Origin of the sequence: Bradyrhizobium sp. HKCCYLRH1034 (assembly GCF_051168375.1) — a bacterium.
GTDB lineage: Bacteria > Pseudomonadota > Alphaproteobacteria > Rhizobiales > Xanthobacteraceae > Bradyrhizobium.
In genome coordinates, this window is the sequence record NZ_JBNPUW010000004.1 from 113181 (window position 1) to 226094 (window position 112914).

Annotated in this window: 104 protein-coding genes and 1 tRNA gene (1 of these 105 cut by a window edge); 55 read left to right on the plus strand and 50 right to left on the minus strand. The window is 65.7% G+C overall.

The genetic code is table 11. The features are described 5' to 3' along the window. A protein-coding gene (locus tag ACQR0W_RS10745; protein WP_315827464.1) for an ethanolamine ammonia-lyase subunit EutB crosses the window boundary here: on the minus strand, positions 1 to 456 show its 5' portion. 930 nt of this gene lie to the left of the window's left edge; 456 of the gene's 1386 nt are visible here — the first part of the coding sequence; the start codon lies at positions 454 to 456; the stop codon falls past the left edge of the window. 264 nt (positions 457 to 720) lie between these two features. Here ACQR0W_RS10745 and ACQR0W_RS10750 point away from each other — a divergent pair, with 264 nt between their 5' ends. Together ACQR0W_RS10750 and ACQR0W_RS10755 are read left to right on the plus strand one after the other, a co-directional pair. Beyond that, positions 721 to 1065, plus strand: a complete 345-nt coding sequence (locus tag ACQR0W_RS10750) for a Lin0512 family protein (RefSeq protein ID WP_315712523.1) — start codon at positions 721 to 723, stop codon at positions 1063 to 1065. Positions 1066 to 2199: 1134 nt separating this feature from the next. Next, the gene (locus ACQR0W_RS10755; protein ID WP_316170377.1) at positions 2200 to 3180 is read left to right on the plus strand and encodes a glycerophosphodiester phosphodiesterase family protein; all 981 of its coding nucleotides are present in this window, start codon (positions 2200 to 2202) and stop codon (positions 3178 to 3180) included. Between the two features lie 83 nt (positions 3181 to 3263). Here the strand turns inward: ACQR0W_RS10755 and ACQR0W_RS10760 are convergent, their stop codons facing one another. Together ACQR0W_RS10760 and ACQR0W_RS10765 are read right to left on the minus strand one after the other, a co-directional pair. After that, positions 3264 to 4604 carry a TROVE domain-containing protein gene (locus ACQR0W_RS10760; protein ID WP_315826759.1) on the minus strand — a complete coding sequence of 447 codons (1341 nt, stop codon included), beginning with the start codon at positions 4602 to 4604 and terminating at the stop codon, positions 3264 to 3266. 176 nt (positions 4605 to 4780) lie between these two features. Further along, positions 4781 to 4855 (minus strand) — tRNA-OTHER (locus ACQR0W_RS10765). Positions 4856 to 5999: 1144 nt separating this feature from the next. Here ACQR0W_RS10765 and ACQR0W_RS10770 point away from each other — a divergent pair. Next, the gene (locus tag ACQR0W_RS10770) at positions 6000 to 7079 is read left to right on the plus strand and encodes an Acg family FMN-binding oxidoreductase (protein ID WP_316186904.1); all 1080 of its coding nucleotides are present in this window, start codon (positions 6000 to 6002) and stop codon (positions 7077 to 7079) included. A 79-nt stretch (positions 7080 to 7158) separates the two neighbouring features. Then, on the plus strand, positions 7159 to 7386 hold the full coding sequence (locus ACQR0W_RS10775) for a hypothetical protein (RefSeq protein ID WP_316164666.1): 228 nt from the start codon (positions 7159 to 7161) through the stop codon (positions 7384 to 7386). Positions 7387 to 7388: 2 nt separating this feature from the next. Here the strand turns inward: ACQR0W_RS10775 and ACQR0W_RS10780 are convergent, their stop codons facing one another. Next, positions 7389 to 7736, minus strand: coding sequence for a hypothetical protein (locus ACQR0W_RS10780; protein WP_316235119.1), 348 nt, complete (start codon positions 7734 to 7736; stop codon positions 7389 to 7391). Positions 7737 to 7887: 151 nt separating this feature from the next. Between ACQR0W_RS10780 and ACQR0W_RS10785 the strand changes: the two genes are divergently transcribed. Further along, positions 7888 to 8592, plus strand: coding sequence for a glutathione S-transferase family protein (locus tag ACQR0W_RS10785; protein WP_315749889.1), 705 nt, complete (start codon positions 7888 to 7890; stop codon positions 8590 to 8592). Continuing rightward, on the plus strand, positions 8589 to 9569 hold the full coding sequence (locus ACQR0W_RS10790) for an oxygenase MpaB family protein (protein WP_316186906.1): 981 nt from the start codon (positions 8589 to 8591) through the stop codon (positions 9567 to 9569). Before ACQR0W_RS10785 ends, ACQR0W_RS10790 begins: the two co-directional genes overlap by 4 nt. Positions 9570 to 9599: 30 nt before the next feature. Here ACQR0W_RS10790 and ACQR0W_RS10795 read toward each other — a convergent pair whose 3' ends face one another. Continuing rightward, positions 9600 to 10004 (minus strand): hypothetical protein, encoded by a 405-nt coding sequence (locus tag ACQR0W_RS10795; protein ID WP_316186907.1) that lies wholly within the window; start codon positions 10002 to 10004, stop codon positions 9600 to 9602. Beyond that, positions 10001 to 11629 (minus strand): tyrosinase family protein, encoded by a 1629-nt coding sequence (locus ACQR0W_RS10800; protein WP_316186908.1) that lies wholly within the window; start codon positions 11627 to 11629, stop codon positions 10001 to 10003. The genes ACQR0W_RS10795 and ACQR0W_RS10800 overlap by 4 nt, the downstream gene beginning before the upstream one ends. A 107-nt stretch (positions 11630 to 11736) precedes the next feature. Here ACQR0W_RS10800 and ACQR0W_RS10805 point away from each other — a divergent pair, with 107 nt between their 5' ends. Beyond that, positions 11737 to 12327 (plus strand): histidine phosphatase family protein, encoded by a 591-nt coding sequence (locus tag ACQR0W_RS10805; RefSeq protein WP_316170387.1) that lies wholly within the window; start codon positions 11737 to 11739, stop codon positions 12325 to 12327. Between the two features lie 114 nt (positions 12328 to 12441). Then, positions 12442 to 15750 (plus strand): DEAD/DEAH box helicase, encoded by a 3309-nt coding sequence (locus tag ACQR0W_RS10810; protein ID WP_316235118.1) that lies wholly within the window; start codon positions 12442 to 12444, stop codon positions 15748 to 15750. A 46-nt stretch (positions 15751 to 15796) separates the two neighbouring features. Here ACQR0W_RS10810 and ACQR0W_RS10815 read toward each other — a convergent pair whose 3' ends face one another. After that, on the minus strand, positions 15797 to 15991 hold the full coding sequence (locus ACQR0W_RS10815; RefSeq protein WP_315712501.1) for a hypothetical protein: 195 nt from the start codon (positions 15989 to 15991) through the stop codon (positions 15797 to 15799). Positions 15992 to 16209: 218 nt separating this feature from the next. Here ACQR0W_RS10815 and ACQR0W_RS10820 point away from each other — a divergent pair, with 218 nt between their 5' ends. The 10 genes from ACQR0W_RS10820 (at position 16210) to ACQR0W_RS10865 (ending at position 25943) form a co-directional block, all read left to right on the plus strand. Then, positions 16210 to 16566: an ArsC family reductase gene (locus ACQR0W_RS10820; RefSeq protein ID WP_315826764.1), complete on the plus strand. Its 357-nt coding sequence runs from the start codon at positions 16210 to 16212 to the stop codon at positions 16564 to 16566. 275 nt (positions 16567 to 16841) lie between these two features. Then, positions 16842 to 17597, plus strand: coding sequence for an ABC transporter ATP-binding protein (locus tag ACQR0W_RS10825; RefSeq protein WP_315712499.1), 756 nt, complete (start codon positions 16842 to 16844; stop codon positions 17595 to 17597). Continuing rightward, on the plus strand, positions 17590 to 18336 hold the full coding sequence (locus tag ACQR0W_RS10830; protein WP_315712498.1) for an ABC transporter ATP-binding protein: 747 nt from the start codon (positions 17590 to 17592) through the stop codon (positions 18334 to 18336). Before ACQR0W_RS10825 ends, ACQR0W_RS10830 begins: the two co-directional genes overlap by 8 nt. A gap of 115 nt (positions 18337 to 18451) precedes the next feature. Continuing rightward, positions 18452 to 19675, plus strand: a complete 1224-nt coding sequence (locus ACQR0W_RS10835) for an ABC transporter substrate-binding protein (protein WP_315712497.1) — start codon at positions 18452 to 18454, stop codon at positions 19673 to 19675. Between the two features lie 79 nt (positions 19676 to 19754). Continuing rightward, positions 19755 to 20618, plus strand: a complete 864-nt coding sequence (locus ACQR0W_RS10840; RefSeq protein ID WP_315712496.1) for a branched-chain amino acid ABC transporter permease — start codon at positions 19755 to 19757, stop codon at positions 20616 to 20618. Position 20619: 1 nt separating this feature from the next. After that, a complete protein-coding gene (locus tag ACQR0W_RS10845) occupies positions 20620 to 21588 on the plus strand; it encodes a branched-chain amino acid ABC transporter permease (RefSeq protein ID WP_315712495.1) in 969 nt (322 codons plus the stop codon). 143 nt (positions 21589 to 21731) lie between these two features. Next, positions 21732 to 22376 (plus strand): DUF47 domain-containing protein, encoded by a 645-nt coding sequence (locus ACQR0W_RS10850; RefSeq protein WP_315712494.1) that lies wholly within the window; start codon positions 21732 to 21734, stop codon positions 22374 to 22376. A gap of 14 nt (positions 22377 to 22390) precedes the next feature. Beyond that, positions 22391 to 23398, plus strand: a complete 1008-nt coding sequence (locus ACQR0W_RS10855; protein ID WP_315749899.1) for an inorganic phosphate transporter — start codon at positions 22391 to 22393, stop codon at positions 23396 to 23398. Between the two features lie 139 nt (positions 23399 to 23537). Then, positions 23538 to 25157 (plus strand): peptide chain release factor 3, encoded by a 1620-nt coding sequence (locus ACQR0W_RS10860; RefSeq protein WP_315749901.1) that lies wholly within the window; start codon positions 23538 to 23540, stop codon positions 25155 to 25157. A 309-nt stretch (positions 25158 to 25466) separates the two neighbouring features. Continuing rightward, on the plus strand, positions 25467 to 25943 hold the full coding sequence (locus tag ACQR0W_RS10865; RefSeq protein WP_316203610.1) for a GDSL-type esterase/lipase family protein: 477 nt from the start codon (positions 25467 to 25469) through the stop codon (positions 25941 to 25943). A 42-nt stretch (positions 25944 to 25985) separates the two neighbouring features. Here ACQR0W_RS10865 and ACQR0W_RS10870 read toward each other — a convergent pair whose 3' ends face one another. From ACQR0W_RS10870 to ACQR0W_RS10880, 3 genes are all read right to left on the minus strand, one after another. After that, a complete protein-coding gene (locus ACQR0W_RS10870; RefSeq protein ID WP_315749903.1) occupies positions 25986 to 26393 on the minus strand; it encodes a response regulator transcription factor in 408 nt (135 codons plus the stop codon). Beyond that, positions 26390 to 27256: a S1C family serine protease gene (locus tag ACQR0W_RS10875; RefSeq protein ID WP_315826767.1), complete on the minus strand. Its 867-nt coding sequence runs from the start codon at positions 27254 to 27256 to the stop codon at positions 26390 to 26392. Before ACQR0W_RS10875 ends, ACQR0W_RS10870 begins: the two co-directional genes overlap by 4 nt. A 97-nt stretch (positions 27257 to 27353) precedes the next feature. Then, a complete protein-coding gene (locus ACQR0W_RS10880; protein ID WP_315712486.1) occupies positions 27354 to 28085 on the minus strand; it encodes an aspartate/glutamate racemase family protein in 732 nt (243 codons plus the stop codon). Positions 28086 to 28246: 161 nt separating this feature from the next. On the opposite strand from ACQR0W_RS10880, the gene ACQR0W_RS10885 reads away from it, so the two are divergent. From ACQR0W_RS10885 to ACQR0W_RS10925, 9 genes are all read left to right on the plus strand, one after another. Then, positions 28247 to 28840 carry a hypothetical protein gene (locus ACQR0W_RS10885; RefSeq protein WP_315826769.1) on the plus strand — a complete coding sequence of 198 codons (594 nt, stop codon included), beginning with the start codon at positions 28247 to 28249 and terminating at the stop codon, positions 28838 to 28840. Between the two features lie 189 nt (positions 28841 to 29029). Further along, positions 29030 to 29617 carry an NnrU family protein gene (locus tag ACQR0W_RS10890; RefSeq protein ID WP_315712484.1) on the plus strand — a complete coding sequence of 196 codons (588 nt, stop codon included), beginning with the start codon at positions 29030 to 29032 and terminating at the stop codon, positions 29615 to 29617. A 2-nt stretch (positions 29618 to 29619) separates the two neighbouring features. Further along, positions 29620 to 30444 (plus strand): 3-methyl-2-oxobutanoate hydroxymethyltransferase, encoded by an 825-nt coding sequence (gene panB / locus ACQR0W_RS10895; protein WP_315749907.1) that lies wholly within the window; start codon positions 29620 to 29622, stop codon positions 30442 to 30444. Between the two features lie 167 nt (positions 30445 to 30611). Then, complete coding sequence (locus tag ACQR0W_RS10900; protein ID WP_316235117.1) at positions 30612 to 32204, plus strand: class I adenylate-forming enzyme family protein; 1593 nt, start codon at positions 30612 to 30614, stop codon at positions 32202 to 32204. A gap of 177 nt (positions 32205 to 32381) precedes the next feature. Then, positions 32382 to 33035 carry a tetratricopeptide repeat protein gene (locus ACQR0W_RS10905; protein ID WP_315749910.1) on the plus strand — a complete coding sequence of 218 codons (654 nt, stop codon included), beginning with the start codon at positions 32382 to 32384 and terminating at the stop codon, positions 33033 to 33035. A 45-nt stretch (positions 33036 to 33080) separates the two neighbouring features. Then, entirely contained in the window at positions 33081 to 33611 is a 531-nt protein-coding gene (locus ACQR0W_RS10910) for a hypothetical protein (RefSeq protein ID WP_315749912.1), read from the plus strand. 82 nt (positions 33612 to 33693) lie between these two features. Beyond that, the gene (der, locus tag ACQR0W_RS10915) at positions 33694 to 35064 is read left to right on the plus strand and encodes a ribosome biogenesis GTPase Der (RefSeq protein ID WP_316186913.1); all 1371 of its coding nucleotides are present in this window, start codon (positions 33694 to 33696) and stop codon (positions 35062 to 35064) included. A gap of 29 nt (positions 35065 to 35093) precedes the next feature. After that, positions 35094 to 36347: a TCR/Tet family MFS transporter gene (locus ACQR0W_RS10920; protein ID WP_316186914.1), complete on the plus strand. Its 1254-nt coding sequence runs from the start codon at positions 35094 to 35096 to the stop codon at positions 36345 to 36347. A gap of 178 nt (positions 36348 to 36525) precedes the next feature. After that, positions 36526 to 37704: a PLP-dependent aminotransferase family protein gene (locus ACQR0W_RS10925; RefSeq protein WP_316186956.1), complete on the plus strand. Its 1179-nt coding sequence runs from the start codon at positions 36526 to 36528 to the stop codon at positions 37702 to 37704. 99 nt (positions 37705 to 37803) lie between these two features. Here ACQR0W_RS10925 and ACQR0W_RS10930 read toward each other — a convergent pair whose 3' ends face one another. The 3 genes from ACQR0W_RS10930 to ACQR0W_RS10940 all read right to left on the minus strand — a co-directional run bounded on the left by ACQR0W_RS10930 (position 37804) and on the right by ACQR0W_RS10940 (position 41054). Beyond that, positions 37804 to 39030 carry an ABC transporter substrate-binding protein gene (locus ACQR0W_RS10930; protein WP_315712474.1) on the minus strand — a complete coding sequence of 409 codons (1227 nt, stop codon included), beginning with the start codon at positions 39028 to 39030 and terminating at the stop codon, positions 37804 to 37806. 144 nt (positions 39031 to 39174) lie between these two features. Then, the gene (locus ACQR0W_RS10935) at positions 39175 to 40314 is read right to left on the minus strand and encodes a hypothetical protein (RefSeq protein ID WP_316225380.1); all 1140 of its coding nucleotides are present in this window, start codon (positions 40312 to 40314) and stop codon (positions 39175 to 39177) included. A 101-nt stretch (positions 40315 to 40415) separates the two neighbouring features. Then, positions 40416 to 41054, minus strand: a complete 639-nt coding sequence (locus tag ACQR0W_RS10940; RefSeq protein WP_316192656.1) for a TetR/AcrR family transcriptional regulator — start codon at positions 41052 to 41054, stop codon at positions 40416 to 40418. Between the two features lie 203 nt (positions 41055 to 41257). Here ACQR0W_RS10940 and ACQR0W_RS10945 point away from each other — a divergent pair, with 203 nt between their 5' ends. The 5 genes from ACQR0W_RS10945 (at position 41258) to ACQR0W_RS10965 (ending at position 45159) form a co-directional block, all read left to right on the plus strand. After that, positions 41258 to 42133: a DUF3313 family protein gene (locus ACQR0W_RS10945; protein ID WP_316235114.1), complete on the plus strand. Its 876-nt coding sequence runs from the start codon at positions 41258 to 41260 to the stop codon at positions 42131 to 42133. After that, positions 42130 to 43371, plus strand: a complete 1242-nt coding sequence (locus ACQR0W_RS10950; RefSeq protein ID WP_315749922.1) for a patatin-like phospholipase family protein — start codon at positions 42130 to 42132, stop codon at positions 43369 to 43371. Before ACQR0W_RS10945 ends, ACQR0W_RS10950 begins: the two co-directional genes overlap by 4 nt. A gap of 23 nt (positions 43372 to 43394) precedes the next feature. After that, positions 43395 to 43691, plus strand: coding sequence for a hypothetical protein (locus ACQR0W_RS10955; protein ID WP_316186915.1), 297 nt, complete (start codon positions 43395 to 43397; stop codon positions 43689 to 43691). A gap of 159 nt (positions 43692 to 43850) precedes the next feature. After that, on the plus strand, positions 43851 to 44744 hold the full coding sequence (locus tag ACQR0W_RS10960; RefSeq protein WP_316164686.1) for a VOC family protein: 894 nt from the start codon (positions 43851 to 43853) through the stop codon (positions 44742 to 44744). 25 nt (positions 44745 to 44769) lie between these two features. Continuing rightward, on the plus strand, positions 44770 to 45159 hold the full coding sequence (locus ACQR0W_RS10965) for a 4Fe-4S binding protein (protein ID WP_315712465.1): 390 nt from the start codon (positions 44770 to 44772) through the stop codon (positions 45157 to 45159). Between the two features lie 42 nt (positions 45160 to 45201). On the opposite strand, the gene ACQR0W_RS10970 is transcribed toward ACQR0W_RS10965, so the two are convergent. The 5 genes from ACQR0W_RS10970 to ACQR0W_RS10990 form a co-directional block, all read right to left on the minus strand. Continuing rightward, positions 45202 to 45945, minus strand: a complete 744-nt coding sequence (locus ACQR0W_RS10970) for an SDR family NAD(P)-dependent oxidoreductase (RefSeq protein WP_316164687.1) — start codon at positions 45943 to 45945, stop codon at positions 45202 to 45204. Positions 45946 to 46227: 282 nt separating this feature from the next. Next, positions 46228 to 47760 (minus strand): amidophosphoribosyltransferase, encoded by a 1533-nt coding sequence (gene purF, locus ACQR0W_RS10975; RefSeq protein WP_315712462.1) that lies wholly within the window; start codon positions 47758 to 47760, stop codon positions 46228 to 46230. Positions 47761 to 47783: 23 nt separating this feature from the next. Further along, a complete protein-coding gene (locus ACQR0W_RS10980) occupies positions 47784 to 48410 on the minus strand; it encodes a CvpA family protein (RefSeq protein ID WP_315712460.1) in 627 nt (208 codons plus the stop codon). Between the two features lie 174 nt (positions 48411 to 48584). Then, the gene (gene radA / locus ACQR0W_RS10985; RefSeq protein ID WP_316186916.1) at positions 48585 to 50075 is read right to left on the minus strand and encodes a DNA repair protein RadA; all 1491 of its coding nucleotides are present in this window, start codon (positions 50073 to 50075) and stop codon (positions 48585 to 48587) included. Between the two features lie 19 nt (positions 50076 to 50094). Next, entirely contained in the window at positions 50095 to 50820 is a 726-nt protein-coding gene (locus tag ACQR0W_RS10990; RefSeq protein WP_315712457.1) for a sulfite exporter TauE/SafE family protein, read from the minus strand. Between the two features lie 270 nt (positions 50821 to 51090). Here ACQR0W_RS10990 and ACQR0W_RS10995 point away from each other — a divergent pair, with 270 nt between their 5' ends. Then, positions 51091 to 51378, plus strand: coding sequence for a hypothetical protein (locus tag ACQR0W_RS10995; protein ID WP_409998620.1), 288 nt, complete (start codon positions 51091 to 51093; stop codon positions 51376 to 51378). 204 nt (positions 51379 to 51582) lie between these two features. After that, entirely contained in the window at positions 51583 to 52401 is an 819-nt protein-coding gene (locus tag ACQR0W_RS11000) for an LssY C-terminal domain-containing protein (RefSeq protein ID WP_315749930.1), read from the plus strand. Positions 52402 to 52415: 14 nt separating this feature from the next. On the opposite strand, the gene ACQR0W_RS11005 is transcribed toward ACQR0W_RS11000, so the two are convergent. From ACQR0W_RS11005 to ACQR0W_RS11025, 5 genes are all read right to left on the minus strand, one after another. Continuing rightward, entirely contained in the window at positions 52416 to 53921 is a 1506-nt protein-coding gene (locus ACQR0W_RS11005; protein ID WP_315749931.1) for an MFS transporter, read from the minus strand. A 72-nt stretch (positions 53922 to 53993) separates the two neighbouring features. Continuing rightward, positions 53994 to 55805, minus strand: a complete 1812-nt coding sequence (locus ACQR0W_RS11010) for an amidohydrolase (protein WP_315749932.1) — start codon at positions 55803 to 55805, stop codon at positions 53994 to 53996. A gap of 247 nt (positions 55806 to 56052) precedes the next feature. Further along, on the minus strand, positions 56053 to 56853 hold the full coding sequence (locus ACQR0W_RS11015; protein ID WP_316173832.1) for a hypothetical protein: 801 nt from the start codon (positions 56851 to 56853) through the stop codon (positions 56053 to 56055). A gap of 95 nt (positions 56854 to 56948) precedes the next feature. Beyond that, positions 56949 to 58445, minus strand: coding sequence for an amidase (locus tag ACQR0W_RS11020; protein WP_316186917.1), 1497 nt, complete (start codon positions 58443 to 58445; stop codon positions 56949 to 56951). A 79-nt stretch (positions 58446 to 58524) separates the two neighbouring features. Beyond that, the gene (locus ACQR0W_RS11025; RefSeq protein ID WP_316186918.1) at positions 58525 to 60210 is read right to left on the minus strand and encodes an amidohydrolase; all 1686 of its coding nucleotides are present in this window, start codon (positions 60208 to 60210) and stop codon (positions 58525 to 58527) included. A 606-nt stretch (positions 60211 to 60816) separates the two neighbouring features. Between ACQR0W_RS11025 and ACQR0W_RS11030 the strand changes: the two genes are divergently transcribed. Beyond that, positions 60817 to 61110 carry a GlsB/YeaQ/YmgE family stress response membrane protein gene (locus tag ACQR0W_RS11030; protein ID WP_315712445.1) on the plus strand — a complete coding sequence of 98 codons (294 nt, stop codon included), beginning with the start codon at positions 60817 to 60819 and terminating at the stop codon, positions 61108 to 61110. A 13-nt stretch (positions 61111 to 61123) separates the two neighbouring features. Here the strand turns inward: ACQR0W_RS11030 and ACQR0W_RS11035 are convergent, their stop codons facing one another. After that, complete coding sequence (locus ACQR0W_RS11035; RefSeq protein ID WP_315749939.1) at positions 61124 to 62110, minus strand: helix-turn-helix domain-containing protein; 987 nt, start codon at positions 62108 to 62110, stop codon at positions 61124 to 61126. 104 nt (positions 62111 to 62214) lie between these two features. Here ACQR0W_RS11035 and ACQR0W_RS11040 point away from each other — a divergent pair, with 104 nt between their 5' ends. Beyond that, complete coding sequence (locus ACQR0W_RS11040; protein ID WP_316170404.1) at positions 62215 to 62940, plus strand: alpha/beta hydrolase; 726 nt, start codon at positions 62215 to 62217, stop codon at positions 62938 to 62940. A 158-nt stretch (positions 62941 to 63098) separates the two neighbouring features. Next, positions 63099 to 63602, plus strand: a complete 504-nt coding sequence (locus tag ACQR0W_RS11045; RefSeq protein WP_315749941.1) for a hypothetical protein — start codon at positions 63099 to 63101, stop codon at positions 63600 to 63602. A 28-nt stretch (positions 63603 to 63630) separates the two neighbouring features. On the opposite strand, the gene xth is transcribed toward ACQR0W_RS11045, so the two are convergent. Then, on the minus strand, positions 63631 to 64401 hold the full coding sequence (gene xth, locus ACQR0W_RS11050; protein WP_316170405.1) for an exodeoxyribonuclease III: 771 nt from the start codon (positions 64399 to 64401) through the stop codon (positions 63631 to 63633). Between the two features lie 157 nt (positions 64402 to 64558). After that, entirely contained in the window at positions 64559 to 65386 is an 828-nt protein-coding gene (locus ACQR0W_RS11055) for a helix-turn-helix transcriptional regulator (RefSeq protein WP_316170406.1), read from the minus strand. Positions 65387 to 65477: 91 nt separating this feature from the next. On the opposite strand from ACQR0W_RS11055, the gene ACQR0W_RS11060 reads away from it, so the two are divergent. After that, entirely contained in the window at positions 65478 to 66368 is an 891-nt protein-coding gene (locus tag ACQR0W_RS11060; RefSeq protein ID WP_315826783.1) for an SDR family oxidoreductase, read from the plus strand. Between the two features lie 233 nt (positions 66369 to 66601). Here the strand turns inward: ACQR0W_RS11060 and ACQR0W_RS11065 are convergent, their stop codons facing one another. The 5 genes from ACQR0W_RS11065 to ACQR0W_RS11085 all read right to left on the minus strand — a co-directional run bounded on the left by ACQR0W_RS11065 (position 66602) and on the right by ACQR0W_RS11085 (position 73899). Continuing rightward, positions 66602 to 67759 carry an IS481 family transposase gene (locus tag ACQR0W_RS11065; protein WP_315774320.1) on the minus strand — a complete coding sequence of 386 codons (1158 nt, stop codon included), beginning with the start codon at positions 67757 to 67759 and terminating at the stop codon, positions 66602 to 66604. Positions 67760 to 68013: 254 nt separating this feature from the next. Continuing rightward, positions 68014 to 68541: a hypothetical protein gene (locus ACQR0W_RS11070; protein WP_315712435.1), complete on the minus strand. Its 528-nt coding sequence runs from the start codon at positions 68539 to 68541 to the stop codon at positions 68014 to 68016. Between the two features lie 727 nt (positions 68542 to 69268). Further along, positions 69269 to 70453 (minus strand): alanine racemase, encoded by a 1185-nt coding sequence (alr, locus tag ACQR0W_RS11075; RefSeq protein ID WP_316170407.1) that lies wholly within the window; start codon positions 70451 to 70453, stop codon positions 69269 to 69271. 45 nt (positions 70454 to 70498) lie between these two features. After that, positions 70499 to 72007, minus strand: a complete 1509-nt coding sequence (locus tag ACQR0W_RS11080; RefSeq protein ID WP_315712432.1) for a replicative DNA helicase — start codon at positions 72005 to 72007, stop codon at positions 70499 to 70501. Positions 72008 to 72648: 641 nt separating this feature from the next. Then, the gene (locus ACQR0W_RS11085; RefSeq protein WP_316170408.1) at positions 72649 to 73899 is read right to left on the minus strand and encodes a cyclopropane-fatty-acyl-phospholipid synthase family protein; all 1251 of its coding nucleotides are present in this window, start codon (positions 73897 to 73899) and stop codon (positions 72649 to 72651) included. Between the two features lie 422 nt (positions 73900 to 74321). Here ACQR0W_RS11085 and ACQR0W_RS11090 point away from each other — a divergent pair, with 422 nt between their 5' ends. After that, complete coding sequence (locus ACQR0W_RS11090) at positions 74322 to 75098, plus strand: hypothetical protein (protein ID WP_316170409.1); 777 nt, start codon at positions 74322 to 74324, stop codon at positions 75096 to 75098. A 60-nt stretch (positions 75099 to 75158) separates the two neighbouring features. On the opposite strand, the gene rplI is transcribed toward ACQR0W_RS11090, so the two are convergent. From rplI to rpsF, 4 genes are all read right to left on the minus strand, one after another. Then, positions 75159 to 75752, minus strand: coding sequence for a 50S ribosomal protein L9 (gene rplI, locus ACQR0W_RS11095; RefSeq protein ID WP_315826786.1), 594 nt, complete (start codon positions 75750 to 75752; stop codon positions 75159 to 75161). A 49-nt stretch (positions 75753 to 75801) separates the two neighbouring features. Continuing rightward, positions 75802 to 76752, minus strand: coding sequence for a hypothetical protein (locus tag ACQR0W_RS11100; RefSeq protein WP_315749948.1), 951 nt, complete (start codon positions 76750 to 76752; stop codon positions 75802 to 75804). A 132-nt stretch (positions 76753 to 76884) separates the two neighbouring features. Beyond that, complete coding sequence (rpsR, locus tag ACQR0W_RS11105; protein WP_008963441.1) at positions 76885 to 77124, minus strand: 30S ribosomal protein S18; 240 nt, start codon at positions 77122 to 77124, stop codon at positions 76885 to 76887. A 5-nt stretch (positions 77125 to 77129) separates the two neighbouring features. After that, on the minus strand, positions 77130 to 77591 hold the full coding sequence (gene rpsF, locus ACQR0W_RS11110; protein ID WP_315712423.1) for a 30S ribosomal protein S6: 462 nt from the start codon (positions 77589 to 77591) through the stop codon (positions 77130 to 77132). Between the two features lie 371 nt (positions 77592 to 77962). Here rpsF and fabD point away from each other — a divergent pair, with 371 nt between their 5' ends. The 7 genes from fabD (at position 77963) to gmk (ending at position 85100) form a co-directional block, all read left to right on the plus strand. Next, positions 77963 to 78922 carry an ACP S-malonyltransferase gene (gene fabD / locus ACQR0W_RS11115; protein ID WP_315712421.1) on the plus strand — a complete coding sequence of 320 codons (960 nt, stop codon included), beginning with the start codon at positions 77963 to 77965 and terminating at the stop codon, positions 78920 to 78922. Positions 78923 to 78956: 34 nt separating this feature from the next. Continuing rightward, a complete protein-coding gene (fabG, locus tag ACQR0W_RS11120; RefSeq protein ID WP_316170410.1) occupies positions 78957 to 79694 on the plus strand; it encodes a 3-oxoacyl-[acyl-carrier-protein] reductase in 738 nt (245 codons plus the stop codon). 437 nt (positions 79695 to 80131) lie between these two features. Continuing rightward, positions 80132 to 80371: an acyl carrier protein gene (locus ACQR0W_RS11125; protein ID WP_006610957.1), complete on the plus strand. Its 240-nt coding sequence runs from the start codon at positions 80132 to 80134 to the stop codon at positions 80369 to 80371. Between the two features lie 221 nt (positions 80372 to 80592). Further along, positions 80593 to 81858, plus strand: coding sequence for a beta-ketoacyl-ACP synthase II (gene fabF, locus ACQR0W_RS11130; RefSeq protein WP_315712404.1), 1266 nt, complete (start codon positions 80593 to 80595; stop codon positions 81856 to 81858). 277 nt (positions 81859 to 82135) lie between these two features. Next, complete coding sequence (gene mltG, locus ACQR0W_RS11135; RefSeq protein ID WP_315767262.1) at positions 82136 to 83425, plus strand: endolytic transglycosylase MltG; 1290 nt, start codon at positions 82136 to 82138, stop codon at positions 83423 to 83425. A gap of 124 nt (positions 83426 to 83549) precedes the next feature. Further along, entirely contained in the window at positions 83550 to 84437 is an 888-nt protein-coding gene (locus tag ACQR0W_RS11140) for a YicC/YloC family endoribonuclease (protein WP_315712651.1), read from the plus strand. Between the two features lie 3 nt (positions 84438 to 84440). Next, on the plus strand, positions 84441 to 85100 hold the full coding sequence (gmk, locus tag ACQR0W_RS11145; protein WP_316170412.1) for a guanylate kinase: 660 nt from the start codon (positions 84441 to 84443) through the stop codon (positions 85098 to 85100). A gap of 12 nt (positions 85101 to 85112) precedes the next feature. Here the strand turns inward: gmk and ACQR0W_RS11150 are convergent, their stop codons facing one another. The 8 genes from ACQR0W_RS11150 to lptF all read right to left on the minus strand — a co-directional run bounded on the left by ACQR0W_RS11150 (position 85113) and on the right by lptF (position 96522). After that, a complete protein-coding gene (locus ACQR0W_RS11150; RefSeq protein WP_316170413.1) occupies positions 85113 to 87380 on the minus strand; it encodes a hypothetical protein in 2268 nt (755 codons plus the stop codon). A 381-nt stretch (positions 87381 to 87761) separates the two neighbouring features. Next, positions 87762 to 88820, minus strand: coding sequence for an alcohol dehydrogenase (locus ACQR0W_RS11155; RefSeq protein ID WP_315712400.1), 1059 nt, complete (start codon positions 88818 to 88820; stop codon positions 87762 to 87764). A gap of 27 nt (positions 88821 to 88847) precedes the next feature. Next, on the minus strand, positions 88848 to 89708 hold the full coding sequence (rsmA, locus tag ACQR0W_RS11160; protein ID WP_315712399.1) for a 16S rRNA (adenine(1518)-N(6)/adenine(1519)-N(6))-dimethyltransferase RsmA: 861 nt from the start codon (positions 89706 to 89708) through the stop codon (positions 88848 to 88850). Continuing rightward, complete coding sequence (gene pdxA / locus ACQR0W_RS11165) at positions 89705 to 90706, minus strand: 4-hydroxythreonine-4-phosphate dehydrogenase PdxA (RefSeq protein ID WP_434840678.1); 1002 nt, start codon at positions 90704 to 90706, stop codon at positions 89705 to 89707. The genes rsmA and pdxA overlap by 4 nt, the downstream gene beginning before the upstream one ends. Beyond that, entirely contained in the window at positions 90706 to 91644 is a 939-nt protein-coding gene (locus ACQR0W_RS11170; protein ID WP_315712396.1) for a SurA N-terminal domain-containing protein, read from the minus strand. The genes pdxA and ACQR0W_RS11170 overlap by 1 nt, the downstream gene beginning before the upstream one ends. 104 nt (positions 91645 to 91748) lie before the next feature. Then, complete coding sequence (locus ACQR0W_RS11175; protein WP_315826795.1) at positions 91749 to 94259, minus strand: LPS-assembly protein LptD; 2511 nt, start codon at positions 94257 to 94259, stop codon at positions 91749 to 91751. Continuing rightward, positions 94259 to 95356: an LPS export ABC transporter permease LptG gene (gene lptG / locus ACQR0W_RS11180; protein ID WP_315712392.1), complete on the minus strand. Its 1098-nt coding sequence runs from the start codon at positions 95354 to 95356 to the stop codon at positions 94259 to 94261. Before lptG ends, ACQR0W_RS11175 begins: the two co-directional genes overlap by 1 nt. Continuing rightward, entirely contained in the window at positions 95353 to 96522 is a 1170-nt protein-coding gene (gene lptF, locus ACQR0W_RS11185; protein WP_315749956.1) for an LPS export ABC transporter permease LptF, read from the minus strand. The genes lptG and lptF overlap by 4 nt, the downstream gene beginning before the upstream one ends. Positions 96523 to 96862: 340 nt before the next feature. Between lptF and ACQR0W_RS11190 the strand changes: the two genes are divergently transcribed. From ACQR0W_RS11190 to ACQR0W_RS11205, 4 genes are all read left to right on the plus strand, one after another. After that, positions 96863 to 98398 (plus strand): leucyl aminopeptidase, encoded by a 1536-nt coding sequence (locus ACQR0W_RS11190; RefSeq protein WP_316170415.1) that lies wholly within the window; start codon positions 96863 to 96865, stop codon positions 98396 to 98398. Positions 98399 to 98407: 9 nt separating this feature from the next. Next, the gene (locus tag ACQR0W_RS11195; protein ID WP_315749957.1) at positions 98408 to 98860 is read left to right on the plus strand and encodes a DNA polymerase III subunit chi; all 453 of its coding nucleotides are present in this window, start codon (positions 98408 to 98410) and stop codon (positions 98858 to 98860) included. Positions 98861 to 99064: 204 nt separating this feature from the next. Further along, positions 99065 to 99559: a hypothetical protein gene (locus tag ACQR0W_RS11200; protein ID WP_315712649.1), complete on the plus strand. Its 495-nt coding sequence runs from the start codon at positions 99065 to 99067 to the stop codon at positions 99557 to 99559. Between the two features lie 15 nt (positions 99560 to 99574). Beyond that, the gene (locus ACQR0W_RS11205) at positions 99575 to 100393 is read left to right on the plus strand and encodes a phytanoyl-CoA dioxygenase family protein (RefSeq protein ID WP_316170416.1); all 819 of its coding nucleotides are present in this window, start codon (positions 99575 to 99577) and stop codon (positions 100391 to 100393) included. Here ACQR0W_RS11205 and ACQR0W_RS11210 read toward each other — a convergent pair. Continuing rightward, on the minus strand, positions 100390 to 100623 hold the full coding sequence (locus tag ACQR0W_RS11210) for an acetyl-CoA carboxylase biotin carboxyl carrier protein subunit (protein ID WP_315712384.1): 234 nt from the start codon (positions 100621 to 100623) through the stop codon (positions 100390 to 100392). The two genes, ACQR0W_RS11205 and ACQR0W_RS11210, sit on opposite strands and share 4 nt — an antisense overlap. 156 nt (positions 100624 to 100779) lie before the next feature. Here ACQR0W_RS11210 and ACQR0W_RS11215 point away from each other — a divergent pair, with 156 nt between their 5' ends. Next, on the plus strand, positions 100780 to 101178 hold the full coding sequence (locus ACQR0W_RS11215) for an avidin/streptavidin family protein (RefSeq protein ID WP_315712383.1): 399 nt from the start codon (positions 100780 to 100782) through the stop codon (positions 101176 to 101178). A 131-nt stretch (positions 101179 to 101309) separates the two neighbouring features. On the opposite strand, the gene ACQR0W_RS11220 is transcribed toward ACQR0W_RS11215, so the two are convergent. From ACQR0W_RS11220 to ACQR0W_RS11230, 3 genes are all read right to left on the minus strand, one after another. Then, positions 101310 to 103175 (minus strand): ABC-F family ATP-binding cassette domain-containing protein, encoded by a 1866-nt coding sequence (locus ACQR0W_RS11220; RefSeq protein WP_315826797.1) that lies wholly within the window; start codon positions 103173 to 103175, stop codon positions 101310 to 101312. A 51-nt stretch (positions 103176 to 103226) separates the two neighbouring features. After that, entirely contained in the window at positions 103227 to 103418 is a 192-nt protein-coding gene (locus tag ACQR0W_RS11225; protein ID WP_315712381.1) for a hypothetical protein, read from the minus strand. A 189-nt stretch (positions 103419 to 103607) separates the two neighbouring features. Beyond that, positions 103608 to 103877: a sulfur globule protein precursor gene (locus ACQR0W_RS11230; RefSeq protein WP_315712648.1), complete on the minus strand. Its 270-nt coding sequence runs from the start codon at positions 103875 to 103877 to the stop codon at positions 103608 to 103610. A 285-nt stretch (positions 103878 to 104162) separates the two neighbouring features. Between ACQR0W_RS11230 and ndk the strand changes: the two genes are divergently transcribed. After that, positions 104163 to 104585, plus strand: coding sequence for a nucleoside-diphosphate kinase (gene ndk / locus ACQR0W_RS11235; RefSeq protein WP_315712380.1), 423 nt, complete (start codon positions 104163 to 104165; stop codon positions 104583 to 104585). A 79-nt stretch (positions 104586 to 104664) separates the two neighbouring features. After that, the gene (locus ACQR0W_RS11240) at positions 104665 to 105528 is read left to right on the plus strand and encodes a TerC family protein (RefSeq protein WP_315712379.1); all 864 of its coding nucleotides are present in this window, start codon (positions 104665 to 104667) and stop codon (positions 105526 to 105528) included. A gap of 37 nt (positions 105529 to 105565) precedes the next feature. Here the strand turns inward: ACQR0W_RS11240 and ACQR0W_RS11245 are convergent, their stop codons facing one another. Next, on the minus strand, positions 105566 to 106651 hold the full coding sequence (locus ACQR0W_RS11245; protein WP_315826799.1) for a substrate-binding domain-containing protein: 1086 nt from the start codon (positions 106649 to 106651) through the stop codon (positions 105566 to 105568). Between the two features lie 118 nt (positions 106652 to 106769). Between ACQR0W_RS11245 and ACQR0W_RS11250 the strand changes: the two genes are divergently transcribed. Together ACQR0W_RS11250 and ACQR0W_RS11255 are read left to right on the plus strand one after the other, a co-directional pair. Then, the gene (locus tag ACQR0W_RS11250) at positions 106770 to 108257 is read left to right on the plus strand and encodes an aldehyde dehydrogenase family protein (RefSeq protein ID WP_315826800.1); all 1488 of its coding nucleotides are present in this window, start codon (positions 106770 to 106772) and stop codon (positions 108255 to 108257) included. 370 nt (positions 108258 to 108627) lie between these two features. Next, positions 108628 to 109050 carry a globin family protein gene (locus tag ACQR0W_RS11255; protein WP_315777495.1) on the plus strand — a complete coding sequence of 141 codons (423 nt, stop codon included), beginning with the start codon at positions 108628 to 108630 and terminating at the stop codon, positions 109048 to 109050. Between the two features lie 7 nt (positions 109051 to 109057). Here ACQR0W_RS11255 and ppx read toward each other — a convergent pair whose 3' ends face one another. Beyond that, complete coding sequence (ppx, locus tag ACQR0W_RS11260) at positions 109058 to 110557, minus strand: exopolyphosphatase (RefSeq protein WP_315826938.1); 1500 nt, start codon at positions 110555 to 110557, stop codon at positions 109058 to 109060. A 42-nt stretch (positions 110558 to 110599) separates the two neighbouring features. Then, complete coding sequence (locus ACQR0W_RS11265) at positions 110600 to 112795, minus strand: RNA degradosome polyphosphate kinase (RefSeq protein WP_316170417.1); 2196 nt, start codon at positions 112793 to 112795, stop codon at positions 110600 to 110602. Positions 112796 to 112914: the final 119 nt, after the last annotated feature.

Here is a 112914-nt window from a genome sequence, read left to right on the forward strand (position 1 = left end):
GCCGATGGTGCAGCGGAAGCGGGTGACCACCTGACATTTCGCCGCGACCGTCACCAGGTCCTGCAGCCGCATGATCTTGCAGACCGCAGCAACCATCTCCGGCGTCAGCCCTGGCGATACGCCGCTGAGTGCATCTGCGTCGGCCGCATCCGACAGCAGCCATTCGCGGAAGGCGCCGACCGTGAGGCTTGCGACGGGAGCGAACGCCTTGCCGTCATGCTGGTCGACGATCAGCCGCGTGACCTCGTCGCTCTCGTAGGGGATGACGGCCTCGTTGAGGAAATGGCGCAGCGGCAGCTCGGCGAGCGCCATCCGTGCCGCCACGCGTTCGGCGGCATCCTCCGCGGCGAGGCCCGCCAGCACGTCGCCCGAGCGCAACGGCGTTGCCTTCGCAAGCAAGGTTCTGAGGTCGTCGAACCGATAGCGCGTACCGCCCAGCGTGTGTGAAAAACCCATTGGCGTTCTCCTTCAATGTTCCTCGTGGTCAGCCATGCCTGCCGGATCCGGCCGATGGATCGCCATCACGGGAAAGACGGGGAGGAACATCATTCGAAGACCTTGTTCTCGGGTTCGTCCAGCGCATCATCTTGCACGATATATGTCGGCATCAGATGACCATTTTCTGCGGCGGGGGCGCTTGATGTCCACCCGGGTTGCGTCGGCCGCGCCGTTGGCTAAGGTCGCATGGCATACGAGGCAAGCAACCGAGGGAAACACGACATGGCGCGCGTCCGCTGTATCACCGAGATGGGCATGGGCGTCGACGTCCATGGCCGCGACGCCACCAAGGCGGCCAAGCGCGCGGTGTCGGACGCGATCCGCCATTCCAGCCTCGGCTTCTTCCGCATGGTCGGCAAGACGCCGCAGGACATGTTCGTGGACGTCACCATCGGCGTGCCGAACCCGGAGGCTGTCGACACCGCTGCAGTGGCCAAGGAGCTGCCCTATGGCACGGTGACCGTGACCGCGGTCAAAGGCGGGCTGGAGATTGCGGCCGAGGCCGGCAGCGATGCCATCATCATCGCCAATGCGGCGGTGCTGGTCCATCTCGACGACGGCAAGTGACGCTCTCGCGCGGGGGTCATGCGCGTGGCGTTCTGATGTGAATGTCAAACAGCATGTCATCGCGATCCCGCGGCACGTTGCGCGCCCGGGTGATGATCGTACGGTGTCCCTCTTTGAACAGAGGGCGCAGGGAAGGCCGGGTATCCGCTGATACCCGCGGCCCCCGTGCGTGAAGAAGTGCACGGGGCAGGAACCACAGGCTCAGCCGGACGATCCCGGCCTTCCCTGCGCAACGGTTGGACGGCTTATACGTGCTCTCCTCGGGGACCGGGCTTTGTTGCCCCCGTCGCCGGCCGATCATCATCTCAGCCGGCTTGACCTCGGCATCGGGAGGCCGGGACCACACGATTTCGCCGGCGCATCCTGCCGTTCGTCCGCACGGCAAGGCCATGCTGCGGCAGAGCTGCGCCCATCGCATCCCGCCTCCACGTTCGTGACGATCGCGAAGCGCCCCTCATGGCGAGGCGGGACGGGCGCAGTGTTTCATAGATTCCGAAAAAGCGAAAGGAAAATCTGGCCTGCGTTTAACTGACACCGGCGAACGCATTGAGAGCTTTGCCGGAAAAAATCTCCGGCGTGAGTCCGCGAAAGGCTGATCCGATGTCGCGGCTGCGACTCGGCGCGCGAATCCACGCCCTTTGAGTCGCCCGACGGGCAAGTTCCGTTGCTCGGGAGATCGTTCCGGGCATGGCGACACGACAGTTGCGTCCGTCCTTCGAACGCCATGGAACGGCGCGTGCGCGCAGGGTCAGCTCGAAATGAGTTCGCCGGATCGCGCCGGTCCAGCTCGTCAGGGCAGGCGGATCTCGGTTTCGCCATCGGGCCCGATGAGCCTCAGAACACCGGACGCGCCCTCGCCATTGGCGAGATATCGATAGCTGTCAGGGTATTTGCGTGGGGAATGCCGAGGAGTCCGGCAAGCTCCGACAATCGGTCTTCGGCGAACATGAATGGCTTGGCGGCGGACGACGCAACGACGCCTGCAGCAGCCAGCCGAAGTTCGGCGACGACCGTTCTGATGCAGGCTCGCGATCGGCGTGCCGGATGCAAGAATGCGTGATCCCCGCGCGAGAGCTTTTGCACCCACGAGGGTTGGACGCAATTCGGCTCGAATCGTCACGGAATTGGCAGGGTATGAGCAGATTCTGGAAATGCGCCGGCATGACGGCATTGCTGTGCGTCGGCTTGATGTTCGTCAACAACACCAGCTTGCTGGTGTCGAAAACTGCTGGACAGGCGATCGTTCTGGCTCATCGAGGTGTGTCGCAGCAGTTCGATCGCACCGGCCTGACGAGCGAAACCTGCACCGCGGCGCGGATGCTGCCGCCGACGCATGAGTATCTCGAGAACACCATCGCCTCGATGCGCGCCAGCTTTCTGGCCGGCGCCGATATCGTGGAATTCGACGTGCACCCAACCACCGATGGCCAGTTCGCGGTGTTCCATGACTGGACGCTCGACTGTCGCACCGATGGCAAGGGCGTCACGCGCGAGCATGCGATGACGGCGTTGCGGCAGCTCGACATCGGTTATGGCTACACTGCCGATGGCGGCCGCACCTTTCCATTCCGCGGCAAGGGCGTCGGCCTGATGCCGTCGCTGGACGAGGTGCTCGCAGCCTTTCCGGACAAGGCTTTCCTGATCAACGTCAAGAGCAATGATCCGGCGGAAGGCCGACTGCTGGCGGATGCTCTGGCGCGCTTGCCTGGCGCGCGACGGGCGCGACTGACGGTCTATGGCGGCGACGCGCCGATCGCGACGCTCAGGGCGTCTCTGCCGGATCTCAAGGTCATGTCGCGCGGCATGCTGAAGAGCTGCCTGGTCCGCTATCTCGGCTATGGCTGGACCGGCCTGGTGCCGTCCGCGTGCCACAACATGATGGTGCTGGTCCCGATCAATGTCGCGCCGTGGCTGTGGGGCTGGCCGGACCGATTCCTCGCGCGCATGACGCGCGCCGAAAGCAGCGTCTTCGTCGTCGGCTCCTATAGTGGTGAGGCGTTCTCGGCCGGGCTGGACACACCGGACGACATCGCCAGGTTGCCCAAGAACTTTACCGGCGGCGTCATGACCGACGAGATCGAAACCGTGGCGCCGCTGCTGAAGCAGACGCCTTGAAGCAAGCAGCGCACGTCGGCGCCGAATGTGCCTGGTTAACGGAAGACCCGGGCGCGTCCGTGACGCGTCCGGGTCCGTTGTCGTCAGTGCAGGGTCGCGCCGCGCAGAGTCTCCTCATGCGCCGCGATCCAGGCGATCACGGCCTCGGAGAAGCCGTCGACCCGCGTCCAGGGTCCGTAGCCGACCCCGTGCTGGTACGACGCCACGTTGACCATGGTCCCGCGCGCCTTGGGCGCCGGCACCGCATCGTGACTCTGCTCGTCGGTGAAGACGATCAGGCGGTCTCCCTTGCGGTCGACCTCGCCCACCGCACGCCCGAGATAGGTCCCGGAATGCGGCTGCGATCCGAGGATCGCGTCGCGCAGCGCAAAGCCACGCCGCGGCGGCACCTTCACGACCTTGTCGCTGAACGTGAAGATCTCCACCTCGTCGCAGACCTCGCGGGCCAGGATCGCCAGCCCGCACGCCGCGTCCGCGCGCGTCATCTCCGACTTCGCCGACAGCGATGCGAACATCGAGCCGGAGACGTCGATCAGCAGCCGCGTGCGGCCCGGAAGCCGCGCGTAGCCCTTGATCGACCGGAGCATCGCGGCCTCGAGCTCGGGCTCGAAGTCCGGCGCGTGCCGGGCCGCCGTGATGAACCGATACGGCAGGATCCTGTCCGTCCGCATCGTCTCGATCGCGGCCGCGATAATCGACCGCGACACCCCGGCCTGTTGCATCAGGCGCAGGTTGCGCAGCAACGCCAGCGCTCCGAGCCGCTTCTCCGAGAGCAGCCGCTCGAAGCTCGCGCGCTTGTCCGCACCGGCCGAGAGCGCGACCTCCCAGGTGTCGGGTGACGGCAGCCCGCCATCGGCGAGCTGCTTCCACACCGCCTCCTGCGCGGCGTCCCTGGGCCGAGCGTGCACCAGGAACAGCACGTCGCGAAGCCGCACCGGTCCCTCGCGGTCATACTTCGCGAGCTGATAGGCGTCGAACTTGGCGAACGCCTTCGCCAGCCCCTTCTTGACCTGCGCCGAGACCGGCTGCCGCTTGCGCTGCTGCTGCGGACCCAGAGAATCCGCCCAGTAGATCGCCAGCAGCTCGGTCATCTCGTCCGGCCGCTGGATGATGCGCGACAGCGTCTCGGCGACCAGCGCACGGTGCGTGGGCAGCCGCGCCATCTCGCGGGCGACGAGCAGCGGCGCATGCCGCAGCTTCATCTCCTCGCGTGCACGGACCGCGAGCTGAGCCACCTCGCGCGGCTCGACCAGCGGCACCAGCGCCTTGATGCGCGCGGCGATCGCGATCCCGTCCTCGTAGAACTGGTCCTCCCACAGCAGGCAGCTCATCAGCGTGCGCTGCAGCGCCTGCTCGGGCGCGAGCTGCCGGGACGGCGCACCCTCATGGGTGAAGGCGCGCAGGAACTTGTTGAGCCTGACCATGATGGCCTCCTCTCTGGGTTGATGATGGATGGAATGGCCGGAGCACCGGCCGTCACGCATGATCTCGTCTCGGAGACCATGCGCGGCAGGGGACCGCGCGCCGGGAACGGGCGAATGCTGAGTTCCGCTCCACTGGCATGGAGCGGATAGTGCTCTGCCGCTGAGCTACCGGCGCATGGAACGCCGGATGGGAGTCGAACCCACGACCTCTCGATCCGCAATCGAAGTATCAGCACTCTTCACCACGGCGCGTGGAAGAAGGCGGCGCAGCAGGTAGCTGCGCCGTAACGACGTGACCGCCTGTTCGATGAGGGTCACCGGTTGAGATGGACCACGAGCCGGGAACAGGCGACGACTGAGACCCGGTCGCTGAGAGACCGGACAGCGCTCTGACCTCTGAGCTACCGGCAGGACACCGGGCGGGAGTCGAACCCGCGACCTCTGGCGTGCAAGGCGAAGTAACAGTCGTCTTCACCACGGCTCGTGGATACGTTCGGCGGGGAATAAGCGATGCTGTCGCTGCCCCAATGGGGCGCTCGGTTTCAACGAAGTAACAGACATCTTCACCACCGCCTTGGCCGCCCGGCGGTCACCGAGTGGCGTTGATGGCATGCTGGGGAACAGGCGGTCTCGGCGATCAATGACGCCAACGCAGGTCATCCGAAAGAAGAACAACCGCAACCCGCGACACGACGGCCCTCGCATGGCCGCCTCCACGGTACGTGACGCCATAGGCGGGATTCGAACCCGCATCACCAATGGCACGAAGGAGCCGACACCTTCACCACCAGCAGCTCCCGGCCGCAAGCGGCCGGGAATTCAAATAGCTTGTCTGCGGCGCTCTTCGGCGCCGCATGTTGCGAGCTCCTTGAAGCTCGCTCTGTCATCGGTGTCCGGCGTTGCCGCCTCGTTCCCTCCGACAGGCCCCGCGCGCTCGGGCCGCGCGCATTACCTGCGCGAGCCCCGGGATCCGGGTCTCCCGTTCCGGCTGACAGCCGGGACTTCCGTTGGTTTCGCCGTGCAGCCGGTTCGCCTGAGGGCAACAAAAAACCCTCCGGAGCGGCTGGCTCGGGAGGGTCCGTGTGATGCGGACTGTCGATCTTGCCTCAAGCAAGATCGCTCCCCCGAGCATGGCGTGCGCCATCCACCGGCATGACGCCGTTGGACGTGCGGATGAAGTGTTCGTAGCCGAAGGACATCGTCTTGCTCATGTTTGAGCGCGGGCGCAGTCGCTCGCGAGGCCGCGGGACATACGCCGCTTTGTTGGTGCTGTCAACAGCATGGAGTCGATGTTCTTGCCGGCTGCCGCGGCCTTGATCTGCAACAACGCGCCGATGCGGAGCATGCTTATCGTGAGGACATCGAGGTCGCGGCGAGAATTGTGAGCGCATGGCCATGAACCGACGGCAGGTCCTGATAGGCAGCGGCGGCGCGCTTGCGGCGGCCGCGCTCGGCGCCGGCACCTGGCGCGCCGCGACCGGCACGATGCGCGCCTATGACGACTATATCGCCCGGTTGCGCGCACCGCTGTCGCCCGAGATCACCGATGTCATCCGTTACGCGACACTCGCAGCCAACGGTCACAACACGCAGCCATGGCGCTTTCGCGTGACGCAGGATGCGATCGAGATCATGCCCGATCCGTCACGGCGCACGCCGGTGGTCGATCCGGACGACCATCATCTGTTCGTCAGCCTGGGCTGCGCCGCCACCAATCTCGCGATCGCGGCGGCTGCAAGCGGCCGAAGGGGCGAGGTTGCCATCGATGGGCAGACGGTGCGCTACAGCTTTATGAACGCCGAGCCGCATGACGATCCGCTATTGCCTGCGATCGTCCGCAGACAGTCGACACGTGCCGACTACGACGGACGCGCCGTGCCGTCAGGCGATCTTGCGGCGTTGCAGGTGGCAGCAGCCACGCGAGGCGTCGATCTCATACTCATTACGGATCGTACCGTGATTGCGGCCATCCGCGACCTCGTCGTCGCCGGCAATGACGCCCAGATGCGCGACGTCGCGTTCATGCGCGAGCTGAAGTCCTGGCTGCGCTTCAATCCGCGCAGCGCGATGGCAACGGGTGACGGCCTGTTTGCACCCGCGAGCGGCAATCCGTCGTTGCCGACCGCGCTCGGCGGCATCGCGTTCGACCACCTCTTCGATGCGGCGGCAGAGAACGACAAATATGCGCGCCAGATCGGCTCATCTGCCGGTCTTGCCGTGTTCGCAGCCGAGAACGCCGATCCCTCGCACTGGATCAGGGTCGGGCAGGCGTGCCAGCGCTTTGCGCTCGAAGCGACGCGCCTAGGCCTCAAGCTCGCCTTCATCAACCAGCCGGTAGAGGTGGCTGCGGTGCGTCCCGAACTGGCGCGCGTGATCGGAACGACGCGGCGGCCGGATCTCGTGTTGCGTTTCGGCTATGGTCCTACGCTGCCGTTCGCGCCGCGGCGGCCGGTCGCAGACGTGCTGGGTTCATGAGTCGTTCCTGTCAATCTTGACGGATTTGCGACTCGGTGCATTGCTTCGCTGCATGTTCGAGAACACCCGATTGGCACGCATGAGCGACGGGCATTATTGCCTGGTGCGCGACCTTGGCCTGGTCAAGGGCGGCAAGGGCATGCGCCATCACGAAGTGGTGGTGGATTTCAGCTATCGCGGCATGAAGCTGTTTGCCAAGCAGGGCGCGTCGTCGCTGATGCGCAGGGTCGCGGCGAAGCTCGCGCAGCATGACGCCACCTCGAAACTGCCGGCGCTGCTGCGCGTGCGCCTGCGCGAGCCGCAGTAGCGTCAGCGCTTCCGCCGAAGCTCACCGCGCTGCGGCGTAATCGATCGTTTCGGGTCGTAGGGGCTGTCCGGATTGACGTCGAGATCGACGTCGGCGACGCAGTGTTGCGGCTGGCGATGGCTGCCCCCGGAATGCCAGCGCCCCTGGCGCAGCTCGACCTCGCTGATGTCAGCGACATCGAAGCACTTCCATTGGCCGCCCGGCGGCAGGCCGCTGCTCGCGCCGCCCGCGAACTGGAACGCGAGCACGCGCTCGCGGCCGGCGGTGTGGCCGAGGATGATCGGGCAGATCGCGCGGGCGAAGCCCCCATACGTGCACAGCACCGGCTGGCGCGTGATCATCGCCTGCATGATCAACTGGTAGGTCGGGCTCGGCATGCTGGCTTTCTGCACGATGCAGCAACATAAGACCGTCGGCCGCATGCGGTTCCGCATCGAACCTTGCAGCGGCGGCTCACGGGCTTAGATTGAGGCCTCAGCGACAAAGCGAGCAAGAGCCACGATGTCCGATCTCTCCAGCTTTCCGATCACCACGCGCTGGCCGGCGCAGCATCCCGACCGCATCCAGCTCTATTCACTGCCGACCCCGAACGGGGTGAAGGTCTCGATCATGCTGGAGGAGACCGGCCTGGCCTACGAGCCGCACACGATCGATTTCGGCAAGGACGACCAGAAGACCCCTGAATTCCTCTCGCTCAATCCGAACGGCAAGATTCCCGCGATCATCGATCCCGACGGTCCCGGCGGCCAGCCGCTCGGCCTGTTCGAATCCGGAGCGATCCTGCAGTACCTTGCCGAGAAGACCGGAAAATTCCTGCCGAACGATCCGGCGCGGCGCTGGCAGACGATCCAGTGGGTGCATTTCCAGATGGGCGGCATCGGTCCCATGTTCGGGCAGCTCGGCTTCTTCCACAAATTCGCCGGCCGCGAGTACGAGGACAAGCGGCCGTTGCAGCGCTATGTCGCGGAGAGCAGGCGGCTGCTCGGCGTGCTCGAGGCGCGGCTCGATGGCCGGCAGTGGATCATGGACGCCGACTACACGATTGCCGACATCGCGACGCTCGGCTGGGTGCGCAACCTGATCGGGTTCTACGGCGCGCGCGACATCGTCGCCTTTGATGAGCTGAAGCACGTGCCGGCCTGGCTCGAACGCGGGCTGGCGCGACCGGCGGTACAGCGCGGGCTGGAGATCCCGCAGCGGCCGTGATCGTCAGCGATGCCGATTTCGAACGGTGCTTGGCCGAGGTGCTGTCCGCGCCGGCCACGCCGGGCGATGCCGTGCTGCCGTCCGACAGCGTGATGTGGCGCGTGCATCGCGAGGCCGCGCTGTTTCTCGGCGCCGGCCGCGCGCTGCTGTTGCAGCTCGCCCATCCCTGGGTGGCGGCGGGCATTGCCGAGCAGTCCAAGGTGTTCGCCGATCCGCTCGGCCGTTTCCACCGCACCTTCAGCATCGTCTACACCATGGTGTTCGGCACGCGCGCGCAGGCGGTCGCGGTGGCGCGGCGGCTGTATCGGCGGCACGCCGCGGTCGACGGCGTGATGCCGGAGACGGTCGGACCGTTTACGGCCGGCTCGCGCTATCGCGCCAATGACGTCGACGCGCTGCGCTGGGTCCATGCCACCCTGGTCGAGACTGCGATGATGTCCTACGGCCTGCTGTGCCGCCCGCTCGACGATGCCGAGCGCGAGCAATATTGGCGCGAGGCGACGCGGTTCGCGGGCCTGTTTGGAATTCCACACGAGGCCATGCCGCCGGACTGGGCGTCGTTCAAGGCCTATACGGCCGAGATGATGGCGTCGGAGACGCTCACGGTCGGCCCGGCGGCGCGCGAGATCGCGCAGCGTATCTTCTCCGGCGAGGCGACCCTTATCGGACCGCCGCGCTGGTTCACGGCGTTGACGGCCGAGATGCTGCCGGAGCGGCTGCGGCTTGCGTTCGCGCTGCCCTATGGCGAGCGCGAACGCCGCAGCGCGGCGCGCACCAGGCGGTTTCTGCCGCGCGCCTATGCGATGCTGCCGGAGAGATTGCGTACCGTCGGCCCCTATCAGGAGGCGATGGCGCGCATCGAGGGGACGACGTGTCCGCCGTTCACGCGGCTGCTCAACCGCGTCTGGATCGGACAGCCCAGCATGGCGAGCCCGTTCGAGCAGCGCGCAGAACGTGCGCGGAGCGGGACGGTCTGAGTCCGGCGCGCTTGCGGCGCAGACGACGGATCATGGCCGCGGAGCAAGCCTGAGCGTGATGCCGCGAACCTCCTGCGGCGTCGGCGCGCGGCTGCCGCCGGGTTGGCTGATGCTGAGACGGATCGACAGGCGTCCACTCTTGATCGCCTCCTTCGGCACCGGAAGCGCGTAGGTGCCGGCCTCCGCGCCAGTGCGAAGGCCGAATGGCGAGATGGTCCCGAGCGGCATCCCGGACGCCGTCGTCACCGTCACCTCCTGGCCTCGCCCCAGTGCGCCCAGGCTGATCTCGACGACGGGAGCCTCGCTCGCATCCAATGGCCGCGGCACGACCAGATCGACGGCTCTGAACGGCTCCGCGGCCAAGGACGAGGCCGGCCGCAGCACCGCACAGAGCAGCACGGCGCAGGTCCGCAGCGCGGCGCGCCTGCCGTTCATCGGCGCAGCGGTCCGACCGAGAGCGCTTTCAGCGTCGGCGCAGTGCCGACGCCGCCCGAGGGCACGACGCGGATGCTCAGCGGCTGGTTGGGCGCGGCCCGCAGGGCGGAGAAGGCCTCCTGCTTCGTCGGCAGCGGCACCGCGAAACTAGCATCCGTGGTCATGGCCATGCCCGGCATCATCGATCCGAAAAAGGCGATGGTGCCTGCATAATATGGGCTGTCAGCCGTGACCTTGCTGACGTTGGCGGGCGCGTTGACCAGGACGTCGAATTCGCGCACGGTCGAATAGCCGCTCGGGCGGGGCAGCGTGATCTGCGCCATCAGCGGCTGCGGCCGCGCTGCCGCCAGATGCGCTTCGAGCGCATCGCCAGGGATCCTCACCGTGCCCACGTTGGCCTTGACCGAGCCCTGCTGCGGCTTGGCCTGCGGCGCCGCGGCGACCGCGGGCGGATTGACGATGTCCTCGCCGAAGCCCGGCGTATAGTCGTAGTCGAAGCGGTCGGTCGAGATGTAGTCGCCGGCCTTGCTGGGGCCGACATAGCCGCCCTTGCCGTCGGCGTAGAACAGGAACGGCTCGTCGGAGAACGTCTTCAGGTCGGCGCCCTGCGGCAGATAGGGCAGCTTGAGCCGCTGCTGCTTGCGCGTCCAGACATCCCAGAGCCGGTCCATGTTCGAATGGTGCAGGAAGAAGATCGGATCGACCGGCGACAGGAAGTTGGTCATGTTGCCGTAGGGGCCGGGATCGAGCGGACCGACGCCGCCGATGTAGTTGTGGACCTTGTTGTGCGGCAGGCCTTCCAAGGTCGAGAACTTGGTCGCGCCGTTCGGCTGGTTGTTGTGTGAGGCGGTCTTCGAGCTGGTGAAGCTCAGATAGTTGTCGACGTTGTAGAAGTCGGTCGGCAGCAGGCCCGCCATGATCACGAAGGGCGAGACGTCGTAGGCGGTCTTGGCATCGAGCTTCGGATTGTCGCGCGACAGATAGCGTGAGGCGCAAGTGGTCGCGAACGCCTCGTTGCCCGAGATGCCGGCGTTGGCGGAGGGCGAGAAGCCGGTGACGTCGTTCCAGAGATCGTCGATCGACTTGTAGCCGCGAATCTCGAGCTGGCCGCGCTGATCCTTCGACAGGCCGTTCCAGTAATCGGTCAGCGCCGGCTTGATCAACGCGGTGAAGACCGCGAGATTCGCGGTGAACGGCTGATACGCCTTGTCGGTCGGCGTCAGGGCGCCGTCGAACATGCCGGCGGGAATTTCCGGCAGCTCGGTCCAGTCCCAATAGGGCAGCGCGAAATCGTCGTCGCCGCTGAGCGCGCGGATCGATTGCTCGAAATAGCCGAGATAGCCGCGATGCCAGACGTAGAACCACCAATTGCCGTGCGGGCAGTCCATCAGGTGGATGAACGCGTTGCGGAACCAGTTCTGCGGATGGTTTGCGGGGAGCTGCAGCATGGCGGCGACGCCTTTGGCGTAGCTCGCCAGCATCTTCTGGCCTTCCGCGCTGGTGACGCTGTGGCGGCGATATTTCGCGGCGGCGCGGCTCGGCCTCGGCGAGATGACCGTGCTGGCTGCCGCCACCGCGGCCGTCGCCAGGAATGTCCGGCGGGTCTGTCGCAATCCCATGCTCATCTGAAATGAATCCTGGTTGGAAAAACGCCATGATGCGTTCTCGCGATTGCAATCTCAAGTAGCAATTGCGTGTGATGGATGTATGATGCCACCTGAGAGGTTTGCCGATGAACGCGCTGACGCTGCTGATCATCCGCCATGCCGAGAAGCCCGATGGCGACGCGACAGGCCCGGGCCTGACCCACGACGGCAAGCCGGACTCGAAGTCGCTGGTGATCTTCGGCTGGGAGCGGGCAGGGGCCTGGACGGCGCTGTTCGGCAGCGGACTGGGCGGCACGGATTATCCGACACCGCAGGCGGTCTATGCCGCCGATCCCGACAGCACCGAGAACGGCTCCGACCCGAGCCGCCGGCCCTATGAGACGGTGCTCGATTTGGCTGCGCGCGTCGGCCTCGACAAGCCGAACACGTCCTTTGCGAAGGGGCAGGAGGCGGCGCTGGTCGAAGCCCTGCTATCGCTGTCCGGCACCGCGCTGGTGGCGTGGGAGCACAAGGCGATCATCTCCGACATCCTGCCACGGCTGCCGGTGAGCAATGAAGACCAGTTACCGACCCACTGGTCCGGCAAACGCTTCGATGTGGTGCTGCGTTTCGATCGCGCCGACGGCGGGGCGGAATTCACGTTCAGCGAGCTCTATCCCTGCCTGATGCCGGGGGATTCCGACAAGCCGCTGAAGAGCGATCCGATGGACGGGTGAACCACCAAGCCGGAGATATTATCCCCATGGAAGAGGGTGCGGCGCGATGCTGCCGCCCGGATCGTGGTAAATGGGTCTGTCGAACGCGCGATCGCGTTCGCCGGATTACAATGCATGCCGCTTCCTTTCAAAAGACCCCAGGCCATCCGGTCCTTCTTCAGCCACGCCGCCTTTCAGAAGGCCGAGCATATTCAGCTTCGCGGAGCGGTTCTCGATCTCGACATCAGCGATGACGGCCGGGAGCTGGCGGCCTCGGTGCAGGGATCGCAATCCTGGCCCTATGAGGTCGAGATCAGGCTGGAGCGGGACCAGCACGGGCGCTTGGACGTATCCGGCACATGCACGTGCCCGATGCAGCACAATTGCAAGCACGTTGCGGCGGTTCTGCTCGAAGCCATCGAGCCGTCGGAGAACGACCTGGATCAGGGGACTCCGCCAAGGGCGGCGGGAAAGACAGCAGGGCAGGCGGGCACGGTGGTGCTGCCGCCAGAGATCAGCGCGTGGCTCAATAAGATCGGCGCGGTCAGCCGTGGCGATAGCTATCCTCCCGCGGTGAGGCAGAGGTTGATCTATGGCGTGCAGCCCCATTCCGAGCCGGGAGGTGCACCTTTTCTGGTCGTCCGTCTGTGGTCGGTCCGGCTGGGCAAGGACGATAGCTTTGCCTCCGCGTTCGCGAAGGTCGATCAACTGCGGACAAGTGCCGCGCATGCGCCGGCGTTCTATCGCGACATCGACATCGCGATCGCGGCGTGGCTTGGACATCAAGTCTATCTCGACGGACAATGGGCGTTCCGGATCGGCTCTGCCGCGCTGCTGAAGCGCATCGTCGAGACCGGCCGGGCGTATTGGCGCGATCATACCGGGCCGCTGCTGCGCTGGGGCGACATCCGCGGCGGCCGCATCGAATGGCAGCCGGTCGGCCTGCGAGGCATCGGCGCAAGGCTCGTGGTCGATGGTCTGACGGCCCTGCATGCCGAGCCGCCCATCTATGCCGACGAGAACAGCGGCGTCGTCGGCGAGGCCGATCCCGGTATAGATCCGCGAACCGCGCATCACCTGCTGAGCGCGCCGACGTTGCCGAAGGCGCTGATCGGCGAAGTGTCCCGGCATCTCAGCCAGCGGCTGCCCGCGCTCGATCGCGCCCTGCTGCCGTCGCCGCCGAGCGAGGTCGTCAAGATCGAGGCCAAGCCGGTGCCTGTTCTGCGCCTGCGACGCGGACCTTATCCCGGCTATGGCTTCCGCGGCGTCCACACCAGCGGGCTTCCACTCGGCGTGATCCGCCTGGCCTTTCGTTACGGTCCGATCGAAATCGAGACCAAGAGCAGCGACAACGGGATGGAGGTGTTCCACGACGGACGGGTGCACCTCGTCACGCGGGCCAAGGCGGACGAGCGAAAGACGTCCAAGCGGCTGAGCGATCTCGGCCTCGTTCCGCTCAAGAAAGTCCAGACCTACAGCTTCGGTGGCCACGGTGACGATCTGACCTTCCCCGACGAAGGTCGCTGGCTGCAGTTCATGCATCGCGAGCTCGAGGCATTGCGGGCGGAGGGATTCGAGATACGGATCGATGATGCCTTCCCGTTCCGGATGGCCGAGTCCTCCGGCCTCATCGACATGGAGATCGAAGGGAGCGGGATCGACTGGTTCGAGTTCGGCTTCAAGATCGACATCGACGGCAAGCCGCATGATCTCGCCGAGCTGCTGGCGCGGCTGCTCGCGCAGCCCGGGATCGTTGACGCGCTGGCCGACGCCGACTCCACCGAGAAGCACATGTATGTGCCGCTGCCCGATGGCCGACACCTGGCGCTCGCGGCCGGCCGCTTCCTGCCGGTTCTGCTGGCGCTGCAGACGATGCGGCTGAGCGGCGGCGGCTTGGATGCGTCGGGCAGGCTCAAGCTGTCTCGTGCGCAACTTGTGCCGCTACTGGCGCACGATCCGGGCGCATTCAAGGGGCCCGATGATCTACGCCGGCTCGCGGATCTGGTGCGGCAGCATCGGCCGGATGAATTGAAGCTGCCGGCCGGCTTCACCGCCACGTTGCGCCCCTACCAGCGACAGGGCGTCGCCTGGCTCGATCTTCTGCGGCAGGCCAACCTCGGCGGCGTGCTGGCGGACGACATGGGCCTTGGCAAGACCGTACAGGTGCTGGCACTGCTGGCGCTGGAAAAGGCGCGCGGCGAGCTGACGGCGCCGGTGCTGATCGTGGCGCCGACCAGCCTGATGACCAACTGGTGCAACGAGGCCGCCAAATTCGTTCCCGATCTGAAGGTGCTGGTGTTCCACGGCGCCGCTCGCAAGGAGCTGATCGCGCAGATTTCGGAGCACGACGTCGTGCTCACCACCTATCCGCTGATCGCGCGCGACCATGAGCTCATCCTGGGACGGGACTGGCACATGGCCATTCTCGATGAGGCGCAGACCATCAAGAATCCCAATGCCGCGACGACGCGCTGGCTCAATGCGATCAAGGCCAGCCACCGCTTCTGCCTGACCGGCACGCCGATGGAGAACCATCTCGGCGAACTCTGGTCGATCATGAGCTTCGTCAACCCGGGCTATCTCGGCGACAAGACTGCGTTCACGCGCAACTGGCGCACGCCCATCGAGAAGGAAGGCAATACGATGCGAGCGGCGGCGCTGACCCGCCGCGTCAAGCCGTTCCTGCTGCGGCGGACCAAGGAGGAGGTCGCGTCCGAGCTGCCGGCCAAGGTCGACATCGTGGAGACCATCGCGATCGACGGCAAGCAGCGCGACCTCTATGATTCGATCCGCGCGGCGATGGCGAAGAAGGTGCGCAAGGCGCTGGATGAGCGCGGCCTTGCCCGCAGCCACATCATCGTGCTCGAGGCGTTGCTGCGGCTGCGCCAGGTCTGCTGCGATCCGCGGCTGGTGAAGCTCGACGACAAGGTCGAGCGCCCCTCGGCCAAGTTGGACCGGCTGATGGAGATGGTCGAGGAACTGCTCAGCGAGGGGCGCAAGATCATCATCTTCTCGCAGTTCACCTCGATGCTCTCCCTGATCGAGGAGCGTTTCGAGACAGCTGATATCGACTACGAGCTGCTCACGGGCGACACCCGCGATCGCAAGCGGGCGATCGAGGCGTTTCAGAGGGGGGACAGCCCGGTGTTCCTGATCAGCCTGAAGGCCGGCGGAGTCGGCCTGAACCTGACGGCGGCCGATACCGTCATCATCTACGATCCCTGGTGGAATCCCGCCGTCGAGGCGCAGGCGATCGACCGCGCGCATCGCATCGGCCAGGACAAGAAGGTCTTCGTCTATCGCCTGGTGACGGCCGGGACGATCGAGGAGAAGATCGGTGAACTCAAGCTGCGCAAGCATGCGCTGGCCGATTCACTGTTCGATCGCGAGGGCAATGTCGGCAAGGCGCTGACGGAGGAGGATATCGCCGCGCTGCTGTCCTGACGGCGTGTGGAGATGCGTTGCGCGTGGCATCCGTTATTTTGTGCGGTCACGCCAGCGCGATGCGCTCGCGCGTCTCCTCGACCCAGGCATGGGCGGCGAACCATTCATGGTAGATGCGGCAGTGCGGGCAGTATGCGCGCGAGAAGAACACGGGCATGCGCTGAAAGCGCGCGGCGTCCATTTCCATCCCTGTCTCGATGCTGCGGCCGGTCTGCGGACAACGGACCATGATCTTGCCCATTCGCGGTCTCCTGTTCGTGGGCCAGATACGCCGGGGATGCGAAGAAAATGTAATGCTCAGCCGACAGTTTCGTGGCAAAGGTCGGAGTGAATTCCGACCGGGGAACGCGCGGCGTCGCTGCATCAAAAGCGGGTGAATCCCGCTGCAAAATGCACGGTCGATTGTCGCAACGCGGGACATCCGCCGCGGTCGGACACGATTGTTTGAGGACGCGTGGCATGAGCATCACGATCTACGGAATCAAGAACTGCGACACGATGAAGAAGGCGCGCGCCTGGCTCGACGATCACGGCGTCGCTTACGAATTCCACGACTACAAGACCGCCGGAATCGACAAGGCTAAACTCAAGGCATGGAGCGACGAGCTCGGCTGGGAGGTGCTGCTCAATCGCGCCGGGACGACCTTCAAGAAGTTGCCCGACGCCGACAAGAACGGACTCACCGAGAGCAAGGCGATCGCGCTCATGCTGGCGCAGCCTTCGATGATCAAACGCCCGGTGCTCGATCTCGGCGGCCGCCGCGTGGTGGGTTTCAAGCCGGATCTCTACGCAAAGGACGTGAAGGCTGCGACGTAGTTGGAGCCGCGATCGCCGCGCGCGTGCAGGAAAATGCCGGTGGTATGATTTTCTATGTCAGCGGGAAATACCGGCCGATTTCAACGCAAGGTCCGCCGGCCGCCTTGCGACGTCGTTGCCCAGCTTTCCGCCTTGCCTAACTCCCTCGATTGACGGCATATTCCGGCGCGAAGCGGTCGCGGGTGGCGACGAGGAATCGTCCAGCCGTCCGGCAGAGCCGCCGTACAGGAAGAAGCGAGGGCCAGGCGCTGACGGCGCCGGCTTGGGGGGAATCTTTGGCTGACGAGTTCATTCTCGAGACCCACGGATTGACGAAGGAATTCGCGGGATTTTTTGCCGTTCGCGATGTTTCGCTCAAGATCCGCCGGGGCACCATTCACGCGCTGATCGGCCCGAACGGGGCCGGCAAGACCACGTGCTTCAACCTGCTGACGAAGTTCCTGACGCCGTCGGCCGGCAAGATTCTCTATAAGGGTCAGGATATTACGGCGACGGCGCCGGCCGACGTGGCACGGCTCGGCCTGGTCCGCTCGTTCCAGATCTCGGCGGTGTTTCCGCATATGACGGCGCTGGAGAACGTCCGCGTCGCCCTGCAGCGGCAGCATGGCTCGTCGTTCGACTTCTGGCGCTCCAAGAGCGTTCTGAACCGCTTCAACAGCCGGGCGCTCGAGCTGCTCGACGACGTCGGCCTCAGCGAGTTCGCCAATATTCCGGCAGTCGAAATGCCCTATGGGCGCAAGCGCGCGCTGGAGATCGCGACCACGCTGGCGCTCGATCCGGAGATGATGCTGCTGGACGAGCCGATGGCCGGCATGGGCCACGAGGACATCGACAAGATCGCCGCGCTGATCAAGCGCATCTCCGCCAAATACACGATCCTGATGGTCGAGCATAATCTCAGCGTCGTCGCCAACCTCTCCGACACCATCACCGTGCTGACGCGCGGGCAGGTGCTGACGGAAGGGCCGTATTCTGAGCTCTCCAAGGATGAGCGCGTCAAGGAAGCCTATCTGGGAGCCGGACATGCCTGAGGTGATGACGGCCACGAAGCCAGGGCAGGCGGCTGCGACCAGCACCATTCTCGACGTCAACAACCTCGAGAGCTGGTACGGCGAGTCCCACATTCTCCACGGCATGAACTTCAACGTGAATGCCGGCGAGGTCGTCACCCTGCTCGGGCGCAACGGCGCCGGCAAGACCACGACCCTGAAATCGATCATGGGGATCATCGGCAAGCGCACCGGCTCGGTTCAGTTCAACGGCCAGCAGCTGATCCGCATGACCTCCGACAAGATCGCGCGGCTCGGCATCGCGCTGTGCCCGGAGGAGCGCGGCATCTTCGCGAGCCTCGATGTCCGCGAGAACCTGCTGCTGCCGCCGGTTGTGCGGCCGGGCGGCCTGACGCTCGACCAGATCTTCGAGCTGTTTCCGAATCTGAAGGAGCGGCTGAAGAGCCAGGGCACCAAGCTTTCCGGCGGCGAGCAGCAGATGCTGGCGATCGCGCGCATCCTGCGCACCGGTGCCAGCTTCCTGATGCTGGACGAGCCGACCGAGGGTCTCGCGCCCGTCATCATCCAGCAGATCGGCCACACCATCGCGCGGCTGAAGAAGGAAGGCTTCACGATTCTCCTCGTCGAGCAGAACTTCCGTTTCGCCTCGACGGTCGCTGATCGCTACTACGTCGTCGAGCACGGCAAGGTCATCGACGGCTTCGCCAATGCCGATCTGTCGGCCAACATGGACAAGCTGCATACTTATCTCGGCGTCTGACCAGCGCCAGCGGCGCTGACCTGGCAGTTCCTTCCGCGGTTTTCTCGCGGTTTTCTTGGTAGAATCTCTTGGCAGTTCTCTTGGCAGTTTTCTTGGAAAGTTCTGGAAGTTGGAAATGAAGAGCAAATTCATCGCGTCGCTGCTGCTGGGAACGGCACTCACTCTCGCCGCTGGCAGCGTCGCTTCGGCCGGCGACAAGACCGTCAAGATCGGCGCGCTGTCCGATCAGTCGGGTCTTTATGCCGATCTCGGCGGTCCCGGCTCGACACTCGCAGCGCAGATGGCGATCGAGGATTCCGGCCTCACCGCGAAGGGCTGGAAGATCGACGTCATCTCCGGCGATCACCAGAACAAGCCGGATATTGGCACCTCGATCGCGCGCCAGTGGTTCGACGTCGACAAGGTCGACGTCATCGTCGACGTGCCGAACTCGGGCGTGGCGCTGGCGGTGAACAACGTCGTCAAGGAAAAGAACGGCGTCTACATCAATTCGGGCGCTGCGACCTCGGATCTCACCAACGCGCAGTGCTCGCCCAACACGGTGCACTGGACCTACGACACCTACATGCTCGCGCACACCACCGGCCAGGCGCTGGTCAAGGCGGGCGGCTCGACCTGGTTCTTCCTGACGGCAGACTACGCCTTCGGCGCCGCGCTGGAGCGCGACACCACGGCGGTCGTGACCGCCAATGGCGGCAAGGTGATCGGCGGCGTCAAGCATCCGCTCAACACCTCCGACTTCTCCTCCTTCCTGCTGCAGGCGCAGTCGTCGAACGCCAAGGTCATCGGCCTCGCCAATGCCGGCGGCGATACCACCAATACGATCAAGCAGGCGGCTGAGTTCGGCATCAATAAGGGCGGCCAGAAGCTTGCCGCGCTGCTGTTGTTCCTGACCGACGTCAAGTCGATCGGGCTCGACATCGCGCAGGGCCTCAACTTCACCGAGACCTTCTACTGGGACATGAACGACCAGACCCGCGTCTTCTCCGAGCGCTTCGCCAAGCGCATGAAGAACGGCGCGCCGCCGACCATGGTGCAGGCGGGCGTCTATGCCGGCTTGATGCATTACTTCAAGGCGCTGGAGGCGCTCGGCGAGAACCCGCATGACGGCGTCAAGATCGTCGACAAGATGAAGTCGATCCCGACCGACGATGCGCTGTTCGGCAAGGGCGAGATCCAGCCGAACGGCCGCACCATCCACACCGCCTATCTGTTCGAGGTCAAGAAGCCCTCGGAGTCCAAGGGCCCGTGGGATCTCTACAAGCTGGTCGGCTCGGTACCGGGCGACCAGGCCTTCACGCCGCTCGACAAGAGCGCGTGCGCCTTGTTGAAGAAATGAACCGCTGTGGCTCCGGCGGCTGAACGTCGCCGGGGCCGCCATCTTCTGGGAAACGCCGAGAGAAAACAGAAACAAGACGATGCAGGCCCTCTACGCACAGCTCCTGGTCGGACTGATCAACGGCTCGTTCTACGCGCTGCTCAGTCTCGGGCTTGCCGTCATCTTCGGCATGCTCAACATCATCAATTTCGCCCATGGCGCGCTCTACATGATGGGCGCGTTCTGCGCCTATTTTCTGCTGAACCTCGGCGGCATCAATTATTGGTGGGCGCTGCTCCTGGCGCCGATCATCGTCGGCATCTTCGGCATGGTCCTCGAGCGCACCATGCTGCAATGGATTGCCGGGCTCGACCATCTCTACGGACTGCTGCTGACGTTCGGATTGGCGCTGATCATCCAGGGCGTGTTCCAGAACTTCTTCGGCTCGTCCGGCCTGCCTTATGCGATCCCGGATCAGCTCCGCGGCGGCATGAACCTCGGCTTCATGTATCTGCCGGTCTATCGCGGCTGGGTCGTCATATTCTCCCTGGTCGTCTGTCTAGCGACCTGGTTCCTGATCGAGCGGACCCGGCTCGGCGCCTACCTGCGCGCCGCCACCGAGAATCCGACCTTGGTGCGGGCGTTCGGCATCAACGTGCCGCGCATGATCACGCTGACCTACGGCCTCGGCGTCGGGCTCGCGGCGCTGGCCGGCGTGTTGTCGGCGCCGATCAACCAGGTGCGGCCGCTGATGGGCGAGCACATCATCATCGTGGTGTTCGCGGTGGTCGTGATCGGCGGCATGGGTTCGATCATGGGCTCGATCATCACCGGCTTCCTGCTCGGCGTGATCGAGGGACTGACCAAATATTTCTATCCCGAGGCTTCCAACACCGTGGTCTTCGTTCTGATGGTCCTGGTGCTGCTGGTGAAGCCGACGGGTCTGACCGGACGGGCGGCCTGACATGACATCCATCACCGACGCAACCCTGCCGATCACCCCGCGCGCGATGCGCGATGAGATGATCGTGTTCGTCATCATGACAGCGCTGCTGGCGATCGTGCCGTGGACCGGGCTCTACCCGTTCTTCGTCATGCAGGCGCTGTGCTTCGCGCTGCTGGCCTGCGCCTTCAACCTCCTGATCGGCTATGGCGGCCTGCTGTCGTTCGGCCATGCGATGTTCCTGGGAACGGCCGGCTATTGCAGTGCCCACGCGCTGAAGGTGTGGGGGCTGCCGCCCGAGCTCGGCATCCTGACGGGCGTCGCCGGATCGTTCGTCCTGTCGGTGATCACCGGCTACATCTCGATCCGACGCCAGGGCATCTATTTCGCGATGATCACCCTGGCGCTGTCGCAGCTCCTGTACTTCATCTATCTGCAGGCGCCGTTCACCCATGGCGAGGACGGCATCCAGGGCATTCCGCAGGGCCGGATGTTCGGCATCCTCGACCTGTCCAAGCCGACGGTGCTCTATTACGTCGTGCTGGTCGGCTTCCTCGCCGGCTTCCTGCTGATCTTCCGCACCATCAACTCGCCGTTCGGCGAGGTGCTGAAATCGATCCGTGAGAACGAGCAGCGCGCGATCTCGCTGGGCTACAAGACCGACCATTACAAGCTGCTCGCCTTCATCCTGTCGGGGACGCTGGCGGGCCTCGCCGGTGCGCTGAAGGTGTTCGTCGCCCAGAATGCCTCGCTGACCGACGTCGAGGTCGGGATGTCCGGCCAGATCGTGCTCATGACCCTGGTCGGTGGGCTCGGCACCGTGTTCGGCCCCGTCGTCGGCGCGTTCGTGATCGTCGGCATGCAGCAATATCTGTCCGGCTTCGGCCAGTGGGTGACGGTGATCCAGGGCGTGATCTTCGTCGCCTGCGTGCTCACCTTCCGCCGCGGCGTCGTCGGGGAAATCGCCCATCTGTTCAAGCGATCCCTCTAAGTCATTGATCTGAAAAGAGATCGTCGAAAGGGCAGAAAGCGGTGGATGATCCGGCCACCGCTTCTGCTGGTGCGCGATCCGGAGTATGACAGTTCTGTGACGGGCCGGCCCTGGCCCGTTTCGGAATGGATGGATCTCGTCCCATGCTGCACTGGTTTCGCGCCGTCCTCCCGCGGGAGGAGCGGTTTTTCGATTTGTTCGCCCGCCACAACAAGGTGGTGATTCAAGGCGCCCATGCGCTGCAGGACATGCTGCAGGGCGGCGACGACATCCTCAGGCATTGCCAGCGCGTCAGCCAGCTCGAGAACGAGGCCGACAACATCACCCGCGAAGTGCTGACCGCTGTCCGCCGCACTTTCATCACCCCATTCGACCGCGGCGACATCAAGAACCTGATCACCTCGATGGACGACGCCATCGACCAGATGCAGCAGACCGCCAAGGCCGTGGTGCTGTTCGAGGTCAAGGAGTTCGAGCCGACCATGCGCGAGATGGGCACCTTGCTGGTCGACTGCGCCAACCTGATCGGAAAGGCGTTGCCGCTGTTGCAGGCGATCGGTCAGAACGTGCCGATGATCACCGCGATCACCGAGGAGATGACCAAGCTCGAGGGACGGGTCGACGATCTCCACGACATCGGGCTGAAGGAGCTGTTCCTCAAGCACCGCAACGCCAACACGATGGATTTCATCGTCGGCGCCGAGATCTATGACCATCTGGAGAAGGTCGCCGACCGCTTCGACGACGTCGCCAACGAGATCAATTCGATCATGATCGAACAGGTCTAGGGTAGGGCCGCGCCGTGGACGCTCAACTCGGCCTTCCGATCCTGGTCGGCCTCATCGCCGTCGCACTCGCCTTCGATTTCCTCAACGGCCTGCACGACGCCGCCAACTCGATCGCGACCATCGTTTCGACCCGCGTGCTGCGGCCGCAATATGCGGTGTTCTGGGCCGCATTCTTCAATTTCGTGGCGTTTGGCGTGTTCGGCCTCCACGTCGCCCAGACCATCGGCACCGGCATCATCGATCCCGCCATCGTCGACGCGCAGGTGATCTTCGCTGCCCTGGTCGGCGCCATCGTCTGGAACCTGGTCACCTGGGCCGCCGGCATTCCGTCGTCGAGCTCGCATGCGCTGATCGGCGGGCTGGTCGGGGCAGGGGTCGCCAAGGCCGGCATCTCGGCCACCGTGTGGAGCGGCCTGTCCAAGACCGTGCTCGCGATCGTGCTGTCGCCGCTGGTCGGGCTGGTGCTGGCGATGATCCTGGTCGCGATCGTGTCCTGGGCCTCGGTACGCTCGACGCCGTTCGCGGTCGACCGCGCCTTCCGCATCCTGCAATTCGCCTCGGCCTCGCTCTATTCGCTCGGCCATGGCGGCAACGACGCGCAGAAGACGATGGGCATCATCGCCGTGCTGTTGTACTCGCAGGGCCGTCTCGGCGAGCAGTTCACGGTGCCGTTCTGGGTCGTGCTGTCGTGCCAGGCCGCGATGGCGCTTGGCACCCTGATGGGCGGCTGGCGCATCGTCCGCACCATGGGCCTGCGCATCACCAAGCTCAACCCGATGCAGGGCTTCTGCGCCGAGACCGGCGGCGCCATCACGCTGTTCCTGGCGACGTTCCTCGGCGTGCCGGTGTCGACCACCCACACCATCACCGGCGCGATCGTCGGCGTCGGCGCCGCCCGCCGCGCCTCCGCGGTGCGCTGGAACGTGGCCGGATCGATCGTCTACGCCTGGATCTTCACGATTCCGGCCTCGGCCATCGTCTCGGCGCTGACGTTCTGGCTGGTGTCGGTGCTCCGGCACTGATCCGGGGCGGGCGAGGGGCAACTCGCCGGTTGGAGTTGCGGTGCAAAACGCCTATATGGAGGGCGCGCGGCGGCCGTGATCCCGCGCCTTTCCCATCAAATCGCCCGCTCTCTGGCCCCGAAACGACGTCCGCCGCCTCATGTCCGATACAAGTTTGACGACCGAACAGCCGTCCCGCTCCGCGCTCTCCGATGAGGTCGCGCGCCGGCGCACCTTCGCCATCATCTCGCACCCGGACGCCGGCAAGACGACGCTGACCGAGAAGCTGCTGCTGTTCGGCGGCGCCATCAACCTCGCCGGTCAGGTCAAGGCCAAGGGCGAGCGCCGCAACACCCGCTCGGACTGGATGAAGATCGAGCGCGAGCGCGGCATCTCGGTCGTCACCTCGGTGATGACCTTCGAGTTCGAAGGGCTGGTGTTCAACCTGCTGGACACGCCGGGCCACGAGGACTTTTCCGAAGACACCTATCGCACGCTGACCGCGGTCGACTCGGCCGTCATGGTGATCGACGCCGCCAAGGGCATTGAGGCGCGCACGCGCAAGCTGTTCGAGGTCTGCCGCCTCCGCGACATCCCGATCATCACCTTCATCAACAAGATGGACCGCGAGAGCCGCGACACCTTCGATCTGCTGGACGAGATCGAGAAGACTTTGGCGCTCGACACCACGCCGATGACCTGGCCCGTGGGGCGCGGCCGCGACTTCATCGGCACCTATGACATCCGCGACGGCGGCGTGCGTCTGCTCGAAGGCGGCGGCGCCAAGACCGGCGCGGCGCAGCAAATCGACATCGCCGAGCTCGGCAAGATCAACGCCAATCTCGACATGAGTCAGATCACCGACGAGCTGGAGCTGGTCAAGGAAGCCTGCAAGCCGTTCGACCTGGAGGCATTCCGCGAGGGCCACCTGACGCCGGTCTATTTCGGCAGCGCGCTGCGCAATTTCGGCGTCGGCGATCTGCTCGAAGGCCTCGGCCGCTACGCGCCGTCGCCGCGCGCGCAGGAGTCGAACCTGCGCAAGGTCGACGCCGCCGAGCCGCGCATGAGCGCCTTCGTGTTCAAGATCCAGGCGAATATGGACCCCAACCACCGCGACCGCATCGCGTTCGCGCGGCTGTGCTCGGGCAAGCTCAACCGCGGCATGAAGGCGAAGCTGGTACGCACCGGCAAGACCATGCCGCTGTCGAGCCCGCAATTCTTCTTCGCCCAGGACCGCTCGGTGGCGGACGAAGCTTTCGCCGGCGACGTCGTCGGCATTCCCAACCATGGCAGCTTGCGCATCGGCGACACCCTGACCGAGGGCGAGGATCTCACCTTCGTCGGCGTGCCGAGCTTTGCCCCGGAAATCGTCCGCCGCGTCCGCCTCACCGATGCGATGAAGGCCAAGAAGCTGAAGGAAGCCTTGCAGCAGATGTCGGAGGAGGGCGTCGTGCAGGTGTTCCGCCCGCGTGACGGTGCGCCGGCGCTGGTCGGCGTGGTGGGACCGCTGCAGCTCGACGTGCTCAAGGCGCGGCTCGATGCCGAGTACTCGCTGCCGGTCGAATTCGAGATCTCCGAGTTCTCGCTGGCGCGCTGGATCTCGTGCGACGACAAGAAGAAGCTCGAGGCGTTCATCGCCGCCAACAATTCCGGCGTCGCCGACGACGTCGACGGCGATCCGGTGTTCCTGGCCAAGAACGAGTTCTATCTCGGCTACACCAAGGAACGCGCCGAAGGCATCGTGTTCTCCAACGTCAAGGACGTGAAGAAGAAGGCCTGACGCTGCTGCTCTCCGGTCATTCCGGGGCATCGCGAAGCGATGAGCCCGGAATCCATTTTGCCTCTTGTTCTGTCGCTCAATGGATTCCGGGCTCGCCCTGCGGGCGCCCCGGAATGACGCGTAGAGAGAAACAGGACTCTTCCACAGTCGACTTGGCGCATGCTGCGTGATGAGACCCGTAGCGCCGCGCGCTTTTCACCAGACGACTGGTGAGCTACGCTTCCTCTCACACCAAGCGGGGGGGAAAAGAAAATGCCAGCGGGATCTTTGGGCCGCCTTGTCCGGCGCCAGATGGTGGCACTGTTAGCTGTGTGTGGCTTGGCGTTCGCGGCGATCGGAGCGGCAGACGCCGCCGAGGTGGTCGCGCTGGGCGCCAGCAACACCTATGGCAAGGGCGTCAATCGCGGCGAGGATTTTCCGGCCCAGCTCGAGGCCATGCTCCACGGCAAGGGCGTTCGGGTCAGCGTCGCCAACGCCGGCATCAACGGTGATACCACAGCCGGGATGCTGTCCCGCTTCGACAGCGCGGTCGATGGATCAACCCGCGTGCTGGTGCTGCAGCCCGGCGGTAACGACGCCCGCAAAGGGGTCGGCGACCAGCGCGCCAGCAGCATCAGCGCCATGTTGGCCAAGGCCGCGCAGCGCCGCATCAAGGTCGTGATGGTCGAGAACGGCATGTTCCGTGGCCTGCCGCATCAGGTCGACGGTGTGCATCTGACCCCGGAGGGCTATCGCATGCTGGCCGCATCGCTGCTGCCCCGCGTGATGAGCGGCTTGCGGAAGTAGCTCGCCGCGAGGACGTGAAGCGCGCCGCGCCGGCCTGCGGTCTCACAGCTCGATGATCCCGCGCCGCGCCGCATGCGCCACCGCATCGGTCCGGCCCGTTGCATCGAGCTTGTCGAGCAGCGAGCCGACGTGGAACTTCGCCGTATGTACGGAGATGCCGAGGCTGCGCGCGATCTCCTTGTTGGAGCAGCCCTCGGCCATCAGCGCCAGGACGTCGCGCTCGCGCGCGGTGAGCTGAAAATCATCGATCGCCTGGCCGTCGATCCTGTCGTCGCCGCTGCGCGCCTCATCACTGCCATGCAACGGCGCGACGGCGACGTCGGCGCTCTCGCCGGGCGCGACCAGCGTCAGGCCCGTGACATCGCCGAGCAGCGCCGCCAGCCGGTCGGCCAGCTCGGCATCATCGACCGCGATCGCGATCCTGATCGGCGCGCGCGCCTTCTCGCTCACGCCGGCCTCTCGCCGATGGTCAGGGCGAACTGCACCGGCTCGCCGGCACGCAGCGCTGCGACCTCGACGACGGCGCCGACGCTGTCCGGACCGAGTTCGCGCATCATCGCGCGCATGCCCCTGAACGGCTCCTTGTTGAGAGCGGTGATGACGTCACCCTGGCGCAGGCCGGCGGCCGCGGCCGGGCCGCTTTTGTCGAGGCTCATGATCATCGCACCGAGTCCATCGTCGAGCCGGACCGGCTGCAGGCCGGCACCGAGATAGCCGCGAGCGATGCGACCATGCGTCTCGAGCTTGCTGGCGACCCGTTCGATCGTGGCCGCGGGTATCACGAGCGTCCGGCGCGGGCCGCGCACGGCCATGCCGATCGCGTGGCCCGCAGCGTCGAGCACGAGACCGCCTTCGGCGCTGTGCCGCAGCCTGGTGTCGAGCTCGATGCGCGCATCGATGTCGCCGCCGCGCAGGCTGCGCCAGGCGCCTGCCGATTGCGAGACCATCGCCAACGCCGCGGCCGGCTTGCCCTGATCGGCGGCGACGAGGATGGCCAGAGCGCCGAGCGGCGGCACGCCGCCGGCAAGCGAGGCGGCCGCGACATCCTTGCCTTGGAAGCGGAGCAGGGCGATGTCGGTGGTGTGATCACGCCCGGCGATGGTGACGGGGCGGGTCGTGCCGTCGGCGAAGTCGAGCACGATCTCGCCCTCCTCGGCGAGGGTCTCGTCCGCCGTGATGACGAGGCCCGGCTTCCAGACGAAGCCGGAGGCGCGCGAGCGGTGCGAATGGACCGAGACCAGTGATGGCGCTGCGGCGGCAACAGCGGCGGCCAGCGCGGAGGACAGTGAGGAGAGGGCGGACAGATCGGGCATCGACGGCTCCATGGGTTGATCCCAATGTGGCGCGTCGATGGTCGTTGCGGAACTCCCCAGGTGGGCAGGCTACGCTCATCCGGGCTACAGGTTGAAGTCAGAGCGTCGTCCGCGCCTTCGGCAGCGGGAAGGCGAGGTCGCCGTGCTTCGAGGTCTTCAGCCCCAGTCCGATCAGCGCCTCGGCGAAGCGCACCGCGGCGGCGACGCCGTCGATCACGGGAATTCCGAGCTCGGTGGAGAGGTCGTGCGCGAGATCGGCCATGCCGGCGCAGCCGAGCACGATGGCGCCGATACCGTCCTCGCGCAGCGCCGCCCGGCATTCGCCGAGCAGCGTGCCGCGGACATTGGCCTCGGGCTTGTCGAGGTCGAGCACGGCAACGTCGACGGCGCGCACCCTGCGGCAATGCTGCTCCATGCCGTAATTGCGCACGAGATGCTCGGCGATCACCTTGGTGCGCGACAGCGTCGTGACGATGCTGAAATGGGTGGCGACGAAGCTCGCCGCATGCATCGCAGCTTCGGCGATGCCGAGCACCGGCACAGCCGACAATTCGCGCGCGGCGAGCAGGCCGGGATCACCGAAGCAGGCGATCACATGGGCGTGGCAACCTTCCGCGTCTCCGGCCTCGACCTCCTTGAGCATGCCGACCGCGGCAATCGCCTCGTCGTAATGGCCCTCGATCGAGGCGGCGCCGAACCGCGCGGTGCGGCCGACGATCCGCGTCGACGGGCTTGCGCTGGCCTGGGCCGCCTTGGCGATCAATTCGGTCATCGTCGCCGTCATGTTCGGGTTGATGACGTTGATCACGGTCTCGCTGTGGCGGCTCATCGTCGCGTCCGTCTGCTGTCGCATCCTGCCGTGTTCTAGCCGAGTTCCGCTGTTACGGTCGAGAGCCGTTCGCGGCGCGGAACGCGCAGACGTGAACGGGATTGAGCTTGCGAATTCTGCGATCGGATCCAGCTTGGAGTCCATCCCAGCCCGAGAGTCCCATGCTCCGTGTCGTCGTGCTCCTCCTGCTGATGGTGGCCGCTCCGGTCGCCGCCGACGCGCGCCGCCAGCAGATCAATCCGGTGCCGTTCGCGCACACGCCGTGCAGCGTGCTCGACGAGCAGCCGTGCACGCCGTCGTTCTGCAGCGTCTTCGGGCCGTGGCCGTGTATTCCCGAGATGAACTATCCCTATGGCCAGAACCTGCAACTCACGATCGAGAGCCGGCCCGCCAGGGATCAGGAAGCCAAATATCAGAAGCCGGATCACGATCTCGACACGATCGGCGATCTGTTCTCAGCGCTGCGCGCGTGCTGGACGCCGCCGCCGGAGGACAGCGCCCGCGCCGGGATGCAGATGACGGTGCGCTTCAGCTTCAAGCGGACCGGCGAGATGATCGCGCCGCCACGCGTGACCTTCACGACATCAGGCGCCCCGGCCGACACGCGCGCGACCTATCTGAAGACGATCAATGCCTCGCTCGACGGCTGCCTGCCGCTGAAGTTCACAAAAGGACTCGGCGGTGCGCTCGCCGGCCGGCCGATCGCGATCCGCTATGTCGAGAATCGCGATCTGAAGAACACGTCGGAACGGTGATGGCGTCGTCCGCTGTGCTCCATCTCCCGACCGCATAGCCCGTCATGCCACTTCGGCTTTTCGAGCCGGCCCGGAACGACGGCGAGCGGGCGGGAGTGCCTGACGTTGAAATGCGCCACGTTGCGAGGCGGCCCCCGGAAATGATACCGATGCCCACGCACAGGTCGCGTGCAAGCGAAGGGGGACGCCGTGGGACTTCTGGTGATGGTGGTGGGGCTGGTGCTGTTTCTCGGCGCCCATGTGTTCACGACCCGGCGCGAGGCGCGCGCGAAGGTCATCGCGCGGCTGGGCGAGGGCACGTATAAGCTCGTCTATACTGTCGTGGCCCTTGCCGGCCTCGCCCTGATCGTCTGGGGTTTTGCCGCGTACCGCCACGACGGCGGCTGGATCCAGGTCTGGACGCCGCCGAAGGCGCTCAAGCACATCAATCTCGCCTTGATGCTGCCGGCGGTGATCATGATCGTCGCCGCCTACATCCGCGGCCGCATCTACACCGTGCTGAAGCATCCGATGCTGGCCGGCGTGAAGCTGTGGGCGTTCGGGCATCTGCTCGCCAATGGCGATCTCGGCGGCATCATCCTGTTCGGCTCGATCCTGGCATGGGCGGTGTTCGACCGCATCTCGCTGAAGCGCCGCGCCGACGCCGGCGGCCCGCCGATCCCGGTCGGCGGCGTTGGCAATGACGTGATCGCGGTGGTGGTCGGCATCGTCGTCTATCTCGCGCTGGCCTTCGCGTTCCATCCTGTCGTGCTCGGCATTCCCGTCATCGGGGGGTAGCGATGTCGGTGCAATCGACCGTCCGCCGCAAGACGGCTCCCGAGATCCGCGCCCGCAAGGGCGGCGAGCCGATCGTGATGCTGACGTCCTACCACGCCCATACCGCGGCGCTGGTGGATCGCCATTGCGATGTGATCCTGGTCGGCGATTCCCTCGGGAATGTGATGCACGGCTTCGAGACCACCGTGCCGGTGACCCTGGAGATGATGATCCTGCAGGGCTGCGCCGTGATGCGCGGCTCGCGCCAGGCGCTGGTGGTGGTCGACATGCCGTTCGGCTGCTACGAGGCCACGAAGGAGCAGGCGTTTCATGCGGCGGTGCGGATCCTCAAGGAGACGCAATGCGGAGCGGTCAAGCTCGAGGGCGGGGCGCGGATGGCCGAGACGGTCGCCTTCCTCAGCGAGCGCGGCATCCCGGTGATGGGCCATGTCGGCCTGACGCCGCAATCGATCAACACGCTCGGCTCGTTCCGGGCGCAGGGCCGCGACGAGGCGGATTGGGCCGCGATCGAGAACGACGCTGCGGCGATCGCACAGGCCGGCGCGTTCTCGGTGGTGATCGAGGCCGTGGCCGAGCCGCTGGCGCGCAAGATCACGCAGCAGATCGCGATCCCCACCATCGGCATCGGCGCCAGCGCCGCCTGCGACGGTCAGGTGCTGGTTTTGGAGGACATGCTCGGCCTGTCGCCGCGGGCTCCGAAATTCGTCCGTCGCTACGGCAATCTCGGTCCGGCGATCGACGAGGCGATCGAACGCTACGCGGCCGACGTGCGTACCCGTGCGTTTCCGGCGGCGGAACATGTTTACGGAATGAAGTCAAAGACCTGACGGGCGCCTCTCGCTTGATCGGCCCGTTGGCGTCGTGGTGCGCGCGGCGTCACGGGATGAATCTCCGGCGCTGGCGGAGATAGCCAAGCGCGTCATCCCTTGGTTATGTTTCAGGCTGGTCCGCATCGCGGCGAACAACGACAAGAAGCCAAGCTCGGGGAAACTCCATGGACTGGTCGACCTATGTAACGCCGCCGATGCGGCGCGAAGCCCGTTTCGGCGATCGCGTGGTTCCGTTGTTCACGGAGCGGCCCGCGAACATCTGGGCCATGGTCGAAGAAGCGGTGGAGCGCAACGGCGACGGCGAGGCGCTGGTCTGCGGGGCCGTGCGGCTATCGTGGCGCGAGGTCGCCGCGACCGCCGCGCGGATCGCCGGCGGGCTGCAGGCGAGGGGCCTGCGCAAGGCCGACCGGCTGGCGCTGCTGCTCGGCAACCGCATCGAATTCGTGCTCACGCTGTTTGCCGCAGCCAAGCTCGGGCTGATCACGGTGCTGCTGTCGACGCGGCAGCAGACGCCGGAAATCGCCTATGTGCTGAAGGATTGCGGCGCCCGGCTGCTGCTGCACGAGGCTGCGTTGGCGGACCGGTTGCCGGCCGCTGCGGAAACGCCGGAGCTGGCGGGGCGCATTGCCGTCGACGGTCGTCCGGCGCGGTCGGATTTTGCAGCGCTGGCCGATCATGCCGCGCACGAAAATCACGTCGAGGTGGCCGAAGAGGACACCGCGATGATCCTCTACACCTCCGGAACCACCGGCCGGCCGAAAGGCGCGATGCTCGCCCATTGCAACATCATCCACTCCTCGACGGTCTACGAGGCCTGCCTGGGGCTCACGCGGACCGACCGCTCGATCGCCGCCGTGCCGCTCGGCCATGTCACCGGCGTCGTCGCCAACATCACCAGCATGGCGCGCTGCGCCGGCACCTTGATCATCATGCCGGAGTTCAAGGCCGGCGAATATCTGAAGCTCGCCGCGCGCGAGCGCGTGACCTACACGGTCATGGTCCCCGCGATGTACAATCTCTGCCTGTTGCAGCGCGACTTCGACAGTCATGATCTCTCATGCTGGCGGATCGGCGGCTTCGGCGGCGCGCCGATGCCGGTCGCCACCATCGAGCGGCTGGCCGCCAAGATCCCTGGCCTCCGGCTGGTCAACGCCTATGGCTCGACTGAGACCACCTCGCCGGCGACGTTGATGCCCTCGGATCTGACCGCGCGCCATATCGACAGCGTCGGGCTGCCGTGTCCGGGCGCCAGCATCCTGGTGATGGACGGGCAGGGGCGGGAGCTGCCGCGCGGTGAGATCGGCGAGATCTGGATCGGCGGCGGCCAGGTCATCAAGGGCTACTGGAACAATCCCAAGGCCACCGGCGAGAGCTTCACCGCCGGCTATTGGCATTCCGGCGACCTCGGCTCCGTCGATGCCGACAATTTCGTCCGGGTGTTCGACCGGCAGAAGGACATGATCAACCGCGGCGGGCTGAAGATCTACTCGGCCGAGGTCGAATCGGTGCTGGCGAGCCACCCGGCGGTGGTCGAGAGCGCGATCATCGCCCGGCCATGTCCGGTGCTCGGCGAGCGCGTGCATGCGGTGGTCGTGACCCGCGAGCCGATGAGCGCCGAAGCGCTGCGCAGCTGGTGTGCCGAGCGGGTCTCGGATTACAAGGTTCCGGAAACCCTGACCGTGACCGCGGACCCCCTGCCGCGCAACGCCAACGGCAAGGTGATGAAACGGCAGTTGCGCGAAGCCTTGACGGCGTGATAGCCGCGTTCGGACCCTGTGGCAGAACCGGGGAGTAACGCCTTGATTCGGCTGGACTCGCCTTGCCACCGCCATGCCGATGCGGTATCGGCGCCGGCGCGCGGGCAACGGGCCGCTCGCGCGGCACTTCAAACGCATGCGCGCGCGCTCGCAGCGAACCTGACGGGATGTCCTTAGGTGTCTGAATTTATTGATGAAGTAGATGAGGAGGTCCGTCGGGAACAGCTCAAGAAGCTGTGGGACCGCTACTCGATCTTTATCATCGCCCTTGCCGTGCTGATCATCGCCGGCGTCGGCGGCTGGCGCGGCTACCAGTATCTCGAAGGCCAGAAGGCGGCCGAGGCGGGCTCAGCCTTCAACAAGGCCCTCGAACTCTCCGAGCAGAACAAGCATGCCGATGCGGAGAAGGCCTTTGCCGATGTCGCGGCCAGGGCCCCATCGGGATACCGCATGCTGGCCCGCTTCCACCAGGCTGCCGAGGCCGCCATGCGCGACAAGGCGGCTGCCGTGAAGATCTACGACGAGCTTGCTGCGGACCGCAGCATCGGGGCCGAGCCGCAGTCGATGGCGCGGCTGCGCGCGGCAGGCCTGCTGGCCGATACGGCGCCTTACGCCGACCTCAGGCAGCGCCTCGAAGGCGAAACGGCGCCTGGCGCGCCGTTCCGCCACGCCGCCCGCGAATTGCTGGCGCTGTCGGCGTGGAAGGCCAACGATGCCGCGGCGGCCCGTCAATGGCTCGACATGATTGCGCTGGATGGTGAGACCCCGCCGGGCCTGCGCTCGCGCGCCGAAGCGCTGCAGGCGCTATTGCCTGCAGTCGCCAAGAGCTGATCGCGAACCTCGCGACGGCGAACCGAGTTGATTGGAACGACGATCATGCGCCGCCCCCAACGTGTCATTGCCCTCACGGTCCTCGTTGCGCTTTCCGGCGTGCTGGGCGGCTGCGCGAGCGGGGGAAGTTTCGACCCCTCGGACATGCTCGACTTCCTGGACACCAAGAAGAAGCTGCCGGGTGACCGCAAGCCGGTGTTCCCGGAGGGCGTGCCGGGTCTCGAGCAGGGCGTGCCGAAGGAACTCTACAAGGGTGCCCAGCAGCAGCCGGTGACCGACCCAGGCGCTCAGGCGGCTACGCCGCCGGCGCCTCCGGTGGAGGAGCCCAAGGGTAAAAAGGGCCGGCGGCAGGCGGCCGTGAGCAACCCGACGACGGCCGATCCGCAGGATGGCGAGGCTGCCGCGGTCGAGGAGGGCGCTGCCGCCGTTCCGCCGGCACCGAAGCCCAAGAAGATCGTGCGCCGCCGCACCACGGCACCACCGCCGGATGATGCTGCCCCGGCGCAGCAGCCGGCGGCCCAGCGATCCGGCGGCGGCTTCCCGGCGCCGATGCCGAGCGGCTCCTTCAGCCGTTAATCTCACCTGCGAATCGGCGGATCGCCCGTTCGGTTTTGCGGCCGAATGCGCTAAAGCTGCGCGCTCACGCGCACGGATCATCATGCCCTTCACCATCGCCATCATCGGCCGGCCCAACGTCGGCAAGTCGACCCTGTTCAACCGTCTGGTCGGGCAGAAGCTGGCGCTCGTCGACGACATGCCGGGCGTCACGCGCGACCGCCGCGAGGGCGAAGCGAAGCTGTTCGATCTCAACTTCACGATCATCGACACCGCCGGCCTCGACGAGGGGCCGAAGGGCTCGCTGACCGCGCGCATGCAGGAGCAGACGGAAACCGCGATCGCGCTCGCCGACGCGCTGTTCTTCGTCATCGATGCCCGCATCGGCCTGACGCCCGCCGACCGCGCCTTCGCCGATTTCGCCCGCCGCGCGGACAAGCCGGTGCTGCTGCTCGCCAACAAGAGCGAGGGCAAGCATGGCGAGCTCGGCGCCATGGAGTCGTATGCGCTGGGTCTCGGTGATCCCATCCAGATCTCGGCCGAGCACGGCGAGGGCATGGGCGAGCTCTATGACGCCGTCAGCAAGCTCGTGCCGCCCACGGACGATGAGGAGGACGAGCACGAGGAGACCGACGAGGAGCGCGCCAACAGGCCGATCCGGGTCGCGATCGTCGGCCGTCCCAACGCCGGCAAGTCGACCCTGATCAACCATCTGCTCGGCGAGGAGCGGCTGCTCACGAGTCCCGAGGCCGGGACGACGCGCGATTCGATCGCGGTCGAAATCGAGTGGAAGGGCCGCGGCTTCCGCATCTTCGACACCGCAGGTCTGCGCCGGCGCTCGCGCATCGAGGAGAAGCTGGAGAAGCTGTCGGTGGCGGACGCGCTGCGCGCGGTGCGCTTCGCCGAGGTGGTCGTGCTGATGATGGATGCGCAGAACCGCTTCGAGGAGCAGGATCTGCGCATCGCCGACCTGATCGAGCGCGAGGGGCGTGCCCTGGTCATCGCCGTCAACAAATGGGACCTGATGGACGGCAACCCCGGCCAGATCTCGATGCTCCGCCGCGATGCCGACCACTGGCTGCCGCAGGTCGCGGGCGCGCCGATCGTGGCGGTGTCGGGCCTGATGGGCGAGGGCATCGACCGGCTGATGCAGGCGATCGTCCAAGCCTACGCGGTCTGGAACCGGCGCGTGCCGACCGCGGCGCTGAACCGCTGGTTCGAGGGGGCGATCGCCGACAATCCGCCGCCGGCGGTGTCGGGCCGCCGGCTCAAGCTGAACTACATCACCCAAACCAAGGCGCGGCCGCCGAGTTTCGTGCTGTTCTGCTCGCGCGCCGACGCGATCCCGCAATCCTACTTGCGCTATCTCACCAACTCGATGCGCGAGACCTTCGAGCTGCCCGGCACGCCGGTGCGCATCACTCTGCGCGAGAAGGCCAATCCGTTCGCGCACAAGCGCAAGCGGCCGAACTGATCAGTTGCAGTAGCGGAAGCGGTCCGGCCATGGAAGCAAGTCCGCCGAGCGTCGCGACTGAAAATGCGCCGGCCCCGCGCCGCGGCGCGGTCGCCTTCATCTTCGTCACCATCCTGCTCGACATGCTAGCGCTCGGGCTGATCATGCCGATCCTGCCGAAGCTGATCGAGAGCTTCGTCGGCAACGACACCGCGCAGGCGGCCCGCATCTTCGGCCTGTTCGGCACCGCCTGGGCGCTGATGCAGTTCGTGTTCTCGCCGGTGCTCGGCAGCCTGTCCGATCGCTTCGGCCGACGGCCGGTGATCCTGCTGTCGAACTTCGGCCTCGCCGCCGACTACGTGCTGATGGCGCTGGCGCCGTCGCTCGCCTGGCTGTTCGTTGGGCGCCTGGTCTCCGGCGTCACCTCGGCCAGCATCTCCACCGCCTTTGCCTACATCGCCGATCTGACGCCGCCGGATCGGCGGGCCGCGATCTTCGGCCGCATCGGCGCAGCGTTCGGTGCGGGGTTCGTGCTCGGTCCCGCCACCGGCGGACTGTTGGGTGACATCGATCCGCGGCTGCCGTTCTGGGCGGCTGCGGGGCTCAGCTTCGCCAACGCGCTCTATGGCTTCCTGGTGCTGCCGGAGTCGCTGAAGCCGGAACGGCGCAGTCCATTCCGGTGGCGGACGGCGAACCCGCTCGGTGCGCTGCGGTTGCTGGCATCGGACCGCATCCTGGCGGGGCTGTCGACCGTGAACTTCATCACCCAGCTTGCCCATGTCGTGCTGCCGTCGACCTTCGTGCTGTATGCGACCTACCGCTACGGCTGGGACACCCGCACCGTCGGCCTCACATTGGCGATGGTCGGCGTCTGCGCGATGATCGTGCAGGGCGGCGCGGTCGGGCTGATCGTCCGCCTGTTCGGCGAGCGCGGCGCGTTGATGCTCGGTCTGTCGGCGGGCATGGTCGGCTTCTTCATTTTCGGTGTGGCGCCGACGGGACCGCTGAGCTGGATCGGCATCCCCGTGATGGCGCTATGGGGCGTGTCGGGCGCGGCCATGCAGGCTTTGATGACCCGCCTCGTCCCACCGGACAAGCAGGGCCAGCTACAGGGCGCGACGTCGAGCGTGCAGAGCGTGGCCCAGCTCGCGGGTCCCTTCCTGTTCACGCTGACCTTTGCCTATTTCATCGGAACGGCCGCGCCGGCGCATCTACCCGGCGCGCCGTTCCTGCTGGCGTCGGCGTTGCTGATCGTCGCTCTCCTGATTGCGGTGCGGACGCTGTCCTCGGCAAAGAACAGCTAGACTAGCGCGCCGGCCTGAAGGTTCTCATCCGCTGACCCCACCGATGAAGCTCTCGCGCTCTCGCGGGACGGGGATTGCACATACTTCAAAATAGGTCAATAATGCTGACATAAATATCCGGATCAGGGGAGGAATATCGGTGAGCTGGAAGCCCGTCTACGCGCGCCGCGCGGATCGCATGAAGGCATCGGAGATCCGCGAGCTGCTCAAGGTGCTGGAGCGGCCCGGCATGATTTCGTTCGCCGGCGGCATCCCCGATCCCGCGCTGTTTCCTGCAGCAGCGGCGGCGCAGGTCTATGCCGATGCGCTGGCATCGCCCAATGTGGCTTCCGCTGCTCTGCAATATGCCGTCAGCGAGGGCTACGGTCCGCTTCGCCAGTGGATCGCCGAGCACATGACCGCTCAGGGCATAGCGGCCTCGCCAGACAACATCCTCGTCACCGCGGGATCGCAACAGGCGCTCGATTTTCTCGGCAAGCTGCTGCTCACGCCCGCGGATACGGCGCTCGTCACCGTTCCCACCTATCTTGGCGCGCTGCAGGCCTTTTCGGCCTACGAGCCGCGTTACGATTCGATCGGTCCACGCGCTGCGAACCGCACCCCGGCCTCCTACGCGGACGAAGCCGCGAAAGAAGCTGCGGGGGCGCGCGTGAAGTTCGTCTATGTCGTGCCGGACTTTGCCAATCCGACCGGTGAGACGCTGTCGCGTTCGGCGCGCGCCGATGTCCTGGATCTCGCCGGCGAGCTGGACGTGCCGGTGTTGGAGGACAGCGCCTATTCTGCCTTGCGTTTCGACGGCGACGAGATGCCGTCGCTGCAGTCGTTGGACGTCCGTCGCCGCGGCTCGCTCGATGCTTCCCGCGTCATCCATCTCGGAACGTTCTCGAAGACGGTCGCGCCGGGCCTGCGCATCGGCTGGATTTGTGCATCGCGCGCCATCATCAGCCGTCTCGTCCTCATCAAGCAGGCGAGCGACCTCAACGTGTCAGCGATCAATCAGATCGTGATGCACAGGCTCGTGAAAGACGGAGGGCATGCCGGGCTGATTGCACGGGCGCGCGCGCATTATCGGCTCAAGCGCGATGCGATGCTGAGGGCACTCGAGGCACAGATGCCGTCAGAAGCGAGGTGGACGCGGCCCGACGGCGGGTTCTTCGTCTGGCTCACCTTGCCGGACGGCGTGTCCGGTGCCGCCTTGCTCGACCGGGCCATGAATCAGGCCCAGGTGGCGTTCGTTCCCGGGGCAGCCTTCTTCCACGACGGCAGCGGCGCCAACACGATCCGCCTGTCCTATTCGCTGCCCGAGGAGGCCGTGATCGAGGAAGGCATCGGCCGCCTCGCGAGCCTGTTGCGCTGACGATGACGTGATTCGGCGCAGCGAATGTCGCATCGTCTGCGCAGCGGCACTGGCGGGACGCGATGCTAATCCACCGCATCCCGCATCGGAGCTATCGGCTTACTTCTTCACCAGCGGACAGTCGCTGGCCTCGAGCGGCTTGGCGGCATCCTCAGGCGCGATCTTGGCGATCAGCTTGTAGTAGTCCCACGGGTATTTGGACTCTTCGGGCTTCTTGACCTCGAACAGATAGGCCGGGATCAGGCGGCGTCCGTCGGCGCGCAGCGGGCCCTTGCCGAACAGCGGATCGTCGGTCGGGATCTCCTTCATCTTGGCCACGACCTTGGCACCGTCATGCGGATTGCCGCCGAGCGCTTCCAGCGTCTTGAGGTAATGCAGCGTGCCGGCGTAGTTGCCCGCCACCGTCATCGACGGCATCGTGCCCTTCGGCGACAGCTTCTGGAAACGCTTGGACCATTCGCGGGTCTGGTCGTTCAGATCCCAGTAGAACGACTCGGTGAAGGTCAGGCCCTGCGCCACCTTCAGCCCCAGCGCATGCACGTCGTTGACGAACAGCAGGAGTGCGGCGAGCTTCTGGCCGCCCTGGACGATGCCGAATTCCGAGGCCTGCTTGATCGAGTTGGTGGTGTCGCCGCCGGCATTGGCAAGCCCGATGACCTTTGCCTTCGACGACTGCGCCTGCAGCAGGAAGGACGAGAAGTCGGCGGTGTTGAGCGGGTGCTTCACCGAGCCCAGCACCTTGCCGCCGCTGCTGGTCACCACGGCCGAGGTGTCGCGCTCCAGCGCGTGACCGAAGGCATAGTCGGCGGTCAGGAAGAACCAGGTGTCGCCGCCGGCCTTGGTCAGCGCCTTGCCGGTGCCGTTCGCGAGCATGTAGGTGTCGTAGGTGAAGGAGATGGTGTTTGCGTTGCACGCTTTGCCAGTCAGGTCCGCCGTGGCGGCACCGGAGTTCAACAGGATCGAGTTCTTTTCCTTGACCAGGTTGGAGACGGCCAGCGCCACGCCCGAGTTCGGCGTGTCCATGATCACGTCCACCTTCTGCGTGTCGATCCACTGCCGGCCGATATTGACGCCGACGTCGGGCTTGTTCTGGTGGTCGCCGCTGATGACCTCGATGGTCCAGCCCTTGGCCTTCAGGCCGGAATCCTCGACCGCCATGTTGACGGCCGCGACCGAGTTGGGACCGCCGATGTCGGCGTAGAGGCTGGACATGTCGTTGAGCACGCCGATCTTGACGACCTTGTCGTCGGCGAAGGCGGAGCCGGCAAAGCTGAGCGTGGTGGCGGCAAGCAGCGCAGCCATCCGCCGCGCATGAGACGTCGTCATCAAAGTCCTCCCTGGTATCGTGTCACGGCGGGGCTTCTTGGGCGCCCTTTGCCGTCGGATTCCCTGGATAGCCGGTCTTGTCAGTTGCGGCAATGCGCCAAAAGGCGCGAGACGCGCCCAAGGTTTGTGCGTTTCGCTTGAGCGTTAACGCAGGGCGTCCGAGGTCAGCCGGAATTTCTGGATGCGCTTACCGGTGTCGACCTCGGCGGTATAAACGTTGCCCTGCCGGTCGACAGCCATCGCGTGCACCCAATGGAATTGGCCGGCATTGCGGCCATTGTGGCCGAAGCCGCCAACCACGCTGCCGTCATCCCGCCTGATGATGCGGATCTCATTGTTCTCGCCATCGGCAGACAGCAGGTAGGTCTGCTTCGGATCCGGCCAGATCGCGATGTCCCACACCGCGCCATTGCCGAGCGTGTTCTTTTCGAAGAACCATTCGGTCACGAATGTCCCGTCCTTCCTGAACACCTGGATGCGGTCGTTGATGCGGTCGCAGACATAGACGAGACCATCGTCGGCGATCTTCACGCAGTGCACGGGATTGCCGAACTGCTGGGCGACCGGTGCCTTGGGATCATACGGTGGCTGCCTGGCATCGTCAGGGACATGGCCATAGGCGCCCCAATGCCGCTTGTAGGCGAGGGTGGTGGCATCGAACACGATGACGCGGCGGTTGCCGTAGCCGTCGGCGACGTAGATCTCGTTCGCCTCCTTGTCGATCGCTGTCTCCGCGGGCTTGCCGAGCTGGGTGGTGTCGTTGGAGCCCTTGCTCGGCGCCATCGTTCCGATCTGAGCGACGAACTTGCCATCGAGCGTGAACTTCAGGATGGCGTTGTCATTGTCGGCATTGCCGCCGATCCAGACGAAGCCGCGTTCGTCGACCTCGATGCCATGCTCGCGGCCGACCCATTCATAGCCCGGGCCCGGGCCGCCCCAGGCGCGCAAGAGATTGCCGTCGGTATCGAATTCGAGCACCGGGGGCGCCGGCATGCAGCATTTCGATCGCGGCGGATTGAGCGTGGCGCCTTTCTCGTCGTCGGTCAGCGAGCGCGGCCGGTGAATGACCCAGATGTGGCCCTGGTGATCAACCGTGATGCCGCCGACCTGGCCGAGGATCCAGTTGTTGGGGAGCTGCTTCGGCCAGGACGGCTCGACGGCGAACGCGGGCACCTCTGCTGCGGCGCTGGTGCTGCGAGAGAAGAGGACGTTGCCGGCCGCAACGGCGAACAGCAGAATGACCAGGGCAGGCCTTGTCGCGCGTCCGCGTCGTGCTCGCGTCATGCCGTCCTCCCCGATATGTGCTGCGGTCATCCGCTTATGAACGCAGTCAATCGCGGGCATGGCGGAGTGTCAATCGCGCGGGGGGACGCCGATCGGCAGGCTCAGACCGGCGCCTGCTCCACCGCTTCCTTTTTCGGCGGCGTCCGCAACGTGGGCGGCCGCAGAAAGCGCGTCAGCATGAGCCGCAGATGCTCACTGCTCTTCTTGATGTCGACGTTCGGATTGCGGATCGGCAGCGCGCGTGCGCCGTCGACGATCACGAACAGGATGTTCGCGGTCGCCTCCGGATCGAGGCCGGGATCGACCTCGCCGCGGTCCTGTGCCTTGGTGAGGAAGTCGACCAGCAGCGCCCGCATCGCGCGCGCATGGGCGTGGACGATGGCTGCAAAGTCGGCATTGCGGCAGGCCTCAGCCAAAGCCTCGGCGCTGAGGACCTGGGCCTGCGGCTGGTGAATGCTGGTGCTCTCGAGCTCCTGCACCAGGGCGTCGATCACGTCGGGCGAGGCCAGGATTGCCTGGAGGCGCGATGCAGCGTGGCTCAGATTCTGCTCGACCAGCGCCTGGATCATCGCCTCCTTGCTGGGGAAGTAATGGTAGAGGTGGCCCGGGCTGATCTTGGCGGCGGCGCAGATGTCGGTGGTGCTGGCGCCGTGAAATCCGTTCCTGACGAAGCACGACAGGGCGGCCTGGAGAATCTCCCGGCGCTTCTGCTCGTGCTTGACCGGATCGACCTTTCTCATCGCGTGTCCTGCCGGGCCAACTCTCGCCACATTCGTCGTTTCCGCCAACTGCTTGTAATATAAAATAATATTTCTCGCCGCTCTAATCTAGAGAATTTGATCTAGTTTAGTTCGACAAGCGCTACGGCTTGTGAGACTTAATTAGAGTGAGTTGTCTATCAATGGGTCTGGCCGTTTCGATGCGTCTCGCTCCGCTGAAGTCGATGAGCCTGGTTTCCCTCGCGCTGGCAACGGCCGGCTGCGCCACCGCCCCGCTCGAGCGGGCCGGCTCGCTCAAGAACTACGATCATCTCGCCGACGCCAACGGCCTGGTGACGCGCGCGCAGATCAAGGCCAACAAGAAGGAGCTGCTCGAGGCCAAGACGATCCGGATCGAGCCGACCGCGTTTCCGCCGCGTCCCGACATCGCCCTCGACGAGAGCGAGCGCAAGCTGGTGGCCAACGTCATCAGCCGGGAAATGTGCCTGCGGCTCAGCGAGCGATTCCAGATCGTCGGACCCCGTGAGGAGGCCGATCTGACGGTCAAGGCGACCGTCACCCATGCCACGGCGACCAACGCGACCGCCTCGGCCGCCTCGCAGGCGGCGTCCATCGCCAAGAGCGTCGCGCTGCCGGGCGTCCCGGTGCCGGTGCCGCGGCTGCCGGTCGGGCTTGGCACGCTGTCCGTCGAGGCCGAGGCGCGCGACTTCGCCGGGTTCCAGAAGGCCGCAATGGTGTGGGCGCGCGGCGCCAACTCGGTCTCGACTGCCCGCATGGCCAATGACGGCGACGCCTACGACCTCGCTTCCGAGTTCGGCGCCGACTTCGCGAAGCTGGTGTCGACCGGCGAGTCGCCGTTCGGAGGCGTCCCGTCGCTGACCTCGCTGCCTTCGGTGTCGAGCGTGCCGGCCAAGCTCGGCGCCGCTCCCAAATATGCCGCATGTGAGCAGTACGGACGTTTCCCCGGTCTGAAGGGCTTCGTCGGTGCCGGTCTGGGTCTGCCGCCGGGCTGGACCGACAAGGGCGCCGAGGAAGCCAGGCCGGACGCGCCGCAGCCGTCGCCGGAGATCGCAAGCGTGGAGCAGCAAGCGTCGCGATGAAGTCCGCCGCCTCCTTCCGCGTGCTTGTCCCGCGTGTCCTGCTCGCGTGCGCCGCGTCGCTGCTGCTGGCGGCCTGCGCAGCCGTCATGCCGCGCAACGCGTTGCCGGAGGCGGCGGCTGTCAGCGCCGACCCGGTCGGCTTCCGCAACGTCCGCTACTGGGGTGACGAGCCGGCGCCGCGCTTTGCCGAGGCCGCGATGTCACGCGCGTCGGCCGAACTCCCGATCTCGCGTCCGCTGAATTTCCTCGCGATCTCCGGTGGCGCCGAGAACGGCGCGTTCGGCGCCGGGCTGCTGGCCGGCTGGGGCGAGGCCGGCAACCGGCCGTCGTTCGACATGGTGACGGGCGTCAGCTCCGGCGCGCTGATCGCGCCGTTCGTCTTCCTGGGGCGCGAGCACGATGACAAGCTGCGCGAGATCTTCACCGCCTATGAGCGCAAGGACATCTTCACGGTCAACATTCCCGGCCTGCTGCAGGGCTCGGCGCTGGCCGACAACACGCCGCTGTCGCGGCTGATCGAGAAGTATGTTGATCGCGAGTTCCTGCGCGACGTCGCGCGCGAGAGCAGCAAGGGCCGGGTGCTTCTGGTCGGCACCACCAATCTCGATGCGCAGCGCCCGGTGTTGTGGGACATGGGCCGCATCGCCGCCGCCGATACGCCCGAGGCGATCGCGCTGTTCCGTCAGGTGCTGCTGGCCTCGGCCACCGTACCCGGCGCGTTCGCGCCGGTTCGCATCAAGGTGCGGATCGGCGACAAGGACTATGACGAGCTGCATGTCGACGGCGGCGTCACCCGGCAGGTCTTCATCGGTCCGTCGGTGCTGCGTCTCGTCTCCGGTCGCGGCCCGCGCCGGAGCGTGAGCGGCGCGCATCTCTACGTCATCCGCAACGCCCGCATCGATCCGCAATGGGACAGCGTCGGTGCCGACGTGCTCTCGGTGACGCAGCGCTCGCTCTCCACCCTGATCAAGAACCAGGGCATCGGCGACATCTACCGCATCTACTCGGTGGCGAAGTTCAACGGCATCGACTTCAACCTCGCCAGCGTGCCGGCCGATTTCCAGGCCAAGGCCGATGGGCCGTTCGACCGCAGCTACATGACCGCGCTGTTCGATCGCGGCCACGACATGGGCCGCCGCGGCTATCCCTGGGTGAAGAGCCTGCCGGGCCTGCAAGCCAACGAGCACGGCATCACCGCGCAGATCCCGGCGCGCACGATGGCGGCTGCCGCGCGATGATCTGGCGAAGCTGCAGGTCTGTCGTGAGCTCCGCTGCGCGCGCCGCGCTGCTGATACCATTGCTGCTCGGCGGCTGCGCGACGTCGTCCACGCCGCCGCCCGACGCCACCACGCAGTTCCACAACACCTACAACTATCTCCCCGTCAACGACGTGCCGCATGACGACCAGCGTCCGGTGTTGTCGGTCGAGCAGCAGGAGAAGCTGCGTAAGGAGCTGATGGCGGTGCGCGATCGCCAGGCGCCGGCTGTGGCGAAGGCGGCTGCGGGCAAGTCGGCAGCCGCCAAACCCGCCGCGGCAGATCCTGCCGGACAGAGATAGGCGCCGGCCGCGGGCGGAGCGGCGCTGTCCGGCCCGGATCATTCACCCCGGAGAATGCGAGCCTCAACGGGGCGCCCGGCGATCAGGACGCGTCGGCCGTCTAACGTGGCCCCGCCGCATCGGGCGCGGCCGCAACGACGGACCAATCGGAGATCGCACATGGACCATCTGACCTTGCCGCGAACCGGCGCATCCAGCGAGATCGCGACCTTCGGGCCGGTGCATCTGGAGGTCACGCATCTCGAGCGCGCGATCGATTTCTGGTGCGAGACCGCAGGTCTGCGCCTGTGCAAGCGCAACGGCGCGGCCGAGCTCGGCACGGCGGGCGAGACGCTCGTGGTGCTGCATCCCGGTGCGAAACGCCCGGCGCTGCGCGGCTTCTCCGGCCTCTATCATATCGCCATCCATGTGCCCGACCAGGCGGAATTCTCGCGGATGCTGCGCCGGCTGATCGCCAGCCGCACGCCGATCTCGCCGGTCGATCACGTGATGTCCAAGGCGATCTATCTCAACGATCCTGACGGGCTCGGCATCGAGTTCACGCTGGAGACGCCGGAGCGGTTCGGCGGCTACGGCACGTTCGAGACCGATTTCACCGTGTTCGATGCCGAAGGCCGGCCCTGCAGTGGCAGGAGCCCGCTCGACGTGCGCCATGAGCTGGCGCAGGCGAAAGGACCGCCGCTGTCGGCGCCGCTCGCCGACGCCGCGCGGATCGGCCATCTGCATCTGCACGTCCCGCGCATCGAGGCTGCGCGCACGTTCTACACGCGGCTTGGCTTCCTGCCCGGCGCATTCGCGCCACAGCTGGGGTTTGCCGATCTCGGCGCCGGCGGCGCCTACACCCACCGTATCGCATTGAACGTCTGGCAGGGGATCGATGCGCCGCCAGCACCCGCAGGCGTGGCGCGGCTGCGCGGCTTCTCGATCCGCTTCGACACCCGCGCGCGCCTCGACGCCGCGCTGCGCGGCTGTGACGAGGTGATCGTGCGGGGCGATCAGTACGTGCTGCGCGATCCCGCCGGCACCGCGCTGATGCTGACCGCCGAAGCCTGATTCATCCGCCCATGGAGCCGACAGCGTGACCGACCAGACCGAGCCGACACCACCGCTCTCGAAGCGCACCAAGGCTGCCAAGGTGCGCAAGGCCGCGCAGCATCCGAAACGTCCGGGCGCCGGCTGCAAGGCCGAGCCGGGCAGCTTCGTGCCGGTCGTCGACCGCAACCGATGCGAGGCCAAGGGCGACTGCGTCGAGGTGTGCCCCTACAACGTGTTCGACGTTGCGCCGATCAGCGGCGACGATTTCCGCGCGCTGTCCTTCCTCGGCAGGATGCGCGTGCGCTTTCACGGCATGAAGACGGCCTACACGCCGAAGAGCTATCTCTGCCTTGCCTGCGGCCTGTGCGTGGTGGCTTGCCCGGAGCGCGCCATCGATCTCGTGGAGGTCGCGGCGGGTGACAGCGCGACGTAGGAGTGGAGCCTGCGACCGCCCTGGTGCCGTCGACGCGATAGTCTACGCCGGTGGCTGAAAGCTCTTCAGCGCGCGGGTCTTGTACTCGTAGAGCTTGCCGGTCTCGGTCCACGACGGCAGGCACATCGGCACGATCAATTCGGCGACCTGCTCGGGCGTCTCGAGCGTCATCGGGTCTTCACCTGGGAACACCGTGGCGCGCATGCGGGTGCGGATCGGGCCCGGGCTGAACAGGTTGACGCGCAGCGGCGTGCGCTCGGTCTCGTGCGCCCATACCCGAGCCAGGGTCTCCAGCGCCGCCTTGGTGACGGCGTAGGGGCCGAGATAGGCCTGCGCCTTGTGAGCGGCGCCTGAGGTGAGGAACACCGCGCGGCCGGCGTCGGAGGCCTTCAGCAGCGGCTCCATGCAGCGGATCAGCTGGAAGTTGGCGGTGAGGTTGACCGCGACGACGTCGTTCCACGGCTTGAGGTCGATATGGCCGAGCGGTGAGGAGGGGCCGGGCACGGCGGCATTGCCGACGAGGATGTCGAGCTTGCCATGGCGCTCATGCAGCGCGGCGCCGAGCCGGGCGATGCCGTCGCTGTCGGTCATGCTGAGCGGCACCAGGGTGGCGCCGCTGCCGGTCTCTTTCCGGATCTCGTCGTCGAGTTCCTCCAGCCCGCCCTGGGTGCGGGCGACGGCGACGACATGCGCACCGGCGCGCGCGAGCGCGCGGGCGGTCGCATGGCCGATGCCGCGCGAGGCGCCGGTGACGAGGGCAATACGATTGGCGAGGGGAAGGGTCATCACGATCATCTCTCAGCCGTCGTCCCGGCGAACGCCGGGATCCATATTCCGCGGCGGTTATGATGGAGTTGGGTGGCTGTGGCTAGTCCTGCCCGACAAACGACGGCCGGTGGTCAGGGCCTCCGGCATGTGCCGGGACGACGGCCGATCGAACGCCGTCATTCCGGGGCGAGGCCGTTAGGCCTCGAACCCGGAATCTAGAGGTCAGGCGCACAAAACAATTTCGAGATTCCGGGTTCGATGCTGCGCATCGCCCCGGAATGACGGTGTGGGGAGAGAGCCTCAGCTCGCCTCGGCCAGGAGCGACAACTGCTGCTGGGTCGGCTCGACCAGCGACTGGTCGGTGAGGTGGGTCGGATAGCTGCCGGTGAAGCAGTGGTCGGCGTATTTCGGCGCGGCGGGGTCGCGGGCCGGCTCGCCCATGGCGCGGTACATGCCGTCGATCGACAGGAACGCCAGCGAGTCGGCGCCGATCAGCTCGCGCATCTCCTCGAGCGAATGCGTCGCCGCCAAGAGGCCGCCACGGTCCGGCAGGTCGATGCCGTAATAGTCGGGGTAGAGGATCGGCGGCGAGGCGAGGCGGAAATGCACCTCTGTGGCGCCGGCGTCGCGCATCATGCGCACGATCTTGCGCGAGGTGGTACCGCGCACCAGCGAGTCGTCGATCAGGATGATGCGCTTGCCTTCGATCGCGGCGCGGTTGGCCGAGTGCTTCATGCGCACGCCGGATTCGCGGATCGCCTGCGTCGGCTGGATGAAGGTGCGGCCGACATAGTGATTGCGGATGATGCCGAGCTCGAACGGCACGCCCGAATGCTGGCTGTAGCCGATCGCCGCCGGCACGCCGGAATCGGGCACCGGCACGACGACGTCGACGTCGGGATGGCTCTCGCGCGCGAGCTGCGCGCCGAATGCCTTGCGGACCTCGTAGACCGAGCGGCCGCCGACCACTGAGTCGGGCCGGGCGAAGTAGATGTATTCGAACACGCAGGGACGCGCCGGCTTCGGCGGGAACGGCTTGTGGCTGTGGGCGCCGTTTTCATCGAAGATCACGACCTCGCCCGGCTCGATGTCGCGGATGTAGCGCGCGCCGATCATGTCGAGCGCGCAGGTCTCCGAGGCCAGGATCGGGCAGCCCTCGAGCTCGCCATACACCAGCGGGCGGATGCCGAGGGGATCGCGGGCGCCGATCAGCTTCTTGTTGGTCATGCAGACCAGCGAGTAGGCGCCTTCGAGCGCGCGCAGCGCCTCGATGAAGCGGTCGATGAAATTGGTGCGGCGGGAATGCGCGACCAGATGCAGGATCACCTCGGTGTCGGTGGTCGACTGCATGATGGCGCCGGCGCGCACCAGCTCGCGGCGGAGCGTGAGCCCGTTGGTGAGGTTGCCGTTGTGGCCGACAGCGAAGCCGCCGGCATTGAGCTCGGCGAACAGCGGCTGCACGTTGCGCAGGATCGTGGCGCCGGTGGTCGCGTAGCGCACGTGACCGATCGCGGCATTGCCGGGCAGGCGCTCGATCACCTCGCGGCGGGAGAAGGTGTCGCCGACGAGGCCGAGGCGGCGCTCGCTGTGGAAGCGCGTGCCGTCATAGGAGACGATGCCGGCGGCTTCCTGGCCGCGATGCTGGAGCGCGTGGAGGCCGAGCGCGGTGATCGCGGCGGCATCATTGTGCCCATAAATGCCGAACACGCCGCACTCTTCGCGCAGCGTGTCTCCGTCAAGGTCTGGGTCTCTGAGGTAGGCTTGAGGTCCGAAGTCCAGATCCGCGTGAGTATCCGCTTGGGCTTCGCCGGAAGAATCGTGGTGCAGGTCCATCGCGCCTCTCTTCTGGGCTGAGCTCACTTGGCCGCGGGTTTCTCGATCAGCTTCTTCAAGCTGTCGCGGGCAGGCTTGCTATACCCATCGCCGCCCGCTCCGGGCGACTCGGTGTCAGTCTGGTCGTCGTCCGGCTTGTTCTTCTTGAATTTCTTTAAAATGGTGTTCTCAGGATCATCAGGCAAGAGCGACATCAGCCAATCCCCGGTTCCCTGCAGGACCACGCGGGATTTGGCACCGGTGACCCAGTCCGGGCGCTGCTTGTCCGGCACCAGCCAGCTGAAGAACAGGAAGGCGACGACCACGATCAGCAGGCCGCGGCCCAGTCCGAACAGGAATCCGAGGGTGCGGTCGAGCGCGCCGATGCGCGAATCGAGAATCATGTCGGAGATTTTGACCGTGATCACCGAGACGATCAGCAGGGTGCCCACGAAAGTACCGGCGACGACGACCACGCTCGCGACGGTATCGTTGTTGAAATAGGTCTTGGCGGTCGGCAGCAGCTTGGAGAATGAATAAAGCGTGACCAGGGCGGCCGCGCCCCAGGCCGCGATCGACAGCACCTCGCGCATGAAGCCCCGGACCATCGCGAGCAGCCCCGACACCAGCATCACGCCGAGCAGGATGAGATCGAGGATCGTTATCGGCATCGGCTGCTCAGGTCCGCTTCACAGGTCCAAGGTTCGCTTCGAATCGACGGAGGACCGCCCCTCCGGGAGGAGGACAGCGAGGTTCCCCGGCAAGTCCGGACGGCTGCACGATCCCGTGTGGGCGACCGGTTGCGGCGTTGTATAGCGGCGAGTCACGCGAACGTCACGGTCCGGCTAGCCGTCCTGGCGGCGGAATCTCGCTGGTGTGGCATTTTTTTCGGCATGGCTGGGGCCGCGGCGGCCCTGGTCGCCGTCTTCGCGGCTGCTGTCGTGTCGGGCACGAGGCGTGCCGCGCGCGGCGATGTCGGCCACCAGGCTGGTCAATCCGCCGACGGTATTGAGGCTGAGCCCGGCGTCGCCGCCAGCCTCGCCGCGGGCGCGCTCCGGCAGTACCACGCGGCCGAAGCCGAGCTTGGCAGCCTCCTTCAGCCGAGCCGAGGTCTGCGCCACCGGTCGGACCGCGCCCGACAGCGAGATTTCGCCGAAATAGACCGCATCGGGCGGCAGCGGAGCGTTGACCAGCGAGGAGACCAGAGCTGCGGCCGCGGCGAGATCCGCCGCAGGCTCGTTGATGCGCAGGCCGCCGGCAACGTTGAGATAGACGTCGTGGCCCGACAGCTTGACGCCGCAATGCGCCTCCAGCACGGCCAGCACCATCGACAGCCGGCTCGGATCCCAGCCGACCACGGCGCGGCGCGGCGTGCCGAGCGAGGTCGGCGCCACCAGGGCCTGGATTTCGACCAGCACGGGGCGCGTGCCCTCGATCCCGGCAAAGACCGCCGTGCCGGGGCTGCCGAGATCGCGCTCGGACAGGAACAGCTCGGAGGGGTTGGTGACCTCGCGCAGACCCAATCCGGTCATTTCGAACACGCCGATCTCGTCGGTCGGGCCGAACCGGTTTTTCACCGCGCGCAGGATGCGGAACTGCTGCGAGCCTTCGCCTTCGAACGACAAGACGGCATCGACCATGTGCTCGACGACGCGGGGACCCGCGATCTGGCCGTCCTTGGTGACGTGGCCGACCAGGATGATCGCGGCGCCGGATTTCTTGGCGAACCTGATCAGCTTCTGCGCCGAGGCGCGCACCTGGGTCACCGTGCCCGGCGCCGATTCGACGGTGTCGGTCCACATCGTCTGGATCGAATCGATCACGATCAGCCGTGGCACCGTGCCTTCGGACAGGGTCGAGATGATGTCCTCGACCGAGGTCTCGGCCGCCAGTTGCACCGGCGCATCCGCGAGCCCGAGCCGCTCGGCGCGCAGCCGCACCTGGGCGACGGCTTCCTCGCCCGAGATGTAGACCGCGCGATGGCCGGCGCGCGCCAGCATCGAGGTCGCCTGGGTCAGCAACGTCGATTTGCCGATGCCGGGATCGCCGCCGACCAAGAGCACCGAGCCGCGGACGAAGCCGCCGCCGGTGACGCGGTCGAGCTCGGTCATGCCCGACGACAGCCGCGGCGCGTCGATGGTCTTGCCGGTCAGCGATTCCAACTGGAAGGTGCGGCCCTTGCGCTTGGAGCGCAGCGAGACCGGCGCGGAGGTCGCGCCCGTCGTGTCTTCCTCGGCCAGCGTGTTCCACTCGCCGCAGGCCTCGCACTTGCCCTGCCAGCGCGAATAGGCCGCGCCGCAGTTCTGGCAGACGAAGGAGAGCGTGGTCTTGGCCATGAGGTGAGAATCGGTGCGGTCAGGAGTGGGTGGCGTTCCATAACATACTTAGGCCCGCGGCCAGCATGATGCCATCCATCACCACGCGGAACACATCGGGCTTCATGTGCAGCACGAAGCGCTTGGCGACGAAGGCGCCAGCCATCAGCGAGCCGCCGGCGATCAGGCCCTTGAGAAGAATGTCCGGCGTTAGCGCGCCGAAGCGCTGGAAGGTGATGGATTTCGAGACATAGAGCCCGAGCGAGCTCGCGGCCTCAGTGGCGAGGAAGGCGCCTTTCGACAGGCCATAGAACAGGAACAGCGGCACGCTCAGCGGTCCGGTCGAGACCACGATGCCGGTGAGGAAACCGATGATCGCGCCGCCGAGCGCGAGATGCCAGAGGTTGGCCTTGAGGTCGTGCCGCGTCAGCCAATGCCGTACCGGCACCATCGCCATCAGGAACAGCCCGATCGTGATATCGACCGCCTGCGACGGCAGGATCAGCAAGGTGCGCGCACCGAGTGCGGCGGCCGGAATGCCGGTGACCGAATAGGCCGCGCAGGCGCGCCAGTCGACCTCGCGCCACCACGCCAGGATGCGCGACAGGTTCGCCATGACCGCAGCGACCGCCATGATCGGCACGGCCTCCTTCGGGCCGTACTCGTAGGCCAGCACCGGCATCAGCATGATCGACGAGCCGGTGCCGACGATGCCGGACAAGGTGCCGGCCACGAGGCCGACCGCGAGGACGAAGAGGAAGCCCAAGATTTTCGCGCCTTCGTGATGGCGGGCAAGATCTCTCTCCCGTCATTGCGAGCGAAGCGAAGCAATCCAGAGTCGCGCGCATGACTCTGGATTGCTTCGTCGCTTTGCTCCTCGCAATGACGGATGAGAGAAGCAGGGCCCAGGTGGTTAACGGGTGGTTCGAGCCGACTCGAAATCGGCGATGATTGTGCGTCCGCATCATTAAAAGTTGAAGCGTATTCCTCGCACGTCCGCCGATGTTCTCGGACGATGACGATGAGCAAAACGCCAATGTCCTTGCAGATGCGGCCGTCCATGACGGCAACCGCCGAGGCGGAGTTCCCCTGGTTCGCGGCCGCGATGCTGGCCATGGAAGCCGGCGAGGTCATCCGGCTCCGGCTGGAAAAGTTCGCGCGCGGCGAAGCCGATGCGGGCGAGGAGGCGGAGTTGATGGTCAGCGAAAAGCTCGCCGCAGCCCTGGAGGCGACGGCGAAGCTGATGGCCGGCGCCAGCCCGGCGGCGGTCGTCGATCTCTATCGGGATTATGTCGCGGCCAACGCCGAGCGGCTGTCGGCGTAAGCCCCGCGCAGTCCGATTGCGTTGGACTGCGGATGTCGAGCAACCGTGCGCGGACGATCTGGTCGAAACGCCGCCGACTGGGCGGTTTCATGCGTTCAGGTGCGGTGTTGCCATCGCGATGAAGATCGGACACCTTCCCGAAGACACCGACTGCTGTTCACTTCCTTTCGCCGGACCGATCCAGTGCGACTGCTCATACGCCTCATGCAACGCGTGCTGGTCGCCGGGCTGGGGATCTTCACGGTCTGGCTGATCGTCTTCGTGGTGTTCGAGACCGCGAACCGCAGGCTGCCCTGGATTGTCGCAGTCGGCGTCAGCTACGCGTTCGCGGCCTATGTCGTTCTGCCACGCGTGATCCGGTTGAGTCTCAGGATTCTTCAGAAGCGGCGAGTGCCCAGCTACACGATCACGGGTGATGGATTGCCCGGCGACCCCGTCAATCTCGCCCTGGTCGGGACGCTCCAACAGCTTCGCGCAAGCTTTGCTGCGGTGGGGTGGTCTGAAGCGGACCGATTGGGCCTGACGAGCTCTTGGGCCATGATCCGCGCCTTCGTCCTCGATACGCCTTACCCCACCGCTCCGTTCAGCACGCTCTATCTGTTCGGACGCGGCCAGGATATCGGCTTTCAGAAAGCCATCGGCAACAGCCCGCGACAGCGCCATCACGTCAGGTTCTGGGCTGTTGGCCTGGCACACGCAGAGCAAACCTGGAATGCAGGCGATTTCTGGTCCAACGCCGATCGGCCGGCGGTCGATGAATCCGCTCTGTGGGTCGGAGCCGGCACGAAGGACACCGGCCTATCGTTCACTCGATTGACGTTTCAGGTCACGCACGCCACCGATCCGGATGTCAACGCCGAGCGGGACTACATCATGGCCGAACTGATCAGGACACGATCGATCGAGATCGTGGAGCTGTACAAAGCCGGTCAGAGCCTCCCTGAGCGGGTCAATCACTACGTGACGGACGGTGACATTGCGTTGGCGAGCATGTTGGTCTCCACCACGGACGACGGCACATGATTGCCGTCGTCTGTCTAATGGACATGCTGACGAGCCTCTTTCGATGTCGTTCGCTCTGCTCGGGGCCGGACCAGGAAGGCGGTGCCGAGCAGGACGACCATCGCAACGCAGACGACCGTCAGGAACGCCTGATCGAAGGCGCGGTGAGCGTGCGAGGTGACGATGGCAGCGAGTTCGGTTGGCAGCCGCTCGGCGGCGATCAGCGCCTCGTCGATGCTATCGCGCGCAACGGCGGGAATGCCGAGGCCGTCGGGCAGAACCATGAACGCCGTATAGACTCCGGACAGGATGCTGCCGAAAATGCTGATGCCGATCGTGCCGCCGAGCTCGAACGACACCTCCTCGATCGACGCGGCCATGCCTTCGCGGCCTTCAGGCGCGTGATTCATCACGGAGTTGGAGGCGGCGGCAATGGATGCTCCGAGCCCGAGCCCGTTGATCGCGATGCAGACCAATTGCAGGGCCAGATTGGCGTTGTAGCAGAGCAGGTAGCCGGCCGCGCCGATGCCGGCGATCAACAGCGCGCCGGACATCGTGGTGGCGGCTCCCACGCGACGGAGCATGAGGCTCGCGAGCGGCCCGCCGATGAATGCACCGAGCGGGGCCGGCAGGATGTACAATGCCGCCTGCAGCGGCGAGTAGCCGAGGACGAGTTGCAGGCGCTGGCTGATCGCGAGCTCCGTCCCCGCAATGGCAAGCGAAGCCACGATCGCGGTGATCACGCTGAGCGTGAACTCGACGTTTCGGAACAGGGTGAAGTCGAGCAAAGGATCCTCGAGACGCAATTGACGGCGGACGAACACCGTCAACATGATGACCGTCGCGACAGCCGTGCCGGCAAGGACGACATAGGAAGACTGGCGACTGCCGAGCTCCTCGACGACGTAGGCGAAGCCGATCAGCCCGGCCATCACCTGCACTGAACCGAGGAGGTCCCAGTCGCGCTCAGCACGATCGGCCGGTGCAGGAATCAGCAGCAGGCCGGCGACCAGCGCCAGGACGACGAGCGGCACGTTGATCAGAAAGACCGAGCCCCACCAGAAATATTCCAGCAGGACACCGCCGACCAAGGGGCCGACTGCCGCCCCGCTGGACGCAACGGCTCCCCAGATCGCGATGGCGAGCGCCCGTTCGTGGTCATCGGAGAAGGTGATGCGAATGATCGACAGCGTCGCCGGCATCATCAGCGCGGCGCCGATCGCGAGCAGGACGCGTCCGCCAACCAGGATCGTGGCGGTCGGCGAATAGGCGGCGACGACCGAGGCCAGTCCGAAGACGATGAGGCCGGCGACGAATGTCCTCTTGTGCCCGACGCGATCGCCGAGCGAGCCGAAGCCTGGAAGCAGGCCGGCGACGACGAGCCCGTAGGCCATGACGATCCACAATTTCTCCGAGGCGGTTGCTCCGAGCTCATGGGTCAGGCTGGGCAGCGCGGTATAGAGCACCGTCATGTCGATGACGACGAGCGCCAGCGCGCTGGAGACGGTCAGGAGGATCAGCCAGCGATTACGTTTCGACATCGGCGAATCCGCCGGCGCAAGATTCTGTTCAGTCCGCGCATTCGCCATCTCGTGCACCGTCCTCATTCCCGTTCAGAGTCTGTCGCGATGCGTGATCCGGCCGTTCATCATCGTCAACTGAACGTTCACCTTGCCGATCTCGTGCGGCCCGACATCGAACAGGTTCTTCTCCAGCACGATCAGATCGGCCAGCTTCCCGACCTTGATGGAGCCGATCTTATCCTCCATGCGCATCTGGTAAGCTCCGTTGATTGTGTAGCCTCGGATGAGCTGCGGCAGGCTCAGGCGTTCGGCAGCGGGCGGATGGACCAGGCCGTCGGGCTTGCCGGGCTCCTGGCGCGTATGGCCGGCCTGCACCGCCTCGAGCGGCTTGACCACGACCTTGGAGCCGGTCGCCAGGGCATCCATTCCGAACGACACCGTGACGCCTTGGTCGATGAACGTCTTGAAGCTGTACATGCGGCTCCAGCGCTCTTCGCCGTAGATCTCGCGGATGCGGCGCTGGCTCGTATCCGGCACGCCCCACTGGATCTGGGTGTTCGCAATCAGGCCGAGCTTTCTGAAGCGCGCAATGTCCGAGGGCGCGGTGAGGAACGCGTGGCAGATGGTATGGCGGCGGTTGCCGGGGCCCTGCCTGCCGAACGCGGCTTCGTATCCATCCAGGCTCATGCGAACTGCGGCGTCGCCGACGGCGTGAAGGTGCGTATCGATTCCCTCCGCATGGGCTTCGCGCAGGATTCGATTCAACACGGGCGATGGCAACAATGGTTCGCCGCGCCAATCCTGCCTTCCGGCATAGGGATCCAGCAGATAGGCGGTGCGGCTCAGCTCGGTGCCATCGACGATCAGCTTGAGCACCTCGGCCTTGACCAGCGGAGTGCGATAGCGCTTCCGATAGGCCCGAATGATCGGCAGCGGATCGACGTTGGGGTCGTTGTGATAGAGGCTGCCGATCACGCGTTGCAGCAGCTTGCCGCGGCTCTCGAGGTCGACCAGCATGTCGAAACCGTGATGCTGCTCGGTCGGCCAGGCGCTGAAGCCGGCATCGAAGAGGGTGGTGATGCCGGCGGCTGCGAGCTTGGGCTGCCATTCCTCGATGGCGGCGGCGGCCGACTTGAGGCCGAACGGTTCGATGCCGTGCTTTTCGAGCGTCTTCAGTACCGCGAACAGCGCGGGTACTTCCGAAATGAAGCCAGTCGGCTCGCCATTGGGATCCTTTTCGTACCAGGAGGAGCCGGGCACGACGTCGCGTGGGGTGTCCCTCGTGATGCCGGCCATCTCCAGCAGCTTGGAATTGACCCAGTAGCTGTGCAGATCGCAACTGACGAGCAGGACCGGCCGGTCGGGGAAGATCGCGTCCAGCGGTTCCTTGCGGGGACCCGAGGCGGGAAACGCGCCCGCGATCCATCCGAAGCCGAGAATGAACTTCTCGTCGGAATGCGTCTTGGCGTAATCGCGCAGGATCTCGGAGATGCGCTCAGGATCTTCCTCGTTGACCCAGGCGCCGCGGGCAAATGCCAGAGTGCAAAGATGCCAATGCGCCTCGACGAAGCCCGGCATCAGCATGCGGCCCTTGAGGTCGATGACCTCAGCCCCCCGTCCGGCAAACTTCATCGCTCCGGCATCGTCGCCGACATAGACGATCTTGTCGCCCTTGACGACGACGGCCGCCGCCCAGGGCTGCGAGTCTTCCACCGTGTAGACGCGCCCGCCGCGAAACACGGTCGTGCGATTGGGGGCGGCAAAAGCCGGAGCCGAGCCCGCGGCCGCGAATGCTGCGGCGGCAGCCGTTGTTGCAACCATCTGGCGACGGGTCAGTCCGCCGCCCTCCGGCTTCGACGCCGCGAACAGCGAACCGATGGCTGAGCCGCATGCGATGCACATTGTCCTGCTCCGAAAAGCCCGCGTTCCGTGTGAGCCGCATCATTCCCTGATCGAACGCTAAACTACGTTCTTCCGCAGCCGCCAGGATTGACCGCGATCAACTCGGCCTCAAAGGCGTCGAGCGTGCGCACGCAGACTGACGCTCTGGATGCTTGCTGATGGTGAAAATTCAAATCGAATGCCTTCAGACAGGATTGCAGACCGGATTGCTGCTCACGGCCACGGAGGCCGCTCGTTCCGAGCAGCGTCATTTTGGAAACAGGAAAGCCAGGCTGGCGCGAAACTGCCAATGCGATGCCTGGTCCGGCTTCAGCAGATTGTAGTACGCGCCCACCTCGGCATTGATCGGCTGCTTGTCGACCATGAAGAGCTTGCCCACGCCGACGCCGATCGGGACGACCCAGCGATCATTGCCCTTCGCGAGCCAGTTCGCCGTGATGATGGGACTCGAGCTGATGTAGGATCCGTCGGAGAAGTTGTAGGTCACGAAGTACTGCAGCATCATCTGGTTCACCGGCGCGCGGTCGCTCGGACCTGCAAACGACCAGATGTTGTTGGCGAGCACCCCGAGCACCCATGGACCCGGCATGGTCAGCGCGACAATGGTCGGACCTGCGCTCCATTTTCCCGAACCGAGGGCGGGATCGGTCGCCGACGGATAGGAAAAGGTCGGGCCGACACCCCAGATGAGGGCGCCCGAATGGGACGGGGTGAGCGCGAAGATCTGGTTGATGTCGCCGACCCCGCCGATCCGGCCTTGCTCGGGGGAAAAGCGGATCTGGGCGATGCCGGGAATGGTCGTGCGCGTCACCAGATTCCAGTCGGCATTGAGCTGGAACGGGATGACCGGCTCGATCTTGAAGACGTCGGCCGTCTGCCGGTACGGGCCCGTATTCGGCATGGCGATATTCTCAAGGCCGACGCTGATCGTGTCCGCGATCGGGTTCTGCGCCGCCTTGGCCAGATCTTCGAGCGACGGCGTCTTGGCCTGCTGTGCCAGGGCGCCGGAGTCATGGCAGAGTGCCGAGATCAGGAGCAACAGAACCACGTGTCGGAAGGCTCTCGGCGTCCTTGTCGACCTCGCTGTCGAAGCGCCGCTCTTGCAGCCACTGTCTCGCGCCCGCACCGTGTGGCCCCGCTGCATCACGTGAAGGTCGGAAAACGCTCGCCCGCGAACAGGGACCGCCGGAGACGAGACCAGTTGGACGCGAACTGGAACGTGTCGAGATCGGTGTAGGTCTGGCCGATCACCTGCATGCCCGAGGGCATGCGGTCCTCGACCAAGCCGAGCGGGACATCGACGACCGGATAGCGGTTGAGCAGATTCCAGTGCCACGTCAGCGCCAAGCCCAGACCGGTGCCTACCCACGGGTCCACCTTGTTTTCCTTGCTCTTGAACATGTCGGCCCCGACAAGAGGCGTTGCCATGGTCGGCATGAGCAGGATGCGGTACCCCTTGCCGAACACGCGCTGCTGGACCTGGCGGTGCAGCCGCTGCAGCAGCTCTTCGGCTTCTTCGGCCTGGCGCGGTCCGACCGGGCCGACTTGGTCGAGCATTTCGGTCATGTAGGGCGAGAGCTGATCGCGATGCGCATTCGAGATCTCGATCGCCGTGCCGATGGACGTCGACATCAGCCCGCGGATGAAGACCATCTTGTGGGCCTTCGTGAAGCCGCAATCGACTTCGTCCACCGTGCAACCCGCGGCGCGCAGAGCCTCGATGCCTCTCAGCATCGCAGCCTTCACGGACGGTATGACGTCCGCAATGCCGGCGCCCCAATCCACGGCGATGCGCCACCCGGAAAGGCGCGGATAACGGGTGGGATAGTCGAGGCGAGGGCGCATCGCGGCCATCATCCGCTCGGACGGACCGACGATCGCGTTCTGGAGGCGGACGAGGTCGTCGAAGCGCCGCGCCATCGGGCCCGAGGTCGCGAACGGGATTTCCCCACCGGCCACGCGTCCGAACGGCGGCCTGAAGCCATAGAGACCGCATTGCGAGGCGGGAATTCGGATCGAGCCGCCCATGTCCGAGCCCATGGCGAGCGTCGTGAAGCCTGCGGCCAGCGCCGCGCCCGATCCCGCCGACGACCCGCCCGGAGAGTATTCGAGATTCCATGGATTGCGTGTCGTGCCCCAGGCGCGGGTGGACGCGCCGAGGAAGAGGTAGAATTCCGGCACGGTCGTCTGGAACGGCATGACGGCGCCGGCTGCCTCGAGCAAGTCGGTGATGGCCGAGTTTTCCGTTGCCGGTGGCGAGTCCTTGTAGATGAGCGAGCCCTGTGTGGTCCGCCAGCCCGGCCTGGAGAATTCGTCCTTGATGGCTACCGTGATCCCTTCGAGCGGCCTCTGGTTGCCGCGCCGATAGCGGTCCTCGGACAGCTTGGCCTCCTTGAGCGCCTGATCGAAATGCTCGTAGGTGATGCAATTGACCTTCGTGTTGTAGGCTTCGATCCGCTTGATCTGCGCCTTCAAGAGATCGACCGGCGACGCCTTGCGGGCCCGGAACATGGCGATGAGATCGGCGACCGACGCGTAGCAGAGCGGATCGGCAGACTCGGCCCGCGCGGCCGGCAAACCGAGCTCGGACGCGACCAACGCCGCTCCCGCGCCTTTGATGAGCATTCTTCTGTCGATCATATACGCCTCCGCATGTCCGGGAATCGGTCTGAGTATGTCGATGTGGTCCTGAAGGTGTCGGTCCGAGACGTCGCCGGAGTCAGCTTCGCTGTTCGTGCCTGACCTGACCGTTCATGACGGTCATCAGCACCTTTGTGTTGTGGATGTCGTGCGGGGCGACTTCGAACAGGTTTCTTTCAAGCACGATCAGATCGGCGAGCTTGCCGACCTCGATCGAACCGACCTTCTGGTCGAGCCCGAGCTGATAGGCCGGGCCCATGGTGGCGGCGCGGATCGCCTCTTCGAGGCTGATCCGCTCGTCGAGCGGCACCAAAGCCGGCTGATCCGGCTTGTTCAACTCCCGCCGCGTGGTCGCGATCTCGATCGCATCCAGCGGCTTGTAGGTGCTGTAATAGCCGGCGGCCGGCCAATCGGTGCCGAGCGAGATGTTGGCGCCATGACGCAGGATCGAGCCGGTGCGAAACGCCTGCTCGGCGCGCGCGCCGACGCGCGGCCGCATCACGCCCTGCCAATAGGCATCCGCCACCGACCATTGGGCGGAGAACTGCGCGGTGACGCCGAGCTTGGCGAAGCGCGGCAGATCGTCAGGTGAAACAAATATGAGATGCGCCAGCGTGTGCCGGCGATCGCGCGGCGGATTGACCTTGATCGCGGCTTCGAACGCGTCCAGCGACAGGCGGTTGGCGCGATCACCGTAGGAATGGATGTGAATATTGAGGCCCGCCCTGTCGGCGCGGCGGATGATGTCCTTGAACTGCTCCGGCGGGACCAGCGTCTCGCCGCTCGTGCTCGGATCGTCGCTATAGGGGGCCAGCAATGCGGCGGTCCGTTGGGCTTCGCCGCCGTCGATGTTGAGCTTGAGAACGGGCGCCTGCACCAGTTCGGAATTGAAGCGTCGACGCAGGGCCTTCGCGATCGGCACGGGGTCGATCGCCGGATTGTTGTGGTAGGTCGATCCGACCACACGGAACGGCAGTTTTCCTTTGCGCTCCAGATCCTGATAGAGTTCGTAGCCTGTCTCCTCGGGCAGAACGAGCAGTCCGGCATCGAACACGCTGGTGATGCCGGCCGCCGACGCCTTCGGCAGCCACTGTGCGAGCGAGTCCGCAATATAGCCGGTCGTGAACGGCGAGATCGCGTTGAGGACCGGAAACATCGCCGGTGGCTCGACCAGATAGCCGGTCGGCTCTCCCGAGGCCGGGTCCCGCTCGAAGTAGCTGTAGCCGGGCAACGGATCCTTGGTCGCCTTGGTCACCTTGGCAATCGCCAGCGTCTTGGAATTGACCCAGGCGGAATGGCCATCGATCCCGACGAGAAAGACGGGCGTGTCCGGCCAGATCTGATCGAGATCCTCCTTGCGAGGGCCGGTCGGCGGAAAGGCGTTATAGCGCCAGCCGAAGCCGCGGACGATGCCGGCCTGGCCCAGCTTGGCGCGATAGGCCTTCAGGGCGTCGAGCATCTCCTCCCTTGTGTCGTATTGAAGATCGACACCCCGAGTCACGACAGCGCCCGCTATCGGATGGATGTGTCCTTCCACGAAGCCGGGCAGCAGCATCCTGCCGGCGAGATCGACGACGCGGGTCTTCGGGCCGATGAAGGACCGGACGCCCGCGTCATCGCCGACATAGACGATGTGCTTTTGCTTGACGGCGACCGCGCGGGCCCATTCCCGGCCGCCGTTCACGGTGTAGACCGGGCCGTTGCGAAACACGATGTCGGCCTTGCCGCCGCCGGTTCGCGCCTCGGCGTTCGTCGGAGCGGACACCGAAGCAACGCCGGCTGCGGCGAACGCCGCGCCTGCCTGCAGGAGCCTGCGTCGTGACGGCTCGGCCTCGTTGACGGAGCCAAAATCAAGCTGGAGCAAACCACCGAATCTTGCCCAGTTGCATGCGATGCACATGCATTCATCCTTACACGCTCTGCGGGAAACGCATTCTTCTTGATTCCGCGGATCATATGAACTCGGGGGAACTACGTAGCCCTTCGCGTGCGAAGCGTTCGCATGAGCCGTACGTGTTCGAGACGATTAGATTCGAATGACTGTCATTTCGGGAGGAAGTACGCGACGTCCGAAGCGGAATGGCCAATTCGAAGCAAGCAGGGGCCGCATCACCTTGTCATGGACGCCGGCCTGCGCCAGTTTGCGAGTGGGTTGCGAACTCATCCGATGTGCAGAGTTCAGCTCATGGCAACGAAATCGATGTAACCTGCAAGCGTGCGATTCGTGTGGCTCTGCGAGCAAGACCCCTGATCTGGCTGCTTCCGTGTAGCAACTGGCGGTCTCGCTTCGCTCGGCAATGTGTTCTCATGATCTTGCTTGCTGGCCGTGATGCTCCAGCTGAGGGGTGACGGCAGACCGACGGAGTGAAGAATGTTCACACTGGCACATGCAGGGACTTGGCTCGTCGTCGGCTTGATTGGTGGCGGCCTTGCCGGAATCCTGGTGAAGCGCCGCCGAGCCGGTTTCGGGCTCCTCACCAACATCGGATTGGGATGCGTCGGCGCCCTCATCGGTGGTGTCTTGTTCAACCTGTTCGGGTTGTTTCCAGGCATGGGCAGCATCGTCATTTCGCTGCGCGATGTCGTCGCGGCGTTCGTCGGCTCGCTGGTCCTGCTGGCGGCAATCTGGTTGTGGGGCGCAGCCCGCGAACGGAGTCCGCGCTGACCGCAGGCGGTGGTCAGCCGGAGTGACGCGCGGTCTCCGCGCGCCAGTCGCGCGGGCGCATGCCGAAGCGCTGCTTGAAGCGGCGCGTGAAGTGCGACAGATCTGAAAAGCCCCAGTCGAAGGCGATGCGGCCGATGTCGCGGCCGCATCGGGCGGGATCGCGCAGATCGCGCGCTGCGCCATCGAGCCGGCGTTCCATCACCAGGTCGGAGAAGCTGGTGCCGGCGCGGGCCAGCAGCTTGTGCACATAGCGCTCGCTGATCCCGACGACAGATGCGATGGTCGCCACCGTCAGGCCGGGCTCGCGCACCCGCTCGTGAATGGCGCGGCGTAGCGCCAAGGTCGTCGCATCGGCAAATGAGGTGGTCGCATGCGTCTCGCGGCGGCCGCGGCGCGCCAGGCTCAGCGCCACCAGATCGAGCAGCACGCCGAACAGCGCCGACGCATCGTCCGGCGCGAGCCGCAGCGCATTGGCGTTGAGGGAGCGCGCCGTCTCCACGATCAGTGCGCCGACGCATGGATCGTCGGACAGCCGCGTCGGCGCGATGTCCGGCTCCGCCGGCAGGCGGCTGCACAGCGCATCGGCGGGGACGCGGAACGAGATCACGCCGAGCGACGGCCCGCGATCGTGCTGCAGCACGAAGGTGCGATCGCTGTCGAAGATGCCGACCTGACCGGCGGACAGGCTGACATCGCATTCGTCCTGCAGGATGGTGCAGCGGCCGGCGAGCTTGAGGTTGAGATAGAAGCAGCGCTGGGTGGAAGCGGCGATGTCCGTGCGCGAGCGGCGTACGATGTGCTCGGGAAAGCTGACGCGGTTGATGGCGCCGCTCCCGAGGCTGATGCTTTGCACCTCCGCAGCGAATCCGATGCCGCGCGCCGGCTCCGGCGTCAAGTTCATGAAGGCCTGGCAGATCGCCTCGCGGTAATACGAGAACTGCTCCTCCGGCCGCACCGCCGCCGTATTCCAGCTCCGCTGCCGTTCCGGCTCGGCGCCCATCGGTTCACTCCGAGACCAATCGGGTTCAGTTGCAGCCAAGCGCCGCAGGCGCGGTCCGGCCCATAGTCCTTGCACCGCCTTCCATCGTGCAAAGGAACGTGATCATGTCAACCTACGTCCTGGTCCATGGCGCCTGGCATACCGGCGCCGAGCTCGAGCCGGTCGCCGCGCATCTTCGCTCCGCCGGCCACACCGTCCATCTGCCGACCATCCGCGGCAACCGCCCCGGCGACGCAAAGACCACTGGACTCGACGAGGCGATCGCCTCGATCTGCGACTACTTCACCGAGCATGACATCACCGACGCCGTGCTGATGGGGCACTCCTATGGCGGCATGGTCATCACCGGCGTCGCCGACCGCATCGCTCAGCGCATCCGCCGCCTGGTCTACTGGAATGCGTTCGTGCCCAACGACGGCGAGTGCCTCAACGACATGGTGCCACCGCACTATGTTGCGCTGTTCGACGCGGTCGCTGCGGAGCGCGGCGACGGTTCGGTGGTGCTGCCGTTCCCGGTCTGGCGCGAGGCCTTCATCAACGACGCCGATCTCGCCACCGCGACGCGCACCTATGACATGCTCAATCCGCATCCCAACAAGACCTTCACCGACAAGATCAAGCTGCGCGCCAATCCCTCCGAGATGGCAATCGCGAAATCCTACATCAACTGCACCGAGGACACGGCGCTGCCGCACAGCCTGCCATGGCATCCGCGGTTGTCCGGCAAGCTCGGCCTGTTCCGGCTGGTCCAGGTGCCCGGCAGCCATGAGCTGTGCTTCTCCGATCCCGGCCGGCTCGCGCAGGCGATCATGGATGCGGGACGCGATTGACGGCGCGTGTCGTCACGCTCCCGGTGTGGCGCCGGGCGGTCATCATTTCAGGTAGTGATCGGCGTCACATTCGCCGGGAGCGCGATCGGCCAGACTGATCTCCGATGAATGCAGCCCGGCGGGGCCTCCATCCTCGCCGCACCATCGGAGAACGCGTCATGGCCCAGCTCCATCTGACGTCCCCTCGCGGACTTGCATCCAAGGTGTCCGCCGCGAATGCGCCCGCGCGGCCGGCCGCGACCAAGGCCGGCTGGCTCGCGATGGCCGCCGGCGCGATCACGACCGTGTTCGCCGCGATCGGCGCGGTGAACAGCGTCCTTCCCGCGGCGTCGAACGTCGGCGCGGCCGTGCTCGAAGCGCTGAACGTGCCGGCCTGCCTGTCCTATTCCGATCGCTATGACGGCACGCAGAGCAGCTTCCGCAAGGAAGGCCAGCTCTGGCGCGAATATCCGCGCGGCTCGGAGACGTATAGTTACGAGTTCAAGGAGATCCGCCGCACGCGCCAGGAGATCATGCTGTGGAACGTGACGCCGCGTCCGAACGTGCCGGATGCCGCGAGCCTCGTCGTGCATCTGCCGGTGTGCGGCGGCATGGCGGTGCTGACCGAGGGCCTGCCCGAGCGCGCGACCAATCTGCAGCAGACCTGGCCCGACCGCGGCTGAGGCTCCGACGCGGACAGGCGAGTTCGGATTATTTCAGCACGATCCAGGCCGGCGCGTGGTCGCTGGCGCCGTCCTCGCCGCGGATGGCGCGGTCGACGCCGGCCTTGGCAAGGCGCGGCGCGAGCTGCGGGCTCAGCAGCAGGTGGTCGAGCCGCAGGCCGGCATCGCGCGGCCAGCGGTTGCGCTTGTAGTCCCAGAACGTGAACATCGGCGCGTCCGGATGCAGCATGCGGATCGCGTCGCACCAGCCTTGATCGACCAGCGCCTTGAAGGCGGCGCGGCTCTTCGGCTGGATCAGCGCGTCCTTGTCCCAGGATCGCGTCGGATAGATGTCGAGCGTAGCAGGCGCCACATTGTAGTCGCCGGCGAGCACGGCCGGCAGGTCGTCCTTGATGAAATCAGCCGCGTGTTTCTGCAGGCGTTTGAACCAGGCGAGCTTATAGTCGAATTTCGGCCCCGGCTGCGGATTGCCGTTCGGCAAATAGAGGCAGCCGACGACGAGGCCGCGCACCGCGGCCTCGATGTAGCGCGCCTCCTCGTCTCTGGGATTGCCGGGCAGGGCGGTGCGGGTCAGCACCGGCTCGGCTTTGCGCGCAAGGATCGCGACGCCGTTCCAGGTCTTCTGTCCCTGCCACACCGCGCCATAGCCGGCCTTGGCGATCGCATCGACGGGGAAATCGGCCTGGGTGCATTTCAGCTCCTGGAGGCAGACGATGTCGGGCCTGGCCGCGCGCAGCCAGCGCAGCAGATTGGGGAGCCGCCGCCGGACATTGTTGATGTTGAAGGTCGCGATCTTCATGAGGCCCGTCGCCGTGGGGATGGTCCGGATGACCAAGCTCGCAATCGGCTTTTTGTTCACGCTGCAGCGTCGATGCAGCCAAGGCTGCCTACGAAAGCCCGGCCTGTCAGGCAACCCGCGTGCTTCTCGGCGGCGCGAGTCGAGAGGGCACTCGCACCTACTTCGGTCGCGACGTCACCAGCGCACGGATCTTGTCGGCATCCTCCGGCGTCGCGGGATTGTAGATCACCATGGTGAGGTCGGGCCGGCCATCGACGGCGAAGCCCGAAAATTCCATCGAGAGCGATCCGGCGACGGGATGCTGCAGGGTCTTCACGCCGTCACCGTGCCGCCCTTGCACATCGTTGTCGCGCCACATCGCCGCGAATTCCGGGCTCGTCGCGCAGAGCTCGTCGACCAGCGATTGGACATTGCGGGCCGCGCCGGCGCGGGCCACGTCGGCGCGGAAGGACGCGACCACATAGCGCGCCACGGCCTGCCAGTTGGGCTGTGCTGCGCGGACACGGCTGTCGTGGAACATCATGCGCAGAACATTGCGCTGGCCCTCCGGCAGGGTGCTGTAGTCGGTGAGGACAGCCGCAGCCGCCCTGTTCCAGGCGAGGATGTCCCATGTCGCCGTGCGAACGAAGGCGGGACTGTATTCCAGCGTATCGAGCACGCGTTGGAGACGGGGTGAGATGCCGTCGATCGCGTGATAGCGGGCTTCGGGTGGCCGGCCGAGACCGAGCAGGAACAGATGCTCGCGCTCGGCGTCGGTCAGCATCATGGCGCGAGCGATGCGGTCCAGCACGTCGGCGGAGGGCGCGCCGCCGCGCCCTTGCTCGAGCCAAGTGTACCAGGTGGCGCTCACATTGGCGCGTTGCGCCACCTCTTCGCGCCGAAGCCCCGGCGTTCGCCGCCGCTGCAGCGGCAGGCCGAAGGTGGTCGGATCGAGCTTGGCGCGGCGATCCCTGAGATAGGTCCCGAGAGGGTTGGCGTCCGTCATCCTGTTAGCGATTATACCCGTATAAAGTCACGACTTTACCCGCATGAGCAGCCTAGCAATATCCCGGCGGTCTGAACAGGGAGTGTGTCTCATACGCGTATTCGTCACCGGCGCCGCCGGATTCATCGGCTCTGAAACCACCAGGGAGCTGATCGCCGCCGGGCATCAGGTCATCGGCCTCGCGCGCTCCGCCGAGAACGTCCGCACGCTCGAGCAACTGGGCGCGCAGGTTCATCGCGGCTCGCTGCAGGACCTCGACAGCCTGAAGCGCGGCGCGAGGGATGCCGACGGCGTGATCCATCTCGCCTTCATCCACGACTTCGCGAAATTCGCGGAGAACGGCGCCATCGACAAGGCCGCCATCGACGCCATGGGCGAGGTGCTGGTGGGCACGAACAAGCCGTTCATCGTCACCTCCGGAACGGGGCTCGTTGCGGCCAATGTGGTGGTCACCGAAGACATGCGGCGCGAGTCGTCAGCGCATGTCCCGCGCGTGTCCGAGCAGACGGGTCTCGCCTATGCGTCGCGCGGCGTGCGCGCAATGGTGATCCGCCTGCCGCAGGTTCACGGCGCCCCCGGAAGGGCCGGGCTGATCTCCTATCTGGTGGAGCTCGCGCGACAGAAGGGCCGCGCCGCCTATGTCGGCGAAGGCACCGAGCGCTGGGCCGCGGCGCATCGATCGGATGTCGCCCGCCTCTACCGGCTCGCCCTGGAGAAGGGCATTGCAGACGCGATCTACCACGCCGTCGGCGAGGAGGGCGTCCCCATGCGCGAGGTCATCGAGGTGATCGGCCGCGCGCTGAACGTGCCGGTCGTGTCGATCAGCAAGGAGGAGGCGGGCGACTACTACGGTCCACTGGCGATGTTCGCAGGGCTGGACATGCCGGCCTCCAGCGTCCTGACACAGCAGCGCCTGGGCTGGAGACCGGACGGGATCGGTTTGATCGCCGACATTGGCCAGCCGGACTACTTCAAGGCGTGAGCGCCGGCCGCGACCGACCCGCAGCGCCCATCTTGATCGAATGATGGCGCTCTTGCGCGACCAGCCCCGCAGCCCGGATGAGCGCGGCGACATCCGGGTTTTCCGATACGGCACGTGAGACCCCCGGATATCGCTGCGCTCATCCGGGCTACAGCAGCGGGCGCTGTCGCAGCCGTGTGCCGATATCCATCAGCCCGTCATTGCGAGCGCAGTGTTCAGCCCGGAGACATAGCTTACACCTGTTCGGGGACATAGTTGACAGTTTTGGGGTCGCGCAGATCAATCGCTGCGATCTGATGTGCGGCAAAGAAAATTCCGAACTTTCCGTCGGCACTGAGTGGCCGGATAGCCAGCCGCTCACCTCGGAAGGCTTGCGGGACTTTCCAGAGCCGCCCCTCGAAACTGACGTAGGCCTTCGTGCTCGACACGGAACGGATGCTCTCACCCTCGTCGTATTCGACGATCGGAAGCCGGTCGGGCATCGCACGTTGGCTCGGTTGATAGCGGCTTGCCGGCACGTCGAAGTTCAAGGCCTCGTGCGGCCGGTCGAGATTGTAGACAGAGCGCCATCCGTCGAGTGCCCGCTGGACATCGGGAAGATCACGGTAGCGCCTGAAGGCAAACACCTCGGCCTTCAGACTACGGTGGAAGCGTTCGTTCTTGCCGCGGCTCTGAGGATGGTAGGGCCGGCTGTGGATCGTTCGAACGCCGAGCTTCAGAAGCCAGACCGTCAACGCGGTCCAGGGGTCTTCGAGGGTAAATCCCCAGGGGCCACCATTGTCGACGAACATCGCATCCGGCAGTCCATAACGGCGGAACGTCGTCTCCAAATGTCCTTTGACCGTAGAGCCGCGCTCGTTGTCACAAGCCGCCAGGCACAACGAGAAGCGGGAGTGATCGTCCAACGCTGTCAGCGGATGACAGGACACACCGTTCTCCAGCGCACTGTGCCCCTTGAAGTCCATCTGCCACAGCTGATTGGGCGCATCCTTCTCGAACCGCGTGTAGGGCTGTCCGGGCGCGCCTGCAGGCTCGACCACTCGATCGTAGCGGCGCAGGATGGTGTGCACGGTAGATATCGCCGGGACAGCTTGACCATCACGCTCAAGACACCGTGCGAGCTTGCGCGCGCCCCAGGCCGGGTGAGCATCGCGCAATGCGACAATCTGCTGCTCGGTCGCAGCCGCGGTGCGCTCCGGACTTCGATGAGGCCGCCGCGACCGATCCGCCAGCGCCGTGTCCCCAGCGTCATGCCGCTGGATCCATTTGTAGCCCGTCTGAGGGCTGATGCCGAACCGCCGACACAGCTCCCGCCGGTTCGCCCCTTCCTGCTTGGCAAGCATCACAAACTCTCGTCGCTGGTCCATGACAGACACCTCTCGCCACGGCATCGCTCGCCCCTCTGCTTGACGAATCGAGCCGATTTTGAAGTGTCAACCATCTCCCCGAACACCCGTCAGCTATGTCCCCGGGCTGAACAGCAGCGAAGCAATCCAGGGTGGCATGTGGGATTCTGGATTGCGTCGCTTCGCCGCTGCGCTCGTAATGACGATGTGGCGCGCGCTCGGGCGCCTGAGGCGGAGGCGCTTCCTCTCACCAAAGTATGGCCCCTAGCTACATGTGCTCATTGTGCAGATTCTCGTTGTCATCCAGCCGACTTTTTAATGATTAAGATCATAGCCTCGCCCCTGGTCCGCCGAGCGGAGACCATGCGTGGAGGTTGGGTGTGAATGACGATGTGCCTTGGTACGTAAGTCTGATCATAGCCTGGTTGCCACTGATCATGTTCGTCTTGGCCGTTGCATGGAGCACCCGTCGGATTCAGACGTCTCTGACGGCCGGCGATGGTCGCTCGCTGGCGCAGATCGTCGGTGATCTGGCGGATGAGATGAAGCGGGCGAATGACAGAAGATTGTAGCCGGTCGCGCGACTCATCTGAACGAGCCGGGCGGTCTCGTAGATATTTGCAGGGAAGAAGCTGGGTATGACTAATGATGTTCCATGGTATGTAAGCCTGATTGTCTCCTGGCTTCCCTTCATCATATTCGTTGCCGCAATTCTCTGGAGTTCGCGGCAGCTGCGGAAGTCGCTCACTGCGAGTGATGGCCGCTCCCTGGCGCAGGTTGTCGACGATCTGGCGCGAGAGATGAAGCGCGCCAACGACATCCGTCATGACCAGGCACCCTAGCCAGCGTAGCTTGGCCCTAACGGGCGCGCCGAAACGCGGAATTCATCAACGATCTCAACGCGACTCACCCTGTCCAGTCCTTCCGCGAAAAATATTGTACTTCCGTTTATCAGAAAAACATGCTTCACTCCCTCCGTCCCGCCTCGGCACGAGGGGCGTATCGCGATCGTCATGACACGCGGGGTGGGATGTGGTGGGCGCTTGGGGTCGCAGCATGGCTTGAGGCCGTGCGGACGAACGGCACGAGGCGCACGTCGAAGACGTATGGTCCTGGCATCTCGACGCTGATGCTACGCTGGCGGTGATGATCCGCCGGTCACGGGGGCAAGACAGCCGATCCCCGGGGAGAGTACGCATAAGGCGTAAAGCCATCGCGCGGGGAATGCCGGTTGACCGGCTGAACCTGTGGTGACTGCCGCCTGCTTTTTTTCTGCAGGCGGGCCATGGGTGAGGCCTTCACCCGGCATTCCCTGCGCCCTCGTCTTTCGAAGAGGGTGAAAAAGAGATGCAAGCCTCGGGCGTTGTATGCCGCGAGACCGATGGCTCATGTCAGTTCACCATCATTGCGAGCGCAGCGACTTGTCCGCCGTAGCTCGAAGAGCGAAGGCGGAAGCAATGCAGGGTGGTGTGCGGGACTCTGGATTGCTGCGCTCGCAATGACGATGTGGAAGCAGCTGTATGCACGTCAGACAGAGAGCGTTGCTGCGCGCGATCAGCTTTCCGCGGCCGCCGCACCGCCCTTGTAGATGCGATGATAGCGCCGGCCGAGATTGGTCAGGACTTCGTAGCCGATGGTGCCGAAATGATGCGCGAGCTCGTCGACGGTGATGCCTTCGCCGAGCAGGGTTGCGAAGTGGCCGCGGCGGGCGGCCTTCGGCGGCAGGTCGGTGACGTCGACGGCGATCAGGTCCATCGAGATGCGCCCTGCGATCGGGCAGCGCTGGCCGGCGATGATGACGTCGGCGCCGCGGGTGCCGTCGTTGGAAGAGGCGGCGCGGAAGTAGCCGTCGGCATAGCCGGCGGAGAGGATCGCGATTTTCGTCGGCCGGCGCGCGCTCCAGGTGCCGCCATAGCCGACCGTGTCGCCGCGCGCGAGGTCGCGCAACTGCACGATGCGCGCCTTGATCTCGGCGACCGGCTGCATCGGATTGTCGGCCTCCGGCGTCGGATTGACGCCGTAGAGCGCCGCGCCGGGACGCACCATGTCGAACTGGAAGGCGGCACCGAGGAAGATGCCGGAGGAGGCGGCAAGCGCGGCGGGCACGCCGGTGAACACGCTGGCGACCTCGCGGAACGTCGCGAGCTGGCGCGCGTTCGACGGGCTGTTGATCTGCTCGGCGGAGGCCAGATGGCTCATCACCAGCGTGATGCCATGGTCGCCGCCCTGGATGCGCGGGATCATGCCCTGCGCATCGATCGGGCTGAGGCCGAGCCGGTTCATGCCGGTGTCGACATGGATGGCCGCGCCGCCCTTCCAGCCGGTGCGGCGGCAGAACATGTCCCATTCGGCGAGCTCGTTGAGGTCGCCGATGACAGGACGGCAGTTGATCGCCGCGTAGTCTTCGCCGGTGTTCTGGAAGAAGCCGTCGAGCACGTAGAGCGCGGCGCTGTCCGGCAGGGCGGCGCGGGCGACTTTTGCCTCCGCGAGCGTCGCGACGAAGAAGGTCTTGCAGCCGGCCGCGGCGAGCGTGCGCGCCACCTGGGGAATGCCGCAGCCATAGGCGTCGGCCTTGATCACCCCGGCGCATTCGGCCGGCACTGCGGTCTTTTCCAGTTTGCGCCAATTGGCGGCGAGCGCATCGAGATCGATGGTCAGCACGCCGGTGGCGCTGGCCGGGACAGCGTCGTCGACCGCCGAGACAGGTTGCTCGGCGGGTTTCTGTTCGGGAACACTCATGTGGCGCTTTTACGCGCCGCGGCGTCACGGTTCAACCGCGTCAGGTCAATAGTCGTGGTGCTGCGGCGGCAGGCCGTCATGGGCGAGGTCGCCGAAGCGGGTGACCGAGGCGTCGAAGTGCAGCTCGACCGTGCCGGTCGGGCCGTGGCGCTGCTTGCCGATGATCACCTCGGCCTTGCCGAGCGCCAGATCCATTTCCATCTGCCACTTCTGGTGCTCCTCGGTGCCGGGACGCGGCTCCTTGGCGGCCAAATAGTACTCACCGCGATACACGAACAGCACCACGTCGGCGTCCTGCTCGATCGAGCCGGATTCACGCAGGTCCGACAGTTGCGGCCGCTTGTCCTCGCGATTCTCGACCTGGCGCGACAGCTGCGACAGTGCGATGATGGGAACGCTGAGCTCCTTCGCCAGCGCCTTCAGGCTGGTGGTGATCTCGGTGATTTCCTGGACGCGGTTGTCGTTGCCGCGCTTGCCCGAGCCCGACAGCAACTGGATGTAGTCGATCACCAGCAGGTCGAGGCCCTTCTGCCGCTTCAGGCGGCGGGCGCGCGCCATCACCTGCGCGATCGAGATGCCGCCGGTCTCGTCGACATAGAACGGCAGCGACTGCAGCTCGATCGAGCATTCGCGCAGCTTCTCGAAATCGGCCTCGGTGATGCCGCCACGGCGGATGTGGCTGGAGGGAATGCCGGAGCGCTCGGCGATGATACGGGTGGCGAGCTGCTCGCCGCTCATTTCGCAGGAGAAGAACCCGACCACGCCGCCCTGGGCGGCGCGATAGGTGCCGTCCGGCTGCAATTCGGGAACATAGGCCTGGGCGACGTTGTAAGCGATGTTGGTCGCGAGCGAGGTCTTGCCCATGCCGGGACGGCCGGCGAGGATGATCAGGTCCGAGTGCTGCAGGCCGCCCATCTTGGCGTCGAGATCGCGCAGGCCCGTGGAGATGCCGGACAGCTTGCCGTCGCGCTGAAAGGCCTTGGCGGCCATGTCGAGCGCGGTCGTCAGCGCCTGGGAGAATTTCTGGAACCCGCCGTCGTAGCGTCCGGACTCCGCGAGCTCGTACAGCCGGCGCTCGGCGTCCTCGATCTGGTTGCGCGGCGCGAAGTCCACCGGCGCGTCATAGGCGACGTTGACCATGTCCTCGCCGATGCCGATCAGGTCGCGGCGCAACGACAGGTCGTAGATGGTGCGGCCATAGTCCTGGGCGTTGATGATCGTGGTCGCTTCGGCCGCGAGCCGTGCCAGATACTGCCCGACGGTCATGCCGCCGATGTCGACGTCGGCCGGCAGGAACGTCTTCAAGGTCACGGGCGTCGCGACCTTGCCCATCCGGATCAGGCTGGACGCGGTCTCGAACACGGTCTGGTGCAGCGGCTCGAAGAAATGCTTCGGCTCGAGGAAGTCCGACACGCGATAGAACGCGTCGTTGTTGACGAGGATCGCGCCGAGCAGACCCTGTTCCGCCTCGATGTTGTGAGGAGCGCTGCGATAGGCCGGCGTTGCTGCGTCAGCCGACGCCAGCTTGTGAACGTTCGAATCGGTAAGTGCCATGACCGCGTGTTTAGCAGCTTTGAAGGGGATGGGATAAAGCGCCAGTCGCGCGCGAAGCGGAAGCGAAAGCTGAGCGCAATTCACCGTCTGGTAAATCTGGTGGATGAATCCGGACTCGCCAGATGCCGCGCTTGACGGAACCGACAGGACTCAACGCCGCGCGAGCGCGAGCGACACGCCGGTGCAATCAACCGGCGCGATCGTTCGACACGTCGGCGAGGCGGGAACGAGAGCCGGTACGGCAGGGCGTGCCAGGGCCGCGCGTGGATCCGCGCCCGGCGTCAGACCAGCAGCAGATACAGGAGGGCGATCAGGGATGCTCCCACGCCCGCGGCGATCAGCGCGTAGTCGGTGCTGAAGTCGGTCTGGGGTTCCAACATGGCTCTGGCGGGGCTCGGGGACATGCCAGGACACTACGGCCGGGCTTCCCCGGGGTCTGTGAGCCAGTTCACAGACCGCACGATTTGTTTGAGAATTTGAGTCGGATGGGCATGATCTCGCGTTTGGGATGCAAGGCGTCCATCGAGCATCTCAGAATTGAAGTCGAGACCGGCGCGGCGCAGCCGAGGGAATGCGGCCGTCCGTCTCTGCAGGACCATTGCACTGGCGCCGCCCTCCGCTGTCGTCGCGGGCCGCGCGCGCTACTCACCCGCCATCTGCAGCGCCGGGCGGCTGCCGCGCTCGCGCGCCCGCAGCCGCGTCTCCTCACGGTGGACGTAGTCGCGCGTCATCGGCACGACGCCCTGGCGCTTCGTCAGCTGGATCTGGACATTCATCAGGTTCTGCTTGCGGAACCCCATTTCCGCGGCCGCCAGGTAGAACTCCCACATCCGCGCGAAGCGCTCGTCATAGAGCTGCACGGCCTCGTCGCGCCGGGCCATGAAGCGTTCGCGCCACGCCTTCAGGGTCTCCGCGTAGTGCAGGCGCAGGATCTCGATGTCGCAGACGAGGAGCCCGGCGCGCTCGATCGCCGGCAGAACCTCCGAGAGGGCTGGGACGTAGCCGCCGGGGAAGATGTATTTGGCGATCCAGGGATTGGTCGCATCAGGGCCAACGGAGCGTGCGATCGAATGCAGCAGCATGACGCCGTCGTCCGCGAGCAGCTCGGCGCTGCGGCGAAAGAAGGAGTCGTAGAAGGCGACCCCGACATGCTCGAACATGCCGACCGAGACGATGCGGTCGAAGGTGCCGGGCACGTCGCGATAATCCTGCAGCAGGAAGCGGGCGGAGGCGGAGAGGTGCCGTTCGGCCGCGCGGGCCTCGGCAACCTGCAACTGCTCGGCCGACAAGGTCACGCCGGTGACGTCGGCATCACACATCTCGGCCAGGTAAAGTCCAAGCCCGCCCCAGCCGCAGCCGATGTCGAGGATGCGGTGGCGGCGGCCGATCAGCAGCTTGGCTGCGAGATGACGTTTCTTGGCGAGCTGGGCGTCGTCCAGCGTCGCGTCCGGCGTCTCGAAATAGGCGCAGGAATATTGCCGGTCGGCATCGAGGAACAGCGAATACAGCCGCCCATCGAGATCGTAATGATGGGCGACGTTGCGGCGCGCGCGCGCCCGGATATTGAGCTGGCGCAGGTGCCGGATCAGATAGCGCAGCCACCATTGCGGCCTGGCCCAGTCGGGCACCACGGCCGGCTGGCTCATCACGATCGACAGCAGATCCGCGATCGATCCTCGTTCGACCACGAACGAGCCGTCCGTATAGACCTCGCCGAGCGCGAGCTCGGGATTGGCCAGAATCCGGCGCTCGGCTTCACGAGTCAGAAATCGTGCCGCCACGGGGACGCCGGTTCCATCCCCGCAGCTGAACGACGTGCCGCTGGCGGTCGTAAAGCTGATCGACCCACGGCGAATGAAGCTACTCAACAGACTTCGCAGCAAACGGTCCATCCACACCACCCAACGAGCTATTCCCGTGAGTTGCTGACTTTCCCGGCCGTCGCACTCGACGCGTTGAGAACCGATTGGTTCCCTATCATCACGTTGTTATGTTACCCGGCGGGCACAAGCCGACGCCACTGCCATGAACACAACGCCGATATTCCGAGCCGTCATTGATCGATGGACATCTCGGCGCAGGAACATCTGTGCGCTTTCATTCGCTCCGCAATCCGTTAAAAAGGCCGCGGCCGCCGGTCTTTTGGCCGGTGTCCGGCATCTGACCGCCGGACGAGGTCTGAAGGGATCGCCGTCGAAGGCGTGGAGCGACCGCAATGTCCGCTGTCACGTTCGGCTGATAGCGAGAGGAAACACGGCAGCGGATGTCGCGCGGGGCGGCGCCGTGTGGGCGAAACCATAGCTGGAGAATGAGAATGGTGGGCCGAGCGCTCAATTTGGCGACGGTGGTGGCGGTGTTCTGCATGGGCTTCGCGGGGGCCGCCGTTGCGCAGGAAAATCTCGATGCGGGCAAGAGTCCTGCGCAGATCTACAACGGGACCTGCGTGGTCTGCCACAAGTCGCCGCGCGGCCTGGCCAAGAACACCTCGGCCAGCTCGCTGCCCGGGTTTCTGCGCCAGCATTACACGACGAGCCCCGAGATGGCCGGCGTGCTCGCCAACTACCTGATTGCGAACGGCGCTGCGGATGCGCGATCAACGGGCCACTCCGGCAAGGAGACGCGGTCCGAGCGCCGCGCCCGGTCAGCCGCCACCGAGCCGCCCGAGGCGAAACCGGCCGCCGCGGATGCTGCTGCGAGCCCAGGCGAGCCGCGCCGCCGTTCGGGTCATCACTCCAAGCGCTCCGCGCCGGCCGAGGCGAGGCCCGACGCGGCAGCAGATCCAGCCGCTGCGCCGGCCGACGGCGAGGGCAGCGCGCCCGCGAAGAAGGGCCGGCTCGGCAAGCGCAAGAAGCCGGCCCAGGAGGGCTCGGCTGCGGAAGAGACGCGCGGCGAGCCGACCGGTGCGACCCGCCCGTCGGCGTCGCGCGAGGACAGCGCTGCCGGCTCCGAGCCGCCGCGGGTCGAGCCGGCAAGATCGAGCGAGGCCGCGCCGGCGCTGCGCGCCGATCCGGTCCCGCCGGTGACGCCGGCGCCGGCCACGACCCAGTCGGTGCCGTCGGATCCCTCGGTTCCGTCCTCGCCCTCGCGCTGAGACGACAATGAAAAAGCCCGGCTCGGGGAGCCGGGCTTTTCCGCAAATGGGCTGGCGCGCTTACTGCTGCGCAGGCTCGCCGGCAGCGCCCTCGTCCTGGGCCTCCGGATCGAAGAACTCGCCGGCGGCGGCGATCGCTTCGGCGGCGGCATCGCGGTCCTCCTGGCGGGTCGAGATGTCCTCGCCGCGCTTGATGCGCTCGGCCTCGTCGGCGCTGCGGGCGACCGTCACGGTCACCGAGGTCTCGACCTCCGGGTGGATCGCGATGGTGATCGTCTGCTTGCCGATCGTCTTGATCGGGGCGTCGAGCCAGACCTGCGGCCGGCTCACGGTGATGCCGTCGGCGGCGAGGGCGGCGACGATGTCGCGCACCGAGACCGAGCCGAACAGCTGGCCGGATTCGGAGGCCTGGCGGATGATGACGATGTCGCGGCCGTCGATCTTCTCGGCGACCTTGGCCGCCTCGCCCTTGGCCTTGATGTTGTTGGCTTCGAGCTCGGCCTTCATGCCCTCATACTTGGCCTTGTTCTCGGCGGTGGCCCGCAGCGCCTTCTTGCGCTTCAGCAGGAAGTTGCGGGCGAACCCGTCCTTGACCTTCACGATCTCGCCCATCTGGCCGAGCTTGGCGACACGTTCCAGCAGAATGACTTCCATCGATGTTCTCCTTGTGATGTTCGGAAGCGGTTGGTGTGAGGTTGAGCTTTTACGGCACCGGCAAAGGCGGCGGCTGCCGCGGGCCGTAACGGTGACGGAGGTCGAAGGCGGCGTCGGCGAGGCCGAGGACGATCATCGCCAGCATGGGGATCGGCCAGATGAACGTCAGCATCAGCGCGTAGGCGAGGCCGAGCCAAAGCGGCCGGGTGCGCAGCGGCAAGGTCAGCGTATGCAGGACCGCGAAGCCGGTGAGCGCATAGGCGGTCAGCAGCGCTGCGGCGGCGATTCGCGCCAGCATGCCGATCAGCCCGCCCGGGAAGCAGAACGCGATGATCGCAAACAGCGCCGGCAGCGTCATCAGCGGCAGCTTGGTGTCGCGCAGGCGCGGCCATGGGCGCATCAGCCGGCCGCTGATCGCCGTGATCTTTGCGGCCGCCAGGACGTTGAGCGACAGGATCGTGGTCATGATCACCGCGGCCATCGGCGGCGCCATGAACACCAGGATCTCGACCAGCCGGGGAATGTCGACCGCGTCGGTCGACGTGACGGTATTGCTGAGCACGCGCGACAGCAGCCGCCTGAGACCCTGATTGGTGGCCGTCATGTCGGTGCCGAAGGAGAACGCGGCAATCAGCGCTGCGATCACCGCGATCCACAGCAGGATGTTGCCGGGCGGATACCATTCGATGCCATCCTGGCCGGACGGGCTGGTCGTCGGACGGCCGAGCAGGACGAGGTGGCCGAGCCACCAAGCCGGCAGCGTCACGGAGACGGCAAAGGCGAGAGCGCGATCGAAGCCGAAGATGGCCAGCACGCAAGCGGTTGCTACGAGACCGCCGATGACGGCGCAAAGCCGGCCCCAGGCGATTGCAGCGACGAGCAGCGGCACGGGCGCGAGCAGCGCAAGCACGAGCGCCGTCATCACGCCCGATCCGGTCGAGGCGAACATGACCGCGGAGGCCGCGCCTGCCGCGAGCGCGATGAGAAGCGTTCCGATCATCAGCTGTCCCGCTCCCTTCGAGCGGTTAGAGGCGCCTTCGCCCCAACCATCGGCGACCGGACGAACCGGAAGCCTTATGAGAATTCAACGGAAGGAGCCGGCGGCGCGGGGCCGCCGGTCCGAGGTCCGCAATCAGCGGATGACGTAAGGCAGCAGGCCGAGGAAGCGGGCGCGCTTGATGGCGCGCGCGAGTTCGCGCTGCTTCTTGGCGGACACGGCCGTGATGCGGCTCGGCACGATCTTGCCGCGCTCGGAGACGTAGCGCATCAGCAGCTTGGAGTCCTTGTAGTCGATCTTCGGCGCGTTCGGCCCGGAGAACGGGCAGGTCTTGCGGCGGCGGAAGAACGGGCGACGTGCGGGGGCTTCAGCCATTGATCTTACTCCTCGTCCGCAGTTTCTTCGTCACGGGGCCGGCGCGGGCCGCGATCGCCACGGTCACCGCGATCGCCACGGAAGCCGCCGCCATCGCGCTCACCACGGAAGCCACCGCCGCGGTCGTCGCGCTCACGGTCGCGATCGGCCTTGCGCATCATCGCCGACGGGCCTTCCTCGAGCTCGTCGACGCGGACGCTGAGGTAGCGGATCACGTCTTCGCTGATCCGCTCCTGGCGCTCGATCTCGGCGATCGCCGCGGACGGCGCGTCGATGTTGAGCAGCACGAAGTGGGCCTTGCGGTTCTTGTTCATGCGGTAGGTGAGGGAGCGAACGCCCCAATTCTCGGACTTCGTGACCTTACCGCCGAGACCTTCGACGATACCGGTCATCTGAGCCGTCAGTTCTTCCACCTGCTGGGTGCTCGCGTCCTGACGCGCGAGGAATACATGCTCGTAAAGCGGCATGGCTGTCCTTTCCAAGTTGGCGCAAATCCCGGCGTCAAGCCCTTCGAGACCTTGTGGAAAGGACTCGCAGACGTCAGCTCAGAAGGCGGGAACACGGGACGACGGGCCGACTGGCCCTGCCACATCAAAGTCGCCTGGACAGCTTGGAGAGGTCAAATCCCCAAGGTTGAGCAAGGTGATTTGCTGGGACCGTCCGTTCAGCTCCCGGCTCGGGATCCACGGATGGCGCGCCTTATACCGATTTTCGGGGCCAAGGCAAGGGAAAGTGGTCGAATTGCGCCCGTCACGTGCTTGACATCACAGGGCCGGCCAGTGTCTTTCCGGCCAAAGTTACTCAATTCCAGGGATTTTGGAACGTTCAGGGGGCGGCCATGACGGCAGCATTCACTTTTCCGGGGCAGGGGTCCCAGGCCGTCGGCATGGGCAAGGCGCTCGCCGACTCCTTCCCGGTGGCTCGTTCGGTGTTCGAGGAGGTCGATGCCGCCCTCGGTGAGAAGCTGACGACCATCATTTGGGAAGGTCCGGCCGAGACCCTGCAGCTGACCGAAAATGCCCAACCCGCTCTGATGGCGGTCTCGATGGCAACCTTGCGGGTGCTGGAAACCGAGGCCGGATTCTCGGTTGGACGCGACGCCGCCTTTGTCGCAGGTCACTCATTGGGCGAATACTCGGCGCTGGCCGCCGCCGGCAGCCTGACGATTGCGGATACTGCCCGCCTGCTGCGCACCCGTGGGCTTGCCATGCAGAAGGCCGTTCCGGTGGGCGTCGGCGCCATGGCCGCGCTGCTCGGGATGGATTATGAGGCGGCTGTTGCGGTCGCCGAAGAGGCGGCCCAGGGCGAGGTCTGCCAGGCCGCCAACGACAATGGCGGCGGCCAGGTGGTGGTGTCCGGCAACAAGGCCGCCGTCGATCGCGCCGTCGAGATCGCCCGCGCCAAGGGCGCGAAGCGCGCCATGCTGCTGCCGGTCTCCGCGCCGTTCCACTGCAAGCTGATGCAGCCGGCGGCGGACGTCATGGCGGAGGCGCTGTCCAAGGTCACGATCAAGGCTCCGGCCTCGCCCCTGGTCTCGAACGTACTCGCGGCGCCGATCAGCGATCCCAACGAGATTCGCCGTCGCCTGGTCGAGCAGGTCACGGGTACGGTGCGCTGGCGCGAATCGATCGCATATATGGCGGGCCAGGGCGTGACACGGTTCTTCGAGATCGGCGCCGGCAAGGTGCTCAGCGGCCTGGTCAAGCGGATCGCGGATGGTGCGGTCGGCGTCGCCGTCGGCGGCCCGTCGGATATCGTGGCCGCGAAGGATGCGCTGGCCGCGGCGAAAACGTCGTAAGTGGCCGCTTGGAAGCGGCATTGAGGAGAGTTGGATGTTCGATCTGAGTGGCAGGACCGCGCTGGTGACTGGCGCGACCGGCGGCATCGGCAACGCGATCGCGAAGGCCTTGCATGCCCAGGGGGCGACCGTTGCCGTTTCCGGCACCCGGCGCGAGGTGCTTGAGACCCTCGCCGGCGAGCTGGGCAGCCGTGTGCATGTGCTGCCTTGCAACCTGTCCGACGCGGCCGAGGTCGAGGCGCTGGTGCCGGCCGCCGAGCAGGCGATGGGGCAGGTCGACATTCTCATCGCCAACGCCGGCATCACCCGCGACAACCTGTTCGTGCAGCTCCGCGACGAGGATTGGGACGAGGTGATCAAGGTCAACCTGACCGCGACATTCCGTCTCTCGCGTGCCGCCACCAAGCTGATGATGCGCAAGCGCTTCGGCCGCATCATCGCGATCACCTCGATCGTCGGCGTCACCGGCAATCCGGGGCAGGGCAATTACACGGCGTCCAAGGCCGGCATCATCGGCATGATCAAGACGCTCGGCGCCGAATATGCCAAACGCGGCGTGACCGCCAACTGCATCGCACCCGGCTTCATCAAGACACCGATGACCGACGCTCTGAACGAGAAGCAGCGCGAGTCGATCCTCGCCAAGGTGCCGGCGGCGCGGTTGGGCACGCCGGAGGACATTGCTGCAGCTGCGGTGTACCTCGCCTCCAACGAGGCGGCGTATGTCACGGGGCAGACCATCCACGTCAATGGCGGCATGGCCATGATCTAGGCTCTGCCGTGGCTCGGAATGCGGCGAAAAGACGTCGCGACCACTATACCGGGCCGTGTGGTCAATGATTCGCGTGTATGGTAACCGGGCGGCTGATGGGGGCACGAAGAACGCCATTGCAGGATTTCCAAACCCTGTATATTGGCGGGGCGAGCTGCCATCGTTCGCCGGGCCTCCGTCGGCTGGTGCTGCTGATCCGGGTTCCTGTTTGAGCGCTCTGGATCGGAGGCGTACCGGCCGCATGGAGAGTGTGGATTGGAGTTTGTGAGTGGCCCCGTTTCCGAAGTTTTCGGACCGCAAGTCGTCCGCCAAATTTCGGTAAAGGGGCGCTGCGGGGCAAATCTGGTTTTGCGCGATCGCGAAGGAAGTTTAGCGGCCGGGGTGATGCGGATCATCCGGGGGTCGGGTCTTAAAGGAACAAGCACGAGGTTTGAACGATGAGTGAGATTGGCGAGCGGGTTAAGAAGATCGTGGTCGAACACCTTGGTGTCGAGCCCGAGAAAGTGGTCGACAACGCGAGCTTCATTGACGACCTCGGTGCTGACAGCCTCGATACGGTCGAGCTCGTCATGGCCTTCGAGGAAGAGTTCGGGTGCGAGATTCCGGACGACGCCGCGGAGACGATCCTGACCGTCGGCGACGCCACCAAGTTCCTCGAGAAGAACGCCAAGAGCTGACGCTCCGGCGAGAGTTGCGCGAAACCGGCCGATCCGTCTTGTGCGGTCGACCGGTTTCTTGCTGTTGGCGGCGTCGTGATGAGCCGTCATCTGGCGGCTGGCGATGGACGATTCGGACGCGCTGCCCGGCCAGAACGTGTTACTCGAACAATTGACCCGAGGTGCGGCGACGGCCGTCAGCCGATGCACAAGCGCTCAAGGTCGGGTCTGGAGAAACGAACATGAGGCGGGTTGTCGTCACTGGCCTTGGCATGGTTTCGCCGCTTGGCTGTGGTGTGGAAACGACCTGGCAGCGCATCCTTCAGGGCAAGAGCGGTGCGCGCTTGATCGAGTCGTTCGAGGTCTCCGATCTTCCCGCCAAGGTGGCCTGTCAGGTGCCGCGCGGCGATGGCTCCGACGGCACCTTCAATGCCGACCAGTGGATGGAGCCGAAGGACCAGCGCAAGGTCGACGATTTCATCATTTTCGCGATGGCTGCGGCGCGTCAGGCGCTCGATGACGCCAACTGGCATCCTGCGACGGAAGAGGACCGCTGTGCCACCGGCACGCTGATCGGGTCCGGCATCGGGGGCCTCTCGGGCATTGCCGACACTGCGATCCTCCTGAAGGAGCGCGGTCCGCGCAAAGTGTCGCCCTTCTTCATTCCCGGACGTCTGATCAATCTCGCCTCGGGCTATGTCTCGATCGAGCACGGGCTCAAGGGTCCCAATCATTCGGTCGTCACTGCGTGCTCGACCGGCGCGCATGCGATCGGCGACGCCAGCCGCCTGATCGCGCTCGGCGATGCCGATGTCATGGTCGCCGGCGGCACCGAATCGCCGATTTGCCGAATTGGCATGGCCGGGTTCTGCGCGGCGCGCGCGCTGTCGACCGGATTCAACGAGACGCCCGAGCGCGCGTCGCGCCCTTACGATAAGGACCGCGACGGCTTCGTGATGGGCGAGGGCGCCGGCGTGGTCGTGCTCGAGGAGTATGAGCACGCCAAGGCACGTGGCGCGCGGATCTACGCCGAGGTCTCCGGCTACGGACTCTCCGGAGATGCCTATCACATCACCTCGCCATCTCCGGACGGCGACGGCGGTTTTCGCAGCATGAGTGCGGCGCTGAAGCGCGCCGGTATCACGGCCGCCGACCTCGACTACATCAACGCGCACGGCACCTCGACTCAAGTCGGCGACGAGATCGAACTCGGCGCGGTCGAGCGCCTGCTTGGCAATGCCGCTTCGAAGATCTCGATGTCGTCGACCAAATCGTCGATCGGACATCTGCTCGGCGCGGCCGGCGCCGTCGAAGCCATCTTCAGCATTCTCGCGATTCGGGATAACATCGCCCCGCCGACGATCAATCTGGAGAACCCGTCGGTGGAAACCGCGATCGATCTCGTGCCGCATGCACCTCGCAAACGCGAGATCAACGTGGCACTGTCGAACTCGTTTGGTTTCGGCGGCACCAACGCGTCGGTGGTTTTACGGCGCGTGGTGACCTAGTGCGGAAGGACGGATGCCGCGCGGGCCGATTGTCGCTTGGTCACGCGGATATCCGACTGCAGCCACACTAGAACCCAAGACTTCGCGTGTCTTTCGCAGGTCGGCCTTCGGCGCCGATGCGGTAAGTGGATGCGCATGGCGGTGAGGCCCGGCGAAAACACCTTTTCGCCGTATTCGATGACGAGATGACGAATCGTTAAATGGGCGTGGACTTCAGGTCGCTTGCGTTGGGGAGCGCACGGCCACGACGAGAGCGACAGGACTGAAGGTTGCATCGATGAGTGAACGGCCGCCCATCTCGCCCCGCAGCCCGCGCGCAGCGCTGGAGCCGGAACGCGTGCCGCCGCCGCCGCGCCGCTCCGACCGCGCCCGCAATCCGTTCGTGGTTGTCGGCAACGCGATCATCACCTTGCTCATCCTGGCCATGCTCGGCGTGGGCGCGGCCTACTATTATGGACGGCAGATCCTGGAAGCGGCAGGACCGCTGCAGGAGGACAAGGTCGTCAACATCCCGCAGCGCGCGGGCAAACGCGATATTGCCGACGTGCTCGCGCGTGAAGGTGTGATCGACGTCAATCCGTGGATCTTCATCGGTGGAGTCTATGCCCTGAAGGCCAGTTCCGACCTCAAGCCGGGCGAGTATGCGTTCCAGAAGAATGCATCGTTGCGCGACGTGATCGGCGTCATCGTCGAAGGCAAGGTCGTGCAGCATTCGGTGACCGTGCCCGAGGGCCTGACGTCAGAGCAGATCGTGGCCCGCCTGTCCGAGAACGAGATCTTCACCGGCAGCGTCCGCGAGATTCCGCGCGAAGGCACGTTGTTGCCGGAGACCTACAAGTTTCCGCGCGGCACCAGCCGCGATCAGGTCGTGCAACGCATGCAGCAGGCGCAGAAGCGCGTGTTGGCCGAGATCTGGGAACGGCGTAGTCCGGATCTGCCGGTCAGGACGCCGGAGCAGCTGGTGACGCTGGCTTCGATCGTCGAGAAGGAGACCGGCAAGCCCGACGAGCGCAGCCGGGTGGCCGCAGTATTCGTCAACCGGCTGAAGCAGAGGATCAAGCTGCAGTCCGATCCGACCATCATCTATGGTCTGGTCGGCGGCAAGGGCACGCTGGGCCGTCCGATCAAGCGCAGCGAGATCACCCAGCCGTCGCCCTACAACACCTATGTGATCGAGGGCCTGCCGCCGGGACCGATCTCCAACCCCGGCCGCGCCTCGCTGGAGGCGACAGCCAATCCGGCGCGCACGCGCGATCTCTATTTCGTCGCCGACGGCACCGGCGGCCATGCTTTCACCGAAACCTACGACCTGCACCAGAAGAACGTCGCCAAGCTCAGGGCGATGGAGCGGCAGACCCAGAACGACACCGTCGAGCCCGACGAGGCGCCGCCTGCCGTCGCGGGTGGCGCGGCCGATCCGGCGGCCGGAGCGACCCCACGGGCGCCCGCAGCGGCAAAGAAGCCGCCGGCCAACCGCGCCACCGGCGGAGTTGCACCGGGGGCCGCACCTGGCAACGGCGCCCGTCAGGGGGCGGCGCAGCCGAGCCCGCCGGTCGTTCAGCAATAATTTCCCACGCATGTCGGCCGCGCAGAACCGGGCTTAACATTTGCCCAAAAGGCCGTAAGGTTCGCGCACTTTCGGCGGGGGTTGAGTCTGTCCCCGTTCCCAATGTGCCGGAGACATGGACGAAATGGCGCTGTCGAGCATGACCGGCTTTGCCCGTAGCCACGGGGCAAGCGGTCCCTACTCGTTCGAGTGGGAGTTGAAGTCGGTCAACGCCAAGGGATTGGACGTCCGGGTGCGATTGCCGCAGGGCTGGGACGAGGTCGAGGCCTTCGCCAAGAAGCGCGCGACGGAAGTCCTGTCGCGCGGCACGGTCTATGCGAATCTCACCGTCAAGCGCACCGAGACCGGGTCGACGGTGCGAATCAACGAGGACGTGCTGGCTGCGGTGGTGAAGATGGCGAGCTCGCTCGCCGGCAGGATTGACGCGGTCGCACCGAGCATTGACGGGCTGCTGTCGATCAAGGGCGTGATCGAGGTGGCCGAGCCGGAGAGTGACGAGGCCGAGGACAAGGCCGCCAAAGAGGCGGCGATTGCAGGCTTCGACACCGCTCTGAAACATCTCGTCGAGATGCGCCGGCGCGAGGGCGACACGCTCGGTCAGATCCTCAATCAGCGCGTCGACGAAATCGAGGCGTTGGCGAAAAGGGCGGAGGCGTCGCCGGGCCGCAAGCCCGAGGCGATCAAGGCGCGGCTGGCCGAACAGGTGGCAGCCCTGCTCGAAACCTCCGACCGCTTCGATCCCGATCGCCTGGCGCAGGAGGCGCTGCTGATCGCGGCCAAGGCCGACGTGCGCGAGGAACTCGATCGCATCGCCTCGCACATCGCGCAGGCGCGCGAGATGCTCGGCAAGGGCGGGCCCGTCGGCCGCCGGCTCGACTTCCTCGCCCAGGAATTCCATCGCGAGGTCAACACCACCTGCTCGAAGTCGAACGACATCGAGCTGACGAACATCGGCCTGGAGATGAAGACCGTGGTCGAGCAGTTTCGCGAACAGGTTCAGAATCTGGAGTGATCCATGGCGGCTCACGACGGAAGCTTCGATGGGGTCGAGCGGCGCGGGCTGATGTTCGTGCTGTCATCGCCTTCGGGGGCAGGCAAGACGACGCTGTCGCGCCTGCTGATCGAGCGCATGTCGGGCCTGCGGATGTCGGTCTCGGCGACGACGCGTCCGATGCGGCCTGGTGAGGTCGACGGCCGCGACTATCACTTCGTCGACCGGGCGCGCTTCGAGGACATGGCCAAGCGCAACGAGCTGCTCGAATGGGCCACCGTGTTCGACAATCGCTATGGCACGCCGCGCGCGCCGGTCGAAGCGGCGTTGTCGGCGGGCCAGGACGTGCTGTTCGACATCGACTGGCAGGGCACGCAGCAACTGCGCGAGAAGGCGCGGCAGGACGTCGTCAGCGTGTTCATCCTGCCGCCGTCCGCCGCCGATCTGGAGAAGCGTCTCCACACGCGCGCGCAGGACTCCAACGAGGTCATCCGCGGGCGCATGAGCCGCGCCAGCCACGAGATGAGCCACTGGGCGGAGTACGACTACATCGTCATCAACCGCAACGTGGACGATGCGTTCGCCGAGGTGCAGTCGATCCTCAAGGCCGAGCGCCTGAAGCGCGAGCGCCGGACCGGATTGACGACCTTCGTGCGCGAACTGCAGCGCCAGCTCGAGAGCTGAAACGCCTTCCGTCTACGCCCGCCGGCCGAGGCGCGCCAGGATGTCCTGGATGCCGTCGAGCTCATCATCCTGCTGAATGTTGCGCGGCCGCGGCCGCAGCGCCGGAGGCCGCGGAATGAAGTCGAGCGGCGGGGTCGCCGGATCCTCGAACGGCGTCGGCACGAACAGGGGACGCTGCTGCGACGGGCGCTGTGGCTGCTGCTGCGCCTGCGGTCTGTCGATAGGTAGCGCGGCGGGGATCGACGACCGCGATTCCAGGAGACTCATCAGTCGGGCCGCGGGATCATCATGCATGTGCACGACGTCCTGCTGAGCCTCGACGGAGAACTCCTCATGCTGCGGCTCTGCCTCCAGCTCGTCTTCGGGCAATGAAAAGCGCGACTGCAGAAGGTTGATCAGCGCCGCCGCAGGATCGTCGAGCTCATCGTCTTCGGCGGCAGGGGCTTCCGACATCATCGCGGGTCCGCCCACGGCGATGTCATCGTCAGGCTGAGGGGCCGGTTGTCGTGCCGCATGCGCGCGAAGCGTCTCGATCAGTGCGGCCGCTGGATCGGCTGGCGCCGTTGACGGCGCGCGCGGGGAGGCAGGCTGATCGGGCGTCCCGGGAACGGGCTGAGCGACGGGCTGGCCGCCACGCGGATGGTTCGTCAGATGTTGCGACGCCTGCGTGGTCCGGGGTGCAGCGTCCGCCTGCGTTGGCGGAGCCGTCTCAGCGAGGGCCGCTGCAGCCGGATCATCGCTAGCCTCGCCGGGTTGCGTGGCGTGCCGCTTGGCCGCGCGCGACACCAGCAGCGCGGCAATCACCTTGGCGGCGTCGATCGGAGCGCCGGCAGAGGGGGACGTGACATCGCTGCTTCGGGCCTTGCGCAGCGCCGACACGATTTCGCTGACGTCGACAGGGGCAGGTGGGGCGGCGGTCGCGGCAGCTTGCGCCGGTGGCGGGGCGGCTGGCGGCATTGCTGCGGCTGCCTGGATGCGGGTGGGATTCGCTGGTTCAACCCGCTGCGCCGCCGGCCAGGGCTCGGCGGGCGCGGTCGGTGCCGCATAGGTCGGCGAGCGCGGCGAGGCGGCTGCAGCGGCGGCGCTCGCCTGGGCTGCTGCAATCTTGGCGGCAGCGGCCTGCGCGGCGGCCATCTGGGCAGCCGTCAGTTGTGCCTGCGCCGGAGCAGCAGGCGATGCGGCAGTTGCGGCAACCGGCGATGGCGGCGCGTTGGTCGCAGCGATCTGTGCCCCGGGAGGCTCGGCCCGGCGCACTGCTGCGCGATCCACCAACTCATCGACCGCCTGCCATACTGCGTCGGTGGATTGTGATCGTTGCATCTCCGCAGCCGCGTCCCGGTCGCGTCGGCGTGCGGCCACGGCCGGGTGATCCTGATGCTGGGGAGACGGCGCCGGTCGCTGCGCACGGGGGTCGATCTGGTCCGTTGAAGCGGACAGCCGCGCGCTGGCGAGGTCGAGCGCCGAAGCCGGCTGGGAGCCGCGGCCGCCGCCTGGATGGGATGGTGCCGCCGGCATGCTGCCGCGGCTCGCACGCATCCCGCCCTGCGGCGCCTTGGACCGTGGTTTGATGCGACTGCGGCGCATCCGTACTGCGTCCGCGTGCCAGCTGCCGTTGCGCCGTTGCCGCCGCCCCATCCGGCTGAGCCGATAGAGCGCGCTGGCCAGCAGTCCTGAAATCGCGAGTGCGCCGATGACCACGAGCATGAGCACGTGGATGGGCGCTTCGGGCTTGCTCGGCTTGGGTGCGATGATCGGCCCGTCGGCAGTCGGCGCCGCATTCGCGTCCGGCTCCGCATTGCCGTCGTCGGCCATTGCCGGTGGTGGCGCATCGGCCGCGATCGGGTCCGCCTGTTGCGGCGGGGCAGAGGGCCAGGGCGAGCTATCGAGGCTGCGCGGCAGGCTGGTGTCCGATGCCGTCAGCGTCGTCGGCGTGGCGAGATTCTGCGGCTTCGGCGTGCCCCGCACGGCGAGATCGGCACGCAGCCGCGGCTGCGGCGCTTCGGCGAGGGCGTCGCTGGTGCGAGCGACTGGGCCATCGGTGCGTCTCGGCGTCAGTTTGGGTGGAGCGGGCTGGGCGAAGTCCCAGGGAGTCGGCTGCTGCGCGGCCCGCATCGGTGCCGCGGCGTCACGGGTATTGCCGTTGGCGTCTTTCAGATACCAGCAACGCCGATTGGTGCCACGATCGAAACGATAGTACCAGCGTTGCGCGTCAGACTTCTCTCCCGTCGGCTCGGTCAGACATTCCTCCGCCGCCAACACGACGCGCGGCAGCACGAGCACGACGGTGCCGGCGATTCCGGCTGCAATGGCAAACGCAACTCCTGCCGTTCGGCTTGCCATTGAAGACTCCGGATACGCTTACGCAACGGCGCGTTCTCGGAGAGAAGTTGGGTGGCAATGAGCCGCAATTCCGGATTAATTCTGTCGCGATCCTTTCGTGCCCGAGTGCGGCTTTTTTCCCACAAAAGGATCCGCATCCCGCCTCGATTTTGGCCGCGCTAGCGCGCCAAATCGGTCACATCCGTGAAGATGGACCTGACTTTTCACCCTCAGGGATCCGAGGCGCGGCGCCGACAACCTCTACGTTTGTGGACAAATGATTGGCCACGGCGGCAGCGGTGCAGCACCGCCGCCGCGTGCGATGTCGCAACGGACGAGGGATCAGTTCGTCAGCACCACACGTCCGACCACATGGCCGGCGCGCAGTGCATCGATCCACTTCTGTACGTCAGCCATCGGCTCCTCGCGCATCGGCGGCGGCTTGATCTTGCCGGCGCGCGCGAGCGCCATCAACTCGTGCGCCTCAGTCAGCGTGCCGACCATGAAGCCCTCGATGGTCATGCGCTTGTACACCCATTGAACCATCGGCAGGGTGAACTGGCCGCCCATCAGTCCGGAGACGACGATCTTGCCGCCGCGTGCAACGACGGACACCGCAAAGGCCATCGACTTCTCGTTGCCGGCGAAGTCGACGACCTCGTCGAAGCCGCCCTCGGTCTCCTTGAGGATGCGCTTGATCACATCCGGCTCGGCCGGATCGTAGGCCGTCGCGGCGCCATTCTTCAGCGCGGTCTCGCGCGCGGCCGCCGAGAGGTCGGCCACCGAGATCGGTTGCTTGAACATCGCCTGCGCGAACGACAGGCCCATCATGCCGACGCCGCCGAGTCCGATCAGCAGCAGATTGCGCTGGCGCGGCCGATCCACGAGGCGCTTGAGCGCGCCATAGGCCGTTACGCCGGAGCACATCAGCGTCGCGGCCTGATTGACCGGCAGCGGATCGTATTCCAGCAGATACTTCGCATCCGGCACCAGCACGTGGGTGGCGAAGCCGCCGTCAATCGAGACGCCGAGGAAGCGCTGCTTGGCGCACAAATTCTCGTCGCCATTGGCGCAGTCGCGGCATTGGCCGCAGCCGATCCACGGAAACACTGCGCGGCGCGCGCCGATCAGTTCCTTCGGCACGTCGGGTCCGACCTCATCGACGACGCCGGCAATCTCGTGTCCGAGCGTGAAGGGGAGGGTCATGCCGCGCGTGGTGTCCAGGCGCTTGCCGCCGCCGAGATCGGCATAGCCGTCCTGGATATGCAGGTCGGAGTGGCACAGGCCGCAGCGCTCGATGCGAACCAGAACTTCCCGGCCTTGCGGCTTCGGCGTCTCGACGATGGTTTCGCACAGCGGTGCGTCGAACTTGACGAGCGACTGACGGCGCATCAACGCCATGATGAAACTCCCTGAAATGCTTGTTGATTAAGACTTGTTCGCGTCGCGACTATTGGTCAATTCGCGGGCCATGGCAACAAAGCCCGACACCGGAATGGTCTCGGCGCGGCGGGTGGGATCGACGCCTGCGGCGGCTGCGAGCCGCGCGGGATCCGCCGGCAGCGACTTCAGGCTCTGCCGCAGCATCTTGCGGCGCTGGCCGAAGGCGGCGGCGGCGACCTGCTCGAGCGCGCGGCGGTCGCAGGGTTCGGGCGACGGGCGCGGCACCAGCCGCACCACGGACGACGTGACCTTCGGCGGCGGCACGAAGGCGGACGGCGAGATGTCGAACAGGATCTTGGTCTCGCAGCGCCAGTTGGCGAGCACGCCAAGCCGGCCATAGGCGTCCTCGTTCTCGCGCGCGACGATGCGCTCGGCGACCTCGCGCTGAAACATCAGCACCATCATGTCGTACCAGGGCGGCCACGGCTCTGCGGAAAGCCAGCCGATCAGGAGGTGCGTCGCGATGTTGTAGGGCAGGTTGGCGACGATCTTCGCCTTGGTGCTGCCGAGGTAGGGCCGGACGTCGAAGGTGCGGGCGTCGGTGCAGACGATTTCGAGCCGCCCCGGATAGCGCGCGGCGATCGCCTGCAGCGCCGGGATCGCGCGCTCGTCGTGCTCGACCGCGATCACGTGGCGCGCGCCGAGCGCGAGCAGCGCCCGCGTCAGGCCTCCCGGACCGGGGCCGATCTCCACCACGGTGGCGTCCTCCAGCGGGCCGGCGGCGCGCGCGATCCGGGCGGTGAGATTGAGATCGAGCAGGAAGTTCTGGCCGAGTGCCTTGCGAGCCGACAGCTGATGATCGCGAATGACCTCGCGCAGCGGCGGGAGGTCGTCGATCGCGCTCATGACGACTGGCTGGCCATGCGCGCCGCGAGCTCGAGCGCCGCGATCAGGCTCGCCGGATTGGCGGTGCCCTTGCCGGCAATGTCGAACGCCGTGCCGTGGTCGGGCGAGGTGCGGATGAAGGGCAGGCCGAGCGTCACGTTGACGCCCTCGTCGAACGCCAGCGTCTTGATCGGGATCAGTGCCTGATCGTGGTACATGCAGATGGCGCAGTCATAGGTCTTGCGCGCGGCTTCATGAAACATCGTGTCTGCCGGCAGCGGTCCCTGCACGTCGAGGCCGGCATTGCGCAAGGTTGCGATCGCGGGCGCGATGATCGTGTCCTCTTCGGTGCCGAGCGTGCCGTCCTCGCCCGCATGCGGATTGAGGCCCGACATCGCAATGCGCGGCCGCGATACGCCGAAATAGCGGTGCAGGCTCGCCGCGACGATTCGCGTCGTCGACGTGATCAGCGGGCTCGTCAGCTGGTCGATCGCATCGCGCAACGCGACGTGGATCGTCACAGGCACCACGGCGAGAACAGGCGACCACAGCATCATGACCGGCTGTGGCGTGGCTCCGCCATCCGCGGCGAGCTCGGCGAGAAATTCGGTATGGCCGGGATGCAAGAAGCCGGCACGGTAGAGCACGGCCTTGGCGATCGGGTTGGTCACGACGGCGCTCGCGCGTCCGGCCCTCACGTCGGCCACGGCCTCCCGGATCGAGCCGATGGCCGCCTCGGCACTCGTCGTGTCCGGGCGGCCCGGCAGGGCCGTCACGGCGTGCCCGGTGGGGACCACGGGCAGCGCGGTCGCAAACGCCTGCGCCGCTTGTTCGGGACGAACCTCGTCCACGGTGACGGGGAGGTCGAGCAGCTTGGCGCGCTGAGCCAGGAAGGCAGGATCACCGCGCACGTAGAAGGCGGGGAGGCCGAGCTCGGCGCGGCGCAGCCACGCCTGCAGGGTGATGTCGGGGCCAATGCCTGCCGGTTCCCCCAGGGTCAGCGCGAGCGGCTTCGTCATCAGCGATATTCGATCATCGCCGCCTTGCGGACTTCCTGCAGATAGGCCTTGGAGGTGGCCTCGTATTTCTTGGTGTACATCTGCTCCTTGATCTCGCGCTTCTTCGGCGTGTCGATCGTGGTCGGAGTCCGCGAGCAGAGCGCCACCATCTGAATGCCCTGCCGCGTCGCTTCCGGCGGAGTCAGGTGGCCGATCGGTGTGTCATCGAGCAGCTTGCGCAGATTCGGCGGAATGTCGGCGGACGTCTTGACGACGATCTCCTTGATGACCGCGTTCGCCGTCGTCTTGAAGATGTTGTTGGCTTCGGCGCAGGTCTGCACCCGTGAGCGCAGCGCTTCCGCCTCCTTGTGACGTGCTTCCATCAAGCCCTGGTTCGAGGAGTTCGACACGATCAGCACGATCGGCTGCATCTTGTACTCGAACGCCTGGCCCTGCTGATCGCCGTCGCCGCCGGCGGCGGCGACGGCCGCGGCCACGTCCTTGTCGGAGACGAGCAGACGCTCCTTGTAGCGGCCGCGCACCAGGCTGCTCCAGACGATCTCCGCCTTGATGCGGGCCTTCAGCGTCTCCGGCCGCACGCCCTGGCTCTCCAGCGATTTGGTCAACTGTTCCGGGTTGAGCCGCATGCGAGAGCCCATGCCAGCAAACGATTGGTCGACGTCGGAGGCGGTCGGCTCGACGCCGAACTTCTTGCCTTCCTTGATCTTCACCTTGTCGTCGATCAGCTCGTCGATGATCTCCTGGCGGGACTGATGCTTGCGCGTGCTCAGGAAGTTCAGCTTGGTGCGCTGCTCGATGTCATAGTCGGTGATGGGATCGCCATTGACCATGACGACGATGCTCTGGGCGCGAGCCGACATCGTTCCGATGCCGCAGGCGAGTGCGGCAAGAGTGCAGATGGCCAGGGCCCGAAGGCGAGGAGAGAACGCGATCGTCATGACCAAGCTTCGCTGTCGCTATTGATCCAACTGGAAGCCGCGCCACGGCTCCCGACGAGGGACTTTCGAACCCCACGGAGCGGCCCGTCGGAGACTGGCGCGCACTACTGAAGGCCGCCAGCCCCGGTTCCCGTCGACGAGGTCGTGGCAAGCGTCCGAAGCCCGATCTGGAGCATATAGGCATGGCTCAGAACGGGTGGAGTGGTGCCTGCCGTATAGTTATACGACGTTACATAGTTGGCGGCCAGCACGAAACAGTCGTCCACATAGCCCGCGCCGATCACATACTGGTTGATCTTGTTGGCAGCGAGGTCCCACCGCGCGGCGCCCGTCACGACCCAGTTCGGTGCCACCTTGACCGAGCCGCTACCCAGGATGCCCTCACGACGGGTGAGGTAACCGATCGCCGGATCGGCAGCATAGTTGCCGTAGGTCAGGGCCACCGACCAGCGGTCGAAGTTCGCCTTGGCTTCCGCCTCGAAGCGCTGGATGTTCAGGGTCTGCTGGTCGAACCGGCTGCGCATGCTGAACGTGTAAGTGCGGTTCGGCGAGTAGTCGACCCGCGCCACGTAGTCCGAGACGTTCTTGTCCAGGCCGGAGCCGATGGCGGTGTTGTTGGCGTCCTGCACCGCGAACGAGTTCATCCCGAACAGGTGATAGGACTGGCCGAACAGCACGTTGATGGTGCCGCCGCGGTCGAACTGCGTGGTCGCCTGGACGCCGACATTGGCGCGCCCGCCGCCCTCGACGCGGTCGTAGCCGGAGAACTTGTCGACGCTGAACAGGTTGCTGGCGTCGAACACCATGCTCTGGGCGTCCTCGTTCGGCAGCCGGCCGGCATAGGTCTCGTTCGGCCGGATGATCACTTGCGCGATCGGCTCGATCGTCGTCGTGCCCCACGGCTGAACGTTGATGAACGGGTAGCGATATTCCAGGCCGACCGTCGGCATCAGCCGCAGCGCCTGGGTGTCGCCGGTCTGCAGGAAGTTGCCCACACCCGGCTGGTTCGAGACGTTGGCGTTGATCGCATCCGCGCGCAGGATCGCGAACGGCGTCCAGATCTGGCCGTAGGGATCCGTGAACGACCGCCGCCACTCCGCCTGCGCAGTCAGGCGGGTGTAGGTGCCGGGCGTGGCGCGCAGCAGGCACTGCGTCGGCAGGCGCGCAAGCGGGTCAGCCGATGTCGTCGTGCACAGGCCGTTGGTGTTGGCCGTGGTGGTGATCGGATCGAACACCGCCGTCTGGCGGCTCAGATTGACGAAGTTGGTCTTGTAGCTGAACTCGCCGCCGAACACGGGATAGTTCAGCACGTTCGAGTAATCCAGCACCGGATAGACCACCGGCACGGTCTGCTGGTTGCCCGAGAAGCTCAGATAGTGGATCGCCCTGACGTCGAAGAAGCTGCGGCTGCCAACGCCGGTCAAATACAGCTGCGAGATCGCCTCGGTCGGCAGGCTCATGAACGAGTTGAACGGGTCGCGGTACTGCGCCAGCCGGTAATCCGACAGGAACATGTAGTCGGACAGCAGAATGCCGTCCCAGCCCCAGACCCACTTGTCGTTGAGCGCGAACTGGCCCTTGGTGTCGACGCCGCCGCGGAACTGGCGGTCGCCCGGCTGGCCGGCGAAGGCGTTGCGGTCGAGCTGATCGATGCCGTACAGGCGCACCTGATAGCCGCCATTGCTGAGGCGCTGGCGGAACTCGGTCTGCAGCAGCACGCCCTGCTTGGAGGTGATGCGCGGCGTGAAGGTCGCGTCGTAATCCGGCGCGATCGCCCAGTAATAGGGGATGTCGACGCCGAAGCCGTAGCCGCCGGTCTGGGTGACGCCGGGCATCAGGAAGCCGCTCTTGCGCTTCACGGTCGGATCGGGCGTCGAGAAGTAGGGGATGTAGGCCAGGGGAACGCCGAAGAATTCGAGCTGGGCGTTCTCGAAATACAGCATCTTCTCGGTCTGGTCGTGGATGATGCGCGCACCCTTGACCTGCCACAGCGGCGGCTTCTTCGGATCGTCCTTGCACGGCGCGCAGGCGGTGTACACGCCGTTCTCGAAGACGGTGTAATTGCCCTTGGAGCGGTCGGCGCGGGTCGCCGCCATCCGCGTCTGATCCTCGGTCTCGACGCGCAGCGAATCGACGAAGCCGTCACGATAGTCGTCCGACAGATCGAGGCTGTTGGCGTAGGTGATCTTGCCGTCGGCGTCGGTCATGCGGATGTTGCCTTCCGCATGCAGGCGCTTGGTCTTCTGGTCGTAGATCACCCGGTCGGCCTCGACCGAGGTGCCGTTGTAGAACAGTTGCACGTTGCCGACCGCCGACACGCGCGAGTTGTTGTAGTCGTAATCGACCTCGGTCGCCTGCACCAGCATCTGGTTGTCGTTGGCGACGCGCGGCGGCGGCGCCTTGGGCGGGCGCGGATTGTAGGTGAAGCCCTGCGCCACGGCAGGGGTCGGCGCCACGACCGCGATCGCAGCAGCGACCATCAGGCCGAGCCCGCAGGCCATAACGAATCCAAGTACGCCAGACCCGGCGCGACGCACGCGCGCGCAACCGACGCGCGCAACGGCATGCTGCCGAAGCGCGGCGAGCGCTGTCTGACGGACGGCAACGAACGACACTAGCCGTCCTCCTGGTAGAGCAAGGCCATGAAGCCGGTGAGGCCGCCGACGAACACCGGCAGCCACGCCGCAGCGATCGGATTCATCAACTCAGCCTTGCTCAAATCTTCAGTTACTTTCGACAGAACGTAGAGCAGAAACCCGGCGCCCACGCCACTCAAAACCATTTTCTGTACGCCACCCATTCGGAAGAACCTGAGCGACACGGACGCAGCCAGCATGACCATCGCAGCCAGCAAAAACGGCTGCGCGATCAGCTTATGATACTGCAGTTTGTACCCCGCGGTCGCGAAGCCCGAGCTCTCCGACGAGCGGATGTATGTCGGAAGTTGCCAAAACGACACAGTTTCGGGGGTGGAGAAGCTGTTTCGGACCTGCGCCGGCGTCAGGCTGGTCGGAAGAATGTACGTCGGTTCGTCGACCGGCGGCGCATCGAGGGAGAATCGGCGCACGGACCGGAAGACCCACCGGCCTTCTTCCAGGGTCGCCTCGCGCGCTTCGATTCGCTCCTTGAAGTGCTTGTCCGTATCAAAACGGAACAGGGTCAGTCCGGTCAGGCGGACGCCCTGCTGCTCGCTGCGCGCGGCATTGATGATGACAGAGCCGTCGGGGTTGATCTGGTTGAGCCAGAAGCCGGCCGCGTCCTGCACGCCGCCGCCCGGGGCGGCGCCGAACAGCTCGGCCTCCATGCGCTTGGAGAGCTCGCGCAGATTTGCCGACATCGGGTTGTAGAGGGTCGTCGCCATCAGCCCGAGCACGATGGCGCTTGCCAGCGCCGGCGCGATGAACTGCCAGGCGGAGACCCCGGCCGCGCGTGCCACCACGAGTTCGAGTCGGCGCGACAGCGCGAGATAGCAGGTCATGGCGCCGATCAGGACGCAGAACGGCATCATCTTCTCGAGCAATTGCGGCACCCGGAACAGCGACGTCTCCGCCACCATCAGCGCCGAGGCCGAGGCGAGCCCGGAGGTCTTGCGCACCATCTCGATGTAGTCGACGAGCACGAGCAGGATGAAGATGCTCGCGAACACGCCGACCGCCGAGACCAGGAAGCGGCCGGCGAAATAGCGCCCGAGCGTGTTGGTGACCATGCTCATGCGGTGGCCGGCCTTCCGAACAGGCGTGCGATCCGCGCGTTCGACCGGTTGATGGCTTCCATCAGCCGCGCCGGCGGCTCGACCACCACGCCGCCGATGATGATCCAGATGCTGAGGCCGAGCACGCCGAACAGCATGAGGTACTGCACCAGCGCCGCCATCGGCGTCTTCACGGTCATGACCGAGCAGGCGAAACCCGCCATGCGGACGCCGAACACGGCGAGAATGGCGCTGCCGAACGAGAAGTTGCGGCTCTGGCGTGTCGTCCGCGGCGCGCCCAGGAATGCGAAGGTGAGGGCTGCGAAGGCGAACGGATAGATCGGCGCCAGGAAGCGGTCGTGCAATTCCTGGCGGAATTGTCCGGGGATCTGCTTGTAGATCGGATCGTTTTCGGCGGGCGCCATCAGTTCCCACAGATAGCGCTCGCGGATGCCGAGCGTGACGTCGCGGCCCTGGTTCGAAAACTTCGACATGTCGAAGGCGTAGCGGGCGAACGCGACCATCGCCGGCTCGCGCTTGCCGAGCTCGAAGCGTTCGAGATTGCCGTCCTCCAGCACCAGGAACGAGCCGTCGGCATTCTTCACGACGGTGCCCTTCTCGGCGATGATCGTGATTCGCTCCTTGGGGTCGCGGCGGTCGTCGATCAGGATGCCGGACAGCTCACCGCCGGGCTGGCGCTCGCGGATCCGGATGGTCAGGTTCTGGTCGAGCTGCGCGAACCGCCCGGGCTGTAGGATGTTGGCGAGCACGTCGGCGGTGATCTCGGCATCCCACTGCTTGATCCGGCGCAGGCCGTCGGGGGCGAAGAAGGCGGCGATCACCGTCACCAGCACGGCTACCGCGCAGGTGGCATAGGCGAACGGCACGAACAGCCGGATCGGCGACATGCCGGCGGCGTTCATGACGATGATCTCCGAATCGGTCGCCAGCTTGTTCAGTGTGTGCGAGACCGCGATCATCAGCGCGATCGGCGCGATGACGCCGAGCAGGGAGGGAATCACGAGCCCGGTGATGCCAAGGAAGGTCAGGATCGTCTGGCCCTGGCTGGTCATCAGGTCGATGCCGCGCAACGCCTGCGTAATCCAGATCACGCCGGTGAGGCTGACCAACACCAGCGCGAACGACGCCAGCGTCGTGCGAAAGATGTACCTGTCGATGGACCCCATCGTCTGCGCTCGATCCCCAATCAGCAGTCCCGGAACGAGCGCTGCAGCCCCCCCTTGAAACGGGTCCCCCAAGGCCGCTGTCGCCGTGACGTTCCAAGAGCAGTGAATATCATTACCATCTCGTTGATCCGTCGACAAAATGGCTGTGGCGTGGCGCCCCGAAAATACGGTCAAAATTTCATGATTGTGACTGGCCCGCCACGCGGCGCTTGGCAGCCGCGGTCCGGGCAGGCCATACTGCTGTCAAGTTGGGTTCCGAACTGCCGCCATCCGCGTCTGGCCCTTGAGGTTTTCGGTCGGACGTGGCGGCTCATCACGTCGAAATTTGGAGGATTGCTTGATGTCCGACGCCGTCAAGGTCGGCTTCGTCCCGCTGTCGACCGCCCCGCGTGGCATCGTGGTGGCGTTCTGCGATGACACCCTGCGTCTTGGAGTCGCGACCGAGAAGGCGCTCGGGGGAGCCTCGGACCTGATCAAGCGCGCGGCCGAGGCAGCCCGGTTCAAGGGCAAGGATGGCGCGGTGTTGGATCTGCTGGCTCCTGAGGGAATCAAGATTCAGCGCTTGATCGTCATCGGCATCGGCAAGGGCTCGGACCTCAAGGACAAGGATTTCCTCAAATACGGCGGGACTTTAGCCGGAAAGCTGAACGCCGGAACTGAAGCGGTGGCGGTGCTCGCCGAGCTGCCTTCGGGACCGCTGTTGCCGGATCAGGTCAGCTCGCTGGCCGCCGGGATCCGGCTGCGGGCCTATCGGTTCGACCGTTACAAGACCAAGAAGAAGGACGAGGAGGGCGCCGTCAGCGCCAATGTCTCGATCGCCGTGGCGGACGTCGCGGCGGCCAAGAAGGCCTTCGCGCCGCGATCCCACGTGACCGACGGGGTGATACTGGCGCGCGATCTCGTCAACGAGCCGCCGAACGTGCTCTACCCGGAAGAGTTCGCCAAACGCGCTGCCGCCTTGCGCAAGCTCGGCGTCACCGTCGAGATCCTCGACGTGCCCGCGATGAAGAAACTCGGCATGGGCGCGCTGCTCGGCGTCGGCCAGGGCTCGGCACGGCCGAGCCGCACCGTCGTGATGCACTACAATGGCGGCAAGCGCGGCGAGCAGCCGGTCGCCTTCATCGGCAAGGGCGTGTGCTTCGATACCGGCGGCATCTCGATCAAGCCGGCCGGCTCGATGGAGGACATGAAGGGCGACATGGGCGGCGCGGCCTGCGTGGTCGGCCTGATGCATGCACTCGCCGCACGCAAGGCCAAGGCCAACGTGATCGGCGCCATCGGCCTGGTCGAGAACATGCCGGACGGCAACGCCCAGCGTCCGGGCGACATCGTCACCTCGATGTCGGGCCAGACCATCGAGATCATCAACACCGATGCGGAGGGCCGCCTCGTGCTCGCCGACGTGCTGTGGTACGTCGCGACCAAGTTCAAGCCGAAATTCATGATCGACCTGGCGACCTTGACCGGCGCGATCATGGTCGCGCTCGGCACCGAGCATGCCGGTCTCTTCACCAACAATGATGATCTCGCCGACAAGCTGTTCAAGGCGGGGCAGGAGACGGGTGAGAAGGTGTGGCGCATGCCGCTCGGCCACGAATACGACAAGCTGATCGATTCGCAGTTCGCCGACATGAAGAATACCGGCGGACGCCATGGCGGCTCGATCACCGCCGCGCAATTCCTGCAGCGCTTCGTCAACGACACGCCGTGGGCGCATCTCGACATCGCCGGCACCGCGATGGGCGCGCCGAAATCGGAGATCAACCAGAGCTGGGGATCGGGCTATGGCGTCCGGCTGCTCGATCGGCTGGTGTGGGACTCCTACGAATCCAGATCCGACACCAAAGCCGAAGCCAAATCCGGCGGCAAGGCGTGACGCGGGGCGATGACCGAAGTCCTGTTCTACCACCTGCAGAACATGACCGTGGAAGGCGTGCTGCCGCCGCTGCTCGAGAAGTCGCTCGAGCGCGGTTGGCGCGTCGTGGTGCAGTCGACATCGGAGGAGCGCGCGGATGCGCTCGATGCGCATCTGTGGACCTATCGCGACGATTCGTTTCTGCCGCACGCCACCTGGCGGGTGGCCGATGTGGCCGACCAGCCGATCGTGCTCGCGGTGGAAGAAAGCAATCCCAACGGCGCGAACGTCCGTTTCCTGGTGGATAACGCGGCGCTGCCATCGGACTCGCACAGCTACGAGCGCATGGTGCTCGTGTTCAACGGCGATGATGCGGACGCGCTCGCGGCTGCGAGATCGGCGTGGACCGATTGCAAATCGCGGGGATTCGAGGTCACCTACTGGCAGGCGGATGAGCGGGGGCGCTGGCAGCGCCGACAATGATGCGGAGGCCCGTGAAGCGCCGATGATGGCAGCGCCGCGTGATTAATGATAATCTGCCGATTTACCGGCAGAGCGTTGGCAAAGTCACGAACGTGCCGCAAAGTGATGTTGGGACAACACGTTAGAGTGTCCACAGGTTGCAATTCAGCAAGGTTCATCGTGCGAGACCACACCAAACAGCTGACGCGCGCTCTGGCGTTCCTTGTGCTTGCCCCGGTCGTCGCCGGATGCTCGAGCACGCCCGATTTCCTGTCCAAGGACGCTGAGTGGTTCAACCGGCCGCAGCGCCTGTTCATCAGAAACATCTCGATCGACGCGCCGCCGCTGACGCCGGACAAGCCGGTCACGGCTGAGGATCTTGTGAGCGCCGAAGGCGCATGCCCGGGCATGGCGCCTGCGGCCGATGCTGCGGGCGCGAACGCGCTGGCGAATGATCCCGCCGCCGCGACGCCGGCTGCCGGCGGCACCGTCGCACTCGGCCACACCGAATGCGACGTGGTGCGCGGCATCGGTGCACCCGACAACGTCAACATCTCGAGCAATGGCGGCGAGCGCGTGGCCACGGTGACCTGGCTGCGCGGCGCACGCGCCGGCGTCTACACGTTCAGCTCCGGCCGCCTGACCTCGGTCGAGCGCGCGCCCGATCCGGGACCGGCGCCGAAGGTGGCGAAGCCGAAGGCGAAGAAGCGGACGAGCTGACGGCGGGAGGCGGCCATGCAAATAACCGGCCTCCGTCGCGAGTTGGAGGAGGCCGGGTATGCGGTACGCCGTGATTTTCTTCCTCGCGAATTGTTGGAGGCCGGCAATCGAATCAAGTCTCGGGCCAGTCTTGAGGCGAGAGCGGAGCCCCATCTCGGGCTTGTTGTCTCGGTCAACTTTTCGGTCGATTTCGCGCCGATCATTCTCTTCGATGCACAATATGAATTGTTGGAGCGCGCCGGATACCGGGATGCGCGCTTTTTTGCTGGATTTCTGATCTCCAAGCCGGCCGGGTGTCCGAGGCTGCACTGGCACCAGGATTGGTGGGGCTGGTCGAGCGCCGTGAGTTACGGCGCCACGCCTCCAATTCTCTATTTCATGTACTATTTGACCGACACGAGTGCTGCAAACGGATGCTTGCGCGTGCTTCCCGGCAGTCATCGGCGCAAGAACGATCTACATGCATTGATCGAGGGCAGGCCGACACATCCCGATCGGATTCTGCATGTCGACGACGTGCTGGTTTCCACGAGGCCAGACGAAGTTGATATTGCTGTTCGGAAGGGGGATCTCATCGTTCGCGACGGCAGGCTCCTTCACGCATCCCATGCGAACAATTCGAGCGAAGACCGAGCCCTGATCGTATTGTCCTTCGTGCCGTTCTGGTCGGATCTCCCGGAGGGGCTGCAATGCGCCTTCGACAGAAAGCGGCCCAAGATCGAAAGATCCTGGCCGTCCGCCGAGGCCGAGCGCGTGCTGGATCGAGCGACGGTCTACAACGGCGCGTCGTCGCCGATCCATCTGCAGAGGACTCCGAACTTCGGCGACGATTAAGCTGCCGCGTCCTCCGCATCCAGCTCCATCACGACATCGGTCGCGTTCAACGTATCGCCCGCTTTGCGCCTGACCTGACTGATTGTCCCGGAGTAGGGAGCTTTCACCGACAGCTGTGATTTGGCCGCCTCGATGACGTAGAGGACCTCACCGGTCTTCACCTTTTGACCGGCCTTGACGCAGACGTCGTAGAGCAGGCCGTCAAGTCGAGCGTAAAGCTGCTTGTTCATGTTTCGTCCTCCTGAATCGCCTCAATCGAACCTCAAACATCAACGTCAGCTACCAAAAGTAGAGCAATTTTGATTCTGCTACAATGGCGCTTTCAATCTTATGGATGTATGTAGTCATCGTTGCTACCTCTAGCTCTGGGCATAGCGAGGCGCGCCATGAAGTGGTTCTTCAGCAAGTATCTTTTCGCAGGCATGATTGTCGTGGTTTCGTCGATTGCTGCGCGTGCCGACGTCCTGCCGGCGCCGTCGAGATGGACCAATCAACGAGGCTCGGTTCTCGAGATCTGGTCAGTCACCGATGGGCAGGTGCGAGGGCAATTCACCAACAACGCATCTGGGTTCGCATGCCAGGGTATTCCCTATCCGGTATCCGGCAGATCCGCCGGCAGCGCCGTTATGCTGGTCGTGACTTTTGCCCAGTGCAATTCCATCACGCGTTGGAGAGGCCAAGTCGGCGGCAATCAACTTCGGGCGAATTGGAATCTCTTCTACATTCAGCCCAACGGTGATCTCGGCAATCTGCCGGGTGCCGACCTGTTCCAGCGAACCAATTGATCCGGTCGCTCGCTCCGATCCCGCATTCAGCCGTGCTAGCCGCCGACCGCGAAGGCTTTCGACTTGGAAGCATCTGAAAGCCAAGCTATCGGCGACTTTCGGCCGAATGCCGATCCGAGGCTCGGGGCACTTCAGCTCCCCGCCTCGTCATGCAGCGTGCTGGCTTCCAGCCACTGCTCCTCGGCGCGCGCCAGCGCGTCGGCGGCATTGGCCCGCGCCTTCGACAATTGCGCGGCCTGCTTCGGGTCGCGCGTGAAGATGTCGGGCAGCGACAGCGCGCCGTCGATCTTGGCGATGATCTCGGTGATGCGGGCGATCTCGGCTTCGGCTGCCGCAATCTTCTGCTTCAGCCCGCTGCGCTTGTTGTCGCTGCGGGGCCGCTCGGTCTTCTCGGCGACCTGAGAGCGCTCGTTGTCGCGGGCCGGCGTGCTGCGCGTCGACAAGACCATGCGCCTGTAGTCATCGAGGTCGCCATCATAGGTCTTCACGGTGCGGTCGGCGACGACCCAGAGGCGGTCGGCGCAGGCCTCGATCAGATAGCGATCGTGCGACACCATGATCACGGCGCCGGGAAATTCGTTGATCGCTTCGGCCAGCGCGGCGCGGCTGTCGATGTCGAGATGGTTGGTCGGCTCGTCCAGGATGATCATGTTGGGGCCGAAGAAGGTCGCGAGCCCGAGCAGCAGCCGCGCCTTCTCGCCGCCCGACAGGCTCTTCACCAGCGTGTCGGCGGCCTTGCCGGAAAATCCGATCGCGCCGGCGCGCGCGCGCACTTTCGATTCCGGCGCATCGCCCATCAGCTTGCGCACGTGACTATACGGCGATCCGGTCTCGTCCAGCTCATCGAGCTGGTGCTGGGCGAAATAGGCGATCGACAGCTTGTCGGCGCGCGTGACCTTGCCGGAAAACGGTGTGAGCCGGCCGGCGAGCAGCTTCACCAGCGTGGACTTGCCATTGCCGTTGGCGCCGAGCAATGCGACGCGGTCGTCATTGTCGATGCGTAAGGTGACTCTGTTGAGCACCGGTTGCGCGGGATCGTAGCCGACCGAGGCGTTGTCGACCGCGATGATCGGCGGCGACAGCAGTCGCTCCGGTGCGGGGAAGGTGATCTCGTGCACGTCCTGGGTGACGAGCGCGGTGATCGGCTTCATCCGCTCCAGCATCTTGACGCGGGACTGCGCCTGGCGCGCCTTCGAGGCCTTGGCCTTGAAGCGCTCGACGAAGGCCTGCAGCCGCGCACGCTCCGCTTCCTGGCGCTTGACCGCCTTGGCATCGAGCATCTCGCGGGTGGCGCGCTGTTCCTCGTAGGAGGAGTAGCTGCCGCGATATAGTGTGAGCTTGCAACGGTCGAGATGCAGGATCTGGTCGACGGAGGTTTCCAGGAGATCGCGGTCGTGGCTGATCACGATCACCGTGCGCGGATAATGCGCCAGATGATCCTCGAGCCACAGCGTGCCCTCGAGGTCGAGATAGTTTGTCGGCTCGTCCAGCAGGAGCAGGTCGGGCGCGGCGAACAGCGTTGCCGCAAGGGCGACCCGCATGCGCCAGCCGCCGGAGAACTCGGCGCAGGCTCGCGCCTGATCCGCGGCGGAAAATCCAAGGCCGCTGAGAATAGCGGCCGCGCGCGCCGGGGCGGAATGCGCGTCGATGTCGACGAGCCGGGTCTGGATCTCGGCGATGCGGTGTGCGTCATGGGCGGTCTCGGCCTCCTGCAGCAGCGCATGCCGCTCGAGGTCGGCCCGGAGAACCACCTCGATCAGGCTTTCGGGCCCGCTCGGGGCTTCCTGGGCCAGGCTGCCGATGCGCCACCGCGGCGGCACGGTGATGCTGCCGGTCTCCAGCGACAGTTCGCCGCGGATCGCCTTGAACAGGGTCGACTTGCCGGTGCCGTTGCGGCCGACCAGTCCGACGCGCGCGCCGGGCGGAATCTGCACTGAGCTCTGGTCGATGAGAAGCCGTCCGGCGAGGCGGATGGAGATGTCGGTGATGGAAAGCATGCGCGCCTTGTCACCGCGCGCGCGGCCAAAGGCAACCGCTTTGTCGCGGTCTCAGCGGCCGGAGAGGCTCATCCCGGTCTCGTCGCGCTTTCGCAACTCGTTCATCAGGTCCGCAAGCTGAGCCGGCAGACGAGAGCCGTCCGGCGGCAGGCTGCGTTGCAGGCGTTCGCCGACGGCCTCGCAGATCGACCGGCTGGTCTTGCGATCGAGCGCCTCGCTGAAATCGGCGGTGCGGCCAGACATGAGGGAGTTCCACGAGCAGTTGCAGGACGATGCCGTAACAAGTCGTGACCGCTCGATTTGTTTCCCGCTCCCGACCGGAAGACCCCGAAATGAGGTTGAAAATGCACAAAAAAAGCCCCGGCGTGGGGGAGACGCCGGGGCGATGCGAGTTCGGTGCGGCGGGGGGCGGGTGCCGCGCCGAGGCTCGTATCAATAGCAGCGGTTGATCCACCGCCAGCGCGGTCCCCACGGGGTCGGAACCACGCGGCGCACGTAGCAGCCGCCATAGCCGTAGCTGTAGACCGGGCCACCGACGAAGAAGCGCGGGCCGTAGAACGGACGGTGCCATCCGCCGTAGCCTCCGTGCCAACCGCCCCCATGCCAGCCGCCATGCCAGTGAGCCGAGGCGGCAGTCGGGGCGAGGGCGGCTGCGCCGAGGGCAACGGTGGCCGCCGCGATGAGGGAGAGTTTGCGCAACATGATCGTCTCCTGGATGACAGCGCTGGTGGCGCCGAAATTGTCCGACGGATGAGGCTGGGAGAGGGCGGCCACCGGTCGTATTGCTGGCTCGTCCTCGCCCGATGCGAACACCCTAGGAGCTTCGAGCTGAACACGGGTGGCACGGAGCCTTCAGACTATGTTCAGAATTGTGAAATTGTCGTAAGGCGTCGCGCTCCGGCAGGGGCCCCGGTCGCTTGCCGTCGGCCGATCGCGTCGATATAAGCCCGCAACTCACCGAAATCCCGCACCTCCAAGGACGATATCATGGCGATTGAGCGCACCTTTTCGATCATCAAGCCCGACGCGACCGAGCGTAATCTCACCGGCGCGATCAACGCGCTGATCGAGAAGGCCGGCCTGCGGATCGTGGCCCAGAAGCGCATCCGCATGACCCGCGATCAGGCCGAGACCTTCTATGCCGTGCACAAGGCGCGGCCATTCTTCGGCGAACTGGTCGATTTCATGATCTCCGGCCCGGTCGTGGTCCAGGTGCTGGAGGGCGAGGGCGCCATCCTGAAGTACCGCGACGTGATGGGCGCCACCGACCCGTCGAAGGCGGCCGACGGTACCATCCGCAAGCTGCATGCGAAGTCGATCGGCGAGAACTCGGTGCACGGTTCCGACGCGGCGGAAACGGCAGCGATCGAGATCGCGCAGTTCTTCTCCGGCAACGAGATCGTCGGTTGATCGATCCTCGTGCGGCTGAGGGCCCCCTCAGCCGCACGACCTTCGTGCTCTGCGCTGAACTTATCTGAAAGGCCCGGCCGTGAACTGGCTATCGCAACTCGCCGATTCCGCCAGCTTCGGCCATGTGCTCGCTCAATTCGAGGCCGACCTGCAGAGCCCGGGCTTCTGGCTCGCGCTCGGCAAGATCGTCTGGATCAATGTGCTGTTGTCGGGCGACAATGCGCTGGTCATCGCGCTCGCCTGCCGCGGCCTGCACGGCAAGCATCGCTTCTGGGGCATGGTGGCCGGCTCCGGCATTGCCGTCGCACTGCGCATCGCCTTTACCGGCATCGTCGCCACCCTGATGGCGCTGCCATACCTGAAATTGATCGGCGGGCTGGCACTGATCGTGATCGCCGCCAAGCTGCTGGTGCCCGAGGACGAGAACGACGAGATCGCGGCCGGCACGACGCTGTGGCATGCGGTCCGCATCGTCGCGCTCGCCGACCTCGTGATGAGCCTCGACAACGTGATCGCGGTGGCTGCGGCCGCCAACGGCCAGGCGTCCCTGCTGATCATCGGCCTTGCCATGAGCATCCCGCTGATCATCGCGGGTGCCGCGCTGATCATGCTGGTGCTCGATCGGGTCCCGCTGCTGGTCTGGCTCGGCGCGATGCTGCTCGGCTGGGTGGCCGGCGAGGTGATCGCGACCGATCCCGCGATCGAGCCGATGCTGCACCATCTGCTCGACGGCACCGTCCTCATCAACATCGAGGCGACCTCGGCGCTGTTCGCCGGCAAGACCAATCTCGCGAGCCATGTCGATGTCATGGAGACGCTGATGTCGCTGATCGGCGCCGGTGTGGTGCTGATCGCCGGCTCGATCTGGCGCGGCCGCGCGCTGCAGCGTCAGGCCGAGAGCGAGCTGCAGCCGGTGCCGGCGCGCGGCGTCGATCTGCCGTAGCTGATCGTCAGGACGCGCCGCATCCGACCGGGCGGCGTCAGGACTCCGCATCCAGCCGATCGAGGAATTCGCGGACGGTGTGGACCGATCCCGTGGCCGCTGGCTGGTAGCCGGGCAGGGCAGCAACGGCGCGATGGAATTCGTCGCCCTTCATCACCTCGAGCACCCGCCGCATCGGGTCGGTTTCCAGAAACGATTTATGGCAGGCGAAGAAATAGTCCTCGGTGAGGATACGGATGAAGTCGAGCCCGAACTGCCGCGCGGCAGCCTCGACGCCGAAGCAGACGTCGGCCATGCCGCTCGCGACATAGGCGGCGACGGCGGCATGGGTGAACTCGATCTGCTGCGCGCCATTGATGCTGGTTTCGTCGATGCCTTGTGACGCGAGCAACTGATCGAACAACAGGCGGGTGCCGGAATCATGATCGCGATTGACGAAGCGCGCCCTGCCGTCGGCAAGATCGGTCAATGAACGGATGGACAGCGGATTGCCGCGCTTGACCATCAGCCCCATCTCGCGGGTCACGAAGCTGATGACGCAGTCCTGCTTGGGATCGAGCCAATCCCGGCAGGCCTGGATGTTCTGGGCACGCAGCTCGCCGCGCGGCAGATGCAGTCCCGACAGGTCGCATTCGCCTTGCGCCAGCGAGGCCAGCGAATGCTGGCTGCTGACATAGCGGACATCGACCCCGACGCCTGACTCGCGATCCAGCAGCTCGCGCAGCTTGGCGACGGCAAAGCCGTGGCTGGCGTGAACGCGGATCACGCCAGGATGCGACTGCAGGAACGGCTTGATCTCGGTCACCAGCTCCTGCGCCAGATTGTCGAGCTGCGGGCCGAGGCGAGCCTGCATGCGCTCGCCGGCCCAGACCAGCTTGTCGCCGAACGCCGTGAGCTTCGATCCTTTGCCGCGCTGGGTCTCGACCAGCGGCACGCCGAAGAATTCAGACCACTGCTCGATCAGATTCCAGACGTGACGATAGGACAGATGCGCGTCACTGGCCGCGCTGGTGATCTTACCCGTCCTCCCGATTTCACTGAGCACGCGGAGCATCACGACGATGCTCTGCGGGCCGTCGTCCTTGTAGAAGCGCCAGACAGGTTCGATCGCGATCCGCAACATCAGGGCCCGCTTGTGAAGTCGGCTTCATATGACCGCCGGCCATAGGCAACAGATATCATATTTACGAACAGATATTTGTTCTTACCTTCATTGGTATACAACAAACGGAGGAAATATGATGTCGATTGCATATGATTACGAGCGCGGCTCGAGGGGGACGTCCTATCTGACGAAGCCGTTCCAGCTCCTGATCGGCGGCCGGCATGTTCCCTCGGTTTCGGGACGCACCTTCACGTCGCTCAATCCTGCAACCGAGCAGGCGATTGCGACGGTCGCCGAGGGCAATGCCGAGGATGTCGATCTCGCAGTCGCCGCGGCCCGCAAGGCCTTCGAAGGGCCGTGGCGAACGATGCGTGCGGCGGAGCGCGGCGCGATCCTGCTGAAATGGGCGCAGCTGTTGCGCGACCATGCCGACGAGATCATCGAGCTCGAAAGCCTCGATGCCGGCAAGCCGGTGTCGGCGATCCTGCGCCAGGATCTTCCCGCCGCCATCGATACGCTCACCTATTACGCCGGATGGGCCGACAAGATCAGCGGTGAAGTCGTCTCCACGCGCGATGATGCGCTGACCTATACGGTGCGCGAGCCGGTCGGCGTGGTCGCGGCGATCGTGCCGTGGAATTTCCCGCTGATGATCGGGATGTGGAAGCTCGCGCCGGCGCTGGCCTGCGGCTGCACCGTCGTGATGAAGCCCGCCGAGCTGACGTCGCTGTCGGCGCTGCGGATCGGGGAGCTCGCGCTCGAAGCCGGACTGCCGCCCGGTGTTCTCAACATCGTGACCGGCCCCGGGCGCACCGTCGGCGAGGCACTGGTCAACCACCCCGACGTCGACAAGGTCACGTTCACCGGCTCGCCCGGCGTCGGCCGCGGCATCATGAAGGCGGCGGCCGGCAACTTCAAACGCGTCTCGCTCGAGCTCGGCGGCAAGTCGGCCAACATCATCTTCGACGATGCGAACATCGAGGCCGCCGCGAAGGCTGCGGCCAGCGGCATCTTCTTCAACACCGGGCAGGTGTGCTCGGCCGGATCGCGGGTGCTGGTGCACGAGCGCGTGTATGACGAGGTGGTCGAGCGCCTGACCGAGCGCGCACGGGCGCTGCGGATCGGCGATCCGCTCGATCGCGCAACCTCGCTCGGACCGGTCATCTCCGAACGGCAGATGAAGACGATCCTCGACTATGTCGACATCGGACGCAACGAAGGCGCCACGCTCGTCACCGGCGGCCAGCGCGCGGCCGCCCGCGGCTATTTCGTCAGCCCCGCCGTCTTCGCCGGCGTCACGCACGACATGCGGATCTCGCAGGAAGAGATCTTCGGACCCGTGGTCAGCGTGATCAAGTTCAGGGACGAGGCCGAGGCGCTGCGGATGGCGAACGGCACGGCCTACAGCCTGGCCGCCGGCGTCTGGAGCCGCGACATGGGGCGCGTCCATCGCTTCGCCAAGCGCCTGCGCGCTGGCACCGTGTGGATCAACACCTATGGCTACACCGATGTGCGGCTGCCTTGGGGTGGCGATCGTGACTCCGGACTGGGCCGCGAGCACGGCACGGCCGCGCTGGACAACTTCACGGAGCCGAAATCCGTCTGGATGAACCTCGCGGTGTGAGCCAGGCGTCGGCTGACGCGGACGGCCGCCATTCGCATCGGCGGCCGTCTGCGCGATCCAACGGATCAGTCGGCCTTGGCGCCGGTCGGCGGCTGGCGTGTCGGCGTCCTCCGATGGCCTGTGAGAAGCACGATGGCCGTCGTGTTTGTTGCCGTTACCGTCTTCGATCACTGAGTCGGCCAGCCATCGTCGCGGCAGGATCACAAGCCAATCGACAGCGATGCGGCACGGTGCCGCGCCTTTGCCAGGTACCGCAGGGCGCGGTCCTCTGTTTCTTATAATCTTGAACCCGTTCGCGCCGCCGCGACACCACCACGTCGAGCTCCACTGATCGGGCCATGATTGGAATTGTTTCGAATTGGACTTGCGCATGTTGACTGCAGATGAGATTGCGCACGTCAAGTCGTCGTTCGACTTGGTATTTGCCAATGCTACACAGATGACGACGACGTTCTATGACCGCGTCTTCGAGCTCGCGCCGGAATGTCGGGCGATGTTTCCCGCCGACATGGACGTGCTGAAACGGGACTTCATCGCGACCCTGGCGGTCCTCGTCGGCAGCCTCGATCAGACGACTGGTCTGTTGTCGAGCACCGACATCCTCGGCCGCAATCATGCGCGCTATGGAGTCCGGCCTGAGCACTATCCGGTGGTCGGCGAAGCACTATTGTGGAGCCTCGCCAAAGGACTTGGTCCGCATTGGAATGATGAGGTCGAGCAGGCCTGGCGCAAAGTCTATGGCGTCATCGCCAAGCGCATGATCGCAATTTCGGTCGGCGCTCGGCGGCCCTGATCCGGATCTAGCTGCGCACGATCGAGCCGGAGCGGCCGACGAGACGCGCGAGCTGCTTGAAGCGCCCGCCGACACGATCGGCGACGAGGTCGACCATCTGGTGCTCGAACACCAGCATCAGCTTGCGATCCTGGGTGCGGAAATGCGTTGCGGGCAGCACGCCGGGCCGCGCCGCCGAGATCAGATGCGCGACCCGAAACGCGGTGCCGAGCAGGCGCGCACGATCGATCTGGGCCGGGCTCAGCTGCTCGGTGAGGGCAGGCGCCGCCGCCTCGTCGCGCAGGCCCTCGTAGCGGAAGAACACCGACAGCGCGACGAAGATGCGGCCCTCGTGGTTGATCGAGCCGAAATTGCCGTTCAGAACGATGCCGTAGGTCTGCTCGCCGCGATGGTCCGGATGCATGCGCCAGCCGATATCGGACAGCAGGCAGGCGGCGTGCCGCAGCCGGCGCTCGTCCTCGGTCTCGCGCATGTGCATCACGCGGAACAGGCGGTCGGTCCAGTCGATCAGCTCGCGGGCATGCTGGGCCGAGCGCGACAACAGCTCGTTGAGGCCCTGCGCCGCGCAGAGCAGCCCGTCCTTGGCGCGCTCGGCGTCTGGAAGCTTGGAGTAGAGCAGGCCCTCGCGCACGCCGAAGGTCGAGAACACGACAGTCGTCGGCCTGGCGACGCGGATGATGTGCTCGAGCACCAGCGCAGCATAGGCAAGCAGCGGGCGCCGCGCCTCGGCGATCGCTTCGATGTCGGCCAGCATGTCGGCGGCGACGAGACGACGCAGCCGGCGCACGAAGGCCAGCGCATCGGCCGCCGGAATCGCATAGCCGTGCATCACCCCGAGCGGATAGCCGCTCTGGATGATGTGGATGCGCGCCAGCGCGCGCCAGGTGCCGCCGACCGCATAGAAGGTGCGGTTCTGGCCGGCCAGCAGTTGCGGCAGGTCGGTCAGCGCCTCGCTCGCGATCCGCTGCGCCTTCTTCAGCGATTTCTCGGCGAGATCCTGCAGCGCCAGGCTGCCGAGCGGCAGGGTGACGCCGCTGCGGACCTGGTGCCCGCGCACGTCGATCAGCTCAAGTGAGCCGCCGCCGAGATCACCGACGATGCCGTCGGGCTTGTGAATGCCGGAGATGACACCGAGCGCCGAATAGCGCGCCTCTTCGGGGCCGGTGAGGATCTGGATCGGGACGCCGCAGATCTTCTCGGCCTTGGCGATGAAATCAGCGCCGTTCGAAGCATCGCGGCAGGCGGCGGTCGCGATGGCATGCACTTGCCCCACCCGCTGCACCTTGCACAACGCGCGGAAGCGCTTCAGCGCGGTCAGCGCCTTGTCGACGGCATCGGCCGCGAGCAGGCCGGTGGTCTGGACCTCGCGACCGAGCCCGCACAGCGCCTTCTCGTTGAACACGGTCACGAGGCTGCGTTCCATCGCCTGGTAGACGACGAGACGGACCGAATTCGAGCCGATGTCGATGACACCGACGCTGGCGGACCTCGTGCCGGGCCGCTTCACCACGGCATGTCCCGTTGCAGAAGGCCCCGGTGCAGACAGCCCCTATGAAGGAGGGCGTTCATTCCGGCGCGTGAGCCGGCGCGGCGATGATTCCTTGAGCGACTTTCCACGGCCGGACAGACTCGGATTCGTCATGAAGTAATTGTGCAGGTTGAACGGCTCCTCGCCCTTCGCGGCCTTCATACGCGTTGACGACCCGTCCGGCAACAATTGCCAGCTCTGCTCGGTATCCTTCAGGTTTGCGACCATGATCTGTTCCAGGACCTGCTGATGGACGGTGGGGTTCTGAAGCGGGCACAGCACCTCGACGCGGCGGTCGAGATTGCGCGGCATCATGTCGGCCGAGGAGATGTAGACGGCGGCCTTGGCGCTCGGCAGGCCCTGACCCATACCAAAGCAGTAGATGCGGCCATGCTCGAGGAAGCGGCCGATCACCGATTTGACGCGAATGTTCTCCGACAGTCCGGGGAGGCCGGGACGCAGGCAGCAGATGCCGCGCACGATCAGCTCGATCGAGACGCCGGCCTGCGAGGCCTCATACAGCGCGTCGATGATGTCTGGATCGACCAGCGAGTTCATCTTCATCCAGATCACGGCCGGCTTGCCCTGGCGGGCGAAGCTGGTCTCGCCGTGGATGTGCTCGATCATGCGCTTGCGAAGCGTGAGCGGCGACACCGCCATCTTCTCGATGTCGATCGGCTCGGCATAGCCGGTGATGTAGTTGAACACCCGCGTGACGTCGCGGCCGATCACCGGGTCCGATGTGAAGTAGGACAGGTCGGTGTAGATGCGCGCCGTCACCGGATGATAGTTGCCGGTGCCGGTGTGGACATAGGTCGTGAGGCTGCCGCCCTCGCGGCGCACGACCATCGACAGCTTGGCATGCGTCTTCAGCTCCAGGAAGCCGTAGACGACCTGCACGCCGGCGCGCTCCAGATCGCGGGCCCAGCGGATGTTGGCCTCCTCGTCGAAACGCGCCTTGAGCTCGACCAGCGCTGTCACCGACTTGCCGGCTTCGGCAGCTTCCACCAGCGTGCGCACGATCGGGGAGTTGTTGGAGGTGCGGTACAGCGTCTGCTTGATCGCGACGACGTCCGGGTCGCGCGCCGCCTGCTGCAGGAACTGCACGACGACGTCGAACGACTCGTAGGGGTGATGGACGATCAGGTCCTTCTGCCGGATGGCGGCGAAGATGTCGCCGCCATGGTCGCGGACACGCTCGGGATGGCGCGGCACATAGGGCGCGAATTCGAGGTCGGGCCGGTCGACGCGCGTCAGTTGCGACAGCTCGTTCATCGCCAGCACGCCGTCGACCAGGAACACCTCGTCATCGGTGGTCGAGAGCGCATTCTGCACGAAGCGGCGCAGCTCCTCCGGCATGTTGGCCTCGATCTCGAGCCGGATCACCGAGCCGCGACGGCGCCGCTTCAGCGCGGTTTCGAACAGCCGCACCAGGTCTTCGGCCTCTTCCTCGATCTCGATCTCGCTGTCGCGGATGATCCGGAAGGCGCCCTGGCCCTTCACGGTGTAGCCCGGAAACAGCCGGCCGATGAACAGGCCGGTCGCCTGTTCCAGGGTGATCAGGCGGATCACGCCATCCTTGGAGCCGGGGAAGCGGATGAAGCGGTCGATCTTGCCGGGCATGCGGATGAGGGCGTTCATCGGGCGCCCGTCGGCGGAGCGGATCAATTGCAGCGCCACCGTGAAGCCGAGGCTCGGGATGAATGGGAACGGATGCGCCGGATCGATCGCGAGTGGCGTCAGCAGCGGGAAGATGTTGGCGAGGAAGTGGTCCTCGATCCAGGCGCGCTCGCTCTTGGTGACGTCCTGACCGTCGACGAGCACGATGCCGAGCTCGCCGAGAAACTTGCGCAGGTCGCGCCAGATCGCCTGCTGGTCGATCGCGAGCTGCGACACCGTCTCGTTGATCAGCTTCAGCTGCTCGGTCGGCGTCAGCCCGTCGGGGCTGCGCTCGGCGATGCCCTCGCGGACCTGGGCGCGGATGCCGGCGACGCGCACCATGAAGAATTCATCAAGGTTGTTGGCGGAAATCGACAGAAAGCGCACCCGCTCCAGGGCGGGATGCCGCGGATTGACCGATTCCTCCAGAACGCGGCGGTTGAAGTGAAGCCAGGACAATTCCCGATTGATGAATCGCTCGGGGCTCGAGGCAATCTCGATGGACGGCGCGGCGACCGGTTCTTTCTCTGAGATTTCAGTAACTTGCTCGGTATCCATCGGAATTCGATCCATATCCATCCAGTCGCGAACCAGTCGCGAACGGTCGACCGTAGCCCAATCTGGGTAACCAGGGGATGACGTTGCCGGCACCATTGGGGTTCCGTGCCCGTCCGCCG

Excerpts from the sequence above, each read along its gene's own strand:
- ACQR0W_RS11220 (WP_315826797.1), bottom strand. The coding sequence starts at position 103,175 with ATGCTTTCCATCACCGACATCTCCATCCGCCTCGCCGGACGGCTTCTC.
- ACQR0W_RS11010 (WP_315749932.1), bottom strand. The coding sequence starts at position 55,805 with ATGTGCATCGCATGCGGCTCAGCCATCGGTTCGCTGTTCGCGGCGTCG.
- ACQR0W_RS11225 (WP_315712381.1), bottom strand. The coding sequence starts at position 103,418 with ATGTCTGGCCGCACCGCCGATTTCAGCGAGGCGCTCGATCGCAAGACC.
- ACQR0W_RS11215 (WP_315712383.1), top strand. The coding sequence starts at position 100,780 with ATGAAGTGGTTCTTCAGCAAGTATCTTTTCGCAGGCATGATTGTCGTG.
- ndk (WP_315712380.1), top strand. The coding sequence starts at position 104,163 with ATGGCGATTGAGCGCACCTTTTCGATCATCAAGCCCGACGCGACCGAG.
- ACQR0W_RS10835 (WP_315712497.1), top strand. The coding sequence starts at position 18,452 with ATGAAGAGCAAATTCATCGCGTCGCTGCTGCTGGGAACGGCACTCACT.
- fabG (WP_316170410.1), top strand. The coding sequence starts at position 78,957 with ATGTTCGATCTGAGTGGCAGGACCGCGCTGGTGACTGGCGCGACCGGC.
- ACQR0W_RS10920 (WP_316186914.1), top strand. The coding sequence starts at position 35,094 with ATGGAAGCAAGTCCGCCGAGCGTCGCGACTGAAAATGCGCCGGCCCCG.
- ACQR0W_RS11205 (WP_316170416.1), top strand. The coding sequence starts at position 99,575 with ATGCAAATAACCGGCCTCCGTCGCGAGTTGGAGGAGGCCGGGTATGCG.
- ACQR0W_RS10875 (WP_315826767.1), bottom strand. The coding sequence starts at position 27,256 with ATGCCCGATCTGTCCGCCCTCTCCTCACTGTCCTCCGCGCTGGCCGCC.
- ACQR0W_RS11140 (WP_315712651.1), top strand. The coding sequence starts at position 83,550 with ATGGCGCTGTCGAGCATGACCGGCTTTGCCCGTAGCCACGGGGCAAGC.
- panB (WP_315749907.1), top strand. The coding sequence starts at position 29,620 with ATGTCGGTGCAATCGACCGTCCGCCGCAAGACGGCTCCCGAGATCCGC.
- radA (WP_316186916.1), bottom strand. The coding sequence starts at position 50,075 with ATGGCCAAGACCACGCTCTCCTTCGTCTGCCAGAACTGCGGCGCGGCC.
- ACQR0W_RS11245 (WP_315826799.1), bottom strand. The coding sequence starts at position 106,651 with ATGTTGCGGATCGCGATCGAACCTGTCTGGCGCTTCTACAAGGACGAC.
- ACQR0W_RS10950 (WP_315749922.1), top strand. The coding sequence starts at position 42,130 with ATGAAGTCCGCCGCCTCCTTCCGCGTGCTTGTCCCGCGTGTCCTGCTC.
- ACQR0W_RS11020 (WP_316186917.1), bottom strand. The coding sequence starts at position 58,445 with ATGATCGACAGAAGAATGCTCATCAAAGGCGCGGGAGCGGCGTTGGTC.
- ACQR0W_RS10845 (WP_315712495.1), top strand. The coding sequence starts at position 20,620 with ATGACATCCATCACCGACGCAACCCTGCCGATCACCCCGCGCGCGATG.
- ACQR0W_RS11000 (WP_315749930.1), top strand. The coding sequence starts at position 51,583 with ATGCAACGCGTGCTGGTCGCCGGGCTGGGGATCTTCACGGTCTGGCTG.
- ACQR0W_RS10945 (WP_316235114.1), top strand. The coding sequence starts at position 41,258 with ATGAGCCTGGTTTCCCTCGCGCTGGCAACGGCCGGCTGCGCCACCGCC.
- pdxA (WP_434840678.1), bottom strand. The coding sequence starts at position 90,706 with ATGACGAAGCCGCTCGCGCTGACCCTGGGGGAACCGGCAGGCATTGGC.
- ACQR0W_RS11190 (WP_316170415.1), top strand. The coding sequence starts at position 96,863 with ATGTCCGACGCCGTCAAGGTCGGCTTCGTCCCGCTGTCGACCGCCCCG.
- rpsF (WP_315712423.1), bottom strand. The coding sequence starts at position 77,591 with ATGCCGCTTTACGAGCATGTATTCCTCGCGCGTCAGGACGCGAGCACC.
- ACQR0W_RS10900 (WP_316235117.1), top strand. The coding sequence starts at position 30,612 with ATGGACTGGTCGACCTATGTAACGCCGCCGATGCGGCGCGAAGCCCGT.
- ACQR0W_RS10970 (WP_316164687.1), bottom strand. The coding sequence starts at position 45,945 with ATGACCCTTCCCCTCGCCAATCGTATTGCCCTCGTCACCGGCGCCTCG.
- ACQR0W_RS10815 (WP_315712501.1), bottom strand. The coding sequence starts at position 15,991 with ATGGGCAAGATCATGGTCCGTTGTCCGCAGACCGGCCGCAGCATCGAG.
- ACQR0W_RS10910 (WP_315749912.1), top strand. The coding sequence starts at position 33,081 with ATGCGCCGCCCCCAACGTGTCATTGCCCTCACGGTCCTCGTTGCGCTT.
- der (WP_316186913.1), top strand. The coding sequence starts at position 33,694 with ATGCCCTTCACCATCGCCATCATCGGCCGGCCCAACGTCGGCAAGTCG.
- ACQR0W_RS11250 (WP_315826800.1), top strand. The coding sequence starts at position 106,770 with ATGTCGATTGCATATGATTACGAGCGCGGCTCGAGGGGGACGTCCTAT.
- ACQR0W_RS10840 (WP_315712496.1), top strand. The coding sequence starts at position 19,755 with ATGCAGGCCCTCTACGCACAGCTCCTGGTCGGACTGATCAACGGCTCG.
- ACQR0W_RS10775 (WP_316164666.1), top strand. The coding sequence starts at position 7,159 with ATGAGCGACGGGCATTATTGCCTGGTGCGCGACCTTGGCCTGGTCAAG.
- ACQR0W_RS10960 (WP_316164686.1), top strand. The coding sequence starts at position 43,851 with ATGGACCATCTGACCTTGCCGCGAACCGGCGCATCCAGCGAGATCGCG.
- ACQR0W_RS10850 (WP_315712494.1), top strand. The coding sequence starts at position 21,732 with ATGCTGCACTGGTTTCGCGCCGTCCTCCCGCGGGAGGAGCGGTTTTTC.
- ACQR0W_RS10770 (WP_316186904.1), top strand. The coding sequence starts at position 6,000 with ATGAACCGACGGCAGGTCCTGATAGGCAGCGGCGGCGCGCTTGCGGCG.
- gmk (WP_316170412.1), top strand. The coding sequence starts at position 84,441 with ATGGCGGCTCACGACGGAAGCTTCGATGGGGTCGAGCGGCGCGGGCTG.
- ACQR0W_RS10830 (WP_315712498.1), top strand. The coding sequence starts at position 17,590 with ATGCCTGAGGTGATGACGGCCACGAAGCCAGGGCAGGCGGCTGCGACC.
- ACQR0W_RS10750 (WP_315712523.1), top strand. The coding sequence starts at position 721 with ATGGCGCGCGTCCGCTGTATCACCGAGATGGGCATGGGCGTCGACGTC.
- ACQR0W_RS11100 (WP_315749948.1), bottom strand. The coding sequence starts at position 76,752 with ATGATCGGAACGCTTCTCATCGCGCTCGCGGCAGGCGCGGCCTCCGCG.
- ACQR0W_RS11005 (WP_315749931.1), bottom strand. The coding sequence starts at position 53,921 with ATGTCGAAACGTAATCGCTGGCTGATCCTCCTGACCGTCTCCAGCGCG.
- ACQR0W_RS10885 (WP_315826769.1), top strand. The coding sequence starts at position 28,247 with ATGCTCCGTGTCGTCGTGCTCCTCCTGCTGATGGTGGCCGCTCCGGTC.
- ACQR0W_RS10760 (WP_315826759.1), bottom strand. The coding sequence starts at position 4,604 with ATGGTCAGGCTCAACAAGTTCCTGCGCGCCTTCACCCATGAGGGTGCG.
- ACQR0W_RS11030 (WP_315712445.1), top strand. The coding sequence starts at position 60,817 with ATGTTCACACTGGCACATGCAGGGACTTGGCTCGTCGTCGGCTTGATT.
- ACQR0W_RS10820 (WP_315826764.1), top strand. The coding sequence starts at position 16,210 with ATGAGCATCACGATCTACGGAATCAAGAACTGCGACACGATGAAGAAG.
- mltG (WP_315767262.1), top strand. The coding sequence starts at position 82,136 with ATGAGTGAACGGCCGCCCATCTCGCCCCGCAGCCCGCGCGCAGCGCTG.
- ACQR0W_RS10780 (WP_316235119.1), bottom strand. The coding sequence starts at position 7,736 with ATGCAGGCGATGATCACGCGCCAGCCGGTGCTGTGCACGTATGGGGGC.
- ACQR0W_RS10940 (WP_316192656.1), bottom strand. The coding sequence starts at position 41,054 with ATGAGAAAGGTCGATCCGGTCAAGCACGAGCAGAAGCGCCGGGAGATT.
- ACQR0W_RS11085 (WP_316170408.1), bottom strand. The coding sequence starts at position 73,899 with ATGGACCGTTTGCTGCGAAGTCTGTTGAGTAGCTTCATTCGCCGTGGG.
- ACQR0W_RS10860 (WP_315749901.1), top strand. The coding sequence starts at position 23,538 with ATGTCCGATACAAGTTTGACGACCGAACAGCCGTCCCGCTCCGCGCTC.
- ACQR0W_RS10785 (WP_315749889.1), top strand. The coding sequence starts at position 7,888 with ATGTCCGATCTCTCCAGCTTTCCGATCACCACGCGCTGGCCGGCGCAG.
- alr (WP_316170407.1), bottom strand. The coding sequence starts at position 70,453 with ATGAGTGTTCCCGAACAGAAACCCGCCGAGCAACCTGTCTCGGCGGTC.
- ACQR0W_RS10755 (WP_316170377.1), top strand. The coding sequence starts at position 2,200 with ATGAGCAGATTCTGGAAATGCGCCGGCATGACGGCATTGCTGTGCGTC.
- ACQR0W_RS11155 (WP_315712400.1), bottom strand. The coding sequence starts at position 88,820 with ATGGCGTTGATGCGCCGTCAGTCGCTCGTCAAGTTCGACGCACCGCTG.
- ACQR0W_RS10795 (WP_316186907.1), bottom strand. The coding sequence starts at position 10,004 with ATGAACGGCAGGCGCGCCGCGCTGCGGACCTGCGCCGTGCTGCTCTGT.
- ACQR0W_RS11195 (WP_315749957.1), top strand. The coding sequence starts at position 98,408 with ATGACCGAAGTCCTGTTCTACCACCTGCAGAACATGACCGTGGAAGGC.
- rsmA (WP_315712399.1), bottom strand. The coding sequence starts at position 89,708 with ATGAGCGCGATCGACGACCTCCCGCCGCTGCGCGAGGTCATTCGCGAT.
- rplI (WP_315826786.1), bottom strand. The coding sequence starts at position 75,752 with ATGGAAGTCATTCTGCTGGAACGTGTCGCCAAGCTCGGCCAGATGGGC.
- ACQR0W_RS10930 (WP_315712474.1), bottom strand. The coding sequence starts at position 39,030 with ATGACGACGTCTCATGCGCGGCGGATGGCTGCGCTGCTTGCCGCCACC.
- ACQR0W_RS11170 (WP_315712396.1), bottom strand. The coding sequence starts at position 91,644 with ATGACGATCGCGTTCTCTCCTCGCCTTCGGGCCCTGGCCATCTGCACT.
- ACQR0W_RS11055 (WP_316170406.1), bottom strand. The coding sequence starts at position 65,386 with ATGACGGACGCCAACCCTCTCGGGACCTATCTCAGGGATCGCCGCGCC.
- ACQR0W_RS10980 (WP_315712460.1), bottom strand. The coding sequence starts at position 48,410 with ATGCCGATAACGATCCTCGATCTCATCCTGCTCGGCGTGATGCTGGTG.
- ACQR0W_RS11040 (WP_316170404.1), top strand. The coding sequence starts at position 62,215 with ATGTCAACCTACGTCCTGGTCCATGGCGCCTGGCATACCGGCGCCGAG.
- ACQR0W_RS11035 (WP_315749939.1), bottom strand. The coding sequence starts at position 62,110 with ATGGGCGCCGAGCCGGAACGGCAGCGGAGCTGGAATACGGCGGCGGTG.
- ACQR0W_RS10810 (WP_316235118.1), top strand. The coding sequence starts at position 12,442 with ATGCCGCTTCCTTTCAAAAGACCCCAGGCCATCCGGTCCTTCTTCAGC.
- rpsR (WP_008963441.1), bottom strand. The coding sequence starts at position 77,124 with ATGGCTGAAGCCCCCGCACGTCGCCCGTTCTTCCGCCGCCGCAAGACC.
- ACQR0W_RS10880 (WP_315712486.1), bottom strand. The coding sequence starts at position 28,085 with ATGAGCCGCCACAGCGAGACCGTGATCAACGTCATCAACCCGAACATG.
- fabD (WP_315712421.1), top strand. The coding sequence starts at position 77,963 with ATGACGGCAGCATTCACTTTTCCGGGGCAGGGGTCCCAGGCCGTCGGC.
- ACQR0W_RS10925 (WP_316186956.1), top strand. The coding sequence starts at position 36,526 with ATGAAGGCATCGGAGATCCGCGAGCTGCTCAAGGTGCTGGAGCGGCCC.
- lptF (WP_315749956.1), bottom strand. The coding sequence starts at position 96,522 with ATGGGGTCCATCGACAGGTACATCTTTCGCACGACGCTGGCGTCGTTC.
- ACQR0W_RS11255 (WP_315777495.1), top strand. The coding sequence starts at position 108,628 with ATGTTGACTGCAGATGAGATTGCGCACGTCAAGTCGTCGTTCGACTTG.
- ACQR0W_RS11090 (WP_316170409.1), top strand. The coding sequence starts at position 74,322 with ATGGTGGGCCGAGCGCTCAATTTGGCGACGGTGGTGGCGGTGTTCTGC.
- ACQR0W_RS11070 (WP_315712435.1), bottom strand. The coding sequence starts at position 68,541 with ATGACGGATGTCGTTGGCGCGCTTCATCTCTCGCGCCAGATCGTCGAC.
- purF (WP_315712462.1), bottom strand. The coding sequence starts at position 47,760 with ATGGACCTGCACCACGATTCTTCCGGCGAAGCCCAAGCGGATACTCAC.
- fabF (WP_315712404.1), top strand. The coding sequence starts at position 80,593 with ATGAGGCGGGTTGTCGTCACTGGCCTTGGCATGGTTTCGCCGCTTGGC.
- ACQR0W_RS11210 (WP_315712384.1), bottom strand. The coding sequence starts at position 100,623 with ATGAACAAGCAGCTTTACGCTCGACTTGACGGCCTGCTCTACGACGTC.
- xth (WP_316170405.1), bottom strand. The coding sequence starts at position 64,401 with ATGAAGATCGCGACCTTCAACATCAACAATGTCCGGCGGCGGCTCCCC.
- ACQR0W_RS11065 (WP_315774320.1), bottom strand. The coding sequence starts at position 67,759 with ATGCCGTGGCGAGAGGTGTCTGTCATGGACCAGCGACGAGAGTTTGTG.
- ACQR0W_RS10935 (WP_316225380.1), bottom strand. The coding sequence starts at position 40,314 with ATGACGCGAGCACGACGCGGACGCGCGACAAGGCCTGCCCTGGTCATT.
- ACQR0W_RS11125 (WP_006610957.1), top strand. The coding sequence starts at position 80,132 with ATGAGTGAGATTGGCGAGCGGGTTAAGAAGATCGTGGTCGAACACCTT.
- ACQR0W_RS11045 (WP_315749941.1), top strand. The coding sequence starts at position 63,099 with ATGGCCCAGCTCCATCTGACGTCCCCTCGCGGACTTGCATCCAAGGTG.
- ACQR0W_RS11080 (WP_315712432.1), bottom strand. The coding sequence starts at position 72,007 with ATGGCACTTACCGATTCGAACGTTCACAAGCTGGCGTCGGCTGACGCA.
- ACQR0W_RS10805 (WP_316170387.1), top strand. The coding sequence starts at position 11,737 with ATGAACGCGCTGACGCTGCTGATCATCCGCCATGCCGAGAAGCCCGAT.
- lptG (WP_315712392.1), bottom strand. The coding sequence starts at position 95,356 with ATGAGCATGGTCACCAACACGCTCGGGCGCTATTTCGCCGGCCGCTTC.
- ACQR0W_RS10800 (WP_316186908.1), bottom strand. The coding sequence starts at position 11,629 with ATGAGCATGGGATTGCGACAGACCCGCCGGACATTCCTGGCGACGGCC.
- ACQR0W_RS11230 (WP_315712648.1), bottom strand. The coding sequence starts at position 103,877 with ATGTTGCGCAAACTCTCCCTCATCGCGGCGGCCACCGTTGCCCTCGGC.
- ACQR0W_RS10995 (WP_409998620.1), top strand. The coding sequence starts at position 51,091 with ATGTCCTTGCAGATGCGGCCGTCCATGACGGCAACCGCCGAGGCGGAG.
- ACQR0W_RS11265 (WP_316170417.1), bottom strand. The coding sequence starts at position 112,795 with ATGGATACCGAGCAAGTTACTGAAATCTCAGAGAAAGAACCGGTCGCC.